The 110,413-nt window shown below is 70.1% G+C and carries 115 protein-coding genes, 1 tRNA gene and 8 pseudogenes (2 of these 124 running past the window's edge); 55 read left to right on the top strand and 69 right to left on the bottom strand.

Features of this window, described 5'->3' with window-relative positions; all coding sequences use genetic code 11:
- The 3 genes and pseudogenes from QP939_RS12065 to QP939_RS12055 form a co-directional block, all read left to right on the top strand.
- A pseudogene (locus QP939_RS12065) lies at positions 1 to 47 on the top strand (HNH endonuclease family protein) (it extends 627 nt beyond the left edge of the window).
- A 10-nt stretch (positions 48 to 57) separates the two neighbouring features.
- Entirely contained in the window at positions 58 to 696 is a 639-nt protein-coding gene (locus tag QP939_RS12060) for an alpha/beta fold hydrolase (RefSeq protein ID WP_285456831.1), read from the top strand.
- Positions 697 to 850: 154 nt separating this feature from the next.
- On the top strand, positions 851 to 1,591 hold the full coding sequence (locus QP939_RS12055; protein WP_285456830.1) for a 3D domain-containing protein: 741 nt from the start codon (positions 851 to 853) through the stop codon (positions 1,589 to 1,591).
- Here the strand turns inward: QP939_RS12055 and QP939_RS12050 are convergent.
- Complete coding sequence (locus QP939_RS12050) at positions 1,578 to 2,228, bottom strand: nitroreductase family protein (RefSeq protein ID WP_285456829.1); 651 nt, start codon at positions 2,226 to 2,228, stop codon at positions 1,578 to 1,580. The two genes, QP939_RS12055 and QP939_RS12050, sit on opposite strands and share 14 nt — an antisense overlap.
- A gap of 7 nt (positions 2,229 to 2,235) precedes the next feature.
- Entirely contained in the window at positions 2,236 to 3,213 is a 978-nt protein-coding gene (locus QP939_RS12045) for an aldo/keto reductase (protein WP_285456827.1), read from the bottom strand.
- A gap of 47 nt (positions 3,214 to 3,260) precedes the next feature.
- On the opposite strand from QP939_RS12045, the gene QP939_RS12040 reads away from it, so the two are divergent.
- On the top strand, positions 3,261 to 3,746 hold the full coding sequence (locus QP939_RS12040; protein WP_414641946.1) for a MarR family winged helix-turn-helix transcriptional regulator: 486 nt from the start codon (positions 3,261 to 3,263) through the stop codon (positions 3,744 to 3,746).
- On the opposite strand, the gene QP939_RS12035 is transcribed toward QP939_RS12040, so the two are convergent.
- From QP939_RS12035 to QP939_RS12025, 3 genes are all read right to left on the bottom strand, one after another.
- Positions 3,747 to 4,160, bottom strand: a complete 414-nt coding sequence (locus QP939_RS12035) for an ATP-binding protein (protein WP_285456824.1) — start codon at positions 4,158 to 4,160, stop codon at positions 3,747 to 3,749.
- Positions 4,161 to 4,225: 65 nt separating this feature from the next.
- Positions 4,226 to 5,005, bottom strand: coding sequence for a SigB/SigF/SigG family RNA polymerase sigma factor (locus QP939_RS12030; protein WP_285456823.1), 780 nt, complete (start codon positions 5,003 to 5,005; stop codon positions 4,226 to 4,228).
- Positions 5,002 to 5,418 carry an ATP-binding protein gene (locus QP939_RS12025; RefSeq protein ID WP_285456822.1) on the bottom strand — a complete coding sequence of 139 codons (417 nt, stop codon included), beginning with the start codon at positions 5,416 to 5,418 and terminating at the stop codon, positions 5,002 to 5,004. The genes QP939_RS12030 and QP939_RS12025 overlap by 4 nt, the downstream gene beginning before the upstream one ends.
- Before the next feature lie 162 nt (positions 5,419 to 5,580).
- On the opposite strand from QP939_RS12025, the gene QP939_RS12020 reads away from it, so the two are divergent.
- From QP939_RS12020 to QP939_RS12010, 3 genes are all read left to right on the top strand, one after another.
- Positions 5,581 to 5,889: a WhiB family transcriptional regulator gene (locus QP939_RS12020; RefSeq protein WP_285456821.1), complete on the top strand. Its 309-nt coding sequence runs from the start codon at positions 5,581 to 5,583 to the stop codon at positions 5,887 to 5,889.
- A 202-nt stretch (positions 5,890 to 6,091) separates the two neighbouring features.
- Positions 6,092 to 6,445, top strand: coding sequence for an STAS domain-containing protein (locus QP939_RS12015; RefSeq protein WP_086862300.1), 354 nt, complete (start codon positions 6,092 to 6,094; stop codon positions 6,443 to 6,445).
- A 54-nt stretch (positions 6,446 to 6,499) separates the two neighbouring features.
- Entirely contained in the window at positions 6,500 to 7,288 is a 789-nt protein-coding gene (locus QP939_RS12010; protein ID WP_285459721.1) for a metal-dependent hydrolase, read from the top strand.
- On the opposite strand, the gene QP939_RS12005 is transcribed toward QP939_RS12010, so the two are convergent.
- Complete coding sequence (locus QP939_RS12005) at positions 7,251 to 7,673, bottom strand: nuclear transport factor 2 family protein (RefSeq protein ID WP_285456817.1); 423 nt, start codon at positions 7,671 to 7,673, stop codon at positions 7,251 to 7,253. The two genes, QP939_RS12010 and QP939_RS12005, sit on opposite strands and share 38 nt — an antisense overlap.
- Before the next feature lie 96 nt (positions 7,674 to 7,769).
- Between QP939_RS12005 and QP939_RS12000 the strand changes: the two genes are divergently transcribed.
- Complete coding sequence (locus QP939_RS12000) at positions 7,770 to 8,315, top strand: TetR/AcrR family transcriptional regulator (RefSeq protein WP_285456815.1); 546 nt, start codon at positions 7,770 to 7,772, stop codon at positions 8,313 to 8,315.
- Here the strand turns inward: QP939_RS12000 and QP939_RS11995 are convergent.
- Positions 8,267 to 9,499 carry an MFS transporter gene (locus tag QP939_RS11995; RefSeq protein WP_285456813.1) on the bottom strand — a complete coding sequence of 411 codons (1,233 nt, stop codon included), beginning with the start codon at positions 9,497 to 9,499 and terminating at the stop codon, positions 8,267 to 8,269. The two genes, QP939_RS12000 and QP939_RS11995, sit on opposite strands and share 49 nt — an antisense overlap.
- A 140-nt stretch (positions 9,500 to 9,639) precedes the next feature.
- On the opposite strand from QP939_RS11995, the gene QP939_RS11990 reads away from it, so the two are divergent.
- Complete coding sequence (locus QP939_RS11990) at positions 9,640 to 9,969, top strand: hypothetical protein (protein WP_285456811.1); 330 nt, start codon at positions 9,640 to 9,642, stop codon at positions 9,967 to 9,969.
- Position 9,970: 1 nt separating this feature from the next.
- Here QP939_RS11990 and QP939_RS11985 read toward each other — a convergent pair whose 3' ends face one another.
- Positions 9,971 to 11,608, bottom strand: coding sequence for an ABC transporter permease (locus QP939_RS11985; RefSeq protein ID WP_285456810.1), 1,638 nt, complete (start codon positions 11,606 to 11,608; stop codon positions 9,971 to 9,973).
- Positions 11,605 to 12,501: an ABC transporter ATP-binding protein gene (locus QP939_RS11980; RefSeq protein WP_285456808.1), complete on the bottom strand. Its 897-nt coding sequence runs from the start codon at positions 12,499 to 12,501 to the stop codon at positions 11,605 to 11,607. Before QP939_RS11980 ends, QP939_RS11985 begins: the two co-directional genes overlap by 4 nt.
- A 93-nt stretch (positions 12,502 to 12,594) precedes the next feature.
- Between QP939_RS11980 and QP939_RS11975 the strand changes: the two genes are divergently transcribed.
- On the top strand, positions 12,595 to 13,083 hold the full coding sequence (locus tag QP939_RS11975; protein WP_285456807.1) for a GbsR/MarR family transcriptional regulator: 489 nt from the start codon (positions 12,595 to 12,597) through the stop codon (positions 13,081 to 13,083).
- On the opposite strand, the gene QP939_RS11970 is transcribed toward QP939_RS11975, so the two are convergent.
- On the bottom strand, positions 13,080 to 13,643 hold the full coding sequence (locus QP939_RS11970) for a TetR/AcrR family transcriptional regulator (protein ID WP_285456806.1): 564 nt from the start codon (positions 13,641 to 13,643) through the stop codon (positions 13,080 to 13,082). The genes QP939_RS11975 and QP939_RS11970 overlap by 4 nt on opposite strands.
- 84 nt (positions 13,644 to 13,727) lie before the next feature.
- On the opposite strand from QP939_RS11970, the gene QP939_RS11965 reads away from it, so the two are divergent.
- The 4 genes from QP939_RS11965 (at position 13,728) to QP939_RS11950 (ending at position 16,512) form a co-directional block, all read left to right on the top strand.
- Entirely contained in the window at positions 13,728 to 14,339 is a 612-nt protein-coding gene (locus QP939_RS11965) for an NAD(P)-dependent oxidoreductase (protein ID WP_285456805.1), read from the top strand.
- Positions 14,340 to 14,348: 9 nt separating this feature from the next.
- The gene (locus QP939_RS11960) at positions 14,349 to 15,011 is read left to right on the top strand and encodes an SGNH/GDSL hydrolase family protein (RefSeq protein WP_285456803.1); all 663 of its coding nucleotides are present in this window, start codon (positions 14,349 to 14,351) and stop codon (positions 15,009 to 15,011) included.
- Positions 15,012 to 15,436: 425 nt separating this feature from the next.
- The gene (locus tag QP939_RS11955) at positions 15,437 to 16,042 is read left to right on the top strand and encodes an RNA polymerase sigma factor (protein WP_285456801.1); all 606 of its coding nucleotides are present in this window, start codon (positions 15,437 to 15,439) and stop codon (positions 16,040 to 16,042) included.
- The gene (locus tag QP939_RS11950) at positions 16,039 to 16,512 is read left to right on the top strand and encodes a carboxypeptidase regulatory-like domain-containing protein (protein WP_285456800.1); all 474 of its coding nucleotides are present in this window, start codon (positions 16,039 to 16,041) and stop codon (positions 16,510 to 16,512) included. Before QP939_RS11955 ends, QP939_RS11950 begins: the two co-directional genes overlap by 4 nt.
- On the opposite strand, the gene QP939_RS11945 is transcribed toward QP939_RS11950, so the two are convergent.
- Together QP939_RS11945 and QP939_RS11940 are read right to left on the bottom strand one after the other, a co-directional pair.
- Positions 16,509 to 17,255 (bottom strand): polysaccharide deacetylase family protein, encoded by a 747-nt coding sequence (locus tag QP939_RS11945; protein WP_285459720.1) that lies wholly within the window; start codon positions 17,253 to 17,255, stop codon positions 16,509 to 16,511. The genes QP939_RS11950 and QP939_RS11945 overlap by 4 nt on opposite strands.
- Before the next feature lie 210 nt (positions 17,256 to 17,465).
- Positions 17,466 to 17,915, bottom strand: a complete 450-nt coding sequence (locus tag QP939_RS11940; RefSeq protein ID WP_285456799.1) for an SRPBCC family protein — start codon at positions 17,913 to 17,915, stop codon at positions 17,466 to 17,468.
- Positions 17,916 to 17,983: 68 nt separating this feature from the next.
- Between QP939_RS11940 and QP939_RS11935 the strand changes: the two genes are divergently transcribed.
- Both QP939_RS11935 and QP939_RS11930 read left to right on the top strand, forming a co-directional pair.
- The gene (locus QP939_RS11935; protein ID WP_285456798.1) at positions 17,984 to 19,951 is read left to right on the top strand and encodes an FUSC family protein; all 1,968 of its coding nucleotides are present in this window, start codon (positions 17,984 to 17,986) and stop codon (positions 19,949 to 19,951) included.
- 23 nt (positions 19,952 to 19,974) lie between these two features.
- The gene (locus tag QP939_RS11930) at positions 19,975 to 20,178 is read left to right on the top strand and encodes an antitoxin (protein WP_285456796.1); all 204 of its coding nucleotides are present in this window, start codon (positions 19,975 to 19,977) and stop codon (positions 20,176 to 20,178) included.
- Here the strand turns inward: QP939_RS11930 and QP939_RS11925 are convergent, their stop codons facing one another.
- From QP939_RS11925 to QP939_RS11915, 3 genes are read right to left on the bottom strand one after another with little or no spacing between them, the layout of a single operon-like run.
- Positions 20,179 to 21,132: a prephenate dehydrogenase gene (locus QP939_RS11925; protein ID WP_285459719.1), complete on the bottom strand. Its 954-nt coding sequence runs from the start codon at positions 21,130 to 21,132 to the stop codon at positions 20,179 to 20,181.
- 50 nt (positions 21,133 to 21,182) lie between these two features.
- The gene (locus tag QP939_RS11920; protein WP_285456794.1) at positions 21,183 to 23,195 is read right to left on the bottom strand and encodes an NADPH-dependent 2,4-dienoyl-CoA reductase; all 2,013 of its coding nucleotides are present in this window, start codon (positions 23,193 to 23,195) and stop codon (positions 21,183 to 21,185) included.
- Positions 23,195 to 23,737 (bottom strand): PadR family transcriptional regulator, encoded by a 543-nt coding sequence (locus QP939_RS11915; protein ID WP_285456793.1) that lies wholly within the window; start codon positions 23,735 to 23,737, stop codon positions 23,195 to 23,197. Before QP939_RS11915 ends, QP939_RS11920 begins: the two co-directional genes overlap by 1 nt.
- Before the next feature lie 103 nt (positions 23,738 to 23,840).
- On the opposite strand from QP939_RS11915, the gene QP939_RS11910 reads away from it, so the two are divergent.
- A complete protein-coding gene (locus QP939_RS11910; RefSeq protein WP_285456791.1) occupies positions 23,841 to 24,779 on the top strand; it encodes a patatin-like phospholipase family protein in 939 nt (312 codons plus the stop codon).
- Between the two features lie 7 nt (positions 24,780 to 24,786).
- On the opposite strand, the gene QP939_RS11905 is transcribed toward QP939_RS11910, so the two are convergent.
- Positions 24,787 to 25,236 carry a MarR family winged helix-turn-helix transcriptional regulator gene (locus QP939_RS11905; protein WP_285456789.1) on the bottom strand — a complete coding sequence of 150 codons (450 nt, stop codon included), beginning with the start codon at positions 25,234 to 25,236 and terminating at the stop codon, positions 24,787 to 24,789.
- A gap of 150 nt (positions 25,237 to 25,386) precedes the next feature.
- Here QP939_RS11905 and QP939_RS11900 point away from each other — a divergent pair, with 150 nt between their 5' ends.
- Together QP939_RS11900 and QP939_RS11895 are read left to right on the top strand one after the other, a co-directional pair.
- Entirely contained in the window at positions 25,387 to 26,349 is a 963-nt protein-coding gene (locus QP939_RS11900) for an alpha/beta hydrolase (protein ID WP_285456788.1), read from the top strand.
- A 148-nt stretch (positions 26,350 to 26,497) separates the two neighbouring features.
- Complete coding sequence (locus QP939_RS11895) at positions 26,498 to 27,706, top strand: alpha/beta hydrolase (RefSeq protein WP_285456787.1); 1,209 nt, start codon at positions 26,498 to 26,500, stop codon at positions 27,704 to 27,706.
- A gap of 4 nt (positions 27,707 to 27,710) precedes the next feature.
- Here QP939_RS11895 and QP939_RS11890 read toward each other — a convergent pair whose 3' ends face one another.
- Positions 27,711 to 28,592: a serine hydrolase gene (locus QP939_RS11890; RefSeq protein WP_285456785.1), complete on the bottom strand. Its 882-nt coding sequence runs from the start codon at positions 28,590 to 28,592 to the stop codon at positions 27,711 to 27,713.
- Positions 28,593 to 28,784: 192 nt separating this feature from the next.
- Between QP939_RS11890 and QP939_RS11885 the strand changes: the two genes are divergently transcribed.
- A complete protein-coding gene (locus QP939_RS11885; RefSeq protein WP_285456783.1) occupies positions 28,785 to 29,396 on the top strand; it encodes a DUF4383 domain-containing protein in 612 nt (203 codons plus the stop codon).
- Positions 29,397 to 29,411: 15 nt separating this feature from the next.
- Here QP939_RS11885 and QP939_RS11880 read toward each other — a convergent pair whose 3' ends face one another.
- From QP939_RS11880 to QP939_RS11865, 4 genes are all read right to left on the bottom strand, one after another.
- Positions 29,412 to 30,398 (bottom strand): SCO0930 family lipoprotein, encoded by a 987-nt coding sequence (locus QP939_RS11880; RefSeq protein ID WP_285456781.1) that lies wholly within the window; start codon positions 30,396 to 30,398, stop codon positions 29,412 to 29,414.
- A 96-nt stretch (positions 30,399 to 30,494) separates the two neighbouring features.
- Positions 30,495 to 31,856, bottom strand: coding sequence for a nitrosuccinate lyase (locus QP939_RS11875; RefSeq protein ID WP_285456779.1), 1,362 nt, complete (start codon positions 31,854 to 31,856; stop codon positions 30,495 to 30,497).
- A gap of 20 nt (positions 31,857 to 31,876) precedes the next feature.
- Entirely contained in the window at positions 31,877 to 32,419 is a 543-nt protein-coding gene (locus tag QP939_RS11870; protein ID WP_285456778.1) for a DinB family protein, read from the bottom strand.
- Between the two features lie 31 nt (positions 32,420 to 32,450).
- The gene (locus QP939_RS11865; RefSeq protein ID WP_285456776.1) at positions 32,451 to 32,996 is read right to left on the bottom strand and encodes an AAA family ATPase; all 546 of its coding nucleotides are present in this window, start codon (positions 32,994 to 32,996) and stop codon (positions 32,451 to 32,453) included.
- Positions 32,997 to 33,107: 111 nt separating this feature from the next.
- Here QP939_RS11865 and QP939_RS11860 point away from each other — a divergent pair.
- Both QP939_RS11860 and QP939_RS11855 read left to right on the top strand, forming a co-directional pair.
- Positions 33,108 to 33,183: transfer RNA gene (locus QP939_RS11860), tRNA-Lys, on the top strand.
- Positions 33,184 to 33,354: 171 nt separating this feature from the next.
- Positions 33,355 to 34,860, top strand: a complete 1,506-nt coding sequence (locus QP939_RS11855; RefSeq protein WP_285456774.1) for a tyrosine-type recombinase/integrase — start codon at positions 33,355 to 33,357, stop codon at positions 34,858 to 34,860.
- Here the strand turns inward: QP939_RS11855 and QP939_RS11850 are convergent.
- The 3 genes and pseudogenes from QP939_RS11850 to QP939_RS11840 all read right to left on the bottom strand — a co-directional run.
- Complete coding sequence (locus tag QP939_RS11850; RefSeq protein ID WP_285456772.1) at positions 34,790 to 35,839, bottom strand: chymotrypsin family serine protease; 1,050 nt, start codon at positions 35,837 to 35,839, stop codon at positions 34,790 to 34,792. The two genes, QP939_RS11855 and QP939_RS11850, sit on opposite strands and share 71 nt — an antisense overlap.
- Before the next feature lie 1,436 nt (positions 35,840 to 37,275).
- On the bottom strand, positions 37,276 to 37,797 hold the full coding sequence (locus QP939_RS11845; RefSeq protein ID WP_285456771.1) for a SixA phosphatase family protein: 522 nt from the start codon (positions 37,795 to 37,797) through the stop codon (positions 37,276 to 37,278).
- A 10-nt stretch (positions 37,798 to 37,807) separates the two neighbouring features.
- Positions 37,808 to 38,197 (bottom strand): annotated as a pseudogene (locus QP939_RS11840) (energy-dependent translational throttle protein EttA); the annotation flags it as partial.
- Positions 38,198 to 38,202: 5 nt separating this feature from the next.
- On the opposite strand from QP939_RS11840, the gene QP939_RS11835 reads away from it, so the two are divergent.
- From QP939_RS11835 to QP939_RS11820, 4 genes are all read left to right on the top strand, one after another.
- Positions 38,203 to 38,397, top strand: coding sequence for a hypothetical protein (locus tag QP939_RS11835; protein WP_285460055.1), 195 nt, complete (start codon positions 38,203 to 38,205; stop codon positions 38,395 to 38,397).
- Positions 38,398 to 38,450: 53 nt separating this feature from the next.
- Positions 38,451 to 38,618 (top strand): hypothetical protein, encoded by a 168-nt coding sequence (locus tag QP939_RS11830; RefSeq protein WP_285456769.1) that lies wholly within the window; start codon positions 38,451 to 38,453, stop codon positions 38,616 to 38,618.
- Between the two features lie 156 nt (positions 38,619 to 38,774).
- Positions 38,775 to 38,987 carry a hypothetical protein gene (locus tag QP939_RS11825; RefSeq protein ID WP_285456768.1) on the top strand — a complete coding sequence of 71 codons (213 nt, stop codon included), beginning with the start codon at positions 38,775 to 38,777 and terminating at the stop codon, positions 38,985 to 38,987.
- Between the two features lie 163 nt (positions 38,988 to 39,150).
- Complete coding sequence (locus tag QP939_RS11820; protein ID WP_285456767.1) at positions 39,151 to 39,537, top strand: STAS domain-containing protein; 387 nt, start codon at positions 39,151 to 39,153, stop codon at positions 39,535 to 39,537.
- A gap of 276 nt (positions 39,538 to 39,813) precedes the next feature.
- Here QP939_RS11820 and QP939_RS11815 read toward each other — a convergent pair whose 3' ends face one another.
- The 4 genes from QP939_RS11815 to QP939_RS11800 form a co-directional block, all read right to left on the bottom strand.
- Positions 39,814 to 41,295: a putative Ig domain-containing protein gene (locus QP939_RS11815; RefSeq protein WP_285456766.1), complete on the bottom strand. Its 1,482-nt coding sequence runs from the start codon at positions 41,293 to 41,295 to the stop codon at positions 39,814 to 39,816.
- Positions 41,296 to 42,161: 866 nt separating this feature from the next.
- Complete coding sequence (locus QP939_RS11810; protein WP_285456765.1) at positions 42,162 to 43,349, bottom strand: MFS transporter; 1,188 nt, start codon at positions 43,347 to 43,349, stop codon at positions 42,162 to 42,164.
- Positions 43,346 to 43,684, bottom strand: a complete 339-nt coding sequence (locus QP939_RS11805) for a DedA family protein (RefSeq protein ID WP_285456764.1) — start codon at positions 43,682 to 43,684, stop codon at positions 43,346 to 43,348. Before QP939_RS11805 ends, QP939_RS11810 begins: the two co-directional genes overlap by 4 nt.
- 396 nt (positions 43,685 to 44,080) lie before the next feature.
- Positions 44,081 to 44,626, bottom strand: coding sequence for a Chromate resistance protein ChrB (locus tag QP939_RS11800; protein ID WP_285456763.1), 546 nt, complete (start codon positions 44,624 to 44,626; stop codon positions 44,081 to 44,083).
- A 390-nt stretch (positions 44,627 to 45,016) separates the two neighbouring features.
- On the opposite strand from QP939_RS11800, the gene QP939_RS11795 reads away from it, so the two are divergent.
- The 3 genes from QP939_RS11795 (at position 45,017) to QP939_RS11785 (ending at position 47,402) form a co-directional block, all read left to right on the top strand.
- Complete coding sequence (locus QP939_RS11795; RefSeq protein ID WP_285456761.1) at positions 45,017 to 46,474, top strand: alkaline phosphatase family protein; 1,458 nt, start codon at positions 45,017 to 45,019, stop codon at positions 46,472 to 46,474.
- Between the two features lie 3 nt (positions 46,475 to 46,477).
- On the top strand, positions 46,478 to 47,059 hold the full coding sequence (locus QP939_RS11790; RefSeq protein ID WP_285456759.1) for a hypothetical protein: 582 nt from the start codon (positions 46,478 to 46,480) through the stop codon (positions 47,057 to 47,059).
- A 148-nt stretch (positions 47,060 to 47,207) separates the two neighbouring features.
- Positions 47,208 to 47,402, top strand: a complete 195-nt coding sequence (locus QP939_RS11785; RefSeq protein ID WP_285456757.1) for a hypothetical protein — start codon at positions 47,208 to 47,210, stop codon at positions 47,400 to 47,402.
- Between the two features lie 114 nt (positions 47,403 to 47,516).
- On the opposite strand, the pseudogene QP939_RS11780 reads toward QP939_RS11785, so the two are convergent.
- A pseudogene (locus QP939_RS11780) lies at positions 47,517 to 48,536 on the bottom strand (magnesium and cobalt transport protein CorA).
- 150 nt (positions 48,537 to 48,686) lie between these two features.
- On the opposite strand from QP939_RS11780, the gene QP939_RS11775 reads away from it, so the two are divergent.
- On the top strand, positions 48,687 to 48,863 hold the full coding sequence (locus QP939_RS11775) for a hypothetical protein (RefSeq protein ID WP_285456756.1): 177 nt from the start codon (positions 48,687 to 48,689) through the stop codon (positions 48,861 to 48,863).
- Between the two features lie 248 nt (positions 48,864 to 49,111).
- Here QP939_RS11775 and QP939_RS11770 read toward each other — a convergent pair whose 3' ends face one another.
- Positions 49,112 to 51,115 carry an APC family permease gene (locus tag QP939_RS11770; RefSeq protein ID WP_285456755.1) on the bottom strand — a complete coding sequence of 668 codons (2,004 nt, stop codon included), beginning with the start codon at positions 51,113 to 51,115 and terminating at the stop codon, positions 49,112 to 49,114.
- A gap of 180 nt (positions 51,116 to 51,295) precedes the next feature.
- Here QP939_RS11770 and QP939_RS11765 point away from each other — a divergent pair, with 180 nt between their 5' ends.
- Together QP939_RS11765 and QP939_RS52385 are read left to right on the top strand one after the other, a co-directional pair.
- Positions 51,296 to 51,661 (top strand): winged helix-turn-helix transcriptional regulator, encoded by a 366-nt coding sequence (locus tag QP939_RS11765; protein ID WP_285456754.1) that lies wholly within the window; start codon positions 51,296 to 51,298, stop codon positions 51,659 to 51,661.
- A gap of 638 nt (positions 51,662 to 52,299) precedes the next feature.
- Positions 52,300 to 53,013: pseudogene (locus QP939_RS52385) on the top strand (hypothetical protein); the annotation flags it as partial.
- Positions 53,014 to 53,138: 125 nt separating this feature from the next.
- Here QP939_RS52385 and QP939_RS11755 read toward each other — a convergent pair.
- A complete protein-coding gene (locus tag QP939_RS11755; protein ID WP_285456752.1) occupies positions 53,139 to 53,378 on the bottom strand; it encodes a YbaB/EbfC family nucleoid-associated protein in 240 nt (79 codons plus the stop codon).
- A 263-nt stretch (positions 53,379 to 53,641) separates the two neighbouring features.
- Between QP939_RS11755 and QP939_RS11750 the strand changes: the two are divergent.
- Positions 53,642 to 54,112 (top strand): annotated as a pseudogene (locus tag QP939_RS11750) (potassium-transporting ATPase subunit KdpA); the annotation flags it as partial.
- 31 nt (positions 54,113 to 54,143) lie between these two features.
- On the opposite strand, the pseudogene QP939_RS11745 reads toward QP939_RS11750, so the two are convergent.
- Both QP939_RS11745 and QP939_RS11740 read right to left on the bottom strand, forming a co-directional pair.
- A pseudogene (locus QP939_RS11745) lies at positions 54,144 to 54,299 on the bottom strand (putative quinol monooxygenase); the annotation flags it as partial.
- 195 nt (positions 54,300 to 54,494) lie between these two features.
- Positions 54,495 to 56,429 carry a potassium transporter Kup gene (locus QP939_RS11740; protein WP_285456750.1) on the bottom strand — a complete coding sequence of 645 codons (1,935 nt, stop codon included), beginning with the start codon at positions 56,427 to 56,429 and terminating at the stop codon, positions 54,495 to 54,497.
- Positions 56,430 to 56,655: 226 nt separating this feature from the next.
- On the opposite strand from QP939_RS11740, the gene QP939_RS11735 reads away from it, so the two are divergent.
- From QP939_RS11735 to QP939_RS11715, 5 genes are all read left to right on the top strand, one after another.
- Positions 56,656 to 56,850, top strand: a complete 195-nt coding sequence (locus QP939_RS11735) for a hypothetical protein (RefSeq protein WP_285456749.1) — start codon at positions 56,656 to 56,658, stop codon at positions 56,848 to 56,850.
- Complete coding sequence (locus QP939_RS11730) at positions 56,837 to 56,983, top strand: ribonuclease domain-containing protein (protein WP_285456748.1); 147 nt, start codon at positions 56,837 to 56,839, stop codon at positions 56,981 to 56,983. Before QP939_RS11735 ends, QP939_RS11730 begins: the two co-directional genes overlap by 14 nt.
- Positions 56,984 to 57,156: 173 nt before the next feature.
- Positions 57,157 to 57,318, top strand: a complete 162-nt coding sequence (locus QP939_RS11725) for a hypothetical protein (RefSeq protein ID WP_285456747.1) — start codon at positions 57,157 to 57,159, stop codon at positions 57,316 to 57,318.
- Between the two features lie 187 nt (positions 57,319 to 57,505).
- Positions 57,506 to 57,994: a hypothetical protein gene (locus tag QP939_RS11720; protein ID WP_285456746.1), complete on the top strand. Its 489-nt coding sequence runs from the start codon at positions 57,506 to 57,508 to the stop codon at positions 57,992 to 57,994.
- A 1,071-nt stretch (positions 57,995 to 59,065) separates the two neighbouring features.
- Positions 59,066 to 59,611 carry a hypothetical protein gene (locus QP939_RS11715; RefSeq protein WP_285456744.1) on the top strand — a complete coding sequence of 182 codons (546 nt, stop codon included), beginning with the start codon at positions 59,066 to 59,068 and terminating at the stop codon, positions 59,609 to 59,611.
- Positions 59,612 to 59,893: 282 nt separating this feature from the next.
- Here the strand turns inward: QP939_RS11715 and QP939_RS11710 are convergent, their stop codons facing one another.
- The 3 genes from QP939_RS11710 to QP939_RS11700 all read right to left on the bottom strand — a co-directional run bounded on the left by QP939_RS11710 (position 59,894) and on the right by QP939_RS11700 (position 61,703).
- Positions 59,894 to 60,628 (bottom strand): beta-ketoacyl-ACP synthase 3, encoded by a 735-nt coding sequence (locus tag QP939_RS11710; protein WP_285456743.1) that lies wholly within the window; start codon positions 60,626 to 60,628, stop codon positions 59,894 to 59,896.
- Between the two features lie 359 nt (positions 60,629 to 60,987).
- On the bottom strand, positions 60,988 to 61,206 hold the full coding sequence (locus QP939_RS11705) for a Sec-independent protein translocase family protein (protein WP_285456741.1): 219 nt from the start codon (positions 61,204 to 61,206) through the stop codon (positions 60,988 to 60,990).
- Positions 61,207 to 61,325: 119 nt separating this feature from the next.
- Positions 61,326 to 61,703, bottom strand: a complete 378-nt coding sequence (locus QP939_RS11700; protein ID WP_285456739.1) for a hypothetical protein — start codon at positions 61,701 to 61,703, stop codon at positions 61,326 to 61,328.
- 1,889 nt (positions 61,704 to 63,592) lie between these two features.
- On the opposite strand from QP939_RS11700, the gene QP939_RS11695 reads away from it, so the two are divergent.
- The 3 genes and pseudogenes from QP939_RS11695 (at position 63,593) to QP939_RS11685 (ending at position 65,499) form a co-directional block, all read left to right on the top strand.
- Positions 63,593 to 64,390 carry a GAF domain-containing protein gene (locus tag QP939_RS11695; protein WP_285456737.1) on the top strand — a complete coding sequence of 266 codons (798 nt, stop codon included), beginning with the start codon at positions 63,593 to 63,595 and terminating at the stop codon, positions 64,388 to 64,390.
- A 382-nt stretch (positions 64,391 to 64,772) separates the two neighbouring features.
- A pseudogene (locus tag QP939_RS52190) lies at positions 64,773 to 65,063 on the top strand (acyl-CoA desaturase); the annotation flags it as partial.
- 70 nt (positions 65,064 to 65,133) lie between these two features.
- Positions 65,134 to 65,499: a DUF5994 family protein gene (locus QP939_RS11685; protein WP_285456736.1), complete on the top strand. Its 366-nt coding sequence runs from the start codon at positions 65,134 to 65,136 to the stop codon at positions 65,497 to 65,499.
- A gap of 1,012 nt (positions 65,500 to 66,511) precedes the next feature.
- Here the strand turns inward: QP939_RS11685 and QP939_RS11680 are convergent.
- The 10 genes from QP939_RS11680 to QP939_RS11635 all read right to left on the bottom strand — a co-directional run bounded on the left by QP939_RS11680 (position 66,512) and on the right by QP939_RS11635 (position 75,151).
- Entirely contained in the window at positions 66,512 to 66,952 is a 441-nt protein-coding gene (locus QP939_RS11680; RefSeq protein ID WP_285456735.1) for a hypothetical protein, read from the bottom strand.
- 4 nt (positions 66,953 to 66,956) lie between these two features.
- Positions 66,957 to 68,054: a hypothetical protein gene (locus QP939_RS11675; RefSeq protein ID WP_285456734.1), complete on the bottom strand. Its 1,098-nt coding sequence runs from the start codon at positions 68,052 to 68,054 to the stop codon at positions 66,957 to 66,959.
- Between the two features lie 364 nt (positions 68,055 to 68,418).
- Positions 68,419 to 68,850, bottom strand: coding sequence for a hypothetical protein (locus tag QP939_RS11670; RefSeq protein ID WP_285456732.1), 432 nt, complete (start codon positions 68,848 to 68,850; stop codon positions 68,419 to 68,421).
- Entirely contained in the window at positions 68,840 to 69,463 is a 624-nt protein-coding gene (locus tag QP939_RS11665) for a hypothetical protein (protein ID WP_285456730.1), read from the bottom strand. The genes QP939_RS11670 and QP939_RS11665 overlap by 11 nt, the downstream gene beginning before the upstream one ends.
- Entirely contained in the window at positions 69,460 to 70,977 is a 1,518-nt protein-coding gene (locus tag QP939_RS11660) for a PrsW family intramembrane metalloprotease (protein WP_285456728.1), read from the bottom strand. The genes QP939_RS11665 and QP939_RS11660 overlap by 4 nt, the downstream gene beginning before the upstream one ends.
- Entirely contained in the window at positions 70,974 to 71,849 is an 876-nt protein-coding gene (locus QP939_RS11655) for a hypothetical protein (RefSeq protein ID WP_285456727.1), read from the bottom strand. Before QP939_RS11655 ends, QP939_RS11660 begins: the two co-directional genes overlap by 4 nt.
- Positions 71,846 to 72,652, bottom strand: a complete 807-nt coding sequence (locus QP939_RS11650; protein ID WP_285456725.1) for a hypothetical protein — start codon at positions 72,650 to 72,652, stop codon at positions 71,846 to 71,848. Before QP939_RS11650 ends, QP939_RS11655 begins: the two co-directional genes overlap by 4 nt.
- 355 nt (positions 72,653 to 73,007) lie before the next feature.
- A complete protein-coding gene (locus QP939_RS11645; protein ID WP_285456724.1) occupies positions 73,008 to 74,180 on the bottom strand; it encodes an MAB_1171c family putative transporter in 1,173 nt (390 codons plus the stop codon).
- On the bottom strand, positions 74,177 to 74,608 hold the full coding sequence (locus tag QP939_RS11640; protein WP_285456723.1) for an ImmA/IrrE family metallo-endopeptidase: 432 nt from the start codon (positions 74,606 to 74,608) through the stop codon (positions 74,177 to 74,179). The genes QP939_RS11645 and QP939_RS11640 overlap by 4 nt, the downstream gene beginning before the upstream one ends.
- A gap of 105 nt (positions 74,609 to 74,713) precedes the next feature.
- Positions 74,714 to 75,151, bottom strand: coding sequence for an XRE family transcriptional regulator (locus tag QP939_RS11635; protein ID WP_285456722.1), 438 nt, complete (start codon positions 75,149 to 75,151; stop codon positions 74,714 to 74,716).
- Between the two features lie 154 nt (positions 75,152 to 75,305).
- Between QP939_RS11635 and QP939_RS11630 the strand changes: the two genes are divergently transcribed.
- Positions 75,306 to 77,051, top strand: a complete 1,746-nt coding sequence (locus QP939_RS11630) for an AfsR/SARP family transcriptional regulator (RefSeq protein WP_285456721.1) — start codon at positions 75,306 to 75,308, stop codon at positions 77,049 to 77,051.
- Here QP939_RS11630 and QP939_RS11625 read toward each other — a convergent pair.
- On the bottom strand, positions 77,048 to 77,488 hold the full coding sequence (locus QP939_RS11625) for a hypothetical protein (RefSeq protein WP_285456720.1): 441 nt from the start codon (positions 77,486 to 77,488) through the stop codon (positions 77,048 to 77,050). The genes QP939_RS11630 and QP939_RS11625 overlap by 4 nt on opposite strands.
- 95 nt (positions 77,489 to 77,583) lie before the next feature.
- Here QP939_RS11625 and QP939_RS11620 point away from each other — a divergent pair, with 95 nt between their 5' ends.
- Positions 77,584 to 78,009, top strand: a complete 426-nt coding sequence (locus tag QP939_RS11620; RefSeq protein ID WP_285456719.1) for an ATP-binding protein — start codon at positions 77,584 to 77,586, stop codon at positions 78,007 to 78,009.
- Positions 78,010 to 78,254: 245 nt separating this feature from the next.
- Here the strand turns inward: QP939_RS11620 and QP939_RS11615 are convergent, their stop codons facing one another.
- Genes QP939_RS11615 through QP939_RS11600 form a run of 4 tightly spaced genes read right to left on the bottom strand, consistent with a single transcriptional unit; the run spans position 78,255 to position 81,358 of the window.
- Positions 78,255 to 79,175: a M56 family metallopeptidase gene (locus QP939_RS11615; RefSeq protein WP_285456718.1), complete on the bottom strand. Its 921-nt coding sequence runs from the start codon at positions 79,173 to 79,175 to the stop codon at positions 78,255 to 78,257.
- A gap of 3 nt (positions 79,176 to 79,178) precedes the next feature.
- Positions 79,179 to 79,562, bottom strand: a complete 384-nt coding sequence (locus QP939_RS11610) for a BlaI/MecI/CopY family transcriptional regulator (protein WP_285456717.1) — start codon at positions 79,560 to 79,562, stop codon at positions 79,179 to 79,181.
- Between the two features lie 9 nt (positions 79,563 to 79,571).
- Positions 79,572 to 80,315: a polysaccharide deacetylase family protein gene (locus tag QP939_RS11605; RefSeq protein ID WP_285456716.1), complete on the bottom strand. Its 744-nt coding sequence runs from the start codon at positions 80,313 to 80,315 to the stop codon at positions 79,572 to 79,574.
- A complete protein-coding gene (locus tag QP939_RS11600) occupies positions 80,312 to 81,358 on the bottom strand; it encodes an MGDG synthase family glycosyltransferase (protein ID WP_285456715.1) in 1,047 nt (348 codons plus the stop codon). Before QP939_RS11600 ends, QP939_RS11605 begins: the two co-directional genes overlap by 4 nt.
- Before the next feature lie 164 nt (positions 81,359 to 81,522).
- Between QP939_RS11600 and QP939_RS11595 the strand changes: the two genes are divergently transcribed.
- On the top strand, positions 81,523 to 82,167 hold the full coding sequence (locus QP939_RS11595; RefSeq protein ID WP_285456713.1) for a phosphatase PAP2 family protein: 645 nt from the start codon (positions 81,523 to 81,525) through the stop codon (positions 82,165 to 82,167).
- 21 nt (positions 82,168 to 82,188) lie between these two features.
- Complete coding sequence (locus QP939_RS11590) at positions 82,189 to 82,881, top strand: transglycosylase SLT domain-containing protein (RefSeq protein WP_285456711.1); 693 nt, start codon at positions 82,189 to 82,191, stop codon at positions 82,879 to 82,881.
- Here the strand turns inward: QP939_RS11590 and QP939_RS11585 are convergent.
- The 3 genes from QP939_RS11585 to QP939_RS11575 form a co-directional block, all read right to left on the bottom strand.
- Complete coding sequence (locus QP939_RS11585; protein ID WP_285456710.1) at positions 82,830 to 84,074, bottom strand: COG4705 family protein; 1,245 nt, start codon at positions 84,072 to 84,074, stop codon at positions 82,830 to 82,832. The genes QP939_RS11590 and QP939_RS11585 overlap by 52 nt on opposite strands.
- Positions 84,075 to 84,520: 446 nt before the next feature.
- The gene (locus QP939_RS11580; protein ID WP_285456708.1) at positions 84,521 to 84,982 is read right to left on the bottom strand and encodes a hypothetical protein; all 462 of its coding nucleotides are present in this window, start codon (positions 84,980 to 84,982) and stop codon (positions 84,521 to 84,523) included.
- Entirely contained in the window at positions 84,979 to 85,908 is a 930-nt protein-coding gene (locus tag QP939_RS11575; protein WP_285456706.1) for an ABC transporter ATP-binding protein, read from the bottom strand. Before QP939_RS11575 ends, QP939_RS11580 begins: the two co-directional genes overlap by 4 nt.
- Before the next feature lie 289 nt (positions 85,909 to 86,197).
- On the opposite strand from QP939_RS11575, the gene QP939_RS11570 reads away from it, so the two are divergent.
- Positions 86,198 to 87,829, top strand: a complete 1,632-nt coding sequence (locus QP939_RS11570; protein WP_285456705.1) for an alkaline phosphatase family protein — start codon at positions 86,198 to 86,200, stop codon at positions 87,827 to 87,829.
- Positions 87,830 to 87,884: 55 nt separating this feature from the next.
- On the opposite strand, the gene QP939_RS11565 is transcribed toward QP939_RS11570, so the two are convergent.
- The 3 genes from QP939_RS11565 to efeU form a co-directional block, all read right to left on the bottom strand.
- Positions 87,885 to 89,324 carry a hypothetical protein gene (locus QP939_RS11565; RefSeq protein ID WP_285456704.1) on the bottom strand — a complete coding sequence of 480 codons (1,440 nt, stop codon included), beginning with the start codon at positions 89,322 to 89,324 and terminating at the stop codon, positions 87,885 to 87,887.
- Positions 89,325 to 89,520: 196 nt separating this feature from the next.
- Entirely contained in the window at positions 89,521 to 90,654 is a 1,134-nt protein-coding gene (gene efeO / locus QP939_RS11560; protein WP_352251037.1) for an iron uptake system protein EfeO, read from the bottom strand.
- Position 90,655: 1 nt separating this feature from the next.
- On the bottom strand, positions 90,656 to 91,513 hold the full coding sequence (gene efeU, locus QP939_RS11555) for an iron uptake transporter permease EfeU (RefSeq protein WP_285456703.1): 858 nt from the start codon (positions 91,511 to 91,513) through the stop codon (positions 90,656 to 90,658).
- Positions 91,514 to 91,755: 242 nt separating this feature from the next.
- Here efeU and QP939_RS11550 point away from each other — a divergent pair, with 242 nt between their 5' ends.
- The 3 genes from QP939_RS11550 (at position 91,756) to QP939_RS11540 (ending at position 94,307) form a co-directional block, all read left to right on the top strand.
- Positions 91,756 to 92,358: an Rv1733c family protein gene (locus QP939_RS11550; RefSeq protein ID WP_285456701.1), complete on the top strand. Its 603-nt coding sequence runs from the start codon at positions 91,756 to 91,758 to the stop codon at positions 92,356 to 92,358.
- A gap of 87 nt (positions 92,359 to 92,445) precedes the next feature.
- The gene (locus QP939_RS11545; RefSeq protein ID WP_285459717.1) at positions 92,446 to 93,078 is read left to right on the top strand and encodes a DedA family protein; all 633 of its coding nucleotides are present in this window, start codon (positions 92,446 to 92,448) and stop codon (positions 93,076 to 93,078) included.
- 437 nt (positions 93,079 to 93,515) lie between these two features.
- Positions 93,516 to 94,307 (top strand): phosphodiester glycosidase family protein, encoded by a 792-nt coding sequence (locus tag QP939_RS11540; protein ID WP_285456700.1) that lies wholly within the window; start codon positions 93,516 to 93,518, stop codon positions 94,305 to 94,307.
- Between the two features lie 9 nt (positions 94,308 to 94,316).
- Here the strand turns inward: QP939_RS11540 and QP939_RS11535 are convergent, their stop codons facing one another.
- Positions 94,317 to 95,591 (bottom strand): sensor histidine kinase, encoded by a 1,275-nt coding sequence (locus QP939_RS11535; RefSeq protein WP_285456699.1) that lies wholly within the window; start codon positions 95,589 to 95,591, stop codon positions 94,317 to 94,319.
- Between the two features lie 171 nt (positions 95,592 to 95,762).
- Between QP939_RS11535 and QP939_RS11530 the strand changes: the two genes are divergently transcribed.
- From QP939_RS11530 to QP939_RS11520, 3 genes are all read left to right on the top strand, one after another.
- Entirely contained in the window at positions 95,763 to 96,455 is a 693-nt protein-coding gene (locus QP939_RS11530) for a response regulator transcription factor (protein WP_285456698.1), read from the top strand.
- Between the two features lie 117 nt (positions 96,456 to 96,572).
- Positions 96,573 to 97,034: a DUF1707 SHOCT-like domain-containing protein gene (locus tag QP939_RS11525; RefSeq protein ID WP_285456697.1), complete on the top strand. Its 462-nt coding sequence runs from the start codon at positions 96,573 to 96,575 to the stop codon at positions 97,032 to 97,034.
- Between the two features lie 114 nt (positions 97,035 to 97,148).
- Positions 97,149 to 97,979: an undecaprenyl-diphosphate phosphatase gene (locus QP939_RS11520; protein ID WP_285459716.1), complete on the top strand. Its 831-nt coding sequence runs from the start codon at positions 97,149 to 97,151 to the stop codon at positions 97,977 to 97,979.
- A 16-nt stretch (positions 97,980 to 97,995) separates the two neighbouring features.
- Here QP939_RS11520 and QP939_RS11515 read toward each other — a convergent pair whose 3' ends face one another.
- The 4 genes and pseudogenes from QP939_RS11515 to QP939_RS11500 all read right to left on the bottom strand — a co-directional run.
- A complete protein-coding gene (locus QP939_RS11515) occupies positions 97,996 to 99,996 on the bottom strand; it encodes a glycosyltransferase family 4 protein (protein WP_285456696.1) in 2,001 nt (666 codons plus the stop codon).
- The gene (locus QP939_RS11510; RefSeq protein ID WP_285456695.1) at positions 99,993 to 100,616 is read right to left on the bottom strand and encodes a DUF998 domain-containing protein; all 624 of its coding nucleotides are present in this window, start codon (positions 100,614 to 100,616) and stop codon (positions 99,993 to 99,995) included. The genes QP939_RS11515 and QP939_RS11510 overlap by 4 nt, the downstream gene beginning before the upstream one ends.
- A 56-nt stretch (positions 100,617 to 100,672) precedes the next feature.
- Entirely contained in the window at positions 100,673 to 101,269 is a 597-nt protein-coding gene (locus QP939_RS11505; protein WP_285456693.1) for a sensor histidine kinase, read from the bottom strand.
- A 154-nt stretch (positions 101,270 to 101,423) separates the two neighbouring features.
- A pseudogene (locus QP939_RS11500) lies at positions 101,424 to 101,528 on the bottom strand (hypothetical protein); the annotation flags it as partial.
- A gap of 223 nt (positions 101,529 to 101,751) precedes the next feature.
- On the opposite strand from QP939_RS11500, the gene QP939_RS11495 reads away from it, so the two are divergent.
- A complete protein-coding gene (locus QP939_RS11495) occupies positions 101,752 to 101,910 on the top strand; it encodes a hypothetical protein (RefSeq protein ID WP_285456692.1) in 159 nt (52 codons plus the stop codon).
- Positions 101,911 to 102,067: 157 nt separating this feature from the next.
- Here QP939_RS11495 and QP939_RS11490 read toward each other — a convergent pair whose 3' ends face one another.
- Positions 102,068 to 102,763, bottom strand: a complete 696-nt coding sequence (locus QP939_RS11490) for a response regulator transcription factor (RefSeq protein ID WP_285456691.1) — start codon at positions 102,761 to 102,763, stop codon at positions 102,068 to 102,070.
- Between the two features lie 162 nt (positions 102,764 to 102,925).
- Between QP939_RS11490 and QP939_RS11485 the strand changes: the two genes are divergently transcribed.
- The gene (locus tag QP939_RS11485) at positions 102,926 to 103,390 is read left to right on the top strand and encodes a DUF1707 SHOCT-like domain-containing protein (RefSeq protein ID WP_285456690.1); all 465 of its coding nucleotides are present in this window, start codon (positions 102,926 to 102,928) and stop codon (positions 103,388 to 103,390) included.
- Here QP939_RS11485 and QP939_RS11480 read toward each other — a convergent pair.
- From QP939_RS11480 to QP939_RS11455, 6 genes are all read right to left on the bottom strand, one after another.
- On the bottom strand, positions 103,381 to 104,163 hold the full coding sequence (locus QP939_RS11480) for an ABC transporter permease (RefSeq protein ID WP_285456689.1): 783 nt from the start codon (positions 104,161 to 104,163) through the stop codon (positions 103,381 to 103,383). The two genes, QP939_RS11485 and QP939_RS11480, sit on opposite strands and share 10 nt — an antisense overlap.
- A gap of 75 nt (positions 104,164 to 104,238) precedes the next feature.
- Complete coding sequence (locus QP939_RS11475) at positions 104,239 to 106,896, bottom strand: ABC transporter permease (protein ID WP_285456688.1); 2,658 nt, start codon at positions 106,894 to 106,896, stop codon at positions 104,239 to 104,241.
- Complete coding sequence (locus QP939_RS11470; RefSeq protein ID WP_285456687.1) at positions 106,893 to 107,573, bottom strand: ABC transporter ATP-binding protein; 681 nt, start codon at positions 107,571 to 107,573, stop codon at positions 106,893 to 106,895. Before QP939_RS11470 ends, QP939_RS11475 begins: the two co-directional genes overlap by 4 nt.
- The gene (locus tag QP939_RS11465) at positions 107,570 to 108,259 is read right to left on the bottom strand and encodes an ABC transporter ATP-binding protein (RefSeq protein ID WP_285456686.1); all 690 of its coding nucleotides are present in this window, start codon (positions 108,257 to 108,259) and stop codon (positions 107,570 to 107,572) included. Before QP939_RS11465 ends, QP939_RS11470 begins: the two co-directional genes overlap by 4 nt.
- Positions 108,259 to 108,867, bottom strand: coding sequence for a hypothetical protein (locus QP939_RS11460; RefSeq protein WP_285456685.1), 609 nt, complete (start codon positions 108,865 to 108,867; stop codon positions 108,259 to 108,261). The genes QP939_RS11465 and QP939_RS11460 overlap by 1 nt, the downstream gene beginning before the upstream one ends.
- A gap of 105 nt (positions 108,868 to 108,972) precedes the next feature.
- Positions 108,973 to 109,647, bottom strand: coding sequence for a phosphatase PAP2 family protein (locus QP939_RS11455; RefSeq protein WP_285456684.1), 675 nt, complete (start codon positions 109,645 to 109,647; stop codon positions 108,973 to 108,975).
- Between the two features lie 296 nt (positions 109,648 to 109,943).
- On the opposite strand from QP939_RS11455, the gene QP939_RS11450 reads away from it, so the two are divergent.
- Positions 109,944 to 110,413: the 5' portion of a sensor histidine kinase gene (locus QP939_RS11450; RefSeq protein ID WP_285456683.1), read on the top strand. It continues 886 nt past the right edge of the window; 470 of the gene's 1,356 nt are visible here — the first part of the coding sequence; its start codon is at positions 109,944 to 109,946; the stop codon falls past the right edge of the window.

Here is a 110,413-nt window from a genome sequence, read left to right as displayed (position 1 = left end):
CCGAAGGCGAGAAAACCGCCTTGACGGACATGCTCCGCCGCTGCTGAGCTGGCCCGCATGACGACGTTCGCGCTGATCCACGGGGGCGGCGGCAGCGGCTGGGACTTCCATCTGCTGGTGCCGGAGCTGCGCGCCCGCGGCCACGACGCCGTCGCGCCCGATCTGCCGATCACCGACCCGGCGGCCGGGCTGACCGAGTTCACCGACACGGTGCTGGCCGCGCTCGGCGACGCCGAGGACGTCGCCGTCGTCGGCCACTCCTACGGCGGGTTCACCGCGTCGCTGGTCGCGGCGAAGCTGCGGGCGCGGCTGCTCGTCTACCTGGCCGGGATGATCCCGGCGCCGGGGGAGCCGCCCGGCCAGTGGTGGGGCAACACCGGGTTCGCCTCGCCCGAGGGGCTGAGCGAGACCGAGCAGTTCTTCAACGGCGTCTCGGCCGAGCTGGCCGCGGAATGCCAGGCGCACGGGCGCGAGCAGGCCAGCAAGGAGTGGGACGAGCCGTGGCCCCTCGAAGCCCATCCGGACGTGCCGACGCGCGTCCTGCTCTGCCGCGACGACCGGTTCTTCCCGCCGGACTTCCAGCGGCGCGTCGCCCGCGAGCGCCTCGGTGCCGAACCGGACGAGATCGACGGGCCGCACTGCGTGACGCTGAGCCATCCGGCGCAGCTGGCCGACCGCCTGGTGAGCTACCTGTAACCGGGCGCCTGCGCCGTTCGGGTACCGGAAAACCTTAGAGGTCTAGACCTATTGACGGAGTGGTCCAGGCCATTTAACGTCCTGTCCAGCGGCGAACCCGCACCTCCCCACCGCGTCACCTCCACCCCGGTCCCCACCATGGAGGTTTCCCGTCATGCGCCTCGCCAGGGTCCTCGCGCTGGTGGCGTTCGCCGCCAGTCTCCTGATCGCCCCGGCCGCGTCCGCGGCCACTTTGCCCGCCTGCCAGCACTTCTACCCCGGTCCGATTCCGGACCGGCCGGTCACCGGCGGGAGCGGCCCCGGCACGCTCGTCGGCGCGTACGACGTCAGCAACCGCCTGCCCGCGCCCGGCTCGGTCAGCGGCGGGCTCGGCGCCGACGGCCGCGTGACCTTCACCTTCGCCCGCGTCGCCGGAGCGAAGGCGTATCGCGCGTTCCGCAACGGCCAAGCCCTGCAGTGGATCAGCGACTGGGGCCAGCCGACGCTCACGGTGACCGACGCGAGCCCGTGCGCGAACGCGAACTACCAGCTCTACGCGATGACGGCCGAGGACAACTCGCCGGGCTCGCTCGGCCAGATCTCGACGGCCTACCGGCTCGACGGCGCCGACCGGCTCGCGCCCTACCGCATCCCGGCCGGGACGACGCTGAACTACCGCGTGACGTCCTACAACGACGTCGCCCAGACCGCGCTCGGCTACAACGCGGGGCCGGGCATCTGCGCGGTCGACGCCCGGAACATCCCGTGGGGCACCAGGTTCTCGGTGCCCGGCTACGGCGAGTGCTACGCCGCGGACATCGGCAGCTGGATCAAGGACGACATCGTCGACGTCTGGCTCCCCGGAGCCCAGGCCGACGCCTGGGGCATCCAGGGGCTCACCCTCACCGTTCGCTAGCCCACCGGTCGAGGTGCAGCACTTCTTCCAACGGCTGCCGCTTCGCGGGCTTGAACGTGTCGCCGGTGTAGAACGCCGTCGGGATCAGCGCCGCCTGGTGCACGTTGTCCGGCAGGCCCAGCACGTCCGCCGCTTCCTTCTCGTACTTCAGGTGCAGCGTCGTCCACGCCGTGCCCAGCGTCACCGAGCGCGCGGCGAGCATGTAGCTCCACACCGCGGGCAGCAGCGACGCCCACAGCCCGGCCTGGTTGCCCGCCGGCAGCTCCGCCGACGCCGTCTCCAGGCACGGCACGACCAGCACCGGCACGTCGCCCATCCGGTCGGCCAGATACGCGACGCTGTCGCCGACGCGCCTCTGCACCTGCGCCCGCTCGGGGTCGTCGGCGAACAGCTTGCCCGCCGCCCGGTCGGACGCGAGGTACTCGTGGCACGCCCGGCTGTAGATCCGCCCGAGCGCCGCGCGCTGCTCCGCGTCCGTGACCACCAGCCAGTGCCACTTCTGCGTGTTCGAGCCGCTCGGTGCCTGCAGGGCCACCTGCACGCAGTGCTTCACCAGGTCGAGCGGCACGTGCCGGTCGAAGTCGAGGCGCTTGCGGACGGTCCGGGTCGTGGTCAGCAGCTCTTCGGGCGTCATCATGGCGGGCCTACCAGCGGTCGTGGACGAGCGGGCGGACGAGGTCGTCGTAGGTCTCGCGGACGCCGGCCAGCGCCTCTTCGGACAGCGGCGGCAGCGCGGCCGCCGCGGAGTTCGCCGTGGCCTGGGCCGCGTTGCGGGCGCCCGGGATCACCGTGCTCACGCCGGGCTGGTCGATGATCCACCGCAGCGCGAACTGCGCCAGCGTCTGGCCGGCGGGCACCAGCCCGCGCAGCCGCGAGACCGCCTCCAAACCGACCTCGTACGGCACGCCCGAGAACGTCTCGCCGACGTCGAACGCCTCGCCGTGGCGGTTGAAGTTCCGGTGGTCGTTGGCCGCGAACGTCGTCTCGGCGGTGTAGCGGCCGGACAGCAGGCCCGAGGCCAGCGGCACCCGCGCGATGATCCCGGCGCCCGCCTCCGCCGCCGCGGGCAGCACGCGCTCCAGCGGCTTGAGCCGCAGGCAGTTCAGGATGATCTGGACGGAAGCGACGTTCGGCCGCGCCAACGCCGTCAACGCCTCTTCGCAGGTCTCGACGCTGACGCCATAGGCCTTGATCCGGCCCTCCGCGACCATCTCGTCGAGCGCGTCGTAGACGGCGTCGGACGAGTACACCGGCGTCGGCGGGCAGTGCAGCTGGACCAGGTCGAGCGTGTCGACGCCGAGGTTGCGGCGCGAGCGGTCGTTCCACTCGCGGAAGTTCGCGGCGACGTAGTTCTCCGGCACCTGCTCGACGCGCCGGCCCATCTTGGTCGCCACGAACACGTCGCCGCGCTCGGCGAGGAACCGCCCGACCAGCCGCTCGCTGCGGCCGTCGCCGTAGACGTCGGCGGTGTCGAAGAAGGTGACACCGTTGTCGGCGGCCGCGTGCAGCACCCCGAGTGCGTCGTTCTCGTCGACCTCGCCCCAGTCCGCGCCGAGCTGCCAGCAGCCGAGCCCGACCACGGACACCTCGCGGCCCAGCCGGGTGATCTTCCGGTTCTCCATGCCGCGATCCAAGCACAAGTCCCCGCCTATGATTCGCCGTCATGGCCATGACATCGGGTCCGGACGGGCTGGGGACCCGGATGCGGCACGTCCTCGAGGTGCTCGACGGCGACGTCGCGAAGTTCCTCGCCGACATCGGCCTCGACGGCTACCGCCCGCGGTACTCGGGGGTGGTGCGGGCGCTGCTCGCGCGCGGCCCCCTGGCCATCCGCGACCTCGCCGCGGAGGTGGGCGTGACGCACTCCGCGGCCAGCCAGACCGTCGCGCAGATGAACCGGGCGGGCTTCGTCGCCCTCGAACCCGGCGCCGACGCGCGGCAGCGGATCGTCTCGCTCACGGCGAAGACGCGCGAGCTGCTCCCGTTGATCGAGGCGGAGTGGACGGCGACGACCGAGGCGTCGGAGGCGCTGGAAGCCGAGCTGCCGTACCCGCTGCGCGGCGTGCTGGACGCGATCGCCGAGGCGCTCGAACGCAAGCCCTTCCGGCAGCGGATCGCCGAGACGGCGGCCGCGCGGGAGCTGCTGGACCCCTGATCAGGCGAGGCGGAAGACCGCCCAGACGAACTTGCCGCCCGGGCAGCGCTCGAACCCCCAGTCCTCCGACAGCGCCTGGACCAGCACGAGCCCGCGGCTGCGGGCCTCCGTGGGCGACGGCGCCCGCAGCTCGGGCAGCATCCGGCCGGTGTCGTACACCCGCAGGGTCAGCCGCCCGTCGTCGTAGGCCAGTTCCATTCGCTGGGGCCGCTCACCGTGCTCGAAGGCGTTCGTGACCAGCTCCGACGTCGCCAGCAGGACGTCGTCCACCTGGGCTTCGGCCACTCCGAGACCCAGCAGCGCCGAGCGCACCGCGTGGCGCGCCAACGCCGGGGCCGTGACGTCGGCCGGGAGGAGCAGGGTCACCGGAGCGGACGTCGTCGCCGCGTGCTGCGGCATCTTCGACGTCGTCATCGGGGCCCCCTCTCCCAAGTGAGTCCGGTACCGTCCGCGAAGTACCCAAGCGGGTGAGCGGCTAATCAGGTGCCGTCGGCGAGCTCGGATTCGTCCAGGCCCGAACGCAACTTCTTCAAGGTCGCGGCCAGCAACCGCGACACCTGCATCTGGGAGACCCCGACGCGGCGTGCGATGTCCGACTGGCTCATCCCCGAGCCGAACCGCAGCGCGACGATCTTGCGTTCCCGCTCCGGCAGGCTCTCCAGCATCGGCCGCAGCGCCTCCCGCAGCTCGGCCTGGCCCAGCTCGGCGTCCGGCGCCCCGAAGCGCGTGTGCGCCGCGTTCTCCAGCAGGTGGTCCAGCGAGGCGCCGTAGCGGCCCTGACCGGCGCGCAGACCCTCGTAGACGTCCTCCACGGGCACGCCCAGCCGCGCGGCGATCTCACTCGGCCGGGGAGCGCGCGAAAGCTGGACGGTGAGCTCCTCGCGCGCGGCGGAGATGTTCGCGTTCAGCTCCTTGAGCCGCCGCGGCACCCGCACCGACCAGCTGTTGTCCCGGAAGTGGTGGCGCAGCTCGCCCGAGATCGTCGGCACCGCGAAGGCCAGGAAGTCGGTGCCCTGGTCCGGGTCGAACCGGTCGACGGCGTGGATCAGCCCGACCGTGGCGATCTGGACCAGGTCCTCCATCGCCTCGTCGCGGTTGCGGAACTTGCGGGCCAGGTTGCGCGCCAGCTCCAGGTGCGCGCGCACCAGCGTGTCCCGGATGCGTTCCCGCTCCGGGGAGTCCGCCGGCAACCCGGCGAGGTGGGTGAACAGCGCACCGACGTCCAGTTCGTCCCCGCTGTCCCCGGCGGGATCGGTCACGAGCTCGCCGCCTGGCTCTCCCGGACGAGGTCGACGCGGGACAGGTAGTGGCCGTCCTCGGGCGTCACGGTGCGCTGCGCCGACGTCGCGAGCGCGGTCAGCAGCTGCCACGAAAGGCCGGAGTCGTCCTCGTGGTCCGGGGTGTCCGAAAGCACCGAAACGGAGACCTCGATGCGCGGCCCGTTCCACGAGAAGACGCAGGTCAGCTTGCCGTCCGCGCTGGCGGGGAGCAGCAGCGAGCAGGCTTCGTCCACCGCCATCCGGAGGTCCTCGACGGCGTCGAGGTCGAAGTCCTGGCGCATCGCGATGTCGGCCACGATGGTCCGCAGCGTGGGCACGACGTGCGGGATCGCGGCCGTCCGCACCTCGATGACCTGCGCGCCTTCCGGGACGAGCGGGGCGTTGTCCTCCACGTTTGTTCCTTTCTCCGGCTCGCGGTCGGCGGGTGGCGGTGTCCCCTCCACGCCCGGTCAGCGAGATGCCCGTGGGGTGAGCAAACCAAACCCGGGTTTGATCCGCCGCACCGGCGGGCATGTAGCGGTCGACATGCTGATCCTGGGAAAGGCAGGGACGACATGGCTGACGTGAGCCGGCTGCCCAACGTGGTTGCTGAAGAGTGGGAATGGCAGCTGCGCGGTTCGTGCCGGGGTGCGGACAGCAGCCTTTTCTTCCACACGGACAACGAGCGGGGTTCGGCGCGGGAGCGGCGCGAGTCGCGGGCCAAGGCCATCTGCCAGACGTGCCCGGTGCTGGCGCAGTGCCGCGAGCACGCGATGACCGTGCAGGAGCCGTACGGCATCTGGGGTGGCCTCGGGGAGATCGAACGGCGGCAGCTGTTCCTGCGACAGCGCCGGGCGGCGCGAAAGGCGATGAGTGCGCACTGACCAGGCAGGATCCGATCGCACGTGAACAGTCCGCGCGAAAGGGCGGCGGCCGTGGCGGGCTCGGCCGTCTCCTGGGTTAGGGTTGGCCCCGGAGTTGCCTTGACCGTGTCCCGGAGTTGTGGAAGGCACGGTGACACGGATGCCGCTTGAGACATCAGGCGCGTACCCGGCGCAGGAGCAGCGCCTGACGAGGAGAAACTGCATGCCCGCAGCCGACCAGAACGCCACCCCGCCCGGGTTCGGCATCACGCTGGACACCGACGCGACGGAGCCCCGGGTGGTGGTCACCGGCGAGCTCGATCTGCTGACCAGCCCGCAGCTGCAGGAGGCCCTGGCGGGGCTGATCGCGGACAAGCGGGCGCAGCGGGTCGTGGCCGATCTGACCGGGGTGACCTTCTTCGATTCCTCCGCGCTGAACGTGGTGCTCCGCGCACAACGCCAGGCCGGCGAGCAGGACGTCGAGCTCGAGGTCGTGCCCAGCCCCGCGGTGAGCCGGGTGATCGAACTCACCGGCGTCGCCGAGCACCTGAGCGTGTCGGAGGACCCCCAAGCCTGACCGCCCGCTACGGTCCTGCGGACTGGTTCCGCGGATCCTGGGGGCGGCACGATGATGGGGCGGACGCATGCCCTGACCGGCTGGTGCGCGGGCCTCGCGCTGGCGCCCGCGGTCGGGGTGGGGTCGGTGCACCAGGCGGTGGTCTTCGCGGCCACGACGGCGGGGTTCGCCCTGCTGCCCGACCTGGACCACCCGGGCGCGAGTGCGTCCCGCCTCCTCGGCTGGCTGACGGGCGCGTTGTCGTGGGTGCTGCGCCGCGTTTCGGCGGCGTTCTACGCGCTGACGAAGGGCCCGCGCGACGAGAAGGTGACGGGCAAGCACCGCCACCTGTCCCACACGGTCCTGTTCGCGGCGGGCCTGGGCGCGCTGACGTCGTGGGGGACCACGGCTGGCGGTCCCTGGGCGGTCGTCGGCGTGGTGATCTTCGGGTTGATGCTGGCCGAGGGTGCGCTGGGCGACTGGCTGCTGCCGGTGAGCGGCGCGGCGGTGGCCTGGTGGTTCTTCACGGCCCCGCCCGACCGGACGGGTGAGCTGGCGGCCATTTCCGGCTGGCTCGGCATCGCCGTCGCGGCGGGGTGTTTCGTGCACTGCCTCGGGGACGCGCTGACCGAGGCCGGGTGCCCGTTCCTGTTCCCGGTCCCGATCGCGGGCGAGACGTGGTACGAGCTGCGGCCGCCCAAGCCGTTGCGCTTCCGCACCGGCAAGAAGGTCGAGAAGCGGTTGATCTTCCCCGTGTTCGCGTTGCTCGGCGTGCTGCTGGTGCCGGGGGTGTGGGGGTACGCGGTGAGCACGTTCGACCGCTTGTTCATCCCGCCGACGAGCCAGCAGGCGACAACGCCTTGATCCGCGCGGCCGCCGCGGCGGTGTCGGTGTAGTCGCGGGAATGCTTGATCAGGCCGTTCTCGACCGTCACGACCATCACGTAGGACACGACGAGCGGTTCTCCCCGCAGCTCCTGGTGCAGGTCGAACTCCGCCACGAGCACGGCGGGATCGGAAGTTTCGTGCACGACGACGTTCTCCGCGCGGACGACCTGCCGGACCTGGGCGGCCGCGTGGAACCGGCGGCGCAGCTCCTCGCGGCCCTTCGTCAGCCGGGGCACTCCCGGCAGGGTGAACGGCATTTCGATGGTGACGTCTTCGGCGTAGAGGTCGGCGAGGTCGTCCCAGCGGTTTTCCACCGAGGCGGCGAGAAAGGCGTCGAACACGGGCCGGGCGGCGTGGGGCATCGGAATTCTCCTGGAAGACTGGGCGTTGAATCGGAACGGTGCACCCGCTTAGGACGATACGGAGCGAGCGTTCCGGTTGTCAACGAGGAGACGAACATGGAGAAGATGCGCGCGGACGCGCGGCGGAACCGGGCGAAGGTCCTGGCCGCCGCCGAGGAGGCGTTCGCCGCCGACGGGCTGGCCGTGCCCCTCGATGACATCGCGCGGCTCGCCGGCGTCGGCGCGGGCACCGTCTACCGGCACTTCCCCAGCAAGGAAGCGCTCTTCCAGGCCGTCGTCCTCGAGCGCATCCAGCAGTTCGCCGAGGAGGCCCGCGCGCTCGCGGCCGCCGAGGATCCCGGGGCCGTCTTCGTCGACTACTTCGTGCGCGTCATCAAGCAGGCCTCGCTCAACCGCGCCATCTGCGACGCCCTCGCCGAGTCGAGCGGGCACGCCTTCAAGGCCGGGGCGGGCGAGGAGTTCCGGGCCGCGTTCGCCGAACTGCTCGCCCGGGCCCAAGCCGCCGGCGCCATCCGCCGCGACATCGACGGCGACGACCTGCGGGCGCTGATCGTCGGCTGCCTCGCCGCCGAGCGGTACGAGCCCGGGAGCCGTCACCTGGTCCGGGTCGTCGTCGACGGGCTCAAGGCGTCGCCTGCCTGACGTGCTCCCAGCATGAGCACCGCCGAGGCCAGGACCCCGGCCGCCGCGATGTGCAGGGTCACCCGCATCCCGAACGCGCTCGCCAGCACGCCACCCATCAGGCTGCCGAGCGGAGCCGCGCCGTAGATGAACGTCTGGGAGATCGAGTTGACCCGGCCCAGCAGCTCCGGCGGCGCGAGCGTCTGCTGGAACCCGAGGCCGAAGACGCTCAGCACGATCACGCTGTAGCTGGTGAAGAACCCGGCGACGACGTAGCAGGCGAGCGCCCAGCCGCGTCCGGTGAACGGGTACAGCTGGTACGCCAGGCCGAACAGCACCGCCGAACCCCAGAGAGCCCGCGCCTGCCCGAGCCGCTCGCCGAGCCGCCGCGCGGTGAGCCCCGCCGCCAGCGCGCCGGTCAGGGACGCCGTGCCGAGCAGGCCGATCGCCCACGGCGAAAGCCCGACGTCGCGGCTGAGGAAGACGACCACGATCGCCAGGTGGGCCGACTGGAAGAAGCTCGACACGCCCCCGTGCGCGCTGATCGCCAGGAGCACTCGGTTGCCGCGGACCACCCGCAGGCCTTCGGCGATCTCACGCAGCAGCCGCCGCTCCCGGGCGGCCGGGCGCACGTCCGGCGTCTCTATCCGGCGCAGCCAGAGCGCCGACCACAGGTAGCTGACGGCGTCGACCGCCAGCGCCGCGGCGTTGCCCAGCCCCTGGACGATCAGCCCGGCGACACCGGGACCCGCGACCGCCGCCATCGAGCGGTTCGTTTGCAGCCGCGCGTTGGCGTCCGGCAGGTCTTCGCGGGAGACCAGCCGCGGCACGTACGTCTGGTGCGCGATGTCGAAGAACACGCCCAGCAGCCCGACCCCGAGGACGACGGCCAGCAGGTGCGGCAGGCCCAGCACGCCGAGCAGCGCGGCCACCGGGATCGACGCGATCAGCAGCGCGCGCCCGAGGTCCGCGGCGATCAGCACCGGACGGTGGCGCACCCGGTCGCACCACGCGCCGACCTGCAGGCCGAGCACCAGGTAGGGCAGGTATTCCGCGGTCCGGAGCAGCGACACCTCGAAGACCGACGCGCCGAGTGTGGTCACCGCGAGCAGCGGCACCGCCAGCACGTCGATGCGGCTGCCGAGCTGGCTGGCGAGGTCGGCCAGCCAGAGGCGGCGGAAGTCGCGGTTCCCCAGAGCCCCCATGACCCCAAGGTGACACGTGCGCGGGGCGGGCGCAATAAAGTTGAGCCGATAAGACTCAAGGTGCACGGACTGTAACAAGAGTTAAGATCAACGCGAGTTAGTCCTCGAACCTGCGCTCCGCGTGGCGAGGGGGTGCCCGGATGAGTGGCCGACCGACCTGGGGTTCCGCCGCCGTGACCGGGTTGGCGGGCTTCGCCACGGGATTGCTGGTGGCCGCGCTGCTCATCGCCGGCCGCAACACCCCGCGGCCCGCCGAAGTCACCGCGCCGCCGTCCACCAGCGCGACGCGCGCGGAGCCGGTCACGGTGACCGCACCCGTGCCGACCCCGCCGACGGTGACCGCGGTCGAGACGTCCCCGCCGACCACGACCACCCGCGTCGTCGAGGTCACCGTGACCACGTCGCCGACGTCCACCACGCCGACCTCGACGTCCACGCTGCTGCCGTTGACCAGCAGCTGGCGCGACTGACCTAACCGACGTCGCGGCGTCGCCAGCCGACCAGCCCCGCGACCAACGCGACGACCGCGACCGCCGAGAGCCAGACGAGCGGGGTTGCCGTGAACTCCTGGCCCGGCAGCTTCGGTGGGTGCTGGAACGGCGAGACGTCCAGCACCGCCTGCGGCAGGTTCACGACCGGGCCGAACAGGCTCAGCAGCAGCGCCAGCGCGCCGACCGCCCAGGCCGCCGCGGAAAAGCCCGGCAGCAGCCCGAAGATCGTCACCGCCAGCGCGACCACCACCCACGCCGCCGGCAGCTGCACCGCCATTCCGGCGAGCGCGTCGCCGATCGAGCCGCCGACGTCGCCCGTGCGCAACCCGTTGGCCAGTCCCATGAACACGCCGCCGACCAGCAGCAGCAATGCCGTGCCGAAGAACGCGAACAGCAGGTGCCCGCCCGCCCAGCGCAGCTTGCCGACGCTCGTCGCCAGCACCGGCTCGAGCCGGATCGCCGTCTCCTCACTCCGCATCCGCAGCGCCGCCTGGATCCCGTACAGCGACGCGACCATCGCGAACATCCCCGCCATCGCGGCCAGGAACGCCTGCGTCAGCGCGTGGCTGCCGCCGAGTCGTTCGAAGATCTGCTGCGCCTGCGGGCTCGAGCCGACCAGGTCGCCGATGCCGCTGGCGATCGAGCCGAACACCGCGCCGACGACCGCCGTGCCGATCGTCCAGCCGAGGAGCGGCCCGCGGTGCAGGCGCCAGGCCAGTGCCAACGGCGACCGCAGGCTCGCCGCCGCCCGTGCCGGGCCCGGTCGCGGCGGGAGGATGCCGACCCCGACGTCGCGGCGGGGCAGCAGCCAGTACCCGGCCGCGCCGACGACCAGCGTGAACGCGACTGGCAGGAGCAGCACCCACCAGCGTTCCCCGGAGAACGGCCGGACCTGCTGCACCCAGCCGATCGGCGAGAGCCACGACAGCCAGCGAGCGTCCACAGTGGAGTCTCCGGCGCCGCGCAGCAGGAACGCCGCGCCCACGACGGCGGTGCCGATCCCGTTGGCCGTGCGGGAGTATTCGGCGAGCTGGACGGCGACCGCCGCGACGGCCGTGAACACCAAGCCCGCCAACGCTTCCGCCGCGCCGAAGGCCACCGACCCGGCGGTGGGCAGCCCGGCGCCGATCATGGTGACCGCCTGGATCAGCCCGATCAGCACACTCGCTCCGGCGGCCACGAACATCGACGCCGTCAGCGCCGCGTACCGGCCGACGACCGCGGACGCGAGCAGCTCCGCGCGGCCGGTGTCCTCCTCGGCGCGGGTGTGCCGGGTGACGGTGAAGACCACCATCAGCCCGGTGAGCAGCGCGAGGAACCCGCACATGCGCCAGGCGATGAACCCGCCCGCGGTGGTCAGGTCGAACGGCGGCCCGTAGAGCAGCGCGTAGGACGGGTTCGTGTTCGCGCCCGCCTGCAGGGCCAGCCGGTCGGCGACCGTCGGGTAGAACTGGTCGAACGTCTTGACCGTGCTGGCCGGGACGATGCTGAGCAGCACGATCCAGATCGGCAGCACGACTCGGTCGCGGCGCAGCGCGAGCCGGGTGAGGTGCCAGGTGCCCGCGAGTTCGTGCGCGGGCGCGACCTCGGCTTCGGCGCGCGAAAGGGTCGCGGTCATTTCGCGCTCGCCTCGGTCGTGTAGTGCCGCAGGAACAGCTCTTCCAGCGTCGGCGGCTGGCTGACCAGGCTCCGGACGCCGACCTCGGTCAGCTGGCGCAGGGCCTCGTCGAGCGAGCGCGTTTCGACGTCGAACCGGACGCGGTTGCCCTCGACCTTGAGGTCGTGGATGTTGGCCAGCTTCGTCAGGCCGTTCGGCGGCCCGGCGAGCTCGGCGGTGATCGACGTCCGGGTCAGGTGGCGCAGCTCGGCGAGTGTGCCGGACTCGACGGTCTTGCCGTTGCGGATGATGCTGACCTTGTCGCACAGGGCCTCGACCTCGGCGAGGATGTGGCTGGACAGCAGCACCGTGCGGCCCTGCTCGCGCTCCTCCTGGATGGCGTACTGGAACGTCGCCTCCATCAGCGGGTCGAGCCCGGACGTCGGCTCGTCGAGGATCAGCAGGTCGACGCGGGACGCGAGCGCGGCGACGATGGCGACCTTCTGCCGGTTGCCCTTGGAGTACGTGCGCCCCTTCTTCTTCGGGTCGAGGTCGAACCGCTCGATGAGCTCGGCGCGGCGCTTCTCGTCGAGGCCGCCGCGCAACCGCCCGAGCAGGTCGATGACCTCGCCGCCGGAGAGGTTGGGCCACAGGTTGACGTCGCCGGGCACGTAGGCCAGGCGGCGGTGCAGGCTCGCGGCGTCCTTCCAGGGGTCGCCGCCGAGCAGCCGGACGTCCCCCGAGTCCGCGTGGAGCAGGCCGAGCAGGACCCGGACGGTGGTCGACTTGCCTGCCCCGTTGGGGCCGAGGAAGCCGTGCACCTCCCCAGCGGGTACCTGCAGGTCGAGGCCGTCGAGGGCCTTCGTCCGGCCGAACGACTTGTGCAGGTCGATGACCGAAATGGCGTTTTCCATGGTTCGGAAGCTACACTTGGTTCACGAAGTTGTGAAGTTAAGAAAATGTCTAGATTGAGTGATCTTGGGGGACGGGTACGGGAGGATGGGCCGATGACGACGCCTGACACGAAGAGAGACGAAGACGCCGTCCGCCGTTACGTCGAGAGCCTCGGGCTCGTGCTCTCGCAGATCGGGATGCAGCGCATGTCCGCGCGGGTGTTCGCCGCGCTGATGACCACCGACGAAGGCCGCCTGACCGCGGCCGACCTGGCCTCGCAGCTGTCGGTCAGCCCGGCCGCCGTCTCCGGCGCGGTGCGCTACCTCGAACAGATCGGCCTGGTCGCCAAGGAGCGCGAGCCCGGCGAGCGCCGCGACCACTACCGCCTCTACGACGACCTCTGGTACGCCACCTTCCTGAAGCGCGACCGCATGATCAACATGTGGCGCGACGCGGCCGAGAACGGCATCGAAGCGCTCGGCGAGGACACGCCGTCGGGCAAGCGGCTCGCGGAGATGCGGGACTTCCTGTCGTTCATGCTCGAAGAGCTCAACGGCATGTACGAGCGCTGGCACAAGCTCCGCGAGGAGAAGCACGCCTAAAGCGCGGCGAGCAGGGTGTCCGCGAGCCGGTCGGCGAGGTCGGCCGGCTCGCTCTCTTCGAACGTCGCCAGGAACGCCTGCTGGAAGCACGCGCCGAGCAGCAGGGCCGCCGCCGCTTCGACGTCGGTGCCCGCGTCGACCCGGCCGAGCGCCTGCTCGGCACGCAGGTACTTCGCGACGCCGTCGAGCAGCCCACGCGGGCCGTGGCCGCCGAGGCGCTCGCGGTGGGAGCGCAGCAGCTCCCGGGACGAGAACACCGACACCGCGATCGGGAACCCTTCGAGGTAGAAGGCCAGGCCGAGCCGGGCGACGCGGACGACGTTGTCCCGCAACGGCGCGCGTCCCGGGTCGGCGGTCAGCTCGCCCAGTACCGCGCCCAACGCGGGCAGCTCCTCGCCCATCACGCTGAGGAAGAGGTCGGTCTTGTCGCGGAAGTGCTTGTAGAGCATCGCCTCCGAGTAACCCGCCGTCTTCGCGATGACCTTGGTGGTCGCGTGCGCGTAGCCCTGCTCGCGCATCACCTTCGCGGCCGCGGCGACGATCTCTTCGCGGCTTCCCATGGCGGCTCCCTGAGTGCGTTCTCAGCCTGGTTAGTGAACACTCACCCTACCTGGTGAGTGTTCACTAACCGAGGAGGAACCACCATGAAGATCACGGTTCTGGGGGCGACCGGCGGGGTCGGCACCGAGGTCGTCAAGCAGGCGGGCGAACGCGGCTGGCAGGTCACGGCCGTGGTCCGCGACCCGGCCCGGCTGCACGTCCCGGCCGACGTCGTCGTCGCGGGCCTGCACGAGCAGGACAAGCTGACCGCTGCCATCGAAGGCCGCGACGCCGTCATCTCCGCGCTGGGTTCGCGCGAGCGCAAGCCGACCACGGTCTGCGTCGACGGCGCTCGCGCGGCGATCGCGGCCGGGGCCAAGCGCCTGCTGGTGGTCAGCGCCAGCGGGCTGGACGCCGACGGCGACGGCGTCTTCACCCGCGCGCTGGTCAAGCCGCTGCTCAACGCAGTCCTCAAGCACGGCTACGCGGACATGCGCGCGATAGAAGCCCTGGTCATGGCGGCCGATCTCGATTGGACGGTGGTCCGGCCGCCGATGCTGCTCAACGGCTCACGCACCGGTGCCGTCAAGAACCGCCTCGACGGCAACGTCCGCGGCAGCTACACGATCCGGCGCGCCGACGTCGCCGCGTACCTGCTCGACGCCGTGGCGGATCCCACGCTGATCAGGACGAAAGTCTCGATCGCGCACGGATAGCGTCGAGGCATGGTGCTCCTCGCGCAGGCTGTCTACGTCAAGCGGACGACCCCGCGGCTCCCCGGCGCCGCGGGACCCACCGAAGGCCTGGTCCCCGGTGACGGCGAGCCGATCCGCCTGGCCGTCCTCGGCGAATCCACAGTGGACGGCGTCGGCGCGCGCACGCACGAGGAAGCGCTCACCGGCTGCCTCGCTCGCGAGCTGGCCCGCGATGGCCGGGCCGTGCGCTGGCAGGCGGTCGGCCGCACCGGCGCCAACGCGCGGACGGTCCGGGCCGAGCTGGTCCCGCTCGTCGACCCGGCCGACGTCGTCGTGGTCGCCCTCGGCGTCAACGACACCATCGAGCTGCGAACCGCCCCGGCCTACCGCCGCGACCTGCTGGCGCTCGTCGTCGAGCTGCGACGGCGGCTCGGCCCGGTCGACGTCGTCCTGGCCGGGGTCCCGCCGATGTCCCGCTTCCCGGCGCTGCCGCGGCCGCTGCGGGACGTGCTCGCGGCCCGCTCGACCGCGCTCGACGCCGCGGCCGCCGCCGTCGCCCGTGTCCCCGGCGTGCGGCACGTCCCGATGGACCCGGCCCTGCTCGACCCGGCGGCGTTCGCGTCCGACCGCTTCCACCCGGGCCCGGCGGGTTATGCGCGGTGGGCACAAACGCTTGCGCCGCACTGTGCGTGATCAACCACCCGCTGTCCGTCGATCTTCAAAAAAGTTCGGCCGTTCGTGTATCTGGCGGCGGCCCCATTGCGTCCTGTGGAGCAGCCAGCACGAAGAACGCGACAGGGGGTGTCGGGTTCGAAGGAAACGCGGTGGCCGGGAGCCGAGGGGGCTTCCGGACACCGTCGGCCGGGTGCCTTTCGGGGGAGGGGACATCCGGCGGGGTCCGTTGGGGAGCGGGCCCTTGAGGGAGGGGAGTATCGGCCGGCGCGGGTCCACCCGCCCGCGTCGGCCGGTACCTCCCGCAGCGATGTGACCGACGAGCGCGACCGACGAAGTAAGTGACCTTGATGTATCCGAGATCCACCTGCACGCTCCTTCCCCCCGAAGGACCCGCGATACTGCCATTGCCGACTCGAAGACTCTTCCGAAGAGGGGCAGCTACGGTGACCGACGTGCAAACCACAGAGGTGGACCCGCCTTGGGAGGGCCTGACCGGCGCCGAGCTGCACGCCGCCTGCATGCGGGCCGCCCGTGCGGGCGACCGCCGGGCGATGGACCGCCTCGTCGCGGAGCTGACCCCGCTCGTCTGGCACGTCGCCAGGGCCAACGGCCTCGACCGCTCGGTCGCCGAGGACGTGGTCCAGACCGTCTGGCTCGCGCTGTTCAGCCAGCTCGGCAAGCTCCGCGACCCCAAAGCCCTCGCCGCCTGGCTGATCACCACCACCCGCCGCGAGGCCACCCACCCCTTCGGCCGCCGCATGCAGCCCGTGCCGCTGAGCGACGAAGTCGCCGAATCCATGCCGAGCACCCAACCGGCACCCGAAGACGAAGCCGTCCGCGCCGACCGCGACCGCCGGGTCTGGCGCGCCTTCGTCCGGCTGCCCCACCGCTGTCAGGAACTGCTCCGGCTGACCGTCCTCGCGGGCCGCGCGGAGTACCAGCTCGTCGCCGAGGCGCTGCGCATGCCACGCGGCAGCGTCGGCCCGACCAGGGGGCGCTGCCTCGACCAGATGCGCGATCTCCTCGCCAGTGAAGGGGGAAGCCGATGAACGACCTCGGGGCGCCTGGAGAGGCCTTCTCCGACGAGCGGATCCTGGCCGACGTCGGCCGCTTCCTCGACGAGCTGGACCCGCCACCGGACGACCTGGTGCAGCGGGTCCAGTTCGCGCTCGCCCTGGAAGACCTCGACGTCGAGGTCGCCCGGTGGGAGCGGATGGACAACCTGGCCGGCGTGCGCGGCGGCGGCACCGGGACGATCACGTTCACCGTCAGCGACCTGACCGTGATGATCAACCTGACCAAGATGGGCAAGCTGCACCGCATCGACGGCTGGCTGGTGCCCGCCGGGCAGTACGGCGTCGAGGTGCGCGTCGCCGAGCACGGCACGAAGTCCACGACCGCCGACGAAGGCGGCCGGTTCGTGCTCGACAACGTGCCGCGCGGGACGACGCAGATCCTCGTGCACCTCGGGGACGTCTCGTGCCGCCGGACGATCGTGACGCCGACGGTGGTGCTCTAACCCAGGAAGTCGGCCAGGGGGACGGGGGTCAGCCCGTCCTTCTTCGCCTGCTCGACGAACGCCGTGTAGTCCTCTCTGAAGGTCTTGCGGAAGTGCATGAGCACGATGTCGCCGGGCTTGAGCTTGTCGCCGGCCTGGAACTGGACGTGCCCGTCGTTGACCGCGGCCGTCCACAGCACCGCGACACGCATTCCGCACGCGGCCGCCGCGCGCAGCGTGTTCTGGTCGTAGTTGCCGAACGGCGGCCGGAACAGTGACGGCCGGACGCCGAGGCTCTGCTGGAAGTCGTCGGCGTCGGCGCAGATCTCCTGGCGCTGGAACTCGAACGGCTTGCCCTTGAGGTTCGGGTGGTCGACCGTGTGGTCGCCCAGCGTCGCGCCGGTCGCGTCGAGGATCTGCTTGAAGTAGGCCTCGTGGCCCTTCACGTACTTCTCGTTCAGGAACAGCACCGGGTGGGTGCCGTTCTGCTGCATCAGCTTGAGCGCGTCCGGGTCCTTGACCGCGCCGTCGTCCATGGTGAGGAAGACGTACGGCTTGTCGGTGGTGATCCGGCGGACCACGGGGACCTGGCCGTTTTCGATCGCGGGCGCTTTCTGCTGGACCGTGCCGAACGGGTAGGGCGCCGACGTCTTCGGGCCGGGCCCGGCGCCGGGTGCCGGGTTGGGCTGGCTGGTGCCGGGTGGCCGCTGGTCCGGCACGCTCGCCGAACACGCGGTCAACGCCAAGGCCGTCGCGACGACCACCGCTGCGATGCGCTTCATCCACGCCCCCTCTCGGAACTACCCGATCGGGTGACGTGGGGGCGGCGCGCGGAGTTGACCCGGTGTGGCCGGGGCCACCCCGGTCAGCGCCCGGTTTCGGCCGCGCGGGTCCCGCCGGGCTGAAGGGGACCTTGCTGTCATCTGATGCGCTGAAGGGGACTTTCCTCGCATCACATGAGAGGAAAGTCCCCTTCAGCCCGCCGTAGGCCGCCCGGTTTCGGCCGCCTTGACGAGCTTGCCCGAGAACAGCCGGATCACCGCGCGCAGCCCGGCGGCCAGCGCGGGGCCGCTGCCCTTGACCGGCTCGGTGAACGACCCGGTCCACCGCAGGTGCGTGCCGCCGTCGGCGGTCGGGGTGAGGAGTACCTCGGCGCGGTAGTCCTTGATCGGGTTGGCGCCGAAGAACGTGTAGACGTGCTTGCGGCCGGGCTCGTACTCGACCGTCTCCTCGCGGATCAGCACCGGCCACAGCCCGACCTCGCGCACCGCGCCGACGCCGGGGCCCGGACGCTTCCAGCGGGCCTGGACGATGAGTGGCTTTCCCCACTCCGCCCAGCGCGGGCCCTCGGCTTCGCGGGCGAACAACGCCTCCGGCGGTGCCGTGCTCGTGCGGTTGACCTCGAAGGAGAACTTGCGGCCCACCGGAACCTCCCGCGTTGTTGACAGGTTGATAATTAATCGTCTCGGGCAGCGTAGGTCAAGATGGGGGCGTGAGCACGCCGCGCCCCGACCTCGCCGCGCCGCACTGGCTGGTCCAGCTCCTGCGCAGCAAGCCGGTGCCCGTGCCGTGGAACATGGTCGCCCGCGCGGTCGTCGCGCTGGCCGTGCCGCTCGCGGTGGCGTACGCGGCCGGTGACATCGCCGTCGGCGCCCTCATCTCGACCGGTGCCCTGCCCGCCGTGCTGTCCGAATCGGCCGGGCCCTACCGCTACCGCGCCCGGCGCCTCGGCGGCGCGACGCTCGCCGCGACCTGCGGCTACCTCATCGGGCTGCTCACCGGCGGCGTCCCGGCGCTGTCGGTGCCCGCGGTGATCCTGGTCGCCGCGGTGTCCGCGCTGATCAGCGCGGCCGGGAGCAACGCCTCGGTCGCCGGGTTGCAGATGTTCGTCTTCGCCGTGCTCGGCACCGGGCAGCACGCGACCGGCGTCCGCGTCGAAGTGCTCTTCGGCTTCTTCTGCATCGGGGCCGCCTGGAGCTTCCTGGTCGCCCTCGCCAGCTGGACGTTCCGGGCGACCAGTCCCGAACGCACCGCCGTCGCGCACGTCTACGTCGAGCTGGCCGCGATGCTGTCGGCGACCGACGAGGCCGTCTCGCGGGTCGCCCGCCACCGGCTGACCACGGCCATGAACACCGCCTACGACCAGCTGCTCACCGCGCGCTCGTGGCTCTCCGGCCGCGACGCCGCCTACCGGCAGCTGCTCAACCTGCTGTCGGCGACGACGCCCGCGGTCGAGGCGTCGGTGGCGATGGTCAACGCCGGCCGCCGCACGCCGCCGGAGGTCATCGACCACTTCGTCGCGCTGTCGGCGTCGGTGCTGGCCAGCCAGCCGCTGCCGGAACCGCCGCCGATGCCGCCCGAGGACACCGACCCGGTGCTCACCGCGCTCTACGCGGGCCTGGTCCGGATCGGCAAGGGCGACGACCGCAAGCGCCGCGAGCCGACGCCGTGGTACCGCCGCCTCCGCACGTGGGCCGGTTCGCTCGCGTCCGGCCCGCTGACGTGGATCGCCGCGCTGCGGCTGACCCTGTGCGTCGCGATCGCCGAGGTCGTCGGCCTGCTTGTGCCGCTGGAACGGTCGTACTGGATCACCCTGACCGTCGGCATCGTGCTCAAGCCCGACTTCGGTTCGGTCTTCGGCCGCGCGGTGCTGCGCGGCATCGGCACGGTGGTCGGCGTCGGCATCGGCGCCGTGGTGCTCGCCGCCGGCGGGCGCGGCTGGGTGCTGGTCGCGCTGATCGCGATCTTCGCCGGCGGGGTCGCGGTCGGGAAGGTGCGCAACTACGGCGTCCTCAGCGCGTTCGTGACGCCGTTGATCATCCTGCAGATGGACCTGGCCAACACCGGCAGCTGGAACGTCGTGGTGGCGCGGCTGATCGACACCGCGCTCGGCTGCGTGATCGTGCTCGTCTTCGGCTACCTGCTGTGGCCTGGCAGCCGTCGCCCGCAGGTCGGCGGGCGGCTGGCCGACGGGCTGGACGCGGTCGCGAAGTACGTCTCGTGCGCGCTGGTCGAGGCGTCCGGCGGGGAGGCCCGGCTGGCGCGGTCGCGGGCCCGCCGCGGGGCCTACCGGGCGCTAGCCGACCTGCGGACGGCGTTCCAGCAGGTCGTCGTGGAGCCGTCGGCGAACGGCCGCCAAGCCGTGGCGTGGTGGCCGGTGATCGCCGCGCAGGAACGCGTCGCCGACGCCGTCACCGAGGTGGGCGTGACGATCGGGCGGGGTGTGCCGCCGCCGGACCCCGGCGACGTCGAGCTGCTCACCGCCGCTTTGGGTGAACTCGCGTCGGCGGTGCGGGAGCAGCGCGAGCCGCGCTCGATGCCCCTGCCCGACTCGGACCGCCTGTCCGGAGTGGTGGACCAGCTGGAGTCGGCGTTCGACGCCGTCCGCGGCCCCGACCTGGTCGAACGACGGCCGTTGCGGCTGGTCCGGCGGTTCCTGCCCTACCACAGGCGCACGTGAGGATCGTGCTGTTCAATTGCCGCATGGGAATCGACTTCGACGCGTTGAAGGGCAAGGCCGAAGAGGCCCTGCGTGAGCACAACGACAAGATCGAGGAGGGCCTGGACAAGGCGGCGGACTTCGCCAAGTCCAAGTTCTCGGGCCACGACTCGCAGATCGACACCGGCGTCGAGAAGGCCAAGGACTTCCTCAACAAGTTCGACGACACGCCGGACAACCCGCGGTAGCTACTGGACCTCGCCGGTCGCGATCCCGTCGGCGAGCCCGGTGATCCGGCCGCCGCGCTCGCCGAGCGCGATCAGGCCCTGCCGGGCGTCCGGCGCGGACAGGCTGATCCGCACCCCCGCGCGTTCGACGTCGAGGCTGGCCGCGAGGGCCTGCGCGCCCTCGTGGCCCGCGTTGATCGTGGCCGCCAGCCCGCCGGTCGACGCCAGCGAGCCGCGGGCCGCGCCGAGCCGCCCGAGCGCCTCGTCGACGATCGGCAGCAGCGCGTCCCGGTTGCCTTCGGTCATCGCGCGGACGAGCTGCGGGTTCGAGCCCGCGACGCGCGTGCCGTCGCGGTAGGACCCGGCGGCCAGCGACATGGCGAGCGGGCCGCCTTCGGCGCCGATCGTGGCCAGGATCGCCGCGAACAGGTGCGGCAGGTGCGAAATCCGCGCGACGGCTTCGTCGTGGGATTCGGCGGGCAGTGGGACGACGTGCGCCCCGATGTCGAGCGCCAGCTGCGCGACCTCGGCCCAGGCGTCGAGGTCGGTGTCCTCCTCGACCCCGGCCACCCAGGCCGCGCCCTGGAACAGCGACGCGGAACCGGCGAGCCAGCCGGACTTCGACGTCCCCGCCATCGGGTGCCCGCCGACGAACCGCGTGTACGGCACGCGACGGCGGACGGCGTCCAGCACGGGCGCTTTCACGCTGGTCACGTCGGTGAGCAGGCAGTGCGACGCGTGCTGGTTGACCAGCCGCAGCAGGTCTTCGACGGCCGGGAGCGGGACGGCCAGCACGACCATCGCGTCCGCGGCGTGCGCCCGGTGCAGGGCCGCCTCGACGTCGGTGGTGACGTCGAACCCCGCTCTGCTGGCGGCGTCGGCGTCCACTTCGGACACCGCGGCGCCCCACGTCGTGCGGCCGTTCGCGGCCGCCGCGCGCAGCAGCGACCCGCCGATCAGCCCGAGCCCGATCACGCATACGTCTCGCACGGGCCCCATCCTGCCAGTGCGGGACACATCTGTGGCTACAGCGCGGCGGCGAGCCTCGTGCCCTGGTCGATGGCGCGTTTCGCGTCGAGTTCGGCGGCGACGTCGGCCCCGCCGATCAAGTGCACCGGCAGCCCGGCGGCGCGAAGATCGTCGGCGAGGTCCCGCACGGGCTCCTGACCGGCGCAGACGACGACGGTGTCGACCTCGAGCACTCGCGGGGTGCCGTCGACGGTGATGTGCAGGCCGTCGTCGTCGATCCGCTCGTAGGTGACGCCGGGGAGCTGCTCGACGCGCTTGGCCTTGAGCGCGGCGCGGTGCACCCAGCCGGACGTCTTGCCGAGCCCGGCCCCGATCCCGGACTTCTTGCGCTGCAGCAGGTACACCTGCCGCGGCGACGGCTCGGGCTTCGGCGTCGCGAGGCCGCCCGCCGCCTGTTCCGGGTCGGTGACACCCCATTCGGCCATCCACGCGTCGAGGTCGAGCGCGGGCGAATCGGTGTGCGTGAGGAACTCGCTGACGTCTACGCCGATGCCACCGGCGCCGATGACGGCGACCCGCTCGCCGACCGGCTTCCCGTGCTTCACGACGTCGACGTACGAAAGCACCTTCGGGTGCTCGATCCCGGGCAGCGACGGCACGCGCGGCGCGACGCCGGTGGCCAGCACGACCTCGTCGAAGCCCGTCAGCTCGCCCGCGGCGACGCGGGTGCCGAGGTGCACCTTCACGCCGGTGACTTCGAGCCGCCGCTGGTAGTAGCGGATCGTCTCGGCGAACTCCTCCTTGCCGGGGATCTTCCGCGCGATGCCGAACTGGCCGCCGATTTCGTCGTCGGCTTCGAACAGTTCGACGTCGTGGCCGCGTTCGGCGAGCGCGGTCGCGGCCGCCAGCCCGGCGGGACCCGCGCCGACGACGGCGACGTGCTTCGACCGCCGCGTCGGCGCGAGCGTCAGCGTCGTCTCGTGACCCGCGCGCGGGTTGACCATGCACGACACGAGCTTGCGCTTGAAGGCGTGGTCGAGGCAGGCCTGGTTGCAGGCGATGCAGGTGTTGATCTCGTCCTCGCGCCCGGTCTCGGCCTTGCGGATCCACTCGGGGTCGGCGAGGAACGGTCGCGCCATCGACACGAGGTCGGCGTCGCCGCTGCGCAAGGCTTCCTCGGCGACCTGCGGCATGTTGATCCGGTTCGAGGTGACGACCGGGATGCCGACGTGCGGCTTGAGCTTCCCGGTCACCCACGTGAAAGCGGCGCGCGGCACCGACGTGACGATCGTCGGCACGCGGGCCTCGTGCCAGCCGATGCCGGTGTTGATGATGGTCGCCCCGGCGGCTTCGACCTCCTTCGCGAGCGCGACGACGTCGTCCCAGCGCTGGCCACCGGGGACGAGGTCGAGCATGGAGAGCCGGTAGATGATGATGAAGTCGGCGCCGACCTTTTCCCGCGTGCGCTTGACGATCTCGACGGCGAACCGGCGGCGCTTCTCGGGCGTGCCGCCCCAGGCGTCGGTGCGCTTGTTGGTGCGCTCGGCCAGGAACTGGTTGATCAGGTAGCCCTCGGAGCCCATGATCTCGACGCCGTCGTAGCCCGCTTCGCGTGCGAGAGCGGCGCAGTCGGCGAAGGCGTTGATCTGCTGACGCACGCCGTAGCCGGTCAGCGCGCGGGGCCGGAACGGGTTGATCGGCGCCTTGATGCTTGACGCGGACACGCTCAGCGGGTGGTAGGCGTACCGGCCCGCGTGCAGGACCTGCAGGGCGATCTTGCCGCCCGCGTCGTGCACCGGCGCGGTCAGCTGCCGGTGCCGGCGCGCCTCGGCGGACGTCGTCAGCTTCGACGCGAGCGGCAGCAGCCAACCGGTGCGGTTGGGCGCGAACCCGCCGGTGACGATCAGGCCGACGCCGCCGCGAGCGCGTTCCGCGTAGTACTCGGCGAGTTCCGGGAAGTGCGCCGCCTTGTCCTCGAGGCCGGTGTGCATCGACCCCATGAGCACGCGGTTGCGCAGGGTCGTGAAGCCGAGGTCGAGCGGCGACAGCAGGTTCGGGTACGGGGTCATCAGGCGTCCTTGGTGTGGTGGAGGGCGGCGAGGACTTCGTCGAACCACTCGACCTGGCCCTCTTCGACGCGGATGCCGCCACGCAGGACCAGGTACTGGTGCAGGTGCTGCCCGCTCAGCGCGGCCGGAGCGGGGAAGTCGCGCTTCTCGATCTGGCGGTAGACGTCGAGGCGTTCGGCGTGCTTCGCGCGGTGCCGCCGGATCTCCTCGGCCACGGCGTGCGGGTCGCCGAAGGTCGCGCCGCGGATCTTCACGGCGAGTTCGACCGGCCCGGCGCCCGGATCGGGTTCGGCGAGCCAGCGGACCAGTTCGGCGCGGCCGTCGTCGCTGACCGTGTAGACCTTCTTGTCCGGCCGCCCGGACTGCGCGACGACGTCGACGGCCACCCAGCCCGCCTCTTCCATCCGCTTCAGCACGCGGTAGATCTGCTGGTGGGTGGCGCTCCAGAACAACCCGATCGACTTCTCGAACCGGCGCGTCAGCTCGTAGCCCGAACCGGCGCGCTCGGACAGCGAGACGAGGATCGCGTGCTCCAGTGCCATGGTGGCACTGTCCTATGCAACGAGTTGCAGTGCAACGAGGCGCGCATCACTTCACCCCGTCAGGGGGATAAATCGGGTCGACTTCGCGCGCGAAAAGACCAGGATGGAAAGGGTGCACCCGGTACTCGAACTCATCTCCGAACGGATGGCGGCGGGCAGTGTCCCGGGAGAACGCACCGACGGCAGGCGCCTCGCGCTGGCCATCGAAGGCGGCAGCAGTCGCGGCACCTACTCCAGCGGCATGGTCCTCGCGCTCGACGAACTGGGCGTCACCCCGGCGTTCGACGCCGTCTACGGCTCGTCGGCGGGTGCGCTGAACGGCGCCTGGCTGCTCTGCGGCCGCTCGTCGACCGGCGTCCGCACGTGGTGGAACCCGGTGGTCATGCGCCGGATCATCAACCCGCTGCACACCCTGCGCGGCCGCGCGGTGATCGACCTCGAGTACCTCGTCCACCAGGTGTATTCGGTGCTGGAGCCGATGGACTTCCCGGCGATCCTGGCCAACCCGGTGACCTTCCACCCGCTGGCCACCGACGCCGACACGGGGGAGTCGACCGACCTGCACCCTTTTCTGTCCGATGTGGACGCGATCAAGGTGGCGCTCGCGGCGTCGTCGTGCATGCCGGTGCTGGCGGGGCCGCCGATCCCGATGGCGGGCCGCCGGTTCGTCGACGCGGGCGTCGCCGAGCCGATCCCGTACCGGACGGCCCTGGCACAGGACGCGACCGACGTGCTCGTGCTGCGCACCCGCCGCGCCGACGAGCTGCCGCTGCCACCCCCGCGCGTCCACGACGTCGTCGTCCCGCGGTTCCTGCGCCGCCAAGCCCCGGGCGCGATCCCCGCGTGGCGCGACACCTACCGCCGCGACGTCGAGGACGAGGAAGTCCTCGCGACCGACCCGCGCATCCTCAGCATCCGCCCGCCCGCGGGGTCGCCGGACGTGCAGGTGCTGGAGCGCGATCCCGAGGTGCTGCGCAAGGCCGTCGAACTCGGCAAGAGTGCGGTCCTCGACGTGCTGGAAGGCCTGCGCGAAGCGTCGTGACCCGCGCTCACGCGGGCGAAAGCGCGTCCCGGTAGGCGTTCACGGCCTCGGTCAGCCGGTCCAGCTCGCCGCGCATCCGGGCGAGCCCGGCGTCGTCCAGGCCCATCGCGTCACCGATGACGTCCGGGACGTTCACGGCCTTCTCGCGCAACGCCTTCCCGGCGGCGGTGAGGCTGACCCGCACCGAGCGCTCGTCGTCGGCCTGCCGGTTCCGCTCCACGAGCCCGGTCGCGGCGAGCCGCTTGAGCAGCGGCGACAGCGTGCCGGAGTCGAGGTTCAGCTCGGCGCCGAGCTCCTTGACCAGGCGGTCGTCGCGCTCCCACAGCGCCAGCATCACGAGGTACTGGGGGTAGGTGAGGTCGAGTTCCGCCAGGACGACCCGGTACAGGGACGTCACCGCGCGCGACGCCGAGTACAGGCCGAAGCAGAGCTGGTCGTCCAGTCGCAGGGAAGCCATGGCGTCCTCCTCTCTCGTAACACTCCATGCTCCCGGACGTTCTTGAGCGCCGCAACTTAAGTGCGCTACATCTCATTGGACGTCATTCAGTTGTGCACAACTCAGTTGCGAGCTACCTTCATGGCATCAGCTCGCACCGAGGAGGACGACATGACCGCCAACCCGCACAACCTGGCCCTCGAACCGGCCGCGCAGGCGTTCGCCGAGGCCACCGACCAGCCGCCGTACCTGTTCCAGCTGCCACCGGCCGAAGGGCGCAAGGCCGTCGACGGCGTCCAGGACGGCGACGTCGCCATGGCTCCCGCCGAGATCGAGGTGCTCAACGTCCCGGGCGGCCCGAACGGTGAAGTCGAGACGCGGATCGTCCGGCCCGCCGGCGTCGAGGGTCCGCTGCCGGTGATCGTCTACATCCACGGCGCCGGCTGGGTGTTCGGCGACTTCCACACCCACGAGCGCCTGGTGCGCGAGCTCGCCGCCGGTGTCGGCGCGGCCGTCGTCTTCCCCGAGTACAGCCGCTCGCCCGAGGCCCGCTACCCGGTCGCCATCGAGGAGAACTACGCGGTCGCGAAGTGGGTTGCGGCGAACGGCGCGTCGAAAGGTCTGGACACCTCGCGCATCGCGATCGCGGGCGACTCCGTCGGCGGGAACATGACCGCGGCCCTGACCCTGTTGGCCAAGCAGCGCGGCGACGTCACCTTCAAGCAGCAGGTGCTCTTCTACCCGGTCACCGACGCGAACTTCGACACCGCTTCGTACGAGCAGTTCGCCGAGGGCTACTTCCTCGGCCGCGAAGGCATGAAGTGGTTCTGGGACCAGTACACGACCGACGCCGCCCAGCGCGCCGAGATCACCGCGTCCCCGCTGCGCGCGTCCCTCGACGAGCTCGCCGGGCTGCCTCCGGCCCTCGTGATCACCGGTGAGGCGGACGTGCTTCGCGACGAAGGCGAGGCGTACGCGGCGAAGCTGCGTCAGGCCGGGGTGCCCGTCACGGCCGTCCGGTACCAGGGCATCATCCACGACTTCGTGATGGTGAACGCGCTTCGCGAAACCCACGCCGCCGAGGCCGCGATCACCCAGGCGATCACCGTGCTTTCCCGCGCTTTCGCGAAATAACTGAGAAATCGCTGAGTGAGTCCCACGTTGCGGCCCTATGACAGAACTCACAGGGCCGCAACGTGGACGGGCCTTCAAACGTGATATATGTGCGAGTCCCGGCCGGATCCGGGCGCGCGTTTTCCGCCCGCCCGGAAGGACCACTCCCATGCACCTGAGCAGCATCCGGCTCGATTCGCCGGTCACCATGATCGTCGTGGTCGTGCTGACGCTGCTCGCGATCATCGCGGTCCCGTGGTTCTGGGACCGCTGGCAGCGCAAGCGGTTGTGGCGCAGCGCCACGATCCTGCTCGCCGTCGTGCTCCTGGTCCTCACCACCGGACTGGCCGGCAACCTGATCGGCGGTTTCTTCCCGACGCTCGGTTCGCTGCTCGGCACCGGCGTCTATTCCGCGCCGGGAACCGACGCCGAAGCCGCGCAAAACGGCGAGGACCTCGAAAAGCTGCGCGACACCGGGATAGCGCACGCCCGGGACGGAAAAGGCACCGTCGTCCACATGAAGGTGTCCGGGCGGCGCACCAAGCTCACCCGCGACGTCACTGTCTACCTGCCGCCGCAGTACTTCGACGCGGCGTACAAGGAACTGCGGTTCCCGGCGGTCGAATGGATCCCGAACTACCCGTCCGGGCCCGAAGTCTTCACCAGCGGCTACCACCTGCCGGAGCAGCTCGACGCGGCGATCGCGAAGATGGTCCTGCCGCCGACGGTCGTGATCGTGCCCGACCCGACCGGCGTGCCGAAGGTCGGCCACGACACCGAGTGCGTCGACGAGGTCAACGGCACCGCGAACGACACCTACCTGACGGCGGACCTGCGCGACTGGGCCCTGCGGAAGCTCGGCGTCTCGCCGAACCGGCGGGCGTGGACGATCGCGGGCTGGTCGTCCGGCGGGTACTGCGCGATGAACCTGGTGACCCGGCACCCGCAGTGGTACGGCCAGGCGGTCAGCGTCAGCGGCTACGACAAGGCCCAGGTCGACGCGGAGACCGAAGACCTGTTCCGCGGGCGCCAGGACATCAACGACGCCAACAACGTCCGCGTGAACGTGCGCCTCCACCCGTCGCCGGTCGACATCCTGGCGATCTCGGGGGACAAGGAGAACTACGAGAGCTTCGCGATCGACCAGATCCGCGCGGCGGCCCGGCCGCCGATCCAGTTCTCGTCATGGCGGATCCCGGACGCCGGCCACAACATGAACACCTTCAAGTCCCAGATCCCCGACGTCCTGGCCTGGATCGGCGCTCACACGGCGGGCCCGGCCCCGGCGGGACGGCAGGTCGAGACCACCGGCGGCGTGCTGCCGTGGCCGCTGCCGCGCTCGGGCGCGCACGGCGCGTTGGCCGACACGGACCAGTAGCGCGTCAGCCGAGCAGCGCCTCCACGACCGCCGTCACGCGCTTCGACCCGGTCGCGTAGTCGACCGAGCTGGGGTGCTCGGTCAGCACGACCACGATGTCGTCGCCGACCACGCCCGAGGTGTGCAGCATCCGCGTCGGGCGGCAGCACGACCAGCCCTGCTTGACCGCCCACGGCTGCTTGCCCGCGGCGTCCGGGATGCCGAAGTACTGCCGGAAGCCGTCGGAACCCCGTTCGGTGGCGTTCTTCAGGGCGTCGAGCACGGCTTCGGGCGCCTTGGCGAGGATGTACTGGTAGATCTTCACGACGTCGGCCGCGGTGATCCGCGTGTCGCCCCAGCGGCCGGGATCCGCGGGCGGGCGCGTACCGGTGAGGCCCAGTTTCGCGGCCCAGCGCGTGACGATCGCCGGTCCGCCGTAGGTGGACCAGAACTGGCTCGCGAGGTCGTCGTCGCTGCGGGAGAGCATCCGCTGCACCTGCGCGGTGGGCCCGCCCCGGTCGAGGACGCTGAGCGCGATGAGCAGCTTCACCAGCGACGCCGAGGTGTAGCCGCGGTCGGCGTGCACGGAGACGGTCGCCGCACCACGCTGGCGGTCGAACACCACGGCGCTGACGTGCCCGCCGGGCACCAGCTTGTCCAGCGTTTCGGCGTCCACACCGGACACCTTCACCGGCGTCTGCGTTTTCGTCGGGGTTTCCGACGGCGTCGGCGTCGGCGTCGCGCTCGAGGTCGGCGTCGCCGACGTCGCCAACACGGTCGGCACGGCTTCGCTGAGCGCGGCCGGTCGGGCCGGCGGCCCGGCCGTGGCGTGACTCGCCGTGACCACCACCGCGCCGATCGCCCCCAGGCACAGCCCCACCAGGAAGATGCCGCTCAGCTTGCGCATGACCCGGATTGCCGGGAGCGCGTCCCGGCGTTCCCCGGATCGGGTGACTTTGTGGGATAGCTCTCGGACCGGGCCCGAAACCGCAACGCCCGCGGGTGCTGCGGGCAAGCACCGTCGTTTCGCTCCCCGTGTTCGCGGGGTACCCGTGAGCGGTGACGGTCGTCACCACCCGCTGTGGGAAGGACTGGAGTCATGGTTCACGCGAAAGGCGCACGCATCCGGGTCCACGGCCTGCAGCCGGCGCAGGTGCTGGCCGGTCTGGCCGGGATCGCGTTCCTCGTCGTCGGCATCATCGGGCTCACCAGGACCGGTTTCGGCAACTTCGCCGGCCACCACGACGTGGGCTTCTGGCGGTTCTCCGCCAACCCGCTCATGAGCATCGTCCGCGTCGTGACCGGGGTCGTCGGCCTGCTGCTGGCGTTCGGTTCGGGCCGCGCGAGGACGTTCGGCTGGCTGCTGTTCATCGGCTACGGCCTGCTGTTCGTGTGGGGCCTGATGATCGACGGGCTCATCGCGACCAACCCGTTCGCCAACGCCGGCAACCCGATGGACCTCGGGCCCGCCGACACGTGGCTGCACCTCGGCGTCGCCGCGCTCGGCCTGCTGATCGCCGTGCTGCCGGCCCGCCGCACCATCCACGTGCCCGAGGACGAGACGGTCGACGAGCCGACCGTCGTCGAGCAGCGCACGGACACCGACCGCGTGGCCGAGGAGCCGCGCCGCCGGTCGTTCCTGCGTCGTGACCACAAGGGGCGAGGCCCGGAGGTCACTCGTGAAGAGCGTCCGCCGGGCCTCGCCCACTAGGAGTTCGGGGGTGGCTCAGTAGGTGGTGCCACCGGAGGAGTTGCTGCTCCCGGCGCCGCTGTCAGCCGGAGCCTGGTTGGCGGCGGTGCTGGGAGTGGTCCCGACCTTGCAGCCGTTGGGCTCGATGACGAACCAGGTGCCGTTGACGCCCATGCCGTTCGCGTCGCCCGGCTTCAGGTCCTTGGCGAAGGTGTAGACCGGCCAGCCGCCGATGGTGACCTGCTCGGTGCCGTCCGCGCGCTTGATGCTGCCGAGCAGCTTCGAATCGATGCCCTGCAGTTCGACCTTGCCGTTGTTGGACAGGACGGCGGGCCACGTCTTGGCGCAGTCGCCGTTGCAGGCGGACGTCTTGGCCTTCTTGGTGTCCTTCGTGAACAGGTAGAGCGTCATGCCGTTCTGGTCGACGATCGCGTCGCCGAGGCCGTCGATCTTGCTGGCGCTGAGCTTGACCGCGCCGGCTTCGGCCGCGGCCTGCCCGGCCTTCCCGCCCTTGGCGTTGGCGGCGTACCAGGCCCCGCCGACGCCCTGACCGGTCGCGTCGCCGGGCTTGGTGTCCTTGGCGTAGCGGTAGAGCGCCCACCCGCCGACGGTGATCTGCTCGGTGCCGTCCGAGCGCGTCACCTTCCCGACGAGGTTCTTGTCGACGCCCTGCACCTGCACGTCCCCGGTGGCCAGCGCGGGCGGCCAGGCCTTGGCGCAGTCACCGTCGCAATTGGACTTCGGCGGCTTGGCGGTGTCCTTGTCGAACCGGTAGAGGGTCATGCCGTTCTGGTCGGTGATGACCTGCCCGACGTTCGCGACGTCTGCGACGACGAGTTTCGACTCGTTCGACGCGGGGGCGGCGTTGCCGACCTGCCCGTTGGAGAGCTGACCGCCGCCGGTGCCCCCGGCCGCCGCGGGGGCGATGACCGGCTGAGCGGTTTCGGCACCCGAGCAAGCGGTGAGCACTGCCAGCCCGGCTGCCGCCGCGGCGACGGAGACGGCGATGCGCGTGCGAAGCATGGAAGTTCTCCTTGTGTCCGTTGGGGTTCCCGCCGCTCGGTGCGGCTGCCTGATACCCACTACACGGACCCCCGCCGGGGGCGGTTCAACGGAGTTTCAGTCGAGTAGCGCCCGATCGACCAGCACCCCGGCCGCACCGGTGTACGCGGCGGGATCGAGCAGCTCATCCAGGGCGGCGGGGGTGAGGACCGCGGTGACGGCGTCGACCTCGTCGAGCACGTCCCGCAGCGGCCGGTCTTCCCGCACGGCCCGTTTCGACGCCTCGCCGAGCAGCTCCTTCGCGGTGGCCTTCCCGAGCAGTGGTGTGAGCACGGCGGAGAGCCGTTCGGAGACGATCAGCCCGTGCGTCGAGTCGAGGTTGGCCCGCATCCGGCCGGGATCGGCGGTGAGGCCGCGCGCCAGCTCGGCGGCGGTGTGCGCGGCCCCGCCGGTCAGCCGCAGGCACTCGCGGATGAGCTGCCACTCGGCGTGCCAGACCCCGGCGGACCGTTCGTCTTCGGTAAGCATCGACTGCGTGACCCCGGCGGCCAGCACGGGCACCTGCAGCGCGGCGGACCGGATGAGCGTCGCGAGCACGGGGTTCCGCTTGTGCGGCATGGCGGAGGAGCCACCCCGCCCATCGGCGGCGGGCTCGGCGACTTCGCCGAGCTCGGTCCGGGTGAGGGTTTCGACGTCGACGGCCAGCTTCCCGAGCGCCCCGGCGGTGAAGGCGAGCGCGGCGGCGAGGTCGGCGACCGGGGTGCGCACTCCGTGCCACGGCAGGGTGGTCGCGGCCAGCCCGGTTTCCTCGGCGAACGCGGCGGTCAGCCGTTCGGCGTAGGTGGCATCGCCGCCACCGGCGAGCCGGTCGTACTCGACGTAGGCGGCCAGGGTCCCGGCGGCACCCCCGAGCGAGACGGGCAGGCGCACGCGCCGCACGCGGACGGCGGCGTCCAGCACGAGCTGCCGCCAGCCTGCGGCTTTGAGCCCGAAGGTGGTCGGCACGGCGTGCGCGGTGAGCGTCCGTCCGGCCATGGTGGTGTCCCGGTGGGCGCGAGCGAGCTCGGCGAGGGCATCGGCGGTGGCGTCGAGGTCGTCGAGGAGCGGCCGCAGCGTCCGATCGGCGACGAGCATCATGGCGGTATCGAAGATGTCCTGGCTGGTGGAGCCCCGGTGCACGTACTCGGCAGCGGTGTCATCGACGGCCGCCATCAAGGCCTTGACCAGCCCGACGACCGGGTTCGCGGTCGCCCGAGACTCCCGAGCCAGCTCGACGACGTCGATCCGGGCGGAGCCAGCGGCCTTGGTGATGGCGTCGGCGGCTTCGGGCGGCACGGTGCCGAGCCGGGCCTGCGCCCGGGCGAGCGCGGCCTCGGCGTCGAGCATGGCCTGCAGCCACGCTTCGTCGCTGGTCGCGGCCTCGGCCGGAGTACCAGCCCGAACGGGCGAAAGAAGCCCACAGTCAGGGTCGACGGTCATGGCGTCAGCATCGCACGTCCTCATTCACCGGTCGCACCGTCGATCCGTTCGCGGACGAGGTCGGCTTGGCCGATGTGCCGCGCGTACTCGCCGATCATCCGCAGCATGAGCCACCGCAGCGTGAAGGGTTCCCCAGTGCTGATCCGGGTGCCGGTCTGGTCCATCGAGGCGCCGGCGACGATCTCCCGGGCGCGCGCGCATTCGGCGTGCCACAAGGAGAAGGCCTCGCCGACGTCGCCGTCGAGGGAGTCGAAGTCCTGCTCGGGGTCGTCGTCGGAGTAGTAGAGGTTGGGGAGGTCCTCGCCGGCGAACTGGATCCGGAACCACCACCGTTCGACACCGGTGAGGTGCCGGAGCAGCCCGTGGAGGGAGAGCGTCGAGGGCGGCACGGAGCGTTCGGACAGCTGCGAAGGGGTCAGGCCTTCGCATTTCAGTTCGAAGGTGCGCCGGTAGTACTCGAGGCTCTCGGTGAGGGCTTGGTGCTCATCGGCGACCAGAGCCGGATCGGCCCGGGCCCCGGTGAGACGGGCCGGCACGGTCGCGGGGGCGGTGTGTTCGGTCATGCGCGGAGGGTGCCACGGGGGTACGACAGTTTCAGAGCCTGAAGACGTCCTCATGGCTTCGCCGCCGCACGACTTCGGCGGTTTCCTCAAGGGTCTGGCCGGAGGTGTCGACGACGTGCGGTTCGAGTTCACCGAGCGAGGCGAAGGCACGATGCATCCCGACGAGGGGCTCAACCTCGGTGAGCTCGTGTCCGGCCCGCGCGGTCCCGCGGGCGAGGGTGACCTCGAGGCTGGGCCGCAGCACGAGGTAGAAGAGATCGAGCTGGTCGCGCTTGGCAGCGTCCCGGAAGGGGGCGAGAGCCCAGGGCCCGACAACGCCATCGAGCACGACGTCGTAGCCCCCGCGGGCATAGCCACAGGCGGCCTCGGCGATGACACCGAGAACGACATCGTTCTGCCGAGCGGCCTCGGGCAGGTAGGGAGCGACCAACCCGGTCCGGATCGAGACGTAGAAGCTGTCGGTGTGCAGGTGAACGGTGGGGCGAGGCGCGTCCTCGGCGACGAGCCGGGCAACGGAGGACTTCCCGGCACCGGGCGGCCCGGTGAGGATCAGCAGAGAACCAGCTTCGGTGGGCATGCGGGCATGATGGCGAGTCGCCGGGTGCAGAACCAGTCTTGACCTCCCGGGCGCCGTCAGCCGGACCCGGTGTGCGGGAGGGTGCGGGGGCCCTGGCTAAACTGGGAGCGCGGGCCGTTAGCTCAATTGGTAGAGCTGCGGACTTTTAATCCGTAGGTTCTGGGTTCGAGCCCCAGGCGGCCCACCAAGATCGACATAGACGGTGACCTGCAGGTCTCCGACCGTGACTGTGATCGTCGGCGATGAGTTGATGATCTTGAGTGTGCTCGTGGTGTGCTCGGTGTGAGCTCACGGCCGGGGCTCGAACCCTCCTGGTGGTGGCGCCGTGTTGACGGTGCGGTCACGGAAGGAGGGCGGCGTGTTGTCTGGCGTCTACAAGCGGTGTGGTTGCCGGGACCGGGCTACGGGTCGACAACTCGGAGCCAGGTGCCCAAGCCTGCGGCAACGGGGCCACGGGAGCTGGTCGTTTTGCCTGGATCTGCCGAGTGGGTCGGGACGGAAGCGGCGTCAGGTCCGGCGTGGTGGTTTCGCGACGCAGCAGGCGGCGTGGGAGGCGCGGGAGTTCCTGCGGAATCCCAGCGACGTCGAACAGGCTGCTGAGATCGTCACGGTCGGGGAGTGGCTGCGGTGGTGGGTCGATCACCTGGAGGACCTGCGGGAGTCGACAGTCCGCGGTTACCGCTCGCATGTCCGCCTGTATCTGATCCCGAAGCTGGGCGAGCGCCGGCTGCGGGACTTGACATCGGTCCAGGTCCAAGCGGCGTTCACATCCATCGCCCGGTGCCGCGCAGCGGCCGGGCATCCGCTGGCGCGGGGCACCCTGAAGCGGGTTCATGCCACGTTGCGAGCCGCGCTGAACTACGCCGCGAGCCTGGGTGTGATCGAGGGCAATCCGGCCCGGATGATCAGGCTGCCGCCGGGCCGCAGGCCGCATGCGGTGGTGTGGACGGCGCCGAGGCTGGCGTGGTGGCGCAGGACGGGAACGCGGCCTGCGGTCGCGGTGTGGACCGTCGGACAGACCGCGCAGTTCCTGTCCTGGCTGCGTCAGACAGGGGAGCCGCTGTATCCGTTGTTTCACCTGGCGGCCATGCTCGGCTTGCGCCGGGGCGAGCTGGCCGGGCTGCAGTGGGGCGACATCGACGTCGCCGCGCAGGTGCTGGTCGTGTCACGCCAGGTGCGCCGCGAACCCGGCGGACGCCTGGCGGTCGTCCGGCCGAAGAGCGAGGCCAGCAACCGGGTCGTCGCGCTGGATCAGGTGAGCCTGGCGGTGCTGCGCCGGCTGCGGGAGGAGCGGATCGCGGCAGGCGGCAGCGTCGAACCGGCCACGTTCCTGTTTCCAGGCTACGGGGACCGGTCCGTGGACCCGGACCGGCTCACCAAGCTGTTCCGCCAGCTCAATACCGCCTCGGGACTGCCGCCGGTGCGGTTGCACGATCTGCGCCACGGTGCGGCGAGCCTGGCGCTGGCGGCCGGCAATGACCTCAAGTTCGTCCAGGCGTTGCTCGGGCACGCGAGCATCGTGCTGACCGCGGACACCTACACCAGCGTTCTGGACGAGCACGCGCACCGCGGCGCGCGGGCCACGGCCGAGCTAATCCTGGCCACCGAGAAACGGCTGGCTCGGCGGCTCCGCCGGCCGGTCCGGCAAAGGCGCCGGGATACCGCCCGAGCACGCGGTCCACGGCAGGTCGCGGCACCAGCCCGTCGCAGCACGGCCGCTGGTCATCGTGCGCCGACGTTCACGACGAGATCGCCGGCTACCACGGCCAATGAGACTGCTGGCCCCGGCTGTGTCACCAGAGGATCTCGGCAGGAAAGTCAGGAACGTCGATTATCAGCCGACGCAATCCGCACCAGGCGGTGAGGCGGGAGGCAGATAGCGCGGCGTGACGGTGTGCGCAGGGAACGCGGTCTGCGCGGGTGCCCAGTGGTGCGTGGGCCTCACGCCCGCGGTCGAAGCCGCGGGCGCCAGCGGCGATCGGAGGTGGCTCAGAAGTGGGCGAAGTCGCCGACGAAGTTGGCGCGGGCGCCGAATCCGTTAGTGAACCAGGCTGTCGTGCCGGCGTCGTCGCCTGCCGAGATGATCCCTTCGGCCCCGACCCCGTCGGCCGGGTGCCCGTAGAACACGGGCCGCCGCTGTCGCCGTCCTGATCCAGCATCGACGCGGCCTGCGTTTCGGTCTCGTTGCACATGTTCAGCTCGTAGGAGGCGCCGGTCTCGGGCCAGATGCCGTCCAGGAGCAGGCAATCGTCCGGAACGACGACAGCGCCGCCGCACCGGGTGCCGCTGAACGAACCGTTGAAGCACACGATCTGTCCTTCGTAGGGGTTCGCGGAGTAGGTCACCTGGGCCGTCTGGTATGTCCCGGAGGTGTTCTCCCACATGAGCGGGTAGTAGTTTCCGGGGTTCGACATCAGCATCGCGTCGACGCCGTTCTCGCGGAAGGCCGAGACGTACTCGTTTTCCATGCTGCCGGTGTAGTAGATCGTGTTGTCCGACGTGAAGTAGTAGCCTTGGTTGTAGTTGGTTCCGGTCGGTCCGCAGTGACCGGCCGAGGCCATCTCGATTCCGGAACCGGTGTCCGACGGGAAGGCGGCGGTGCATTCGTCGACGTATGTGCCATCGGCGCGGTTGATGGTGCGGACCATCCGATCGCCGGCGATGTAAGGCAACGAGTCGAGCAGGGGTGGTCCGGCCTCCGCTGCGGCCGCGCTCTTCGCACCGCGGGCCGCGACGGTGGGTGAGGCGACCTTCACTGTCTTCGGCGCGGCGGGAACCTTGCGGAGCGAGTCGCGGGCATGCGCGCGGCTGCTTTGCTCGATCTCGACGCTGTCGCCGAACAATCGCGCGGCGTCGTCTTTGATCTTCGGTTACCCGGGACAGCTGAACGAGGACCTTGTTCGTGCTGGGGCGTATGCCCCAGGAGACCAGAAGTCCCTTGATGTCGGTGGCCCAGGGCTGCGCGGTCGTGATCCTGGACTTCACGGTCTCGAGTTCCGCTGTGCTGTGCGTAACGTTCGTGAGCTGCACCCTGCTCGCCGCTACGGTGGGACCGGATGTCATCGATTGGGTGGCCGGGGACTCCGCGAGCGCGGCGAGGGCGGAGGAGGCTGTCGCCGGAACAGTCGGGACGTGGACCGTGCCGGTCCCGTCGGCATACGGACCGCCGAACTGATCCGGTCGCGCTTCGACATACTTTACACCTATTGAATCGAAGTGTGCACCGTGAACGGTTGATCAGAGGATGCAGCGTTGGCGTATTGTGTAGTTCCGCACATCATCGACGAAACTATCGTGCAGACTAAAAGAGCGTGAGTCTCATTCGTCTCATGCGTGCACTTCTGTAAATTTTCAATTGTCTTATCGGTGATTTTATTCCGCGAGTTGGTTGGCATCACGCAGCTCCGGCTGCGCCTTATGGCAGTTAGGGATCTGTTGGCGTATTCACCGCGGTTCGGCCGGCAAGCGGGCCGGAAAGGTCAACCATGTGCTTGCCGGTCAGGGAATGAAGGTTCCGCGCTCGACGCGGCGGCAGCCGGCGAGCCCATACCGTCAAGTAAACGTGGTGATCGTCCTCGGAGAGATGCTGCTGGGTGCGCGCGTGGCGGGAAACTGGGGGCAAGATGCGCGTCTTCTGCCGCAGGGCGGTAACGCTGCGATCAGCTCGTCCGCTCGGACTTTTCGTGTCGGATGGAGTTGCGATGCTGAGCAGAGGTTGCCGGGATCAGCTTCGCCAGGCGTGCCCTGTCGCGGGTGCGGGTTGTGCGCGATGTAGAGCACCGATGCTGGTCTGGACCGTGGAGCCTTACGGCTGGGCGGAACAAGACCGGACCGATTTGATGACCTTGGCGAGCATGCCGCCCACCACGCCTGCCGCTGCGTGTCAACGGTCGGATGGATCTTTGACTGTCCGCCGACAGCTGCGCCGAGGAACAGCGTGGCCAGTGCCAAGGACGCCCCTATTCCAGCCATGTCAGCGCCCTCGGCCACGTGCCGCTGACGAGGGTGTGGAGCACCGGACGGAGGTGAGTACCGACGTCGTCGGCAGCGTCCCGGTGGGCAGCTACGCCGCGCCGAGCACGGCGTTCATCAGCGTGCTCGTGCCCCGGCTGAACTCGCCGATCACGGCCAGCCAGAGTCGCTCCTCGGCCAGCCGGATCAAGAGCTCACGGGCCTGCTGTTCCCGCTCCTGGTCACCCCGTGCCCACGTGACATGGGGCGCGGTGCGGACGAGGTCTGCCAGCTCCAGCTGAAGGTACTGATACCGCCGCAGGCCCGGTCACGGGTTCGTGGTGGCGAGGCGGGGTGTGAAGAAATCGGTCAGCCGGGCGCAACCGGAGCTGAGTTCGACCCACGGGCCGAGCAGCGTGAGGACTGCCACCGCGGCGGTCGGGAACCTGGCCCGCACCCGGTCGAGGGCGTACCCACCGGCCGGACTGGCCAGGTGGAGTGCGATGTCGCGCAGGCCCGGGTCGTGGCCGACCAGTAGCGGCCGGACGATCCGGTCCGGGATCCCGTGGACAACTTGCAGCACGGCGTCGAGACCGGAGGTGTAGAGCCGGTCGTCGTAGGAGATCGGCGGCGAGGCGCCCAGTCCGCTCTCGGCCAGCTGCCACGTCTCGTAGGCTCGTCGGGCGGTGGAGCAGAAGACGTGGTCCGGAACGTGTCCGGTGTCGCGGAGCCGGCGACCGGCCTGCGGTGCGTCCCGGCGGCCACGCGGCGCCAGCGGCCGCTCATGGTCGGGGAGATCGGGCCACGCGGATTTCGCGTGCCGGAGAAGGATGAGCTGTCTCGTCACCATCGCGCCTGCCTCAGTCCCGGGTGAGCTTGCGGTGGATGGCCCGGTGGGGGCGGGCAGCCTCGGGGCCGAGGCGGTCGATCTTATTGCGTTCGTAGCTGGCGTAGTTGCCTTCGAACCGGAACCAGTGGGCCGTGTCGTCGTGGGTGCCTCCCCAGGCGAGGATAGGGGTGGCGACGCGGTCGAGGAACCAACGGTCGTGGGCGGTGACCACTACGCAGGCGGGAAAGTCGAGGATCGCGTTCTCCGGTGAGCCGAGCGCTTCGACGTCCAGAACGTTGGTCAGCTCGTCGAGGAGCAGCACGTTACCGCCCTGCTTGAGAGTGGGGGCGAGATTCAAGCGGTTGCGTTCCCCGCCGGAGAAGAGCCTGGTGGGCTTCTGTTGGTCGGGTCCCTTGAAGCCCGTCGTTGGAGCTGACCGACGCCGGTCGTGCGGCGGTGCGGCGCTGGCAGGCCGGTAACACCGAGATCCTGACGGCCGCGAGGGAGCGGCTGCACCCGGCATGGCAGCACCTGATCGCCGCGGCGCTCCCGGCGCTCGAGGAGCTGGTCGATGCGATCGACGCCTGCGCCGAGGACCCCTCGACCGCGGCGGCCGGGTAGCGATGGAGACAACCGATCGTGACCAGGCTGCCGCGGCGCTTCGGCGGTGCTGGTTGACCACGGCGCTGGCGGTCGCGGCCGTCGCCATCCTTATCGGCTTGCGGCGGGCTCGGCGGGTCGGCGACGGCCATAGCCAGGACCAGAACGGCTTGGCTGTGGTGTCGCTGCTGCTGATCGTGCCCGCCATGGTCGTGCTCGGCGGCTTCCTGGTCACCCGCTGACCCGAGGACCCTGGTGGAGAGCTCAGGCACCGGAGCCCGCGGCGACGACGCGGTCGTGCACGTGGATGTCCAGCGACAGCGTCTGCGCCGGATCACGGTCTTGGACGGCCCGCGCGACAGGGGCTAGATTCAGCCGAACGGCGGATGGGATGGACAGTGAGTACCACCGAACCGGACAACAACGAGGACGCTGCCGTCCCCGGCGAAGGCGCTGACGACGGTGACGTGGATGATGCCGATGACGCGCTGTCCCGGCTGCACGAGCGCATCATGCGCCACCAGGCGGACGTCAACGCCCACCTCGACCGCCTCAATACCGGCCTTCGCCGTGCACCGCGTTCCGACCGGGGAGATCACCCGCCGGTCTGAGGGACGGTCACACCTGAAGCAGCCGCGGGAATCCGGAGTGGCGAAGTTTTCGCCTAGGGTGCTGTCAACGCAGGCCGATTGTCCAGGTCGGACCACGTTTGGTCGCATTTCAGGTGGCGGGTCGGCGATGCTGCGTTAGGGTGCTGTTACCAGGCTGGCGACAATGACGGCTTTGCCGTGGATCAAGGACGGCATGGTGAGTACTCTCGCGGATTCGCCGGATCCGGACCCTGTCCTGCCCTCGACCGGCATCGAGGTCGGCGACGTGATCGAGGGGACGGTGACCGTCCGCGCCCACGGGCCGCTGGATCCGGACGAGTTCGACGGCGCGCTGACCCGCGCGGCCGGCACCGGCGCCACGACAGTGCTGCTGGACCTGGCCGGTGTCGACCGGTGCAGCATGGAAGCAGTTGCCGTCCTGCTGCGGTTCGCTCGCGTCTCCGGTCTGACACCGCAGCTCGTGCCCTCACCGGTGGTGCGGCACCGACTCAAGCTGCTGGGCCTGCATCATCTTCTTCCGCCCTCGACAGTGCCGGGCGACGGCCGCTGAGGCCCATTCCTCGGCCAAACCCGCGCAGCCGAAGACGAAAGCTCAATCCCGCCGCGCGGAGTGCATGGCGACAGCGGCCGCGGGCGTGAGCAGACAAGCTGAACGGCTGCCGACGCCGTCGGTGAGCGTGCACACACCACAGACGACTGGCCGTTGCGGCAAGCCTCGCCCGTAGGCAGGAATATGAGCCTGCGAGCCGGCAGCGTCAGCCGAGGATGTGCCGTGTGAGGTGAATGGCGTCCTGGCCGACGTAGCCGATCGGCGCCGAGCCGGTGGTCAGTTGATGGTGAGGGTGGTGTCGTCGAGGACGAAAGAGGTTTGCTTGGTGTAGTCCTCGGTTCCGGTGAATTTCACGGTGATGGTTTGGCCACTGAAGGCGGAGAGGTTGATGGTGTGCTGGGTGTAGCCGGTGGTGGCGTCGGTGTTGGAATAGGTCGCGGGGGTGGCGAGCACGGTCCCGGAGCTGGTGAGGATCTGGACGGTGAAGGTGTCGTAGGCGCCGGTGGTGGGTTCGGCGGTGTCGATGTGCAGCCAGTAGCCGAGGCTGTAGGCGGCGCAGCCGGTCGGCAGGGTGACCTGCTGGGCGAGGGTGTCGGTGTGGGTGGCACCGTAGCCGCCCAGCCAGGCGTCGTAGCTGCCGGTGCGTGGGGGTTCGCTTGAGCTGTTGCTGATCACGCCGGAGCTGGTCGACCACGGCGTCGCCGTCCCGGTTTCAAAGCCGGGGTCGCCCAGCAACTGCTGCGCGGTGCACCCGCCGCTTGCGGGTGCGATGGTCCAGCTGAAGGTCGTGGATCCGGACGGACCGGTCGAGTCGGTGGCGGTCACCGTGACCGAACTCGTGCCGGCGGTGGTCGGCGTGCCGGAGATCAGTCCGGTCGCGGTGTTGATCGACAGTCCGGCCGGTAGGCCGGTGGCGGTGTAGGCGAGGCTGCCGCCGGCGGTGTCGGTGGCGGAGATCTGCAGGCCGGCCGGTTGCCCGGCGGTGCCGGTCTGGTTGCCGGGGTTGCTCACGGACACGCTGCCGCCGCCACTGCCGAACTGGATGTCAAGGACGGCGTGCAGTTCGATGCCGTTGGGGGCGACGCCGGTCTGGCCGTGCAGGAAGTCGAAGAACCCGACGCCGGTGACCGTCACAGGCACGTTCGCTGTCTGGAAGCTGCCGGTCGGGGTGTATTTCGCGTTGACCTCCGCGCGAGCTTTCTGGATGCTCGTCAGCAGTGCACTGGACGAGCCCACGCAGGCCGGGTCGGGTACCTCGACGATCATTGTGTGCCCGGAGCCGTCGGCCAGCACCAGGTGGTAGTCGGAGTCGGACTCCAGCTTGTATTTGGTCAGTGTGGCTTGTAGCCGGTACACGGTGGTCTCGGTGGGCTGGATGCGGTTGTTGGCCGGCAGGGTGGATGGCTTCGCCAGCCCGGTCAACGCCGCGATCGTCGTCGGTGTGGTGGACTGCAGGGTGATCTTGGCGGCGTCGGCGTCGGTGCCGGTCTTGACCGACCAGCGCTCCACCCCGCAGCTCGCGGCGGTCGCGGCCGGCTGGGGAATCAGGACTTCGTGTTCGACGCCGTCGGTCTGTTCCGAGTCTCCGGAAGCGGAGCCGATCGGCGCCGTGAACGACAGACAGGCCAGGCCTGCGGCCAGGACTGCCGCGATGCGGACGAGTTTTCCACGCTGCATGGGGACTCCCGGGAGAAGACGACGATCAGGCGACGCGGATCGAAACCGTTGACCAGAGGAATCGGGAGAATGTGGACACAAGCGACAATGGGTGGCCGACTGGTCGCGTGGCAGTCTGCCCCGGTTCGGAATCGGGGCATACCGCGACGAGATGAACGACCGATGACACTTTCATCGAGCGGGCTTGCTTTGCGTGCCGAGACAAGGCTAATCGCCGAATCAGTTGTCCATTGTGGAAGAAGTTAGCGGATGGTCAACGAGTCACCCGCTCGGCTCAGGCTGTTCGTTCTGGACCGGTACAGTGGCCTGCCCTCGGCTGGGGAGTGAGAGTCGGCGCCGTGAGGTGACCCGTTTTGACAGACAATTGCTCGCCACGCTCGGCCGCCGATAAACGCCAAGTCCTCAGGAGTCAGTCATGATCGGACAGGCCGTGTCCGGTGCAGGTCACGGGACCGGTCCTCGAGCACCCATCTGGAGGCGTTCCGGGCCGTCCTGATGCCGGGAAGCGGACATCCGAGCTCGGCGGCGTGGCTTTGCCACGCTGGGCGGCAGGACGCGTCCGGTGGACGCCTCTTGCTTCGATATGGGCCCCAGGGCCGGCACTGCGGCTGTCGTCTTCCGAGGCAAGAACGAAAGCCGATTAGCTCGCCGCAGCGTGGTGCAGAGGGTGATGTCGCACTCGGGTGGGGCTCTGATGTCCGCGTCGGCGCTCAGGGGAACGGTGGCTGCGTCGCGGGCGCCGTTGCCGACGGCGAGGGCAGCGCGGCCGTGGCGGACGCGCTGTTGAGCCATGCGACGGGGACACCTGCGCTCAGGCGCGTACGGCGTCGGGTCGTCGTTCATGGCGGCGTAGTGCACTGGTTTGGGTCCGTCGCGGTCACGGTCGGCAACGCACCTGCCCCATTTCTTCCGTTTTTGGTAAAAGGGCACCACGTTGTGTCCAGAGGTCACCCGTGAACACCGGTTCCGGCGGTCTGGGCGCGGAGCACGGCCAGCGCGGCGACGCCGAGGACCGCAGCCAGGCCGAGGAAGCCGGCGCCGAGGGTGGCCGCGGCAGCGATCGTACCGACCAGCAGCGGGCCGCCGGCGTCGCCTAATTCGCGGCCGACTTCGGCCGCGCCCATGGTCTGCCCGAGCCGTTCAGGCGGCGTGATCGCGGCCAGGTGCGCGAACCCGAGCGGGGTCGCCAGACCAACCCCGGTGCCGATGGCCACTGTCGCTATCAGCACTCCGGCGACTCCGGGAACCACTGCGGCCAGCGCCGCTCCGGCCGCGGCCAGGGCGAGCCCGCCGGCCATGCCGACGCCGTCACGCAGCCCTCCGGCGTCGCGGGCGCGGCCTGACCACGGCTGCACCAGCGCCGAGCACAGTGCCAGCAGTGACACCGCCGCGCCGGTCACCAGCGGGGTCAGGCCGGCGGCGGCTCCGGTTATTGGCAGGAACCCCACCCCGACCGCCAGTGCCGCGGTCGTCGCGGCTAGCGCCGCGGTCGGGCGCAGAAAGGCCGGCGCGCTCAGACGGCGAGCGAGATCCAGCGCGGTCTGGCGCGCGCGTGGCAACGGGGGCGCCGCGGGCACGACCATCGCGACCCAGGCGGCGACCGCCAGGGCGAGCACGGCGAGGGTGGCGAACAACAGTGAGAATCCGCCGAGGGTGACCAGGGCACCGCCGAGCAGTGGGCCGGCGGTGTAGCCGACGCTCTTCCACGCGCCGTACCCGCCGAACGCGCGACCTTGTCGCTTCGGCGGGGACAGCCGCGCGACGAGGGCTCCGGCGGCGGGAGAGAACGCCGCGGCGGCGGCGCCCTGGCCCAGCCGGGCCAGTCCGACCGCGGTCGGGTTTCCGGCGAGCACGAACGCGGCAGACGCCGCGGTGAACGCGAGCAGCCCGCCCAGCAGTACCGGGCGGGGCCCGATCCGGTCGGCCAGTGACCCGAACACCGGCTTGAGAACCACCTCGGCACCGTCGTAGACGGCCAGCAGCAACCCCAAGGTCAGCAGAGAGACGTGCTCGCCGCCGGTGTAGGCGCCGAGACTGGCGGCGATGCTGTGCGCGCCGAACGCAGTCACGAACCCCGCCGCGTACAGCGGCCGCAGGACGGAGGTGGAGGTGGGCTCGGGGGACTCGGTGCTCACCCGCGGGGGTCCTCTTCCCGGCGTCGGTGCCGCAGCGCGTGCCGGACGGTCAGCACGGCCGGCATCAGGCCCATCGCGAGCACCACGGAGAGCTGGTAGCGGTGGATCTGCTCGTAGACGGCGGTGATGTGGATGCCGGCCAGGTCGCCGAGCCCGGCCCGGACGCCGACCCACAGTGCGGCGCCGAGGGTGTTGAACGCGAGGAACCGCCGCCGCGGCATTCGTGTGATGCCGACGATGATCCCGTTGGCCTGGCGCACCCCTTCGACGAACCGGGGGAGGACCACGACCTTGCCGCCGTGGCGGACGAAGAACCGTTCGCGGTGCCAAGCCACCGTTCGGTCAGGAAGACACGCCGGCCGAACCGCGTTGCCAACCGCCGGCCGCCGAAGTGCCCGATCGCGTAGCCGGTGTCGTCGCCGGCGACGACCACCGCCGCGATGGTGAGGTATCCCGCGCCGACGTAGACCGCGGCGGCGATCAGCACCGTCTCACCGGGTGCCGGGACACTGGATTCCTCCAGCAGGATCAGCCCAGCGACGCCCACAGCGCCGCCGCCATCCGAACCGGGTTCTCCTGGCGGCGCGCCGACCACCGCCCGGCGAGGCAGGGCGGCGAACACCAGCAGGCCGCAGGCGGCGTAGGCCGACACGATCGAATGCAGCCACGGCGTCGCGCGGGCGAAGTCGTTGATTTCGAACACAGCTGGTGTCGACGTTCATGACCTCGGCTCACATCTGGTGCAGGGCCTGGAAAACGAGCTCGGTGTATTCGGTGAGCCGATCGGCGCAGTGCTTGAGCCGCACCTCGGCTTCGGCGGCCGCGGGCGCGCCGAACACATCGCGGACCTTCAGCTCCCGATGCCACCGCCGTAGCCGCTCCAGGCTCTGCTCCTCTTCTTCCAGCTCGGCCATGGTGAACTTCTCGACGCGGATCTCCTTGTCGATCTCGGCGTCGAACTTGCCGCAGTCGGCCAGGAACTCCCGCCACTCGTCGTCGCGCTCGGCGGTGAACATTTCCTCCAGCCGGGCACCGTCGCGCTCGCTGCGTCCGGCCGCGTCGAGCACCACCACCTCGCCCTCGCCGCGTTCGGCGAGCTCGGCCACCCGGTCGATGCCGTCGGCGAACCCGGCCACGTCCGGCACCGCCCAGATACCCTGTCCCAGCGACAACGCGCCGATCCGGCGCAGCTCCCGCCACACCGCGACCCGGTGCCGCGACGGCACCGCCGGAACCTTCACCACCAGCACCTGCCACCGGCCCGACCGATACGTCACGGTCTTCAATGTAGCAGGTGTTACAGCAAACATTGTGCTCGTCTCATGGGTGGAAGTGCGCACCCGTCGCCATCGGCTCAGAGGCCCGCGGCTATGCGCACCGGTCACCGTCCGCCGAGCCGGCCCGGCGGTGCTTTCCGGTCACCTGATTTCCGAACGCGAGGACGCGGCGTCGGCCAGGGAGCAACCCGACGCCACTGCGCCTAGGGCGCTTTCTGCCACCTTCTAGTCAATTGCCTGATTTATGTCGATGTGATTGTCCGGTCGCCGCTTCGGGTTCACCGAATGTTGGGGCGTCCAGGGCTGGCCTGCGCGGAAAGCATCGGCAAGTATTTCGGGGTCCGTGAATGGGGTGCGGTGGGCCGCACGCAAAGGTGATGGAGGACCGTGGTGGGAACGACCAGACGCGGGAACCTGCGCAGCCGGTGGCTCGGTGTGCTCGTCGGGGCACTGTCGGTGGCCGTGTTCGTGGTGTCGGCGGGTCCGGCGTCGGCCGACCGGGGTGATGGACATTCGTTCCATCCGCCGAAGATCGGTCACGTGTGGACGTTCATGCTGGAGAACAAGTCGTTCGAGGCGACGTTCACCGGGTTGAACCAGAACGACTACCTGTGGAAGACGCTGCCCAGCTATGGGCTGCTGCTGCGGCAGTACTACGGCACCGGGCACTTCAGCCTGGACAACTACATCAGCGCGGTGTCCGGGCAGGGGCCGGCGCCGGACAACCAGGCTGACTGCCCGCAGTACAAGGACGTCCAGCCCGGTTTCCCGGCGGCCGACGGTCAGGTCTACGCCCCGACCGGCTGTGTGTACCCGACGTCGGTGCCGACGCTGTTCAACCAGCTCGACGCCGCGCATGTGTCCTGGAAGACCTACCTGCAGGACGAGGGCAACACCCCTACGCGCGAGGATGTCTACCACTGCGGTATCCCGGGCAACCCGGCCGGCAACGGCGTGCCCGACCCGGGCGGGGCCACCGCGGTGGATCAGTACGTGCCCAAGCACAGCCCGGTGGCGTGGTTCCACTCGGTGATCGACAACCCGGCCGACTGCCGCAACGTCGTCCCGCTGGCCGGGCTGCCCGCCACCGGCGGCCACCCGGCGCTCAGCGGGTTGGAACAAGACCTCAAGCAGGAGTCGACGACACCGGCGTTCTCCTGGATCTCCCCGAACAACTGCAGCGACGCCCACGACGCGACCTGCAAGGGCGACAACCTGACCGGAGACCCGAACAACCACCAGGGCGGGCTGTTCGCGGCGGACGTGTTCCTCAAGAAGTACATCCCGATGATCATGGCCTCGCCGGCGTTCCAGCACGACGGGGAAATCCAGATCCTGTTCGACGAGGGATTCCCGCCCTACAAGATGTACGGCAACTCCATCGCCGACTTCAGCGGCAACGCCGACCCGAGCCTGAACACCTCGACCGACACCGCGCAGTCGGTGGTGGCCTGCTGCAACGAGCTGCCCGGCCCGAACACCACCCAGCCCGGCTTCCAGGCGTTCGGCCAGGACACCACCCCCGGCGGCGGCATCACCGGCGCGGTGTTCATCTCCCGGTTCATCCAGCCCGGCTCGATTACCGACCAGCCCTACAACCACTACAGCTGGCTGCGCAGCACGGAAGACCTGTTCGGGATCCACCGCGGCGGCACCGACGGACAGGGACACCTCGGTTACGCCGCGGCCGACGGGCTGCGCCCCTTCGGCAACGACGTCTACAACAACGCTGGTGGCCACGCCAGGCCGAAGGTCAGCGTCGGTGACCAGCGCGCGATCTACCCGGCCACCGCCGGTGGCGTCGACCAGATGACCCAGCCGCGCTACGAACGGATCGGGGGCCGCTGACCCGTGCGGCCCACCCGCTTCCGGCTGCGCGTCGCCGTGCTCGTCCTCGTGGCGAGCGCGGCGCCGCTCTCGGCCTGTACCGCCGGCTCCACCGGCCCCGCCCAAGGCTCGTCCGCCTCCGATGTGGTCAGCCGGCTTGGTCCGGTTCCGATCCCCACGGCCGCGGAAGGCGCGCCGGCGCCGGTCACCGCCTCGCCCGGACATCCGCAACTGCTGGCCATGGGCGCTCCGGTCCAGGTAAGCCTTCCCGCCGGCGTCTCGGCGCTGCTGGTCGCCTCGGGCCCGGCTGTGGAGCCGCCACCCGGCGGAGCGAAACCCGACAGCAGGGCCACCGGGACGATCACTCTGACCGCCTCCGCCGCCGCCGGCACGCTGACAGTCGCGGCCCATGACCTGCAGTGCCGCGACGAGACCGGAACCGCGGTCGCGCTGTCGGTCGTCGGAAAGGACACTGTGACGGCCACCCCGGGACACCCGGGGACGCTGACCCTCACCGGCACCTTCCACAGCGGGGGCGCCCAGATCAACTGGCAGCAGAACGGCCACGTGCTGGCGATGTGGGATTTCGCCGTCGAGATCGACTGACCCAGGCGTGTCTGGCCGGGCCCGGGGTCGGCCGCTCGTCACAGCGCCAGACCCGGACAGGCGTCCCTAGCTCGCCTGCCCCGGCCCAGCTGTCGAGTCGTTCGCTCACCCCGTTCAGATCCGTGAGCAGCTGGTCGAGTTGTCGTGCGTGTGCGTCGAGCAGGGCGGCCTGGCGGGCCAGACGACGGCGCAACTGCTGCAGTTCGTCACCGGGCTCACCGGGCGAAGCCGCATCGGCGTCGTGGTGCATCACCGATCTCCCCGCTGCGCACTTGCCGGGTTCGGACTTGCTGAAAAACCGGAGGAGGCCGGACCGACTCTGGCATCGCGACGAGGTCGTTGATCAGCTCGTGGGCGCCCGTCCGGTCATGCGCCCATGCCGAGGGAGATCTGCACGACGACCAGCACGAGCCAGGCCACGATGAACAGCAGGACCCAGAACCACGGCCGGGACAGCTCAGAGCCAACGGTTTCGCTTGAAGACCCGGTAGAGGACGAAGCACACGCCGAGGATGACGGACATGACGACGGGATAGCCGAGCTTCCAGTGCAGTTCGGGCAGGTAGTCGAAATTCATGCCGTAGATGCCGACCCCCATGGTCGGCACCGCGATGACCGCCGCCCACGCGGTGATCTTGCGCATGTCGCTGTTCTGCCGCAGTGACACTTTGGCCAGGGTGGCATCCACCAGGGTGGTCAGCAGCTCGTCGAAGTTCGCCACCCGCTCGGTGACCGTGCGCAGGTGGTCGTCGACGTCCCGGAAGTACGACCGGACTTCTGCGGGCACCAGGGACGTCTGGCCTTTCGGCGAGGCGCTGCAGGGGTGTGGCCAGGGGCGTGACAGCGCGGCGCAGCTCCAGGAGCTCGCGTTTCATCAGGTACATGTGTTCGGCACCGGTCGGGCTGTTCGGGGCGAAGACGACCGTCTCGACCTCGTCGATGTCGCGTTCGAAGGTTTCGCTGACGTCCAGGTACTGGTCTACGACCCGGTCGCTGATCGCGTGCAGCACGGCGGCCGGGCCGGCGTTGAGGCGGTCGGGTTCCTCTTCCAGTTCTCGGCGCAGGCCCCGCAGGCCGGAGTGGTCACCGTGACGGACGGTGAGAATGAACCGGTGGTCGGAGACTGGTGCGCGACGCAAAGGACGGTTTTGAGCACCATGAACAGCACGTCACCGTAGCGTTCAAGCTTGGGGCGCTGGTGAGCGTGCACGGCGTCCTCGACCGCCAGTTCGTGCAACCCGAAGGTCTCGGCGATGCCCTCGATCTGCTCGGCGGCGGGTTCGAACAGCCCGATCCAGCCGAACCCGTCGCCGCGCCGGCGGACCTCGGCGATCGCTTCGGTGTCCGACCACCGGCCCGGCAGCCGCCGCCCGGCGACATAGACGCCGCAGTCGACCATGTAGGCCGAGACAGGAACAGGGATCGGCTGTTGAGGAGAGTGCCGGGACGCTGGCTCGCGTGGCGGTCGGATCGGCATCTCACCTCCAGGGGCACCTGAGAACCAGCCTGGCACATTGGTGTCCGTGGAATCCGGTTGGGCGCTTTCCGGGCGTTTCCAGCGTGGACTGGCCAGGCGGTATGGCCGCGACACCGGGGTCAGCCGCGAGGCCTGCTCTAGGCTCGGGTGATGCGTCGATTCCTGCTGGACTCCCGGGGCGTCCTCCGCCCGGCCGTCATGGTTATCGCGGTGCTTGTGGTCGTGGGCGTGGTGCTCGGACTGGCCAGCCTGGGCGGCTGGGCGGGCATGGCCGGGATCCTGCTCGTGCTCGGCGCGTGCCTGCTCGTCATGGTCCGCTTCGGATGACGCCGGGGCTGCCCGAAGACCGGCTGGGTGAGCGAGCCGGCTGGGCCAGGCGCCGGGGTTCTCGGCCAAGCAGGACGCTGCGTCGTTCGGTCATCGCGGTGCTCGGTGCCGTGACAGGGTTGGCTGTCCTCGTGTTGCGCTCGACCCTGATGCCGCCCCGTCGATCTGCGAATGCAGGAGCGGGAAGACTGGCAGCGGAACCGTCGTCTCGGCGGTCACGCCCACGCTTGACCGGGGATCGTTGACGCTCATGAGCGGCGTTGCGGTGTGATGCCGCGGCGGGTGTCTCCCGGGAGCGGGCGGACGCGTTGGAGGTCGCGGCGGCTGGTCGAGTGCAGCTGCCAGGGGACGCTGGTGACCATCACGCCGGGTTCGAACAGCAGCCGGCCCTTCAGCCGCAGTGAGCTCTGGTTGTGGAGGATGTTCTCCCACCAGCGGCCGACGACGTATTCGGGGATGTAGACGCACACGACGTCGCGGGGGCCGGCGCGACGAAGGTTCTTGACGTAGGCCACCACGGGCCGGGTGATCTCGCGGTAGGGGGACTCGAGCACCTTGAGCGGGATCTTCATGTCCCGCTGCTCCCACTGCCGTTGCAGGGCCCGGGTGTCGGCGTCGTCGACGTTCACGGTGATGGCGGCCAGGGTGTCGGGGCGGGTGGCGCGGGCGAACGCGATCGCCCGCTGGCTGGGCTTGTGCAAGGTGGACACCAGTACGACGGCGTGGACGCGGCTGGGCAGCAGCTCGCTCTCGTCGTCGGCCTGGAGTTCTTCGCGGACGTGGCTGTAGTGGCGGTGGATCGCTCGCATCATCACCCACAGCACCGGGATCGCGATGACGACCAGGTAGGCGCCGTGGGTGAACTTCGTGATCAGGACGACGACCAGGACGATCGCGGTGAGCGCGGCGCCGAGGGCGTTGATCAGCCGGGAGCGCTGGATCGACCGGCGCTGCCGGGCTTCGGTCGCGGTGGCCAGCTCGCGGTTCCAGTGCCGGACCATGCCCGCCTGGCAGAGCGTGAACGAGGTGAAGACGCCGAGGATGTAGAGCTGGATCAGCCGGGTCGTCGAGCCGTCGAAGGCGAAGATCAGGATCCCGGCGACCAGGGCGAGGGCGATGATGCCGTTGGAGAACGCGAGCCGGTCGCCGCGGGTGTGCAGCTGCCGGGGCAGGAAGCGGTCCTGGGCGAGGATGGAGGCCAGCAGCGGGAACCCGTTGAACGCGGTGTTGGCCGCGAGGATGAGGATCAGCGCGGTGGTGGCCTGCAGGAAGTAGAACATGACCGCGTGGTCGCCGCCGAAGACGGCCGCGGCGATCTGGCTGATCACGGTCCGCTGCGGGTCGCTGTCGCAGTTGCCGCGGAAGCCGGTGAGGTCGCAGGTGTTCTCGGCGATCTTGACCCGGGCGATCATCGCGAGCGCGGTGATGCCGCCGAACATGACGACGGCGATGGCGCCCATCGCGGTCATCGTGCGGGCGGCGTTGGCGCTCTTGGGTTTGCGGAAGGCGGGGACGCCGTTGGAGATGGCCTCGACACCGGTGAGGGCGGTGCAGCCGGAGGAGAAGGACCGCAACAGCAGGAAGACCAGCGCCAGTCCGGTCAGCCCGACCTGCTCGGGCCGGATGTCGTAGCCGGCGCTCTCGGCGACCGGGGCGTGCCCGGCGGCCAGCTGCCCGAACCCGAGCACGATCATCAGCATGACCCCGCCGATGAACAGGTAGGTCGGGATCGCGAACGTGCGCCCGGACTCCCGGATGCCGCGCAGGTTCATCGCCGTCAGCAGCACGATGAACCCGATGTCGAGGCCGATGCGGTAGTCGTTGAGCTGGGGGACGGCGGAGATGATGTTGTCGACGCCGGAGGCGACCGAGACCGCGACGGTCATGATGTAGTCGACCATCAGCGCCCCGGCCACGACGAGCCCGGCGGAGCTGCCCAGGTTCTTCGACGCCACTTCGTACGAGCCGCCGCCACTGGGGTAGGCCCGCACGACCTGCCGGTAGGACACGACCACGACGGTCAGCAGCACCGCGACGGCCAGGCCGATCCACGGCGCCAGCGTGAGGTAGGCCAGGCCGCCGATACTGAGGATGAGCAGGATCTCCTGCGTCGCGTAGGCGACCGAGGACAGCGGGTCACTGGCGAAGATGGGCAGGGCGAGCCACTTGGGCAGCAGGGTCTCGCCGAGGGTGTCGCTGCGGAACGGCCGGCCGAGTACCAGCCGTTTGAGCGATGAGGTGGGTGCCGGCACGTACGGAAGCGTCTCCCGGGCACGCCCGGTGTCGCATATGGAAAACATCAAGATCCGAGGTGCGGCGTAGGGATTTCGTCAAGGAACGCCGGGGCGCTCGTCAGGGTTGCGTCAACGCCCGCCGCGCGGGAGCCGTGGCCGTCTAGTGTCGGCCGCCAACTGATCTCCGCGGGAGCTGACATGGCCGACGACGTGGTCGCATGGCTGTCCGATGTGGTCGGTCGCCCTGGTGCCGTCGAGGTGGTCGAGGCTCTCGCCGATGGCGCGAAGTCACACATCGCGCTGTGTGCAGCCGTGCCCCTGGCGAAGCGGAAACTGGAACGCGTGCTGCGGACACTGGCAGCTGAAGGGGTGCTCGTCCGGTGCGACGAGCCAGGGACCTGGGATCTGTGGCCGGGACGTACGACCCGTTACGCGTTGACCGCCTCCGGCCGAGAACTCGTCGCCGTTTTGTCTGATTTGGACGTATGGGTCGCGATTTACGAGAGGTACCTCGACGGCCGGTGCGACGGTGATCACCGGCGCATCAGGCGGACGTGGAGATAGCCTGGTGCGGCGTCAGGGAGGCGTCGACACCGCAATGGCCCGGTCCAGCGCGACCGCCGCCTCGGCGATGTGACGATCTTCTTGATGAACCCGGAAGTCGCCGAGAAGGCCGACCGGCACTGGCTGTCGGTGGTCGGCGGCCTGGGCGCCGTCCTGGACGCGATGACGTCGGCGGCGTATGGCCCCGAAGCCATCGTCATCGTGCTGGCCGTGGCTGGCAGCGCCGGGCTCGGCTTCACGGTGACGGTGACGCTGGGCATCGCGCTGCTGGTCGGCGTCCTGACGTTGTCCTACCGGCAGGTGATCGCCGCGTTCCCGGACGGCGGCGGTGCGTACGGCGTCAGCCGGGGTGGCTGCGCTGACGTCGGCGTTCCCCGAGTTGCCGCCCTACACGCTCTGGCTGTGACTCGGCGTGCTGGCGCTGGTCACCGGGGTGAACCTGCGCGGGAGCGCCGAAAGCGCCAGCGTGTTCATCGCGCCCACCGTCATCTTCGCCGGCGCGATCCACACCGTCGTCGCGGCCGGCCTGCCGCGGACGGAACCGCGGTCGCGACGATCACGCCTGGGCATGTCCGGCGCCTGCAGTCCATCGGGATTCTGCTGCTGCTCAAGGCTTCGCAAACGGCCGTGCCGCGCTGGTGTCGAGTCGATCGCCAACGCGGTCCCGTCGTTCCGCAAGCCGCGGGTCCGGCGGACCCAGCGGTCCGAGATCGCCCTGGGCGCGCTGCTCGCGGTCATGCTCCTGGTATCGCGACGCTGATCGAGAAGTTATCGATCCACCCGGTCGACGGCGTGACCGTGCTGTCCCAGGTCACCACGGCGTCGCTGGGCGACGGCTTCGGGTTCCGTGCCGTGCAGTTCTCGACGGTGGTGCTGCTCGTGCTGGCGGCGAACACGTCGTTCGGCGGCCTCCCGGTGCTCGCGCAGCTGCTCGCCAAGCACAACAACCCGCCGCACGTGTTCGCGCTGCGGGCCGAACGCCAGGTCTACCGCTGCGGCGTCGACTTCCTCGCCAGCTCGTCGGCGCTGCTGCTCATCGCGTCCGACCGCGACCTGAACACGCTGGTGCCGCTGTTCGCGATCGGCGACCGCCTCGAACTCGGCCGGACGCCGGCGCCGCCCCGGACGGACCGGGTCGCTGGTGGTCGTCCCGGTGCACCCGGTCTCCCGCCTCAGCCGGGACGCGCTGGCATCCGGACGTGCCGCTGGTGCAGCTGCACGACGAGCGGCGCCGGATCGGCGAGCCGCTGGTCGAGCACCTGCACGGGGTGGGGGACCGGCACGTGTTCGTGCTGATCGCCGAGGCCGAGCCGGCACATTGGTGGCTGCGCGTGCTGCAGAACCAGCGTGGTGCGGTGCCGGCCCGGGCGCTGCGGCGCGACTCGGACGCGGTGGTCTGCCGGACGCGGTTCCGCCTGAGCCGCGGGAAACACCGGTCGGTTAACGGGAGCCCAGGACGACGCCGTCCCGGGTTCTGTCACGCGTCGGGCGTGGGGAACAGGCCCTGCGCCGCGTGGATGCAGTCGAGGATGTCCTGGGCGAGCTGGTCGGCGGGGCGTTGGGTCGCTGCCGGGGTGAGGCGCAGGTCGCGGACGTGCCCGTCGAGGCTCACCACGACGGCGATCGCGCCGTCGTGGCTGCTGTGGCTGACACGGACGTTGCCGGTCGTGGGCCGGGGAATGCTTTCGGTGGAACGGATGTCGGGGTCGGCTGCCAAGGGAACTCCCGGGTGTGGCGTCCGGCTCGGGTGCCGGATCCGTGATCGGTCAAGGGTGGCCCCGGCGCCGCGGTCGATGCCAGTCGTTCACGACGGCGATTCCCAGTTGTGACCATGTCCGCTGTGGACGTCGAGCGGCCCCACGAGGATCCGACGTTGACGGACGCCGGGTTGTTCCTGATGTTTCGTGACGCCGCTCACTCCGGGGCGCCCTACGTGATTGTCAAACCGGACGAGTTTCGGCGTCCTCGACGTGGGCAGGCCTGGGACAGCCGGCCTCCTGCCGCTCGCCCTGGCCGTGGTGTACCGGCCGCTGGGTGACTACATGGCCAAGGTCTTCACCAGCACGAAGCACTGGCGGCTGGAGAAGGCCGTCGACAAGATCGTGCGGGTCGACCCGGGCACCGAACAGCACTGGAAAACCCACGCCTCCGGTGTGCTCGGCTTCTCGTTCCTGTTCGCGATCGTGCTCGTCGCGCTGGGCACGGTGCAGAGCCTGAAGTCCGGTGTCGCGGTCACGAACATCGACGGCTCGAGCAGCACTACCGCGCTCGCGCCGTCGGCGGCCAGGGGGCCATCGAGGAGCTCGGCGCCAACGTCGGCGGCATCTGCAACGCCAACTCCGCGCATCCCTCCGAGAACCCTAGCTACGTCCTGCTGTCGGTGATGGGTGCGCTGTGGTCCGGCGTGCTCGCCCTCATGTGTGGTGGGCCGAGACGCACCCGAACGGCCCGGGGCGTGGCGCTCGGCCGCGATGCTCACGTACCGCTCGGGCGAGTCCTCGGAGCGGAACACGTCATAGGAAAGACAACCCGATTCTTCACGGCACGCGGCAGCGAACTCCCGCAGGACCTGGCCGAACTCCACGGCGTTCTCCGGGCTGCACGACACATCGGCAACCACAAGCACGTGCGAATCCATGTCCAACACCCCTATGTCCAACGTGCCTGGGGCTGGACGTAGGGGCCTCGTACCCGAGCAGTCCGTGCAGACCGCTCACTCTGCGGGTGATTTACCGACCCCGGACGTTGGCCGGTGCGGCGTCAACCGGCTGCGCAGGACTGGCTCGGGGTCGCCGGTCCTGCGCAGGGCGGGGCCGTCAGGCGACGAAGGGTTCTACAGCTCGATCGTGGTCCCCATCACGACCGTGCGGTCGACCGGCAGCCGGAACGCGGCCGCCTGGGAGGCGGCGTTGTGCGCCAGCCCGATGAACAGCCGTTTCTGCCACCGGGGCATGCCGCCGGGCGGCCCCTGCTCGATGGTGACCTTGGACAGGAAGTAGAACGCGTTGTCCAGGTCGGTCTCGAGTTCGGTGGTGAGCATGAACGCGTCGCGCAGCGCCGCGGGGATGTTCGCGTCGTCGTGGAAGCCGAACCGGACCGACAGGTGCACGATGCCGTCGTGGGCGTGGGACAGGGAGTCGACGGCGAGGCGCTCGTTACGGGACACGTGCGGCACGTTTTCGAAGACCACGGAGACGATCACGACGTGTTCGTGCACGACGCCGTTGAACTCGGCGTTGGCGCGTAATGCCAGGGGCACGGTCTCTTTCGTCGGGTGCGGGAACACCGCGGTGCCCGGCACCCGCGTGGGCGGGTCGTCGCGCAGCCGGTCGACGAAGTCCGACAGCCGGCCTTCGGTTTCGGTGCGCCGGGCGGTGACGAGGCGGCGCCCGCGCTGCCACACCAGCATGGTCGTGACGGCCACCCCGCCCAGCAGCAGCGGCAGCCAGCCGCCGTGCACGACCTTGGTCAGGTTGGCGGCGAAGAAGGTCAGCTCGACGCCCCCGAAGACCACGGCCACCAGCACCAGCCGCCACCACGGCCACTGCCACACAGCGCCGGCCAGGATCAGGAACAGTGCGGTGGTCAGCAGCAGCGTGCCGGTCACGGCCACCCCGTAGGCGGTGGCCAGCGAAGCCGAGGAGCCGAATGTGACCATCAGGACGAGCACAGCGCCCATCAGCAGCCAGTTCACCCCGGGCACGTAGATCTGACCGCTCTCCTGTGCCGAGGTGTGCCGGACCGTCAGGTGCGGCAGGAAGCCCAGCCGCATCGCCTGCCGGGTCACCGAGAACGCGCCGGAGATGACCGCCTGGGACGCGATCACGGTGGCGAAGGTCGCCAGCACGACCATCGGGATCTGCGCCCAGCTCGGGACGAGCAGGTAGAACGGGTTGCGCACGGCGTCAGGCTGTCCCAGGATCAGGGCTCCCTGGCCGAGGTAGTTCAGCGTCAGCGCGGGGAACACGACGGCGAACCAGGCCCGCCGGATCGGCGGGCGGCCGAAGTGCCCCATGTCGGCGTACAGCGCCTCGGCGCCGGTGATGGCCAGCACCACGGCGCCCATCGCGATGAACGCGACGAACGGGTGCTCGAACACGAAGCCGACGCCATAGGTGGGTAAGAGGCTCCGCAAGATCGCCGGGCGCTGGAGGATGTGCGGCAGGCCGAGCACCGCCAATGTCAGGAACCACAGCAGCATCACGGGGCCGAACAGCCGGCCCACCCGGTGGGTGCCGAACCGCTGCGCGAGGAACAGCACGATGAGGATGACCGCGGCGATGGGCAGGATGGCGTCGCGGATGCTGGAGGCGACGACGTCGATGCCCTCGACCGCGGACAGCACGGAGATGGCGGGTGTGATGACGCTGTCGCCGAAGAACAGCGACGCGCCCACCACCCCCAGCAGCGTCGCCAGCCCGGCCAGCCGGGCCCGGCCGGGGACCCGCCGCCGGATGAGCGCGGCCAGCGCCAGGATGCCGCCCTCGCCGTCGTTGTCGGCGCGCATGACGAAGAGCACGTACTTCACCGACACGACGAGCAGGATCGACCAGAAGACCAGCGACAGCACGCCGTAGACGTCGCCGGGCACCGGCCGCACCGCGCCGTTGTCGATCGAGAACACGGTTTGCAGCGCGTACAGCGGGCTGGTGCCGATGTCCCCGAACACCACCCCGAGCGCCCCCAGGGCCAGCGTCACCGCCGCTGGCTGCGGAGGGCGCCCGGTGTCGCGCGGGGACGGCTTGGTTTCGTTCTGCTCAGAGCTCACTCCGGTCAGTGTGCCCGCCCTGGCCACCGGGACCGCGCAGAACCCGCCGCGGGACACCGTGAGGCTGTGGCGTGGCATCGGTGTTCGGGTCGGCTGTGCCGTAGGTTGCCGACGATCCTGGGGAGTGCCCGGGGATCGGGTCCGGCGTCTGCCCGCCGGGAGTCCGCGGCGACGGCGAGCCATCCTGAATCGTCGTCAAGAGGCCGCGGGCAGGACGGAGGTCGCCGTGCGAGAAATCACCACTGCGATCGCCGCCGGGGTTCTGATCGCTGCCGTGGCCGGCTGCTCGTCGCCGTCCGCGGCACCGCCACGGCTCTCGCCGTCGATCCCGGCGATCCCCTGGACCTGGCTGCCTTCAGTGCGGCTCGGCGTCACCGGCGGGGACCTGCTACAACAACGATGGGCAGTTGCCCAGTGGTGACTCGTTCCAGGAGTGCGACGTCTACCCGCGGGCGTGCGGGGCGTACCGGGACGCCTACCGGATCGTGGTCGACCTGAACACCGGCGAGGTCTGGTACTCGCCCGACCGCTACAGCGACTTCTATCACCTGTAACAGTTCTGGTCCGCGCCGCCTTCCGGGAGGACGGCGGCGCGGACCTGTTTCCGGCAGCCCATCTCGGAACGTCCTGAGAGGACGCTGAGAGTGCGACCACCCTGTCGAAGCGTGAAGCGCCGGGAGGGCGGGTATGCGTTGTTCCGTCCGGACCGACGTCGGAAGGAGTGATCATGGGTTCCTTGGTCGGGTTGCTGGTTGTCTGGGTGGCTCTGGTGGTGCTCGGAATGGTGGTCAAGGGGCTTTTTTGGCTGGTCATCGTGGGAGCCGTCCTGTTCGTCGCGACGGGCGTGGCCGGTATCGTCAAACGCGGCGCCCTGAACGCCCGCCGCTGAGCCAGGGGCGCGGGAGTATCCATTGCCGACGGGCAACCTGGATCGCCGGCCGCTACGCGCCGAGGCGTGGCCACGTGGACGGCCGCCGGGACATACCCCGCTCCACGTGCACGCGCGCGCGTGCACGAGGAGCACTCCTGCTAGGACGATTCCTGATCCGTAGAGACCAGTCCCTCCGCGGTACGAGGTGCGGGACGAGATCGTCGGCAGCCATGCCGGGTGCGTGGGTGTGGTCCGATGGGTGACTATGGTGATCAGCTTCGGGTGCGGGCTGTTCGCGGTGGTGCTGGCGGCGCACATCGTCTTGGTGCTCGCCGAAGCCAACCCGCGCAACGGCTTCGTGTCGTTCATCGGCAGCTGGGCACCCGGTGTGTCCCTCGGGTTGCGAGATCTTTTCACACTGGGAAGCGACAAGATCGCGATCCCGCTCAATGACGGGACCGCGGCCATTCTGTGGCTTCTGATCGCCGTACGGTGGACTGAGCGGCTTGGCGCGGCTCCAGCACATCGATCGGGGCACGTAAGGCCCCGGGCGGCGACGTCTCTTTGGCCCTACGCGGGTCCCAGCGGTGACCGCTCGCTACGATCGGGCGTATTCGTCCCCCCGGCGCTGGTGGCGCACATGCGGACGAGGATCTGCTCTGTGGTCAACGGCGTGAACTTTCGGCCGTGGTAGCCCTCGCGCCACCAGTAGCGCTCGTCGGTGCCCACTGGGTGTGGATTCGCCGCCGGCGCTTTCGCTCTAGCCGCGGCCACGCCGGCGGTGTGCGCGTCGATGTTCTTCTGGTGCAGCCGCAACCACTCGGCCCGTTGTGTTGGTTCTGGTAGCTCGCCTTGCATGCTTCACCCACCTTACCCGTCTACGCAGGACACCACACGTACTTCCCCGGCGTCGCGGTTGAGGAGTCCTGCCTCCCTCACCTTGGGGGCGATGTTCGCCTGAATGGCCTAGCCGCAAGTGTCGGGTTTGCGGTGCGGGCCGGCGTGGCCGCTGCCACCCGTCCGGGTTCAGCGGCAATGTGCTGAACGTTGAGATGACGGCGTGTATGGGGGTGCGGCGGTCAGTGGCGCAGCGGCTATGTCATTGGTGACGAGGCCGAAACGAGCAGCAGAACTGCAGGCCAAGGCCGAGCAAGCAGTCGAGAGGGGTGCTGGCTACGGGCGGCGGAAGCCGGAAGGCGGCGCAGAAGCAAGCGCGAGCGGCTTGAAGCAGGCCGGGGCGAAGGTCAAGGACGGAGGCGAAGGACGTCGTCGAAAAGAGCCAGCTGTGCGGTCGCAGGGCACCTGGGGAGGCGGCCGCGGTCCCGGGATGCCTGCGGACAGAGCGGGGTACCCGGGGCGCAGCGTTCGACAGCGATGTGGCAGAGGTGAGCGCGGGCCGTCCGCAAGAACTGCCCAGGCCTCGTGATCGGTGTTCTTCGTTTGGTGTGCTGCTCGCTCGCTGCGGCGGGTGCCGCGCAGGGTTACGATTCCCTCAGCGGGAGCGCGCTCACGGCAACCCAGGACCCCGGTGGCCGAATACCTACGACTCGTCCATCGGGGAGCCGCTGATGAACACCGTCCGAGATTCGACGAAACCGGTCGGCACACGAGAGTTCGCCCGACGGGCTGCCGCAGCCTGGATTCGCGCAGCGGACGCCGGCCTCATCGACGCCGCCGAGCTCGTCTGGTTGTTGACCCACGTGCCCGCCGATTCGCCCCGGTCCGCACCACGACCGGACGGCCGGGCCGGCGCCGGAGCGCACCGATGACGCCCCAACGCCGCACCCGGCCGGCCCCGGCGGCTCGAACCGACACCGCGCCGGCCTGGGGCTCAGCCGACGCCGACCTGCCGGGGCGGATGCTGACGCTGGTCTACCGGGTCGCCCGGCAAACCGGCCTTTCCCGGCGACCGAGCGTCGCGCTGTGCCGGCGCCTGCTCTGCGCGCAGCCGGGAGTGAATCAGGCGTGTCCGGGCCTGGACACGCCGGTGGGGAGGGCCGCCGAGCGGCGGGTGCGGGCGCGGATCCTGATCGCGTTGCGGGCCGAGCTGGAGCAGCGGATCGACCGGGCGCGCTTGGAGGCGGCGCTGCGCGACGCGACCCTGCTCGACGAAGTGACGCTGCTGCCGCCCCGTCAGCGCGCCGCGCTGTGGTCGGTCGCCGTGGACCACTGCGCGGTCACCGAGCTGGCTGCTCGCACCGGATGGAGCCCCCTGCAGATCGCGCGGCTCCTGCGAGCAGCAATGAGGACGGTGTCCTCGGCCGCCAACCTGCCCAGGCGGGAAACAGGCGCGACGGCCGGTCGCGTCTGATCTGGACCGGGCGACGATCAGAGCGTCATCGACAGCCCGGCCGACGCGCTGCCCTCGGCTGATGTGGCATCCACATCTGCGAAGCCACGGCACTCGGCATCTGCAAAAGTTTCGTCCTGGCGGACGCGGGCGGTGGTAAACCACGCAGGTGGAGCTCACCGAGCGAACGCACGTCCGCTGAGTTGGCCCGTCGCGCGGTGAACGCGGTTCATTAGTCGTTCCGACGAGCGGTGCCATGAGTTCGGCCGCCGAAGTCCGGGATTGGCCTGACTACGGCGTAGGTTAGCCCACGCCGAAGCCGAACAGCAGGATTGGCGTGCCCGAAGGAATCTTGCCGCGCTCGAACAGCTTCGACAGGGCCAGCGGGATACTCGCACTCGAGGTGTTGCCCGATTCGGTCACGTTGGTCGCGATCACCGCGCCTTCGGCGCCGATCTTGCGGGCGAGCGCGTCGATGATCCGCACGTTGGCCTGGTGCGTCACGAGCCCTGCGAGCTCCGCCGGGTCGACACCGGCTCGAGCACACGCGTTCCGCGCGATCGGTGCCAGTTCGGTCGTGGCCCAGCGGAAGACCGCCGGCCCCTCCTGGCGGAACATCGCGGGCAGGTCGTGCGGACCTGCCGTCTCGAGCGTGATGCATCCGCCTTTGCCCGGGTTCGATCCCCAAACGACCGGCCCGATCCCGCCGGCAGACTCGGCGGCTTCGACGACCGCGGCGCCGGCTCCGTCGCCGAAGATCACGCAGGTGGAGCGGTCGGTCCAGTCCAGGAAGTCGCTCATCTTGTCGACACCGACCACGATCGCGCGGTGGCTTGCGCCGGCGCGGATGGCGTGGTCGGCGGTGGCCAGGGCGTAGGAGAATCCGGCGCACGCGGCGTTGAGGTCGAACACCGCGGGCGCGGCGATCCCGAGCCGCTCGGCGACGCGCGCGGCGATGCTGGGCTTCCGGTCGAACGCTGTGCAGGTCGCGACGATCACCAGGTCGATGCCCGTGGCTGACCGGCCGGCGTTGCTCAACGCCGGCCGCCGCGGCGGCCGCCATGTCGGTTACCGAATCGCCCGGCGCGGCCAGCCGCCTGGTCCTGACGCCGACTCGCTCCGTGATCCACGCGTCCGAGATACCCAGGGAAGCGGCGAGGTCGTCGTTGGTCACGGCCCGGGCTGGCTGGTAATGGCCGAAGGACACGGCTCTGGAGCCGGGTTGCCGGTCGGTCATGGCGCTTCCCCTCGCGGCGTCCGGGCTCACGTCGTGCCGGCATTTTGCGCTTGCGGCGGCGAACCCGGGATCGTGTGCCGCCGGTCGGACGGTCACGAGGTGACTCGCAGTGGCGGCGGCATCGGTTTGCGCCCGACGGCGCGGCGTCGGCCCGCGGACGTCAGGTGGCTTCCATGTCCACACTCGCCGGACTGCCGGGAGGCCGCTGGGCTACCAACGGCGTCGTCGTGAGAGGAGTCTGTTCAGCGGGCGCTGGATCGAGGACGAAGCGGGTCAACGCGGTGCGTGGATCGATTCCGCGAAGCTGGTTGAGTTCCCGCAGGGGTTTGCGCAACTGCTCGAACTCGGGCCCGACCTCGTCGTTGATCTGCTGCTGCATCGCGCCGAGGGCTTTTTGGCCTTCACCACGGCTGTGCCGAGGGCTTGTCGGTGTCGACACCGGCCAGCGCGGTCGGTGCGGTGTCCCTCGTCGGGCCGGCCCGGTGCCCGCCGTCGTGTTCACGGCGTCTGTAGCCGTTCGAGATGGGCGGGCGGCGCGTCGGGCGAGGCCGGCGGAAGACAGGCACACGACCGGACGGTACGGCTCGCCGCCTGGGTCAGGGCGATGTCCGCCGTTCCGTCGTGGCTCCTCACCCGAAGGTGGCAGACGCGCCGCCGGATCCGGCGCGCGGCCCGGCGGACGATCATGAGAACGTCGTCACTGGTCAGCGCGGACTCGGAAACGTCCAGCAGCACGACACCGGAACTCAGCTCACAGGCCTCGGCGAGGTGATCGACTAACACTGCGCTGTGCGGGGCGGTCATCCCGCAGGCCCGCTGCACAATGGCCCCGTCGGCCACCAGTACGCCGACGCGCGGTCCCGCGGCTGCGCTCATCAGGCCTCCCGGGTCGCCGCTGAACGAGGGTAGTAAGCGGGTACCACCGTGCCGGTCCGCGTACACGTCGGATAGGACCGTCTGCGTGGTGCCGTTCCGGACTGGCTGCTCCGGAATTGTTCAGCGAGCCGTCACCCGCGCGCCGGCGGCGGGACGGCGCCGCCAGCGGACCTCCCCGCCCGCAGGGTCGGCGTGCCATGTCTCGGCAGACGAATCGGTTTCCCAGCCGGGTAGCAGAGTCCCGGTCAGGACCCGGCCCCGTGCTACCCGGCCGAAGAGTGACAGGTCGTCGGCCTCCGCGTTCTGGCGCCCCCAGGACGGGATGGGCGTGGCCGGAAGTCTCTGCTCGATCCAGGCCTTCGCCGATTCCTCCGTGGCATGCTCGGATTCCAGTATGTGAGAAATCGAGTCACCGTGGCCGAGAGCCAGCCCGATCGATGCCCGCCACCGGATCTGACCGGCCGGCCGCCGGCACCATCCGAGCACGTCTCTCATGACTGCCAGGATTGCCGAGGAGTACCCCTGTCCGCTATCCCACGTTCGCATGGATTTCTCTGCTCACCCCTCCAGCGGCGGGGGTTTCGGGCCGAAAGACCCTGGGCATCCCGAATCGGCATACAAAAGGAGAACGGCAGGTCACGCGTTCCTGTGTGCACCGGCCGTGGCGCCGGAGCAGGACCACACGGGCGGTCGCGTGCGGAGACCAAGTCGATCCGCGCAGAGCCCGATCGCCCCTGCCCGGGGTGACCCGACCGCGATGGCGGCAAGGTCGTCACCCGTCATCGGCACTGGCGGTCGGGTCACCCTCCCTGCGTCGGCGGATACCGACGGTTTCCGTTTCCCGTCGAAATTGCGCACCTTGGTGGAAGTGAATCAGTTTCGGTAATGGCCGCGACTCTGGCCACAGTCACGTCGTGGGTCGTCCGAAACGGGCAAGCGCCCTTGGGCGGTGACCGACCATCCGGGGCCGCGCGGACACGGCAGTTGCGCCCGGAGCCGGCCGAGCCGGTGCGGGACCGCTGGCGGGCCAGGCGTTTCCTGGCCGATGTCTTTTCCGGGCTCACGGCCGAACGGGCAGGTGCTCCCCCCGCCGGCCGGGCGCCCGCGGATCGAGGTCGCCGACGCGGATGCCGAGCCGGCGCGGCCTTGGCCGGCACCCGAACACCGGGGCAGGGGCCTTGGCGCTCGTCGGCACGCCGGTCGGGGGACTGTTCGGACGCGCAAGCGGCAAGACGGTGTGGATGGAAGTCGCTTTCCGAGTCGCGGCGACCCGCTACCGAGAGTTCCGCTCATCGGGCATCGGTGGCGTCGATGAGGTCTGGGCGACCACTCGGACCTTGGTGTTGGTGCCCTGGGAGAGCGCGACGAGGATCCCGAACGCTTCCCCCGGAGCCACACCGACGCTGGCCCATCGGAATTCCCTTGAATCAGGTAAGGCGCGGAACACCGGATCTTCGCCACCCGCGGCCGGCAGCGGGTGTACAGCGGTCATGACCTGGGTCACCTCCGTCGAGGACATCAGGTCGTGGCGGTCCACCGGGTTCCGAGGCGGGAACCGGTCGCGGTAGCGCCCTCATCTTGGCTCCAACCCGCCCTCCCCGCCGATCTGCTCGAGGCGACCCGTGTCGTCTCGTACGGCCGTCCGGCGGTTGACAGCGGTGGCGACCGGGTAGGCCGCGGGGTGGCCGGTGCCGCGGTCTCCGTGGTGGCCGGTGGTGATGGGGTGAAGGTTCAGCAGCGCAGCATTCGCGCTCTCCGGCGGCAGGCCGGGCGTCCGGCGTCGCGGCCTGCCGTCCCGGGCGTCGTGATGCCGGTGACGGGTTGGTCTCCGACCCTGGGTCTCCGGCTCGAGGACTCGCGGCGCCCAGCGCGGTGAAGGAGAACTGGCGGTGGATGGACAGCGGCGGCAGCGGCTGTGGCGGGCCATCGCCGAGCGGGCCGGGACTTCCGAGCGCGTCGGCTTGGCCCAGGCCGTGTGCGCGGCGCCCGTCGAGGTGCTCGACGCGGTGGACGCGGCGCTGTTCACGTTGCGGGCCGGAGACCGGGTCCAGGAGGTGCTGGGCGCCAGCGACCAATGGGCCGCCCGGCTGGCGGAGCTGCAGTACACCGTGGGCGAGGGGCCCGGTGTGGAGGCCTTCACCACGGGCCGTCCGGTGGCGGTGCCGGTGATGGGCGCCGAGCAGCAGCGGTGGCCGGGATTCACCGAGGTGGCCATGGCCACCGATGTCGGTGCGGCGTTCGCGGTGCCGCTGCAGGTCGGCGTGGTCCGGTTGGGCACGCTGGTGTTCTTCCGGCGCCGGCCGGGGGCGCTGTCGGCGGCGCTCGTGTTGTGCTCACCGCGAACGCCCGCCGGCGCGGACGTTCCCCGTACGAGATCGCCCGCGCCGTCACCGACGGCACTCTCGATCCGGTGGAACTCGCGGCCGAAGCCTGATCAGTCCAGGTCGGGGTCGGTCCGCGACCGCGCCAGGGCGTTGACGGCGTCGGCCAGCTGTGCTGCCTCGGCGTCCTGGCCGGCTTCATGGCCGTGCTCGGCGAGGTGTCGCCGTGATCGCGGATGGGACGTCGTCGAGCGACGTCGAGGATGCCGAGCCGATCGCGACATTGCCGTCTTTCGGACATCACTCCGTTGCGTGCGTGGGTGGGCTCCGTCGCTCACGAACAATCTGGTTCACCGGAATCGGTGACATGCCCGTCCCTGTGGGGTCCGGCTACGAACCCCTTGCTGTCCACGATGGATCCGCTCCCGGCGCCGCGGGTGGGACCGTCCCCGCCGCGGCGCCCGGGAAAACGCCCGCTGCAGGGCGGCCGCCACGACCAGCGAGCGCCAGGAGACCCCGGCCGCGACGCGGAGCCCGTACGGCACCGGCGAAGGTTCGGGGTCGCGCATCGGATCGGCGCACCGTGGCGGGGTGGAGTCCGTGGCGGTCATGAAGGTCCTGCTCCTGGCGATGTCCGGCCGGGGTGAGAGCGGGTCTGGGCGCTGTTCACGGAGCATACCGCCGGGTGGACCTCGCGCGGTCCGGTCCGCAGCCGGCCCCCGGGAGCTGAACGTCCTGAATGGGCTCGCCGCTGGCCATCGCCTCGATGGGCGAGTACTGGCACAACTGCCACCACGCCGACCCCACCGGCGCCCGCCACGGCGTCCGCCGCGGCCAGCTCGACATGTCCGCCCGCCTGATCTGGCTGCTCGAGAAGCTCGGCTGGGCCACCGACGTGCGCTGGCCCCGGCCCGAACACCTGGCACGCAAGCTCAACCCCGGCTACACCGCGGCCCCCCGCGGGTTCGGCAAGCTGGAGCGCGGTCTGCTCACCGAAACACCGGCACGGCAGCAGCCTGGCGACGGGAGCCGGTCGTGACCGCCGTTCGCGACGAGGTCCGCCTGCAGCTGAAACCGGCGGCCGGCGGCGGATACGTCGACGGAGCGTGGTGGCCGCGCTCCGCGACGCCGGCGTCGAGTTCCCCGACGTGCTCGCGGCGGCGCGCGACCGGGTGGGCGAGGTCGAGCGGATCAGCTACCCGCTGGGCGACGGCTGGGAGATCGCCCACCGCAAGCTCGTGGTGGACGGCCGCCTCGTCCGGTTGGAAGGGTTCCACTCCATGCAGGCGGACACCCTCGCGCTCATCGGCACGCAGCAGCGGCGCCTGACCCTGCTCGTCGTGGCTCCCGACACCCCGCACGACACCGCCACCACCGCTCTCAAGACCTCCGCGGAGCCGGACAACACGGCAAGTCCCGAGGACATCCTCGCCGCGCGCAGCGGGTGGCCGGCGACGATCCCGCTCCGCCCCTGACCACACGAAATAGCGATGTCCAATACTCTCTTCGCCGTTTCGAAGCTCACTCCAACGGCCGATGGGCGCCGAGAGGCGAGCGGTTACGGTTCTCCGTGGTGACCGGAATTCAGGTCATCGCTTGTTCAGGGGAGGATCTGCCGCCTAGCCGGGAACGGCCCAGACGGTCTCACTCGCTCCCACGTGCGGAAGACGGGGCTAGTCGCAATGCCGTGTAGCTTAATTTGGCAATGAAAATCGTCATTGTTATGCGAGTGTCCTGACCAGCGACAACTGGTTTCAGGGGCTGTCGAACTGCAGCCCCTGAATCGTCGGCTCGACATCGAGAAACCGCAGGTCAGAGCACTTTCTTCATTTTAAGCTACGTGGCATTGGGGCTAGTCGGCGCGGGGTGTTGCTGGGCGGTGGGCGGAGCGGGTCGGTTTCTGCCATTCGTTTTGTCGGTGCGGGTTTTCCGGGGCCGAACCACGGGCGCCGTGCACACAGCGAGCGCGCAGGATGCGCACCGCCCGGTTCCACGTCGAGTCCCCTGCTCGCCGAGCGCTGCCCGGCCATCCCGCGGGATATGCTGACCGCGATCCTGGCCAGGTCGTCGTCCGGGCGCGGCCATTTCTGAAACCGCCTCAAATCATGTCTAGATTTCATTTTCCTCATTGGCACGCGCAAGTGCTTGACCCCTATGGGACGACAAGAGGAAGTACTGCGAATGTCATACCGGCTGATTTCGGTGGCCCTTCTCACGCTGACGGCCAACTGTGTCCGTGTCGCCATCCGAGGCTGCCGCCGGCGGGAGCCTCATGCTGTACCGGAAACAAATTTCAGCGGGTCGCTGGCGGTCCTGCAGTACGCGTCCTGCGCCGGCCCCACCGCCGGCCGACGACCAGATCGGCTCCTTCGGCAACTCACTGCCCACGGATTGCCAGATGGTACTGTGACGGTGGCCTGGAGGAGACGCTGTCCTGACCCGCGTGGTCTGCTGGCCCGGGACATCGCCGGCGTGGGTCATCGCGCCTCAGAACCGTCGGCGCCAGGTCTGCCGGCGTGGTGTGTCTGTCCCGTCATTGCGCCGTCGCTTCGGCGCTTCGGTCATGATCGAAACCACCGGTTCCACGTCTTCGACGTGTTCCCGGCGCCGTGGCGAAGGGTTCGCTCGCTCGGGCATCAACTCCGGTTCCGGCTGGGCCAGCACCTCCTCGGCTCCACGGAGGAACCGCTCGGCCTGCTCGGCACGCTCGGGCTCGGGTGTCCTTTCCCACGTCCGCAGCATCGTTCCCGTGGAGGGCACGAACCGTTCTGCATACGCGGCACCGGCGACGGCGTTGAGTGCGGTCGACCGGCCGCGGAGGACCTCCCGCGCGCATTCCGCCAGCACCGGGTCCTGGTGCTTGGTCAGTTCGATGAGCATGCGTCGGCGCAGGGTTTGACGTTGGGCGTCGGTCAGCCGCGAGTTCATGGTGTCAGTTCCCCGGAAGGTCGGTTGGCAGCTTCGGCGGGTCCCCCGCCACTTTGATCGTGTCGAGGATGGCCGCGGCCTTGTCGACGAAGTCTTTGATCGCGTCCATCGACCCGACGACCTCGGCGACGATTTCGACGACGCGTGCGACGTAGAAGCCGGCCACGCTCGCGCCGGCGAAGGCGCCGATGACGGTCTCGGCGGTGATCGCGCCGATCGCGCCCGCGAGGATCGCGTCCACTACGGCGTCGACCAGGCAGGTCAGCTGGCCTTCGATCACCCCGAACGACTCTTTGACGGCGGTGACGATGTCGCCGTAGAGCTTGGCGTACTCGCCGAGGCTGTCCGGTATTTGCTTCATCGCCTTGGCGCCGAGCACGAACTTCTCCTCGGCGGCGTCGGCCGCGTTGCCGCGCCACGCGGTCGGCGTGTCCGCCGCTGAGCGGTGCATGTTGTCCCCGGCGGCGTCGAAGAACAGGCCTAGGTTCGTCCACACCTCGGCGCATTTGGCGAACAGGCCCCACTTGCCGGCGAACAACGCGGTCGCCTCGTCGAAGACGTCCCGGTGAGCGATGTCGCGAGAGGCGTCCCGGATGTAGGCGCTCGGGCTGAACGCGTCGTTCTTCCAGTCGAACGACCAGTCCTGGTCGCCGGTCATGGGTATCTCCGGCGGCGCCAGCGCGTTGGTCGGTTCGTTGACGTCGGTGAAGGCGTGCCAGCTCACTCCTTTCAGCAAGCCCTTGTCGTGGTCGTAGGACAGCCCCTGGAGATTGGCAGGGTCACCTGCGCCACGGATCTTGGCGTCCTCGGCCGCGAGGGTGTCTCGGTTCTGGCTTTCCGTCTGCTCGTAGTGCTGTTCGGCGTGGCCGACGGCCGTTGAGCACGCCTTGGTGAACTTCTCGAAGGCTGCGACCGCGTGTAGCACGTTGTCGCGCGCCTTCTGGTGCGGACCGATCAGGTACATGATCAGGCCCTGGTCACCCGCGCTCAGGTCGGTATGCCCATCGACGTACTTCTTCGCCGCACCAAAGTCATCGTCGAGCCGGTCGAGTTGTGCCTTCAGAGCCGTCATGCCCGGGCCGTCGTAGAAGAAACCGGCCATCTGCGTCCTCCCCATGGGTAGTGATAACCGGACAGACCGTAGGCGGCACCAATTACATGACGGTTACAGCAGCCAGGACCTCCCGCGCCATCACGTCTGCGAGCGTGCGGCCCCACTTGCCCAGTGCACACTGACAGCCGCACGGGCCCGCTCGGCAGCGGCATCGATCTCTCGGCACGCTGGTAGTTCGTTTGGTGTTATGGCGTCGGCGCCGCTGGCCCACGCGAACGAGAACCGAAGCGGCCCGCAACGCGAGTTCCGACGGTACGCCCTCCTTCGGCACGACTGACCGGACTCAGGAGCCACAATGAATCTCGCTTCCCGGAACTTGCCGTTGAGCCACCGCAGAAGTCCGGAGGCGCGATCAGCGGTCGTACAGCACCACGAGCACTCTGTCGACCCGTTCGGTGTCATTGACGAGCACCCCGAAGTGCGGTTGGTCGACAGAAATCCTTCTGGTGAGCCTCACCAGGTCATCGGAGTCGTGCACGCACACCACGCCCGATCGGAGGGGAAGCACCCCGTCGAAACATTCCACCAAGCCGTCGGCGAACTTTTCCGGAATTTCGTCGACGAAGACATCGACGCGCACCGGCCCGTCGACGTGCGGCCGCACTGCAACGAACAGCGAGTCGTCGTCGAAATGCGTTCGCTCGCTCGCCGCGTCCCACGACTCGTGCACAGCTTGACTCGCCGCATCTTCTACGATCAGAAGCCCATGTTGGAAGAAGGCCACGATGCTGCCGGCGTAGACCTCTGCCGGGAAATCATCGAATGTTGGATTTTCAGAAGTCATAATGCCCAGTTCCGAGTTGCCGCACGGTTCCACCCTGCTGTCTCATACAGGGAACACACTGAGGATACGCGGTGTATTGAGCGTCAGGCCCGGCGAGCCCAAGGGGCGGCTGGTGGTCGCGGACCCAGTTCGCCGCTCCGGATGCGGCTGCACCGCAGGTGTGACAGCCGTACTTGTTCCCCGCCTCGTTGACCAGTTCTTGCACTCCGGGTGCGTCGATGTTCCCTTTGACCAGTGCGACGCCTTCCCTCGCCCACGGACCCGCTCCCATCGTCAGCTGGCAGACGCTTGCCTCATCGACTTTGTATACCCGCCCCAGACGGGAGAACGGCGCGGTGAGCAAGCGGTCGAGGGTCGTCAGATCCGCAGGACTGGTGAGACGGGCTCGGGGACCGGCGAGGCGGCTGAACATCCGCCATGCGATGGTGCCACCGGCACCCACTGAGGCTGACACGATCACGTATCGCGTCGCCATTCCGCCGCAGTTGGAAGAAGCGGTTGCTCCCTCACTGTAACGAAAGGTGCAGGCCGCCGCCTCGCCGGGCATGAGGAAGAACAGCGCGAGGATGCCCGCGAGCACGACGAGGCATGGGAAGACGATGCGGGAGCTCATGGCGACACCTCGAACGAGGCGGCCGCGGCAGTGGCAGCGGGCCGCGGCCGCTGGAGACCGGGGTGCTGTTTGAGATGTGCGACGCGACGACGAAGGGTCGCGACGGAGCGGGAACCGTCGCGCGCGAACCCGGTGTGTTGTAAGCCCAGATCGATTTGCACGTCGTGCAAGTGTCCGATGTACCGGTATGCACGCAAACCGCCTCGGTATCGGAACGCCGCGCCTCGCATCGCCGTCCGGCGGCGTGGTGACAGCAGGATCGGAATCTCTTCGGCGGTGACCGCGATGTCCGCGGCCGCAGATTCGGCGGCGAGCCCGGTCGCGAGTGCTGCGGCCTGGTCGCGCAGCGCTCGCTTCACCAGCAGTAGGTACATCAGCACGAACGGGCCTTGCAGCAGAACCAGTTCCAGCGGCTGGAGCACCAGGACGTCGACCGCGGAACTGACGTCGAGCCATTCCGGCAGCCGACCGCTGAACGCGAACAGGAGGGAGTCGGTGGCGAAGTGCCCGCAGATCGCGGTGATCAAGCCCGCGCCGATCGCGAGTCGTCGCGCATTCGGGGCGGCAAGCCGGCTCGCGATCCCGAACCCGGCCCCGACGATCGCCGAGAACGCGGTGTGCGCGGCCATGAGGCCGACTCCTTGCCGGATCCAGAACTGATAGAAGGCATCGCCGGTCATGTACTCGACGCTTTCGAGAAGATTGAAGCCCAGCCCCACGGCCATGCCGAGGACGGCCCCGGACAACACACCGTCCCACCACCGGCGGCACAGCAAGAACACCGCGGCAAGCACTACGCCCTTGCCGAGCTCCTCGAAGATCCCCGCGTCGAGGGCCAGACCGGAGTTGGTCAGTTGCTTGGCCGCGAGGACCTCGTGCAGAAACGTCCCGTCGCGCAGTCGTGCCAGGTCGGGGTGCGCCGTCATGCCGGCCACCTTCGGCCACACGAGGTAGGCCTGGGAGTAGTCGACGTACAGCGAGTTCATGGAGCCACCGAAACCGCAGCCGAGCAACGGCCCACCCGCAAACGCGGCGAGCAGCACCGGGACCGGCAGCCGACGGAACCGCTGCAGACGGTGCACACCCCACAACGCGACCAGCGTCGGGGGAAGGCAGGCCAGCACGAGAGGGAAGAAACGGACGAGATCGATCACCGGATCGATGACGAACGGGACGACGAGGACGCCGGCGATCACCACCTGCCCGCGCTCGAGCCGCTGTCGCCGCGTTGCCGGGTCGGCGACCGAGGCACAGCGCACTGCCGTTACCGCGCCCAGTCCGAGCGCCGCCGCCCAGCTCGCGACGGCGCCCCAGAACGGGATGTACGTCTCGGTCGGGGCACCGGGGTAGAAGAGGCCTGGAGTCAGACCGCCGCTGTCCGGCTTGGCGACCTCGAGAACGATCGCGCCCGCGTAGAGCGAGCTCAACAGCAAGGCCAACATGAGCAGCCGAGCCGCTGTGGTTCGTGGGACGGTGACCGGACGACGGGAGGGGTGCGCGACGGTCGTGGTCATCGATGCTCCTGGGTGAGACCGGTCGGCAGGCCCGGCGGGAGTTCCGTCGGAAAGCCCGGTGGCAGGTCCGTGGGGAACCCGGGTGGCAGGGCCGTCGGGAGGCCCGATGACACCGGGGGAAGTCCAGTCGGGGCCGGCTGTGTGGACGGCCGTCCGGTCGGCGTGGGGGCGTCCGGCCGTTCCGGGACACCGGGCAAATTCGGCAGCTGGGTGTCGGCCGCCGGCGGCGAGCACGCGGCCAGGACGCCGAACGCGCCGAACAGCAGGCCGGTCGCGGCACACCAGAGGAGGAGACGCAGCTGGGGCGGACGCGGGTGAACCGGTGGCCGGACGAACTCGACATGCGGTGCACCGGACCGCTGCGGCACGACACGGATCGGCTCCGTCGGTGGTTCGAGCCGCGACGGCGTTCTTTGCGGGCCGGCTCCCAGAGCGCGCCGGGTCCGCGGCAGCAGGACGAGCACGAGAGTCGTCACCGCGGGCAGGAAGACGCAATACCCGACGACGAGCGCGACCCCCGCGTCGCCGTTCACCGCGAAGGCGTTGACCAGCCAAGCCAGTACCCAGGCGAGTCCCGCGACGCTGCCGGCCACCGCCAGCGGCCGGCCGGCCGGCTTCCGGTGGAACAACGCGACCGCACCGGCCACCGCGAGGACGAGCTGCGTGGCCGCGCAGCAGACCAGAATCGCGGCGACCAGGACAGCCGTCCAGTTCGAGTTCACAGCCGGGCGCCGGACCTGGATCAGCAACTGCAGCAGCGCCGCGGCCATCAGCAGGGCGGCGCCCAGCGCGCTGATCAGAGCGGTGATCGCGGCGGCGATCGCGGTTCCGGCGGGCCGGGTTCCGGCGGGCCGGGTTCCGGTGGGCGTCATTTCGCCGCCAGCAGGTCGGTCCGGCTAATCTGCGGCGGGGTCGTCCAGCTGATCGGATGGTCGTGGCCGGTTTCGTCGTGATAGGCCCCGGCGGGGTGGACAACCATGGTCGCGGTGGTGAGCGACAGTGGGACGTCGTAGACCAGCGTGCCGCCGGCGCCGTTGTCGGAGAAGACTCGGGCCGGCGCGGCCTCTCCTTCCGGGGTTTGCACGCCGACGCTGCGCGTCAGGTCCCACCGGAAGTCCATGGTGATCGCACACGGCGGCGGCATGTCCTTGATCGAGTCGTAGTCGGGCAGCGTGACCGGGGCCAGGGCGGAGATGTAGGAGATCGGCAGCCAGCCCCGGCCCGGCCGGGCCCAGCCGAGGCCCGGGCCCCACGGCTCCACGGCGGTCTCGCCGAGGCCGAAGGTCATCAGCATCGTGGTCGCCTGGCGGCAGCCGCCGACCGCGGTCTTGCCGGACCCGCTGTAGTCGTTGCGTTGCCAGGTGAGCGCGTGCTTCGGGTAGTAGCCGGGGATTGCGTCGGCGCCGCGTCGGCCGGTGCGCAGGTCCAGTGACTGGGTGCGGCCTTCGTCGGTCACCTGCAGGGTTGCGGTATGTCCTTTCGGAACACTGACGACGAGTCCGCCTGTCTCGAGCTCGGCGAGGCGGACTGGGTGGGCGGCCCCGTCGCGGACGACCTGCGCGGTGACGCCCTCCGCGGATCCGTCGGATGACGCCGGGTTGGTGGCGCTGAGACGGAGGAACTCCTGGCCGTCGGCCGCCCGGTAGTCGATGCCCGAAGTCGTGGAGATCTCCAAGGTGCCGAAGCCGATGGCGAAGTGCGGTCCGGCCAGGTACGCGGCGCCTGCGGGGAAGTCCTGAGAGCCGGAAGCTCGCTGCGTAGACGTCCGAGCCGATGAAACCGGCCGGTTTCGCGGGAAGGTACGACGGCTCGTCCGCGCGGTCGCCTACCAAGGCGAACAGCACGACCGGGACGACGCCGAGGAACACGACCCCGGCCCCGCCGAAACCCAGCCACAGCCAGAGCCCCCGGCGCCGTCGACGCTCCGCTGAAACAGCGTCCTCCCGGTCGTGCATTCCCCGTGCCCCCTCTCGCCTCGGCCGCCCGTACCCTCGCGGTCCGAAAGTTAGGCATCGGCGATTACAACCGGCTTACACCGGGGCAGCCGCGTTGCGGGCGGCCGCGGCGACGATCGGGGAGCGCGCGAAGGCCCGCGCCACCGAGCGCAGCCAGGCGGTTTCGGCGGCCAGGCCGTCCTCGTGCGCGCCACGGCCGGGACCGGCCGGTTCGGTGGCCACACGTCCGTCCGCCTTCGCGGCGATCCCGGACACGATCGCGGCGGCCTCGACCGCGGCGCCGGCTTCGGCAGGCGGCAGCCCGGCTCGTCGCGCGGCCTGGAGGGCTTCGTCGGTCACGCGGCGCTCGACGTACGGGCGCAGTGCCAGCTGGCCGTCCCGGATTTCGATCACCTGGCGGTAGAGCAGGAGCCCGATGTCGCGTGGCCACCGCGAGCGGGCAGCGGCGGCATCCGCGGGCAGGAGCCGGAACTCCGGCCCGGCCTCCTGCAGTGCCAGCCACAGCGGGCGCAACCGGCGGTAGGAGCGGTAGTCGGCCGGCCAGTGGACCGCGTCGACGAGCATCGGTCCCCACAGCGGGATGGTCACCCCGATCAGCAGCAAGGTCTCGGTGACCAGTTCGAGCCCGGACGTCACCGCGTCGATGGAGGCAGTCACGGCCGGATCGAGGAGCCCGGTGACGAGGAGGACTGTTTGGCAGAGCAGGAAAGCGAGCCCCGCCGCGCCACCGGCGGCGATGACGCGCAGGCCCACTCGGAGGAACGGCCGGCCGGTCCGCCGCGAATATCGAACGCCGAGCCGCCAGGCGGGGATCAGGACGTTCGCGATGTAGGCGATGTAGACGGCGACGTAGACCGGTGCCCGCTGACCGGGTTGCGGTGGGAACAGCAGGAACAGCGCGGCCGCGGCGGCGAGCGCGGCCGCCAGGCTCGCGTAGCACCGCAGACCCCGGTTGCCCACCTCGGGCCGGGCACGGTCGACGTGCACGAGGAACAGCCGTCCCGCGCATGCGGCGATCATGGCGCCGGCGTCGCTGAGCGTGGCGCCGAAGTGCACCACGCCCGTCGCCCGGTCGACGGGGTCGGAGAACAGCTGGGCGACCGTGGCGAGCAGCAGCCCGGCGAGAATGACGCACACGGCGCGGCGCAACGGGTCCCGGCGGTCGCTCAGCATCGCGTAGATCCGCTGGGTCAGCCCGATCAGCAACACCACCGCGATCACGACGAAGGGTGGGGACAGTTGTGTCACAGGCCGGCCTCCAGCCGGCGAAGCGCGCCGGGCTCGGGCCGTGGCCCGGTTCGCGACGTCCGGCCCTGGCGGTACGCGGACTGCAGGATCATCGACGCGAGCAGTTCGGCCTCCTGCTCTTGTTCGCTGGAGTACGAGTCCCGGCCGAGGGCGCGTACCACGACGTCGGGGGCCAGGTGTGGGAACAAGCGGCGGGCTTGCTCGGCGCCGAGTGCGCCGGCGCCGGTGTGCCCGCAGAGCAGATGACTGATCTCGTGCACGATGATGTGTTCCTGGTGCACCGCGGTGGTCGTCGCCTCGTAGACGATGTAGTCCGAGTGCTGCGTAGCGACGCAAAGCCCGCGCGGCCCGTCGTCGGGCATCGCCAGGCCGATCAGCACGAGCGGCCGCCCCCGGTCGCGGCCGACGCGCTCGCCGAACGCCGTCACGTCGAAGGGCTGTGGGAAGCTCGAGGCGCGCGAGATGGGTCCGGCACCGCGCTGTCAGCTCCGAGAAGTCCACGTCCGCTCCCCATCCCCTTGGTGCGGTCTCAATCAATTGTCCTGATACGGCGACAGGCCCTCGAGCTCGCGGACCCGGGCGATCATGTCGGTGAGGGCGTCGAGGCTCTTGGCCGAAAGTCCCGAAGCGCGCAAGGCGACGTCTCGCACCCCGGCATCCTGCATGGCGGTCAGCAGCGCGAGTTCCGCTTCCACTTCGATGGTGGTCGAGTCGTCGAAGAAGTAGGCGGGTGGTACCCCGAAGAAGGTCGCCAGCGCGTTGAGGTGCTTGAACGTCGGGTTGTCCCGCTGCCCGGTGCGCAGATACCACAGGTAGGACGACGACACCGAAACGCCCTGGTCACGCGCGATGGCCGCGGAGACCTCGTCGTTGCTGTACTCCCGCGCGTCGGGCTTGCGGACACTGCGGAACAGGTAGTCGACCTTCTCGGCAAGCGTCCGGGAGCGTCGCGGTTCGCCATCCGCCGGCACCGGCATCTCCTTGACTGTGGTGGCTGGTCACCATGACGTCTTCACATATGTTGACATCCGCCACCCTGCGCTGTCTACCATGGGTATCCACTGTGGTGGAGACCGGGAACACGGTATCCATGCCAGTGAACACGCGTCGTGGGGCGGGGACGGGATGAAGCCTGAGGTGCTGGTGCTGGGCACGGTCGGGGTCCGCTGTGGAGGACACGTGCACCACCCGTCTTCCGGGCTGTCCCGCGCGCTGCTCGCACTGCTGGCGGAGGCCGGCTCAGCAGGCGTCACAGCGGAGCGGCTCGGGGACACGGTGTGGGGCGAACTCGTCTCGGCGTCAGCGCTCACAGTTGCGATGCATCGCCTGCGTCGCTGGCTGCGGGGCGTGGCCGGCACAGGGTTACAAGTCGAGCGGACCCCGGTCGGCTACGCGCTGCGGCCCGGTGCGGCCACCGACGTCGCGCGGTTCCGCGCGACCGTCGCCGGCGCCGCGTTGCTGGAGCCACGAGAGAAGGCTGCGACGCTCGGCGACGCGGTCGCGCTGTGGCGCGGGACGCCGCTGGTCGACGTCCCGGCCGAACGCGCCGATCCGGCGCTGCTCGCCCAACTGGTGCGAGAGTTGCGCGATGCCACCGTCGCGCGCGGAACAGCTCTGCTGGAGGCCGGTGAGCCGGCGGCCGCTGCCGAGGCCCTCGAACCCGGAGCACGGCAGCACCTTCTGGACGAACCCCTGCACGCCGCGTGGATCGTGGCGCTGGCCGGTGCAGGACGGCAAGCCGAGGCGATCGCCGCGTTCCAGGCGATCCGCGGCCGGCTCCGGGAGGAATGCGGCGTCGACCCGGGGCGCGAGCTGACCGCCGCGCTGACCCGGGCCCGGCGGACGCCGCCGTCACCTCGCCCGGCCGCACCCGCCCAGTTGCCATTCGACGCCGCCGGATTCACCGGCAGGCAGCGGGAACTGACCGCGCTCACAGCGGCTGCGCGCACTCACCGCGCAGTCGTGGTCACCGGCATGGGCGGGGTCGGCAAGACCGCGCTCGCGGTCCACTGGGCCCACCACGGGGCGTCGCGTTTCCCGGACGGGCAGCTGTACGCGGATCTACGGGGTTACGCAGCCGAGGCGCCGATGCGTCCCGTCGACGTCCTGCGTGGTTTCCTTGTGGCGTTGGGTGTGCCGCGGGACCGGCTGCCCACCGACCTGGACGAGGCTGCGGCCCAGTACCGCTCGTTCCTGGGCGGGCGCCGGGTGCTGGTCGTGCTCGACAACGCCGCCGACGCCGACCAGGCGCGACCACTGCTGCCGGGCGGGCCCGGCTGCCTGGTGCTGGTCACCGGACGCGACGGCCTCGACGGGCTGGTCGCCGTGGACGGCGCGGCACGGCTCGGCCTGGACGTACTGGACGAAGCGTCGGCAGCGGCGTTGCTGCGCTGGTCGATCGGCGACGCGCGGGCGGACCGGGAACCCGACGCCGTGCGAGCGCTGGCCCGGGCGTGCGGGTTCCTGCCGCTCGCGTTGCGCGTCGCGGCGCTGCGGCTGACGGTGTCCGGGACGCTTTCGGTGGCGGCCTACACCGCCCGGCTGTGGCGCAACGGCCGCCTGGCCGAACTCGCGGTCGTCGGTGATCCACGGGCGGACCTTGGAGCCGTCTTCGACCATTCCTACCGGCGGCTGCCCGAGCCGGCCCGGCGCCTGTTCCGGTTGCTGGGCCAGGAAACCGGTCCCGACATCACCGTGGAAAGGACCGCGGCACTCGTCGGCCTCGACCCGGTTGCCGCGCAACGGGAGATCGACCGGCTGATGTCGGCGCACCTCCTCGTGTCACCCGCCGCGGGCCGCTACGCCCTGCACGAACTGGTCCGCGAGCACGCCCGAAGCGGACGGCATATCGACGCGGCCGCCCGGGCCTAACCGCCGGGACGCGGGGAAAGGGCGGCCCGCAGCTGCTCCAACGCCGCCACCAGAACAGCCGCCACCACGGTCGCGACCAGCGACCACACGAAGTGCGCCCAGTTCTGCCCGAGCCCGTTGACCAGGCTGAACACCAGGTTCCCGCCCGCTAGTACCAGGATGAAGCGCAGGATGGTCGAGGCGAACCGCACCCCCGAGGGTTCCCGCCGGCGCAACCGGGCGGCCCCGACGAGGGTGATGGCACCGAACCCGACGCCGATCAGGGCCATGATCAGGTCGGGCGCGGCCATGCTCCGGTCCGCGCTCGTCACCGAGGCGATCCCCGAGTACAGACCGAACCCGACGAACACGACGCCGAGCGTCGCGCAGCCGATCCAAGCGATTCGGGTGGCTCGCTCGAGCCGGCGCGCGTCCGGTGGTGGTGGCTGTGCAGTCATGCCCCGACACTCGCAGCCGGCGGTTGCGACGCACCTACACCCGATCGATGGTGTGTAATCGCGCAGTAAGCCCACTCGCGCACGATGCCGCCGCCATGCCGTCCTCGACCTCCACTGACGAACCCGCCGGCTCCGGCGCCACGGACGACTCGCTGCGGTGGGTCGTGACCGCCGATCCGAACCAGTTGGCCCGGTTGCGCGCGCAGCTCGTGACCTGGGCCACGGGAACCGGGTTGGACGCTGAGCAGGTGCAGGACCTGCAACTGGCCGCCTACGAGGCCATGGCGAACGTTGCCGAGCACGCTTACCTCGGCACAACTGGCATTCTGGAACTGCATGCCCGCAGCCGTGGCGACCGGGTCATCGTCACCGTCGCCGACCATGGCCGTTGGCAACCCGCGCCGCGTCCGGGTTTGCTGCACGGGCGCGGCCTGCCCTTGATCCGCGCCCTCGCCGAGCAGACGGTCATCGAGACCGGTGACGGCACCACCGTCACCATGACCTGGATCCGGCGCCCGTAACGGGATGGCTGCGGTGTCCGAGCATCGCGGGGCACCTGACGTCCCGGAGTGCTCGGGGCCCGGGATGTGCGGATGCGGCCGATCGGTGAGTTCGCTGTGCGCGAACACCCCGACTCTTTCGCCCGTGGTGAGGCAGCTCACGAGCGTGTGACCCATGCGCAAGGCGAATCGCAGCGTGAACGGGCGTGCGTCGGCGGGGTGATCGCTTCCGCAAGACAGGATGACGGTGCCGGCACGTTCCGTGCTTAGCCGGGTTGGTGCTCCGCCTGTGCTGATTCGATCGTGCTGTGCAGGTCGGTCATCGAGTCCAGGGACGTCACCGCGGACCAGGCTGTCGTGCCGAAGAGCAGTGCGGCGGCGAGCAGTGCCGCCGGAAGCCTGCGGCGCTGCGTCGTCAGCAGCGCGGTGACGCGGCGTGGGACCGGGCCTCCGGTGGCGGCGAGGGCGAACCCCGGCCGGGAGTGCCCGGCGAGTGCGGCCTTCGCGACGGAGTGGGCGACCACTGTGCGGTCGCCCACGTGCCGGGCGGCAGCTTCGTCGGCCCAACGCTCGAGCGAGAACCGGGCGGCCGCGCACAGCGGGCGCAGCAGCGGGTTCAGCGTGGCGGCCAGGGTGACCGCGACGAGGAAATGGTGGTGACGCAGGCGAAGGTGGGCGCGTTCGTGGGCGAGCAGGGCCGTGCGTTCGCGCGGCGAAAGCGCGCTGAGCATGCCGGTGGAAACCGCGATCCGGCCACCACGGCCGGGTGCGGCGAACGCCACCGGCTCGGCGCCGGGCAGGATCACCACGCCCGGTTCGCGGCTGTGCTCGTCGAGTTCCCGGGTCAGCGCGCGGATCCAGCGCGTGTAGCCGAGCGCCGTGCGGACGAAGGTGACGGCGAGTCCGGCCAGCAGGACTCCGCAGCCGATCGAGACCGGGATGTTGATGGGGTCCTGGCCTCGCAGCACTTGGGGCGACCAGTGTCCGGCGCGGGCGACGGCCGGGATGAGCGTCATTCCGCCGAAGGCTTGCAGCGCCAGGGTGAGGGTGCTGCCGGCAGCGAGTACGAGGCAGCCTGCGGTCAGCAGCCAACTCGCTTCACGAGGTGCGAGCTTGGGCGCGACGGAGCGCGCCAACGGCCAAGCGGCCAGCGGCAGCAACAGCGGGACCCAGACGTCGAACTCCACGGTTCAGTCCTTGGCGCCGGGCTTGCCCAGCAGCTTGCGGAGTTCTCGTTCGTCCGACATGGACAGATTCGAGACGAAGCGAGCGAGCACGCTCGTGCGGTCGGGCTCGTTGTCGAGCACCTTGGTCATCTGGCGTGCCGCCAGCCCGGCTTCGTCTTCGACGGCGTGGTAGCGGAATGACCGGCCCTGTTTCTCGCGAGCGGCGACGCCCTTGTCGTACAGGCGCGAGAGGATCGTCACGACGGTGGTGTAGGCGAGGTCTCCTTCGAGCCGGTCCTGGACCTCTGCCGGGGCGAGGGGATCTTCCGCCTCCCACAAGATCGTCAGGACTTCGGCCTCCAGCGCGCCAGGCGCTCGTCGCGGTCCTTCGGCTCGCTGCATCCTCATGGCCGCATTCTACAGAAGTGTCGAAGCGCGAGGCGTGAGTCCGGCCAGGGGAGGTGCCTGGTCGAGGAGGCGGCCCGGCAGGACGCCGCGGCGTCGGCAGTCTTCGAGGATCGAGGGGAGCGCACCGAGGGTTGCCCGCCAGGCGCCGTTGCCGGTGGTGACGTCGCTGTCGTGCAGCAGGATGGTGCCGCCCTCGCCGAGGTTCTTCATGACCTTGCGGTGGATGGACGTGGGGGTGCAGCCCTCGGTCCAGTCGAAGCCCCACGTGCTCCAGAGCACCGGTGTGAGTGCGAGGCGCTTCGCCGACAGCAGCGCCGCCGTGCTGAAGACGCCATAGGGCGGCCGGAACCAGCGGGGCCGGATCCCGGTGAGGGTCTCGACGAGGTTGCAACAGCCGAGCAGTTCGTGGTGCGTGCGGGCCGGTGTCTTGCGCAGGAGGCATCTGTGGTCCCAGCCGTGGACGCCGATCTCGTGCCCGGCGTCGGCGATGGCCTTCGTCAGCCACGGCGCGCGCAGGGCTTGGTCGCCGAGCAGGAAGAAGGTGGCCTTGACGCCGAGGCGGTCGAGTGTTCGAAGGAACTGTGGTGTCGATGTCGGTGAGGGTCCGTCGTCGAAGGTCAGTGCGACCCGGCCGGGAGCGCCGATCCCGGCCAGCCGGGGCAGGAAGGTGCGGCGGGGACCCGGCAGAAATGTCGCTGCAGGTGCGACGTGGGCGAGTGCGGCCAGCGTGGCGAGTCCGGCCGTCGTCTTCACGCGAGATCCAAAAGCTTCTCGAGCAGCGGTACGGGGTCTTCGGCGGGCTGAGCGCTCGCGGGCGGGCGGTCACTGGAGGCGAGCGCGGCGGGCAGGTCGGCGAGGTCGTGGACCCACCGGGCGAGGCCGAGCCGGTCCAGGACGGCCGCGTTCGCGCGCCCGTGGCCAGGCAGGCAGCGGTAGGTGAGCACGGGCAGTCCGGCCGCGAGCGCTTCCGAACTGGTCAAGCCGCCGGCGTTCTGGACGACGATGTCGACTGCTCGCATCAGGCCGGGCATGTCGTCGACCCAGCCGAAGACGTGCGCCAGGCCCTCGGCGCGCAGCCGGTCGCGCAGTGCGGTGTTGCTGCCGCAGGCGACCACGGGCGTCGCCACCCCGGACCGGGCGACGTCGTGCGCGGTCCGCTGGACCTGCCCGACACCCCAGGAGCCTGCGGTGACTAGCGCCAGCCGTCCGGCCGGCGGTAGCCCGAATGTGCGCCGGGCTTCGAGGCGCTCGTGGGGGGCCGCTGGTCGGAAAGCGGTGGCGACCAGCGGGGCCGCGACCACGGCGGCGGTGGCGCCGTGGCTGCGGGCCTGCTGCTGGGCGAGGTGGTTGGGAGCGATGTGGAGGTCGGCTGCGCCGGCGACGCAGATGCGGTGCACCGCGGGGTCGGTCAGGTAGGTCGCCAAGGGTGCGGTGAGCGCGCCTCGGACACGGAGGTGCGCGAGCGCGTGGGTCGCGAGCGGGTAGGTGGAGACGGCCAGGTCGGTCCGGTCGCCGAGTGCCCGGCGGAGCCTGCCGCAGGCCATGGTGGCTGCTCGGCTGGTCAGTCCGGCTGCGGCGCCGCCGTCGAGGGCGCGCAGCGTCCATTCCCAGCTGCGCGGGGCCGTCTGCAGCTGCCGCCGGTACAGGCGGCACAGGCGGCTGCCCAGGGCCGGCGGCAGGAGGTCCAGGAAGTCGAGGACCTCGACGTCGTGGGCGCTCAGCCGGTTCGCCAGCTCGTACGCGGCGCGGTCGTGCCCGGCGCCGAACCGAGCCGAAACGATCACGATGCGCGACACGTGCCCTCCTCTGCTCCGGTTTCCTCGCTCAAGTTCTACATGGCTGTAGATTAACGAGTGGCAAGAAGAATCGGCCGCGGCGGAAAGTTCTCTTCGAAGCTGCATCTACACTGAAGTAGAACTTCTAAAGGATTGTAGATGTACGGCGGAAGGGGCAAGCTCTCGTGGACGGCGGAGCGATTGACGGCAACTGGTATCTGGCGGTGCTGGGTTTCGCCCGCGAAACCCCGTGGTTGCACGGGTTCATGGCGATCTACACCAACGCGAGCCTGGTCGTGCTCGCGCTCATGGCCGTGGGGACCTGGTGGCGGATGCGGGGACGTGACGCGAGCCGCATGGCTGCCGCGTTGTGGGTGCCGGCCGCCGTTGTGGTGGCCTACGGTGTGAGCAACGTCGTGAAGGTGCTCGTGCAGGAGCCGCGACCGTGCATCCGGTACCCGGCCGTGCCGACGTTGGCCAGCTGCGACTACGCCACGGACTACTCGTTCCCGAGCAACCACGTGACGCTGGCTGTCGCCGCCGCCGTCGCCCTGCTGCTGGCTGTGCGGCGCAGCGGATTGATCGCGTTGGGACTCGCGCTGCTGGTTGCTTGTTCGCGTGTCTACCTGGGGGCGCACTACCCGCACGACGTGCTGGCGGGCGCGGTTCTCGGCGCCTTGGTCGCGTGCTTGGGCCTGCTGCTGCGCCGGCCGATGACCGCGCTCGTCGGCCACCTGCGAACCGGTGGGCTGCGGCCCCTGGTCGGGGCCGGTGCGGAAGACCGGCCCGCGGCCGGGGTCCGGGACCGCGGCGTCGATGCTCGGCACTGACACCGACGAAAGGACGAATCCATGCGGCCGTACCGTCTGCTCGCGGCCGCCTGCTCACTGGCGCTGGCCACGGGCTGCTCGTCGGTGACGGGAGCTGGCGCGCCCGCGACGTCGACGGCCCCGGTCGCTCCCGTCACGAGCTCGTCGGCCCGATCCGGCGTGGTCAACCCCGACCCGGCGAAGTTCGCACCGCAGGTGATCGCCCGGGCCCATGAAGTAGGCGTCGACCCGCAACTGGTGCTGGCCATCCTCTACAACGAGAACTACAAGCCGCACGACCCGCAGCTCGAGCGCGCCTGGCAGAACCTCAAGCCGGACGCCGCGTTCGGGGTGGCGAACATGCACCGTGGGACGTTCGACCAGACCCGCCGCGGCCGACCGTTCGCGACCCGGCAGTGGCAGGACCTGCCCGATGACCCGGACCTCGCCATCCAGGCCGAAGCCTGGTACCTGCACGATCTCGCCGCCCAGCTGCCCGCGAAACACATCGGGCAGTACACCGCCGACGAGTTGCTCGCCCTGGGCTACAACACCGGGCCCGGGAACATGAAGGCGTTCGCCCGGGGTACGAAGCCCGGCGCGCAGGCCCGAACCTACCTGGCCGACCTGCGCGCCAACTGGGCGAAAGCGGGCGTGGCGGTGGGAAAGCCGTACCGGAGTGCTCAGCCGAGGGCGGCGAGCAACGCGGTGAGAGCGTCTTTTTCGCCGGCCTGATCCGGGTTCGCCGCCCGGAGTTCGCGCAGGACCTTGTCGATCTTGCCGTCGATCTTCGTCCACTCGGCCTTGTCCTTGGGCTTCAGCCGGGCTTCGGCGTTGTCCCACTGGATCTCGAGGTCGTCGACGCGGCTCGTCGCACCCGGTTGATTGCCGCTGTCGAGCAGGTTCAAGGTGTCCTGGCTGATGCCGCGGAACGCCGACAGGTCACCGAGCGGCGACATGTGGACCGGCACCGGCTGCGCCGGGCCGCCGCCGGGCACGGGCCGCAGGGCGACCGGTACCTGCGTCGAGGTGTCGTCCTGCAGCGCCGCGGTACGCAGCGTGTACCCCACACCTCCCGCGATGAGGATGACTGCGAGGAACACGACCGTCTGCCACGTTCCACCCCGAACTGGTTCGTCGACGGGTGCGTGGGCGTCGCCGGGGATGACGTCGGCCTTCGTGGCCGACAGGTACACCACGGTGACGGCGATCGCCGCGACGAAGATCAGGCTGGTCACTGTCGCGCCCAATCCCAGCCCACCCTGCCCCGATGGCTGGGAGAGGTAGTCGCCCAGCGACGCGCCGAGCGGCCGGGTGAGGACGTAGATGAACCAGAAGGCGAGCACCGGGTGCAGCCCGAATCGCCAGGCGAACGCGGTGACGGCCACCAGCGCGACGACGATCGCGCCGGTGACGAGGTAGCCCAGTCCCAGCACCTCGGCCATGAGGTCGCCGGTCGCCGTGCCGAGAGCGAAGGTGAACAGAATAGCGAGCCAGTAGAACGTCTCTCGCCGGCGGGTGACGATCGAGTGGATGGACAGCGTCTTCTCGGAGGCGTACCAGACGGCGAAGGTCACGGCCAGCAAGACACCGAACACGATCGTGCTTGCCTCCAGTGGCAGCCCGGCGTTGTCGGTCAGATTGTCGGTGACCAGGGTGCCGAACACGCTCACGATCGCGACGGTCAGCCAGTACAACCCGGCGACGTAGCGGGTCGCGCGAAACTGGAACACCAGCGCGACGGCCAGGAGCACGCCGGTGACGATCGACACCCCGGTCAGCCCGAAGCCCAGGTCGACGTTGAGGAAGTCGGCGGCCGTCTCACCGACCGTGGTGCACAGCACCTTGATGAGCCAGAAGTAGAGCGTGACTTCCGGAACCTTGTTCAGGAGCGTACGGCTGGGCACGGGGACCCGTACTGAGGTCATGGGCTCGCAATCTCGGTTGGTTCGCAGGGCACGGTTCCGGGGGCCGGTTCGCCGGCCGTCCACAAGGGTCGGTTGCCGGGTACGACACCGCGCACCGTAACGAGGTCCGGGTTCGCGACGGGTCAGAGCGAAGTGAACGAACGGCAAAGGCCAGGTCACCCGAACGAGTGTCCTCAGCCCGCAGTGGCTGGAACAATGGCGGTCATGAGAATGCTGCGGGCTCTCGCGCTGGTGGTGTGGCCCATCAGCTGGTACCTGATCTGGAAGGAGATCTTTCAGCGGAAGCACATGACGAAGACCCTGCGATTCCGTGCGCCTGTGTCGCCATCGGGAGAGGTCGTGACCCCGAGGCCGGGCGTTCCGGTGATCTGTCTCCGCGCGGTGGCTGTCTTGTCGCCGATCGTGTGTGTCCTCGGATTCGCCGTCGACACGTGGCGTAGCCGCGGTCAGGCGGGCCGTACCAGGCCAACGTCGTAGGCCGGTACGACGGCTTGGAGCCGGTCGCGCAGCTTCGCCCACAGCACCGGCGTCCGGGTCGGGACGGCGGAGAAGGTCGCGCGGATCATCCCGGGTCCGTACTCGCCGGAGACGATGAGCACGCCCAGAACGCCGATCACCAGCTGCGCCAGGACGTAGCCGCGGATGCTGACGTCCGTGGGATCGAAGTGCGCCTTGGCCTGCGGGCGCATGACCGGCCAGCGGCTCGCGTCGGCGGCCGAGAAGACCCAGCCGAGGGCGATCATGCCGACCACGGTCACGGCGACCGCCAGCGGCGACGAGCGGACCGTGCGGAACTTCAGCCACTCCGAACGCAGGACCCGGATCGGGGTGACGTTGAGGTCGTTCGGCAGGGGCACCCCGGGCGACGGTGCGCCGCCGGTGGTGGCGGGGGCGGTGGTGGTCGTCATGACGCGGGCCTTTCCTGCGCTGCCGGGGTGACGCGGTACTCGAGCGCGTCGTCGGTGAGTTCCATGAACGCTTCCTCCAGGGATGCCTGGACCGGCGTGAGCTCTTCGAGCGGGATGGCTTCGCGGCAGGCGATCCGGCCGACTTCGGCGCCGTCGAGCCCGCTGACCTCGAGCAGCTCCGGCGCCAGGCTGGTGACGCCGACCCCGGGCCCCGTGAGCAGGTCACGCAGCCGCGTGGCCTCCGGGGTGCGCACGCGCACGACCCGGCTCGACGCGCGCCGGATGAACTCCTCGACCGAGGTGTCGGCGATCAGCTTGCCCTTGCCGATCACGATCAGGTGCTCGGCGGTCAGGGCCATCTCGCTCATCATGTGCGAGGAGACGAACACGGTGCGGCCCTCGGAAGCCAGGCCGCGCAGCAGGTTCCTGATCCACAGGATGCCCTGCGGGTCGAGCCCGTTGACCGGCTCGTCGAGCACCAGGGTCGCCGGATCGCCGAGCAGGGCAGCGGCGACGCCGAGGCGCTGGCCCATGCCGAGGGAGAATCCGCCGACGCGCTTGCGGGCGACGTCGGCCAGCCCGACGAGCTCGATCACCTCGTCGACGCGCCGGCGCGGAATGCCGGTGCTCAGCGCGAGGGCGAGCAGATGGTTGTAGGCGGAACGTCCGGTGTGGACGGCTTTGGCCTCCAGCAGTGCACCGACTTCGTGCAGCGGTGCGGGATGCCGCTTGTACGGCTTGCCGTTGACGGTCACCGAGCCGGACGTCGGCGCGTCCAGACCCATGATCATCCGGATGGTGGTGGACTTCCCCGCGCCGTTCGGGCCGAGGAACCCGGTCACCACACCGGGTTTCACCGTGAACGTGAGGTCGTCCACGGCCGTCTTCCCGCCGTAGCGTTTCGACACCGCGCGTGCTTCGATCATGGGCGTTTCGTCCTCTCCGGAAGTCAGTGGCCGGACCCTATGGCCGCACAGTGCCTGGGGCGACCGTCTCACGGCGAGCGAGCTCGGTTGAATTTCTACACGGAAGTAGTTTATGATGTCGAGGGTAGGCGCGGTGCGCGCCCGCTTTTGTTATGCCCCAACAACGGTCTACAGTGGACTCGACGAGCACCGGTGTTCATCCGGTGTTCGCGCCGAGGTCTCCTCGCGGCCGGATCGATGGCGTGGGATTCCGGGGACGCCCCGCCTGGGGCGTGCCGAGGAGGAAACCTTGTCCAGGAACCGGATCCGCATCCCTGCCGCGCTCGCCGCGCTGGGCCTGCTCGCCGCCGTCCCCGTCGCGTCGGCGTCGGACGGGTACCCCGGTACCCGTCACGTCCTGCTCATCTCCGTCGACGGCCTCCACCAGGCCGACCTGGCCACCTACGCCACCCAGCACCCGCGCTCGGCCATGGCGGGTTTACTAACCCGGGGCACGGCGTACAGCGGCGCGCGCACCCCGGTGCCGTCCGACTCGTTTCCCGGCCTCATCGGGCAGCTCACCGGCGGCGACCCGGCCGCGACCGGCATCTACTACGACGCCACCTACAACCACCGCCTGCTCCCCGCCGGCACGACCTCCTGCGCTGGTAAGACGCCTGGCGCTCAGGTCGACCTCACCGAGGACCTCGACCGCGACCAGAGCCGGCTCGACGCCGGGCAGGGCCTCTCCGGGCTGCCCGGGTCCGTACTGGGCATGACCGGTGACCCGCGGCCCCTGCTGAACCCGGCCGGGCTGCCGGTCGATCCGCGCACCTGCCGGCCGGTTCAGCCGCACGAGTACCTGAAGGTGAACACCGTCTTCGAGGTGGCCAGGCAGGCTGGGCTGCGGACAGCGTGGTCGGACAAGCACCCGGCCTATGAGATCCTCAACGGCCCGTCCGGCGCAGGTGTGCAGGACCTGTTCACCCCGGAAATCGCCAGCACCGGCCCCGCTGGCACCGGTGACTGGACCACCGACAACGCCGCCACCCGGCAGTACGACGGCTACAAGGCGCAGGCCGTGCTGAACGAGATCGACGGATTCGACCACAGCGGCACACGCCGCGCCGGAGTTCCGGCGGTCTTCGGGCTCAACTTCCAATCCGTGTCCACCGCACAGAAGCTGCCGAAGTCGGGCGGGCAGACCGGCGGTTACCTGCCCGGTGGCACCGAGCCGGGACCGGTGCTGACTTCGGCTCTGGATTTCGTGGACGGCCGGATCGGCGCGTTCGTCGCCGAGCTGCGCCGGCGGCACCTCGACCGCGAGACGACGATCATCCTTTCGGCCAAGCACGGCCAGTCGCCGACCGACCCGGGCGCGCTCACCCGGATCGACGACGGCAAGCTGCTCGCCGGGCTCAACGCGGCCTGGCAGGCTCGCCACCCCGGCGCCGGGGAGCTGGTCGCCCAGTCGACCGACGACGACGCGATGCTGCTGTGGCTGACCGACCGTTCGCCGGCCGCGACGAACTTCGCGAAGCAATACCTGCTCGCGCAGAACGGAACGGGCACCGACAGTTCCGGCGCGCCCAAGGCGTTCACCAACTCCGGCCTGAAGACGGTGTACGCGGGCGCCGACGCGGCCCGGTACTTCGGCGTGCGGCCCGGTGACGACCGGGTCCCGGACCTGTTCGGAATCACCCAGTACGGCGTCGTCTACACCGGCGGCACGAAGAAGATCGCCGAACACGGCGGTGTCGCGGCGGACGACCGCGCCGTCCCGCTCGTGGTGAGCGGCCCGGACCGCGAAGCGCGCACGGTCGCCGCGCCGGTGGCGACAACGCAGATCGCGCCGACGATCCTGCGCCTGCTCGGCCTCGACCCCCAGGCGCTACAGGCGGTCCGCGAAGAAGGGACCCAGGTGCTGCCTGACTCGCACTGATGGTCGGGGGTGTGCGTCGACGGTCCGTCGACGCACACCCCGGGCGAGGCCGTCGTCAGCCGACCTTCTGGATCTTCGCGTTGCGGATGAGCTGCTTGCCCGGCTCGTGGATCTTGGCGAACGCCGAGTTGTTCAGCAGCGCACAGCTGCCGGACGTCGCGGTCACAGGCACCGTGACGGACTTCCCGTTGTCCAGGTTCGTGACCTTCAGCATGGTGCCGAGGGCGAACTGGTTGCTGGACGCCGCGGGCGAACCCGCGTCACCGGAAAGGGTGACGGTCGAGCCGGAGCAGACGATGTCCCCGGCCGCCGCCGCGTCCTGGCTGCCGGCGGCTTGGGGATCCGTGGCCTGGGCGCCGCTCGTCTGGGCACCGTCGGCGGCCGCCGACGCGACGCAGCCGGCCGCGGCGGCCGCCGCCTGGTCCGCGGCCTGCTGAGCGCCGTTGTCCTTGGCCTTCGCCTTGTTCTTGGCCTTCTTCTTCTGGTCGGCCGCCCCGTTCTGGGCGGTGGCCATGCCTTGCTGGGCGGCGTCTGCATTGGGGTCGGCCTGCGCGACGCAGGCGAGGATCGCCGCGCAGTCCTGGGCGGCGCTCGCGTCCGGCGGCACCGACTCCTGCTGGGCCTGCGCGTTCGGGTCGGCCGTCGCGTCTTGGCCGGCCATCCCGTTCTGGGAAACACCGTTCTGGTCGGTGGCCTGGTTCTGACTTCCCATGCCCTGCAGGCCGCTCATGCCGTTCTGCATGCTGCTCTGGTTGCCCATGCTGTTCTGGCCGGTTGCCCCGGCCGCACCGGTCATCGCGTCCTGCTGGGCGATGCCGCTGGTGTCCGCAGCCGTGGCTTCCTGGGCCACGCACTTCTGGACGACCGCGCAAGCCTGATCCGCTGCCGCGGCCTGGTCCGCCGCGCCCTGCTGATCGGCTGTGTCGTTCTGGGCGGCCATCCCCTTTTGGGCTGCGTCGTTCTGGCCGGTTGCCTGGGATTGACCCGCCATGTCGTGTTGCCCGGCCATGCCCTTATGGGCGGTGCCCTTCTTGGGCGTGGCTCCGTTCTGTGTGCTTTCCTGGGACGCAGTGTCCTGTTGGGCCATGCCGTTCTTGCCGGCCGTACCACCCTGACCCGCCATGCCCTTTTGGTCGGCCATCACGTTGCCGTCGGCCGCGCCGGCGACGGCCGCGCAGTCGACCGCTGCCATGTTCGCCGCGACCTTGCCCTGGCAGCCCGCATTCTGCCGCCGCTGCTGGAGCTGGTCGACCACCGCCGTCCGGTTGGCGATCCGGCCGGCGGACTGCGCGTCCGGCGTCGCCTGCTGGCTCGCGATGAAGCCGAGGTTGTTCTGCAGCGCAGTGTCCAGACCAGTGCAGCTCTCCGTCGCCGCGTTGCTCGCCGGACTGCTGAGGGCGATCGCCGTCGCGGTCGCCCCCGCGACTCCCAGCAGAGCGACGAGTCCGATCGTCGCCGGTTTGCGGTGTCTTCCGGCAGTACGCAAGTGGGGCATCAGCCCCTCCTCTCAGGTCGCCACCTCACCACGGCACACGGCGGACATCCCCGAGCGGTTCACATAAATTCACGACGTCATCAACAAAGTCTACAGTGGACTAGAAGCGCGCGCGAACAGCTGCCGGACGATCATCGGCCGGTCACGCGTTCCTGCCAAACCGATGGTTATCGCGAGGTTAGCGTGCGCCTAATGCCTATTTCGCGACGACCTCCGCCACCCTGCTCAGCGGCTCGGAGAGCGCGTCCACCGCGGAGGCGAACTGCTTGATCTGGTCCGGGGTCAGCTCGGTATAGAGCTTGAAGGCTCCGCCGGTGCGCTGAGCGTCCAGCAGCTTCTGCACGTCGGCGAACCTGCTGTCGAGTCCGGACACCAACGCGGGATCCCGCTCGACCAAGATGGGCCGCAGGGCTTGAACGGCCCCCTTGGAGCCATCGACGTTGGCCTGGAAGTCGGTGAGGTCGGTGTGGGAAAAGTTTTCCTCCTCGCCGGTGATCTTCTTCGTGGCGACTTCGTCCAGCAGGCTCTTGGCGCCGTTGGCCAAATCGAGCGCGGTCAGCGGCAACGCGGTCGCCTTTCGGCCGAGCGTGGTGACGTCGGCGACGAGCTGGTCGGCAATCGCGGCCGAGTCGGGTTGCAGGCCGGTGACCCACAGGTCCTTCTCCAAGCGGTGGAAGCCGGTGAACTTCCGGCCCGGCTGAAGGTCCGCTTCGCGCGCGTCGATGGCGGGGTCGAGATCGCCGAACTTGGCTGCGACCGGCTCGATCCGTTCGTAGTGGATCCGGGCCAGGGTGTACTGGGCCTTGGCGCCGTTCACGTCCTTCGCCCTGATCGCCTCGGCGAACTTCTTCGTCTCGTCGGTGAAAGCACCGGTTTGGCTGGCGAGGTAGCGTGCGTAGCTGCGAGCGGCTTCGGTCAGCTGGGCGTTCGCGCCGGTGCCCTTTCCTGTGCTGCCAGTGACGGTGAAGGGGCTGCGGATGCCGGCGCCGGCCATACCGGGCTTGCACGCTGCCTGGTAGGTCCCTGCCTCGGCTACCTCCACGATCAGGCGCCGGGTCAGGCCGGGTGCGATGTTCTCCAGCTCGCCCATGATCCGGTCACCCGGTCCGTAGAGGTAGAACTCGGTGACCTTCGTGCCCTGGTTGGCGATCTGGAAGGTGATGTTCCCGGCCGGTGCGGTGTTCGCCGAGACCTGGCAGGCGTTGTCCGAGGCCGTGACGGCGATCGAGGCGCCAGCCGCACCGGCTGTGGTGGCCGCGGGCTGGGCGTCGCACGCTGACATCAGCGCGAGCGCGCACAGCCCGGCAGCGGTCCGCAAAGCGGTCGACATGTCACTCCTTCGAATCGGCCGCGGCCGGCGAGGCGGCGGCCGCGGCGTGGTCCCTCGACCGGGTCGGACGCAGGAACAGCGGCAGGACGACGGCGACGTAGGCCACCCAGGCGATCGCCTGCAGCGCCGTGGTCTGCTGGGAATAGTTGAAGATGCCCTTGAGGAGGGTGCCGTACCACGAGGTTTCCGGCAGCACTCCGGACGCGTCGAAGGCGAGGGTGGACAGGCCGGGCAGGAAGGCGCCCTCCTGCAGGTCGTGCAGACCGTAGCCGAGCACCCCCGCGGCCACGAATACCAGCAGCATTCCGGTGATTTTGAAGAATTTGCCCAGGTCGAACCTGAGCGCGCCACGGTAGAGCAGCCAGGCCAGCGCCACCGCGATGAGAATCCCCGCGGTGAAGCCGAGCAACGGCAGGGCGGTCTTTCCTTGAGCGGTCTGCACCGAGGCGTAGAAGAAGACCGACGTCTCCAGCCCTTCCCGGCCGACGGACAGGAACGACACCAGCGCGATGGCCAGGGGGCCGAGCTGGAGCGCGTTCTCCATCTTCCCCTTCAGCTCGGCGGAGATGTGGCGGGCGGCCGTGCGCATCCAGAAGATCATCGCGGTCACGAACGCGACGGCCACGATGGACAGCACGCCGCCGACCAGCTCCTGGTGTTCGAAGGTCAGGTGCGCCGTGGTGTAGGTCAGGATCGCGCCCACGGCGACCGAGAGCAGCACGGCCGAGGCCACCCCGGGCCACACCCAGCGCAGCGCCGCGCGCCGTCCGGTCTTGACCAGGAAGGCCACGAGAATGCTGACGACCAGCGCGGCCTCGAGTCCTTCCCGCAGGCCGATCAAGAGGCTGGAGAACAACAACGCGCGGCTCCTTTGGCGATCCGGTGACTCGCTGACCACGCCAGCATTAGGTAAGGCTCACTTCAGATCCAGCTCCCGCGTGAGAGTTAGCCAAACTTTAGTAACGGACAAATCAGCCGGAGAGACGTGCGTCACCGGTTCGGCGGGATGGCGCGGACGCCAAGGTAAGGATGTTCCAGCGCCGGGCAAGAGCGCGGCTAACGGCCCTGCGCCGGTCCGTCCGGCGAGCTCACCATGGAGTCATGAGGGCTTCGAGGAGGTCGGGCGCCGCGTCGCGAAAGCTGCGGCTGGTCAAGCCGCTCTTCCGCCGGGCCGCGCGGGCCTCGGATCAACTGGAGGCGGCGATCGTCGTGGTCGTCGCGCTGCTGGCGATCGCGTCGGTCGCCGTCGTCGGCACGCTCTCTGTTGCCGACTACGGCCGAATGGAATCCGCGGTCGCCACGCAGGTGCATTCGCGGCGTCTGGTGATCGCCGATGTCCATCCGGGTAGTCCCGTACACGTCGCCGCGGGCGGTGGGTCGAGGGGGCCGAGTCTGACGGCGGTCGCAGCGACGTGGAGTACGCCGAGTGGTCACCTCCAGCGCGGTGTTGTGGAGGTCGCGACGGGGTCGGCTCTTCCACGTCACGTCCAGATCTGGACCGACCAGTCGGGTCGGCAGGTCGCCCCGCCGTTGACCGGCGTGGAGGTGTTCATCACCGCGGTGCTGGGCGGTGTTCTGTGGGAGTCGATAGCGCTGGTCGCACTGGGTGGTTGCTACCTGCTCGGTCGCCGCATCCTGGACAGACGCCGGGCGCAGCAGTGGGAACGCGCCTGGTCGCGCTGGCGGGGCGCGCCGACGCCGTGAGCAGACGGGCAGGTGGCGAGAAAAAACGACATACGTGTAGAACTATTACATAGCTGTCGTAGAGTTGCCTGGAAGGCGGACCGGCCGATGAATCCGTTGAGCGCGACGTCATGGTTGTCGAGTCTCGGCACCGCAGGGGTGTTCCTCGTCCTGTTCGCCGAGACCGGCCTGCTGATCGGGTTCTTCCTCCCCGGTGACTCACTCCTGTTCACCGCGGGCTTGTTCTGCACGACCAGTGCCACGGCAGCCGTCCACCTGTCGCTGCCGGCGGTCCTGATCGCCGCCGTCGCCGGGGCGCTGCTGGGCGCGCAGACCGGCTTCCTCATCGGCCGCCGCGGCGGCCGCGCACTCCTGGCCAAAACTCGCAACAAGCACCTGCACCGCGGGCTGACCCGAGCCGAGGAGCTTTTCGGCCGCTACGGCCACGCCAAAGCCATCGTCCTCGCGCGGTTCGTACCCGTCGTGCGGACCGTCTTGAACCCGCTCGCCGGGATTCTCGCTGTGCCCGGCCGCACTTTCGCGATCTGGCAGGTACTCGGCGGCCTTCTCTGGTCGGTCGGGGTGACCTTGGCGGGCTACGTCCTGGGCTCCAGCATTCCCGGTATCGACCAGTACCTGCTGCCCATCATCGCTCTCGTCGTGATCGTGTCGTTGATTCCGCTGGCGCTCGAATTCCTGCGTGACCGCAAGCGGCGCGCCGGAACCGGTGGCCGTTCTTAACTGTTCGCTAGCAATGCGATGCACTGGCTCGAACCACGGCGTCGTTACCGTCGGATATGGTCGATGTAGCGAGCAGAACCGGAAACCCGCGCCTCTCCCGTCCGCCGGTCAAGCGCCGTCGAAAGCGCTTGCGCCACCGCGTACTCGTCGCCCTCGCACTGTTGCTGATTTATCCATCGGTCACCTACGTCCAGGCGCTCACGGCCCCGGGAGCGGCGACCTTCGCCGCGCGGACCGCCGACTGGGCCCGTCAGATGGGTGCCGGACCGGTCGTGAACGCGCTCGAGAACTGGTACTACACCAGGCATCCTCCGGCGAATGGCGCGCCGAGCGCGGGTTCCCTGCCCGTGGCACGTCCGGTGGCTGCCCCGAATCGCGCGAACGCGCCCGCACCGCTGGCGACCCTTCCCGGCGCTCTGCCCGGAGAAGGAGTGTGGGTGCCCGGTGCCCGTATGGCGGGTGGTCAGCCGGCGGACTACACGACGTTCCTCCGTCCCGATCCCGCCCACGCGAGTGTGGTGGCCGCGGTGGCGGCGTTCGACCAGAAATGGACCGGTACCCACCTCATCGCCGGTACGAAGGAACCCGGCGGTACCTGGCCGGAGCAGGCGCAGGTCCCCGACGCGATGCGTCCGTCTCTGCTGGCCACGTTCAACTCGGGGTTCAAGTTCCGCGACACCCCGGGCGGCTTCTACGCCGACGGCCGGTACGGGAAGCCGCTCAAGGACGGAATGGCCTCGCTGGTCATCGACAAGTCCGGGGTCGCGACAGTCGCCCTCTGGGGCCGGGACGCCCACATGACCCCGGACGTCGCCGCCGTGCGCCAGAACCTCGAGCTGATCGTCGACGCCGGCCGGCCGGTCCCGGGGTTGGCCGGCAATCCGGCCGGGCAGTGGGGGAGTGCGAAGAACCAGTTCCAGTTCACCTGGCGCTCCGCGGCCGGGGTGGACGCCCACGGCAGGCTGATCTACGTGGCCGGTAACCAGCTCACGCTGACGGCCTTGGCGAACGCCCTCGCCACAGCGGGCGCGGTCCGGGGCATGGAGCTGGACATCCACGGCGGAATGGTGAGCGCCAACCTCTTCCGGCCCGACATCGCCGGTTCGTCGCCGACGACGGTGCTGCCGGACATGCCCACCGCGGCGGACCGCTACCTGTCCGCCGACCAACGCGACTTCTTCGCGGTTACCGCGCGCACCGGAGCAGTGCACGCACCGGCAGCGAGGTAAGGCTTCCGGTCAGCGGACCGACGGCAGCAGCAGAGTGAACGTGGTCGGGGACGTCCGGCCAAGCTGCAGCCGTCCTCCCTCCGCCTCCGCCAAGTCACGGGCCAGCGCCAGGCCGATACCGGAGCCGCCCGAGCCGCTGTGCCCGCGGGTGAACATGTCCGGCGGATCGCCGGCAATGTGTCCTTCGTCGGCGACGTCCATGGCGAACGCTTCACCGCTGTCGCGGGTCGTGACCGTCACCGACCCACGACCGTGGATGGCGGCGTTGTCGAGCAGCACGCCGAGGACCTGCCGCACCGCCGCTTCGGCGGCCTTCGGCTTGCTGATCGCCTGACTGACGACCTCCAGGCGCCGGCCCTGGCCGGCAAGCAGGTCGCGCCACCCCGCCACGACGTCGCGCAGCAGCGCATCCGGCTCGATCACGCCACGGTTTTCCGGTGGCCGGCTGGCCAGCGACACCAGGTCGTCGATCGTCGTCTCCATCCGGTCCGCTGTCACGATGGCGGCCTCCACCGCCGCCTCCAGGTCCTGCCCCGGCGGGTCGAGCGCGGATTCCAGTTGCAGCCGCAACCCCGCCAACGGCGTACGCAGCTGGTGCGACGCGTCCGCTGCGAGCGCGCGCTGGCGGTCGAGGACGTCGCCGATCCGGACCGCAGCCCGGTCGAGGGCCTCGGCGAGCTGGTCGATCTCGCCGATGCCGCTGACCGGGGCGCGGACGGTGAAGTCACCACCGCCCAGCCGCGCGGCCGCGGCCGACAGCTGCTCCAACGGGCGGGCCACGCGCGCGGCAAGCCGTCCGGCCAGCAACCAGGTCACGGCGACGGCGGCCACCGCCAGTCCCGCCATCACCAGCCAGGAGAGCGCGACCTTCTGGTACCACTCCGTGTGCGGGGTCGAGGCACGCACAATGCCCTGCAGTACCGAGTCGTGCAGGATCGGCACAGCGACCACCATGTCGGCACCGACGTCTCCGGTCGCCACGTCGCCGCCGCGAGCTTGCTGCACGACGGCGTCGCCGGCTGCCGGGCCGCTCCCGGTCAGGAGGGTTCCTCCGGGCGTGTACAGGCCGGTCGTGTCCTCTTCGGAGCCCGGAAACTGCGGCAGCGTGCTGTGCATGAGGACGTCGTCGGCGATCGAGAGGGCCGCGGCATCGGCGGCGCGCTCCAGCTCCGTCCGCTCGTCCTGCGCGAAGTAGCTCGCGGCGCCCACCGCCAGCGGTGCCCCGAACAGGCTGATGGCCAGGAGGGCGGCGGCGACGGCCAGCAGAATGATGCGTCTGCGCATGGCGACAGTCTGCCCGCGGAAAGCCCATAATCGCCAAAGAGGCCATCTCGTCGGCCGACGAAGGTTAGCTCGTGGTTAGCAAATGCCTCTAACGGGTTAACTGACGATCTCTGTGGGGCAGGGAAGAATCAGAGTGCACTTCGGTGAGGTCGAAGTCGGTAGAATTCCATCATGGCGGCAGTCCTCCTCGTCGAAGACGATGAAACCATCGGCAGTCTGCTGGAGTCCGCGCTCCGGATGCACGACTACGACGTGATGTGGTCGCGCACCGGTAGCGAGGGGCTGCGCCGCATGACGATCGACGAATACGACGTGGTTCTCCTCGACCTGGGGCTGCCGGATCTTGACGGCATCGAAGTCTGCCGGCGCGCGCGGGCGATCACACCCCATGCCTTGATCATCATGACGACCGCGCGCACGCAGGAAATGGACGTCGTCATCGGGCTGGAGGTCGGAGCGGACGACTACTTGACGAAGCCGCTGCGGCTGCGCGAACTCCTCGCCCGATTGCACGCGCACCTGCGTCGGGGGAACTCCTCGAACGTCGCGCCGCTGAGTATCGGCGAACTCGTGGTTCAGGTCGCCGCCCGGCGAGTGACCCTGGCAGGCGAGGAGCTTTCGTTGCGACCGAAGGAGTTCGATCTGCTGCATCGCCTGGCCAAGGAGCCCGGTGCGGCCGTCAGCCGGGACACCCTGATGGCCGACGTCTGGGACACGCACTGGCGAGGCTCGACCAAGACGCTCGACGTCCACATCGTGACGCTCCGCCGGAAACTCGCCGCGGCCGCCACCGGCGGAACGGCCACGCCGACGATCACGACCGTGCGCGGTTTCGGCTACCGTCTGGAAGTCCCCGCCCAGTGACAGCACACGGTCGACGTTCTTGCAGCGCGTTAACTCGGCCATAGCCGATGGCGAACACTGCTTCTTATAGCTTGACGTCGGCGATGGTGGAAAGTCGATGCGATTCGAGGACCTATGATGACTGCTCCCGTGTCGTCGGGAGACCCCGCCAATGGCGAGGGCCATCTGCGCGAGATCCGCTGCTCGGACGACGAGCGAGAGCAGACCCGGCTGCACTTGGCCGAAGCCGCGGGCGAAGGGCGCATCACGGTCGACGAGGCCGAGGCACGCCTGACCCAGGTCGCCGCGGCTCGTTTCCGCTCCGAACTCCACGACGTCACCGCGGATCTCCCGCCGCATCCCACACGGACATCGAACGCCGCCGGGTGGCTCCCCGTCCTCGCGTTGGCGAGACGGCAGCTGGGCGCTGACGCCGCCGCGCTTGTCGGCCGAGGCGAGAAGGCGGTCAGCGCACGTCGTCGGCTCGCGCTCGTCATCGCCGCGCTGACGATCGTCGTGGTTCTCGCCGCGCTGTTCGTGGCAGCATTCCACGGCATCGGCGAAGACGGCTTCGAACATCACGAATTCGGTCGAGGCTGACCCGCTGCCACCCGATCCGCTACCGTCTCTCAGTCGTCGTCCAGATCTGACAGGCACCCGGGCCTCCCCCACCCGGGTGCCTGTCTTCCCTTGTGAAGGAATGCACCCTTGAGCGTGATCGACGTCGGGCAATCCGTCATCCTCGGCATCGTGGAGGGATTGACCGAATTCCTGCCGGTCTCGTCGACCGGCCACCTGAAAATAGCCGAGGGATTACTCGGCGTTCCGGTGGCCGACCAGTCGGTGGTCGCGTTCACCGCGGTGATCCAGGTCGGCGCCATCGCCGCGGTCCTCGTGTACTTCTTCCGGGACATCGCGCGGTTCGTCGGGGCCTGGGGCCGGGGAATTGTCCACCCGGCAGCCCGGCACGAGCACGACTACAAGTTCGCCTGGTGGGTCATTCTCGCCACCTTGCCGATCGTGGCCGCGGGCCTGCTGTTCCAGTCCCTGGTCAAAGGTCCGCTGGCCTCACTGTGGGTTGTGGCAGCGTCCTTGGTCGTCGGCAGCGCGATCATGTGGGCCGCCGACCACTTCGGCACCGGCAAACGCGCCGAAGCCGACGTCACGCTCCCCGACGCGATGCTCGTGGGAGCATCGCAGATCCTCGCTCTCCTGTTCCCGGGATTCTCTCGATCCGGCGCCACGATCTCCACCGGCCTGCTGCGCGGACTGGACCGCGTCGCGGCGACGAGGCTGTCGTTCTTCCTGTCGATTCCGGCACTGACCGGTGCCGGGATCTACGAACTGAAGGATGCAGTAGGAGGCACCCTCGACATCGTGCCCCTGCTCGTCGGAACCGTCGTGTCGTTCGTCGTGGCTTACGCGACCATCGCGTGGTTTTTGAAGTTCGTGGCGGCACACACTTTCGCGACTTTCGTCGTCTATCGGGTCGTCGTCGGTGTCGTCCTGCTGGGACTGCTGGGAACCGGTGTGCTGCCCGCCTGAGCCGCTCGGAAGTGGTCTATGCCGCTTGGACGATGCTGGTTTGGGCGGGCAGGTCGAGGAGGGTCCGGTAGTGCGTCTCGAACGTCGCCAGCGCGCGTTCGATGTCATGCCGGGCGACGATCGCCCGGGATGCCTGCCCCATCCGGGCTCGCGCGTCCGGATCTGCCGCCAGCTCGGCCAGCCATCGGGAGATGGCGGTGATGGCGCCCGGCTCGAAGAGATAGCCGTTGGTGCCGTGGTGCACGAGATGGGGAAGGGCGAGGGCGTCGGCGGCGACGACGGGCAGGCCGGCGGCCATCGCCTCCATCGTGGCGAGGCTCTGCAACTCGGCCGTGCCGGGCATGCAGAATACGTCGGCCTCGGCGTACCTGCGAACGAGCTCGGCGTCGGAGACGAATCCGTGGAACGCCACGCGCGTCGCGATCCCCAGCTCGCGGGCGAGTGCCTCGAGTTCGTCGCGGCGGGTGCCGTCGCCGACGAGATCGGCTCGGACGTGAGGCAGCGGGGCGAGCGCGCGCAACAGCTGGTCGACGTTCTTCTCCGCGTCCAGCCGGCCGACGAACAACACGGACATCGTCGGACCGGCCGGCCGGACGGCGGACGCCGGGTAGTGGGCGAGATCGATCCCACAGGAAACAACCTGCACCGGCCGGTCGAACCCGATGCCGGCGAGCACCTCGGCCGCACTCGGAGTGGGAGTGGTGACGATGCGGGCGTCGCGGTAGACCCGCAGCAGGTCCCGCCACGCCCAGCGGGCGATCGCGTCCCTGACCCGCCGGGGGAACGGGGTGTAGCCGAGCAAGTTATCCGGCATGAAGTGGTTGGTGGCCATACCGGGGACCCCGCGTTCGGCAGCTGCCTCGAGCAGGGCACGGCCGACGCCGAAGTGGGCTTGGACGTGGACGACGTCCGGGCGCAGCCGCTCCAGCAGCGGCGCTACGTCCTTGAGCGCGCCGCCGGGGGTGCAAAACCGGTAGTCGCGGTGGAAGGGGACGGCCCGGGAACGGATCCGGTGCACGGTGTAGCCGTCGCGCTGCTCGGTGCGCGCAGGTCCGTCGGCGGACGGACAGACGACGTGGACGTCATGGCTCCGAGCGGCGAGACCGCGAGCGAATCGTTCGGCGAAGAACGACGCGCCGTTGATGTTGGGCGGGAAGGTGTCGGCGCCGATCAGGACGCGAAGGCCGGACGGGTGCTCGGGCACGGGGTTCTCCTCGGCTCGGGAATGGGTGTGCGGGACGGCGCCGGCGAGCACGCGCACCCCGGCGAGAGCGATCAGGACGGCGATGGCCGCGGGAAGCGCGGTGGCGTGGGTGAGCTTCGGGGCTTCGCCGTAGGCGAGGGCGGCGACGGCGACAGCCGTCAACGGGTCGAGGACGGTGGTGGTGCCGACAACCACGGCGGCCGGCCCGGCGGCGTAGGCGCGATGCAGGACCACCCCGCCGGCGCCGAGCAGGAGCAGAGCTTGAACTCCGAGCAGGACAGCGGTGCCGAGGGCCTGCGACGCGGCGGCGTGCACCACGGCCGAGCCGAGCCCGAAGAGGACGGCCGCCGAGGCGGCGAGCCCGGCGCAGCTCGCCCGGACGAACCAAACGCCCGCCGCAACCACGAGCCCGACCACGACCACCGACTCGGCCGCTCCGGTGGAGATCGACGTGGCCGCAGCGGCGAACGCCGCAAGCGTCACGAAACCGGTGACGCCTGCCACGACGAGCACGACAGCGCCGAGCACCCGGCGGTTCACCACACGCCGGGCGAAAAAGACGGTCAAGACGAGGCTGAACACCCCGAGCGGCTGAACCACCGGAAGCGGCGCCAGGGACAGCGCGAGGACGTGCAGCAAGCTTCCACCGATGGCCAGCGATGTGCCCGCCCACCATCCGCGCGAACGCACGAGCCCGGCCATCGCCCGCAATCCCGGAACGCGCAGTTCGGCGACTTCAGCGTGCTGCCGGATGGCAGCCGCCGCAAACAGGGCCGCGGCGAGCAGCGCGCAGATCACGGCGAGTGCGATCATCGGACGGCCCGCCGCAGCACGCCGGCCGTCGTGGCGATGATGACGAACTCGGCCAGGAGCGCGATGCGTTCCAGCAGCCCGATCGGGAGCCAGTCCACGACTTGGGACGTGCCGAACGCCGCCGCCGTCACCACTCCGGCGATCGCACCGCGTCGAAGCGTCGACGCCGCGGCGAGCCATCGGCGTTCGGCGCGCAGCCGCGTACTGAGTGTCCAGGCGGCCAGCGGCAGGCTGGTGAACAGGATCGCGCCGCCGGCCCGGTGGATCTGCCCGGACAGCGTCGGATCCTCCGCACTGACGTTGCTCCGGAACAGCAGGACGACGACCAGCCCGGCTGCCCAGAGCACGAAGAGCGTGATCGTCAGTGGCGTCCGCGGCAACGCGGCGAGGTGGGCCGCGACGGCGAGCGCCCCGGCCGCGGCGAGCAGCAGCAGCACCGCCGCCGCGAACAAGAACCGGCCGCCGCGGTGCCAGGCGTAGTCGCTGACCGGATCACGCAGCGGGTCGACGTTGCCGGCGTACCCGAGCGACAACCCGGCGACGATCGCTTGGGCCGCAGCAGCCATCACCAGCGTCACCGTCGCCAGTGGACTGGAGGAGAAGGCGGCTCGTGGAGTCACCTCTCAAACGGTGCTGGCCGTCCATGAGAATTCCATGAAGATCGCGCGCGGTTTCCCTAAGAAGCGGCCAGCGGCAGGACGAGATCGAAGCGGGCGCCGCCGGTCTCCGCCCGGCCGGCCTCGGCACGACCGGCGTGCTGAGCGAGCACCTGCTCGACGATCGCCAAGCCCAGGCCGGAGCCGGGAAGCGCCCGGGCGGCGTCGGCGCGATAGAACCGCTCGAACACATGGGGCACGTCCGCGTCGGGGATGCCCGGCCCCTCGTCGTCGACGCGAACTCGTACAGACCCCGAGGCCACGGACATCGACACCCGCACCGTCCCTCCGGACGGGGACCACTTCGCGGCGTTGTCGAGTACGTTCAACACGGCCCGTTCGACCGCTATGGGACGGGCGACGACGTCCGCAGCGGTCAGTTCGGCGTCGAAGGACACCTTCGGCCACCGCGACCGCGCGCGTTCCACGGCGGAACCGACGACGTCGGCCAGCGCCAGGCGTTCCGCCGCTTCGCTCGGCCGTTCCCCGGTGGACAGGTCGACCAGCTCGCCGAACAGCGTGGTCAGCTCGGTCGTCTGGGTGTCGAGGTCGGCCAGCAGCCGGGAACGATCCTCGACGGACAGCTGCCGTTGCGGGTTCGCCTCCGCGTGGATCAAGAGCTGCAATGTTGTTGCGCAGGCTGGTCAAGGGGGTACGGAGCTCGTGGCCGGCGTCCTGCACCAGCCGTCGCTGCTCGTCGCGAGATCGGCCCAGCGCGCTCAGCATCGCGTTGAACGCCGTGGCCAGCCTGCCGATTTCCCCGCCGGCCGTGACATCGATGGCTGCCGACAGTTCCTGCGTCCGGGCGATGTCCTCGGCCGCGGCGGTCAGATCGTCGACCGGCCGCAGGGCCGACCGGGCGATCGCCCGGCCCACCAGCGCCGCGCCGAGCACCCCGGCCAGGGAAACAACGAGTAGCCAGAATCCCAAGCGGCCCAAGGTGTCCTCGACACTCTCGGAATCCTGGGCGACCTGGACAGCACCGCCGCCGGCGCGCCGGGCCGTCCACACGCGGTACCGATCCCCGTCGATCCGGCGCACGTCGGAGGCGCGGCTGACCGATCCGGTCGCCACCGGTTCGTCCACAGGTGACACGGGGATGAGCGGTTTCGCACCCGCGGTGCCGGTCACGACACCGGCGGAGGAGAGGAACTGCACGGTCAACCCGCCGTCGCGGCCGGGACCGGGCCCGCGGTTTTCGGTCGAGCGAAGGGTGGCCAGTGCTTCGGCGGGCGACGAAGTCGTCGCGGCCAGCTGAGCGTCGGACTGCAGGCGGGCATCGAACTGGTCGTAGAGGTCTGCCCGGGTGATGCTCCAGGAGATCGCCGACACCGCCACCACGGTGACCGCGACGGCGGCGGCCACGAGCATGCCGAGCCGGGTCCGCAGCGACAGCGTCTTCCAGCGGGGCCGTTTCACAGGGGTTCCTCGCGTAGCACGTAGCCGACGCCGCGCACGGTGTGCAGCAGCCGGGGTTCGCCCTCGGCTTCCAATTTGCGGCGCAGGTAACTGACGTACACGTCGAGCCCGTTGGACGCGGTCCCGAAATCGTAGCCCCAGACGTGCTCGAACATCACCGTCCGGGTCAGCACGATCCGCGGGTTGCGCAGGAAGGTTTCGAGCATCGCGAACTCGGTGCGGGTCAGGTGCAGCGGACGGGTGCCGCGGAAGACCTCCCGGGTCGTGGGGTCCAGGGTCACGTCCGCGAACTGCAAGGCCGTGGGGGCAGCCGGTGCGGCCGGGGACTGGTATTCGGTCCGGCGCAGCAACGCGCGCACGCGGGCCAGCAGCTCCTGCAAGGCGAACGGTTTGACCAGGTAATCGTCGGCGCCGGCGTCGAGCCCGGCGACCCGGTCGGTCACCGCGGTCCGCGCGGTCAGCATGAGGATCGGCACCGTGTTGCCTTCGGCTCGCAGCAGCCGGCAGACTTCCAGGCCGCCGAGCAGCGGCATCGTGACGTCGAGCAGGACCCCGTCGGGTTCTTCGCTTCGGACAAGGGCCAGCCCGGCTGCTCCGTCGCCGGCGATGGAGACGGTGTAGCCCTCGAACCGCAGGGTCCGCGACAGCGAGTCCTGCACAGCTGTCTCGTCGTCGACGATGACCAAGTGCACTCGGTGTCCCTTCGTCCGATGATAGATGACTCAGGGTAATTGTAGTCGAGCGTGCGGTTTGATCGGCCAACTCTCATCCAACCTTAACGTTCGACCGTGCATGAGTCCGATTTCCGCGGCTAGCCTCGGAGGAAGTGGTTTCCCGATACGAAAGAGGACAGGATGAGCGAGAACGCGCCCGGCTCGACATTGCCCGCGGATTCGGTGACGGGAATCCGCTGTTCGGATGCGGAACGTGAACAGGTCCGGGCCAGCCTCTACACCGCGGCCGGTGAACGCCGGCTCACCATGGACGAGGTCGAAGAGCGACTGGGACGGCTCGAAGAAGTCCGCTTCCGGCACGAACTCACCGCCGTGACCGCCGATTTGCCCGCCACGGAAGCGAAAGACGCCGAAGGCTGGCGTTCGATCATCATCGCAGCCGGTCGCGCGCTCGCCGCGGACCTCGCCGTGCTGCTCGGGCGCGCTCCCGGGCCGGCACCGGGTCGCCGGCGGGTGCTGATCGGCATCGTCGTCCTTATCGGGCTCTTGGCCGCCGCGGCCCTCGTCGTGGGTGCGGTGCATGGATTCGGGGCCGACGGGTTCGAATCGCACGGGATGGACGCCGTCGAGCACGGTCACGGCTGATGCGTCGCCAGGACCGGTGCCTTCCGGTGTGCGGATGAGCTGAGCTTCCCGGCCGCGACGAACTGCACGGTCACCAGGATCGAGACGGCTTCCGCGGCCAGCAGCCCGATCAGCACCAGCACCTGCGTCAGACCGGCCTGGATCGGCCCGGCCCCGCCCAGCAGCACGCCGACGTAGGCGCCCGGCAGCGTCACCAGGCCGACCGTGCGGGTCTGGTCCAGCGCCGGGATCAGCGCGTGCCCGGCCGACGGGCGGCAGATCTCCAGCGCGGCCGGGCGCGGCATGAATCCCAAGGCGAGCGCGGCTTCGTACTCGCCGTGGCGGGCTTTCAGCTCGTCGAGCGCCCGGCGCGCGGCCTGCGACGTCGCGGTCATCGCGCCGCCGATGACGATGCCGGCGATCGGCACGACGGCGATCGGCTTCAACGGGACAACGCCGGCGCCGAGGACCAGCGCCAGCACCGGTGCGACGCCGGCCCCGATGGCCAGCGCCGTCCACGGCAGGTTCGCCCAGCGGCCGGCGCGGCGCGCCGAGGTCACCGCGGCGATGGCGAACATCAGCAGCACGAACAGGCCGGTCAGCGGCGCCGAGCGCAGCACGGCGGTGATCACGAACGACACGAGGGCCAGCTGCGCGACCGCCCGGACGGCGGCGACCAGCACGTCCCGCCCCCGCCCGAGCCCGCCGGCCTGGACGACCGCGGTGCCGGCGACGGCGAGCAGGACCAGCACCGCCACCAGGGCGGGCCCGAAGGTGATCGTGGCGTTTCCCATTCCGGCGATTCTGCCGTACTTCCCGGACAATACCGGCTGATCGCCGCGGCACTGTCCTCACCGGACTCCCGATGCTCACAGATCGCGGAGTTCCTCCACAGCGGGACGGGTGGAGGCGCGGGCACTGGTCAGGGCGGCGACCACCAACGCGGCCGCCACCGCCGCGACGGTCGCGGCCAGGTAGGTCCACGGCACGGCGATCGTCGCCGGTGGAGGGTCGAACACACCCGTCAGGACCGTTACGAGCATCTGGGAGAGCCCCCAGGCGATGAGGGCGCCGCCGAGCAGACCGCCGGCGATGAGGACCAGCCCTTCACCGAGGACGAGGCCACGCAGCTGCCGCCGTCGCGCACCGAGCACGGCCATGATCGCCAGGCTCCGGCGTCGTTCGGCCAATCCGACCGCCAGCACGATCCCGCCGGCGCCGGCGGCGATGAGCACCGCGAACGTCAGTTCCAGGCGGGTGAGGCCGTGCAGGTTGACCGAGGTCAGGCTCGAGCCGACGTGGGAGCGGGTCTGCGTGATCTCGGTGACCGTCGCGGTGGTTCCCAGCCGCGTACGCAGGGCGCCGGCGACACCGGGTTGGTTGCGGCCTCCGGTGTCGACGAGGAACGCGCCGACGGCGTCGGAGCCCGTGGTCTGCGCGATGTAGGCGGCGTTGGCGACGAAGAAGCTGTCCTTGGGTGCGGTGGGGAACTCCTTGACGATCCCGCCGTAGCGGAAGGGCACGGTGCGCAGGGCGTGGGTGCGGGCGTCCTGGACCCGGAGGTTGATCGGGTCGCCGGGGTTGAGCTGGAAGTCCTTGACCGTTTCGGCGCTGACCAGGATGGTGTCGGGCCGGCGCTCGAGGGTGGCCATGAGGTCGGCTGCGGTGCCGCCCTGAAAGTAGGAGTCCTGCAGCGCGGTGACCTGCCTGATGGTGTCGGGGCGGACACCGTAGAGGTCTTGCAGGTCGGCTCCGACGTAGGCGAACCGGTGCTGGAGGGGCTCGACGTGCTGTACCCCGGCGACGTTCTGCAGCTGGGCCGCCGCGGCGGGGGAGACCTGGGCGGCGGGCGGTTCGATGACGGTGACGTCGGCGCCGTTGGTGAGCTGGGCGTCGGCTTCGGCCTGCTGTTCGTATGTGCTGTTGAACACCGCGGTCGACGCCGCGAACGACAGCGCCAGTGCGAGCAGGACGATGGCGCGGGCCAGCGGCCGGCGGTGCCGCGCGATCCCGGCCGCGCCCGGCCGGGCCAGCCGCCCGGCCAAGGGCTGCAGCAGCCGGCGTAGCGGAGCCCGGCCGTGCCGGAGCGCGAGGGTGGTCAGCCGCCAGAGCAACGCCGCCGCCCCGAGCCACAGCAGCGCCGGACCGAGGAAAGCCCAGTAGGACACCGAGATGGTCGGCACCCCTTCGGGCGCGAGCACCAGGGAGTAGCCGTTGCCGCTGGAGGCCCAGAACACGATGAGCGCCGCTACCAGGAGCAGGACGTCCAGGCCCGCCTTCGCCCACCAGGGCGAGCCGTGGGTGCCGATCACCTGGCGGGCCTGGGAGACGGTCTGCCGGCGCAGCCCGCTGACTGCCGGGACCAGGACGGTGACGGTCGTGATCAGCAGCCCGGCGGCGAAGGCGATCGCGTACCACCACACCGCGGCCGTCGTGCTGAGTCCTTCCGGCGCGGGACCGAAGGCCAGCCGCCCGGTCACCGCGGCGATGACGAGCCCGGTCACCCCGCCGGCTCCGGCGACGACCGCGGCTTCGGTGACGGCGATCCCGACGACGGCTCGCGGGGTGTGGCCACGCGTGCGCAGGAGAGCCTGTTCGGCTCGACGCCGGTCGCTGCCGGCTGCGACGAGCGCACTGGTCAGCAGGGCGGCGAGGACGACTCCGGGCAGGCCGAGGAACAGGAACAGCATCTGCGCGTAGGCGGCGTCGCCGCGGGCGGCGTCGAGCGCGGCACCGACGTTGTTGCCCACCAGGGCGCCGCCGGTGACCTGGGCCTCGAAGTTGTGGGCGGCGGCGACTTCGGCCTGGTACGCCGTCGCCGGATCGTGGGCGGTGGGTGCGGTCCGGGCGACGTGGAACTGGGTCACCACGGCCGGCGTACCGGGACCGGCGTGGCCGACCAGTGCGGCAAAGGCGGTCTCCGGCAGGAGCAGGACGTTGTCCGGTGGCGCGGACGGCTGTGTCCCAGCGGGAGCGCCGACCTTCTGGAAGAGCGAGTCGGCCTGCGGCAAGTCGACGACACCGGCGACGGTGACCGGCTGCGGCGCGGCGCCGGCGAGCCCGATCGCGACCTGGTCGCCGGGACCGACGTGGAGGTTCGACGCGGTCTGCTGGGCGATGAGCACGCCGTCGGGGGAGCCGCTCAGCTGCCGGATCTGGTCCGGGAACGTGGTCGCGTAGCCGGACGGGAGGCCGAGGACGACACCCGGGCCGGTGGTCTGGGTGGTGCCGCCCGTGGTGGCGAGCAGCCCGCTGGTGCGTTCGACGTGGACCGTGCTGACCGCCCTGGTCCCGGGAACGTTCTGCAGGCCCTGCAAGACCGCATTGGGGTCGCCGCCGGGCTGGACCTCGACCTGCCAGTCCACGGCGACTGATCGCAGCGCGCGTGCGGTCATCGTGGCCTGCGAGGCGGCCAGGAACGAGCCGAGGGCGGCGATCAAGGCGACGGCAAGCGCGATACCGGAAGCGGTGGCCAGCAGACGCCCCGCGCGCCGCCGGAAGAGGCCGCCGAGCCAGAGGCCGATCATGACGGCACCGCCGGGGCGATGGTGGTGTGCAGCCGGCCCTCGTGCATGGTCCACCGGGTTTCCAGACGTTCGATGACGGCTTTGTCGTGGGTGGTCACGACGAGCGCCGCCGCCAGGTGGTCGGTCGCGTCCAGCAGCGCGTCCAGCAGCCGCTGCCCGGCGGCGCGATCGAGCTGGCCGGTGGGCTCGTCGGCGAGCAGGAGCCGCGGCCGCTGGGCCAGCACCCGGGCGACGGCGACCCGCTGGGCTTGACCACCGGAGATCTCCTCGGGCAGCTTGCCGGCCAGCTGGTCGATGCCGAGGAGAGCGAGCGCCTCGGCGACGCGCTGGGCCCGGTCCGGCTCGGCGACCCCGGCGATGACGAGGGGGAGGGCGGTGTTCTCGCTGACGTCCAGTGCCGGGATCAGGCTCGGGCTCTGGAAGACCACGCCGATGTCTTGGGCACGCTCGTCGCCTGAGCCGAGCGCGGGCCACGAGACGGTGCCGCGCGTCGGGCGCTCGAGCCCGGCCATGAGGTGCAGGAGGGTCGACTTGCCGGAGCCGGACGGCCCGGCGATGGCGATCCGCGCACCGCTGCCGACGATGCAGCTGCTGCCGTGGACGGCAACGACCGCGGCCGGGCCGGTGCCGTACGTGCGGGCGACGTCATCGCAGACGACCAGAGATTCCGGGTTCATGCGGCCACCACTCCGTCCTGGATCGTGAGCACGCGGTCGGCGATCGCGACGACCTCGGCGCTGTGGGTCACGACCAGCAGCCCGGTGCCCTGCCGGGCGTAGTCGCGAAGCAGGTCGAGGACCTCTTGCTCGGTGTTTCCGTCGAGCTCACCGGTCGGTTCGTCGGCGAGCAGGACGTCCGGGTTGTTGGCCAGCGCGACGGCCAAGCCGGCGCGGGCCAGCTCGCCGCCGGACAACTGGGCCGGCGTGGCCCGGCCACGCCGGCCGAGACCGACCTCCTCCAGCAGCTCGCTCGGCGAGGGCCGGAAAACGCTGCTCCGCCACGCTCGACGAGCCAGCTCGATGTTGGCGCGCACGTCGAGGTGCGGGAGCAGGTTGCGGGACTGCAGCAGAACGCCGATCCGGTGCGCGCGGATCTTCGCACGGACGGCTTCGGGTCGGTGGCTGATCCGTTCACCGGCGACCTCGACGCTGCCGCCCGCCGGCTCGTCCAGGCCGGCCAGGCAGGCCAGCAGCGTCGACTTCCCCGATCCCGATGGCCCGACGACGGCGACGGTTTCGCCCCTGGCGACGGTCAGCGAAACTCCGCGCAGGGCAGGTGTTTCGTCGTCGCCGGTGCGGAAGAACCGGTACAGCTCGCGAGCTTGCAGCGCGGGTGCTGACCAGTCGTGGACGAACCCGGTCATCATGACCAGGCCAGGGAGTCGGTGACGGTTCGCCACGGGTCGACGTTGTCCGCGTTGGTCGGGCCGGACAGCGTCAGATCGACCCGGATTCCGGCGTGGAAGAAGCTGTAGCGCTCGAACGCGTCACGGATGACCTTTCCGGTGACCGGGTTCGGTGCCGAGTCTCCCTGATAGGTCAGCAGGATCGCCGTGCCGGCGGGCCGGGACACCGTCGACAGCCGGCCCAGCGCGAAGCTCGGGGTCTTCGCCTGCAGCGCCGGAATGTCGGTCGAGGTGACCGACGACGCGGTCGGTGCAGCGCCGGTGTGCGACGCGGCCACCTGGACCTGGTTGAGCTTGTCCGTGAACGTCGTCGTGGAACCCGCGGTGGACGATGCCCACCCTTCGGGAATTTTCACGGTGAAACCACCACCTGGCGGGCCGAAGGGCACGAAGGCCTGGTTGTCCGGGATATCGCCGGCCGGATTGGTTTCCGTTGCCGTGGTGCCACCGGCCGGACTGCCACTCGGTGCCGGGCTCGGACTCGGCGCCGAATTGCCGCCGCAGGCCGTGAGAACCGACGCCGCGACCGCCGCGATGGCTATGCGAGCCGTGATGGCTGTGGACATGACATCCTCCTGCACTGCCGTTTCCTCGGACGCTAGTGACCGGTTCACCAGCGGGGTGCTCGCGAAAGGTTCAAGAAAGGCAAAGCCCGTCCGCGATGGGTGCGGCTACTTGCGTCCGCGGGAGGTGCTGTCCCGGGCCGATCCGGCAACCCCGGCACTGCCGGCATTCGTTTCCCGTTCGTCGAGCCGCTGCAACACCAGGGCACCGGAGAGCCACGACGTGGCGAACGCCAAGCTGCCGAGCACGTCCGTGGGCCAGTGCACTCCGAGGTAGACGCGCGTCCACGCGATCAGCAACGCGTAACCGGCGGCGATCGGCCAGACGAGCCACCGCACAGCGGAGGCGAACCGGCGGACGACGAGCCAGGCGATGAGCCCGGCGGCCAGGGCGGCGTCGGAGGTGTGTCCGGAGGGAAAGGACAAGCCACCGGCCTGAACGGCCCAGTCCGCCGAGGGCGGTCGTGGCCGAGCGATCAGCTCGGAGACGGCGAAGCGGCACAATACAGCGGACAACATCAGCGTGACGACGAGAACGGCTCGGATGAGCCGCGTCCGGACTGCTCCCGGCGTGAGGGCCGCTGCGGCCACGAACACCACAGGGGCAGTGATACCCGACAACGCCGTCGAGGTGATTGCCGTGGCTACGGAAATGAGCGCCGTGGCGCGGTGCGACACGAGCCACGAGTGGACGCCCAGGTCGAACCCGGCAGCCCAGGGGAATGCGTCGCTCGCTGACGCCAGAAGGGCAAGAAAAGCCAGTGCCGCGAAAACGGCGGCCACAAAAGGACCTCGGACACTTCGGCCGACGGTCCGTTCCGCCGGCGATTGGGCGGCCATTTGGCCACGCTATGGCTGGGGCGAACAACATTCGGTTAGCTCTGCGCTAAGCCGCCTTAACCATTCATGTGCGCGGCGCGGTGTGCTGTGACGATGCTGAGAATCGTGCCGGTCGGCAGTTTTCGGGGTTTAGGCTGGTGTAGGTGAGGCCGGATGTCTGCATTCGCCGATGGGTGGCGCGGGCCGGTGTTCGACGGTGGAGCAGCATCATCGCCATCGGCGTTCTCGCCCTGGGCTTGGTGACCGCGGGTGTTGTCGTGCTCGGGCTGCTGAACCGTTCCCTCGTCTCGGGAATCACCGACACGGCTCGGGCCAAGGCGCAGAACGTGGCCGCGCAGCTGGTCGCCGGGGGGATGGCGGTGGGCCCGGTCCTCACGGCCACTCCGGGGGAGGCGACCGCCTTGCAGGTGCTCGACGCGGCCGGTCAGGTGGTGGGGGCGAGCGCCGACCTGACAGGCGATCCGCCGATCCTGGCGGCTTCTCCGCCACCTGGTGGCGAAGTGGTCGCGACGGTGCCGTTGCCGCTGGGGCAGAACAACGCCGACTACCGCGTGGTCGCCGTTCGCGCGCACGGCTACACGGTCGTCGCGGCCCAGTCGCTGGAGGCCGCGCGGGCGGCCATCACCCAGCTGGCCGTGCTGCTGGTGATCACTCTGGTTCCACTGCTGGCCGTGGCCTGGCTGGCGGTGCACCTGGCATTGCGGGCTGC

The organism is Amycolatopsis nalaikhensis, assembly GCF_030264295.1.
Classification (GTDB): Bacteria; Actinomycetota; Actinomycetes; order Mycobacteriales; family Pseudonocardiaceae; genus Amycolatopsis; species Amycolatopsis nalaikhensis.
Note: the sequence above shows the minus strand (reverse complement) of the source record. Positions and strands in the feature narration are given on the sequence as shown.

Coding starts and splice junctions, on each gene's coding strand:
- QP939_RS11495 (WP_285456692.1), top strand. CDS start 101,752: ATGAGCGGTTTCGCACCCGCGGTGCCGGTCACGACACCGGCGGAGGAG.
- QP939_RS12010 (WP_285459721.1), top strand. CDS start 6,500: ATGGGGCGGACGCATGCCCTGACCGGCTGGTGCGCGGGCCTCGCGCTG.
- QP939_RS11610 (WP_285456717.1), bottom strand. CDS start 79,562: ATGAGGATGCAGCGAGCCGAAGGACCGCGACGAGCGCCTGGCGCGCTG.
- QP939_RS11465 (WP_285456686.1), bottom strand. CDS start 108,259: ATGACCGGGTTCGTCCACGACTGGTCAGCACCCGCGCTGCAAGCTCGC.
- QP939_RS11525 (WP_285456697.1), top strand. CDS start 96,573: ATGACTGCTCCCGTGTCGTCGGGAGACCCCGCCAATGGCGAGGGCCAT.
- QP939_RS11675 (WP_285456734.1), bottom strand. CDS start 68,054: ATGGCCGGTTTCTTCTACGACGGCCCGGGCATGACGGCTCTGAAGGCA.
- QP939_RS11620 (WP_285456719.1), top strand. CDS start 77,584: ATGCCGTCCTCGACCTCCACTGACGAACCCGCCGGCTCCGGCGCCACG.
- QP939_RS11875 (WP_285456779.1), bottom strand. CDS start 31,856: ATGACCGTCGACCCTGACTGTGGGCTTCTTTCGCCCGTTCGGGCTGGT.
- QP939_RS11460 (WP_285456685.1), bottom strand. CDS start 108,867: ATGTCCACAGCCATCACGGCTCGCATAGCCATCGCGGCGGTCGCGGCG.
- QP939_RS11990 (WP_285456811.1), top strand. CDS start 9,640: ATGAGTGGCCGACCGACCTGGGGTTCCGCCGCCGTGACCGGGTTGGCG.
- QP939_RS12045 (WP_285456827.1), bottom strand. CDS start 3,213: ATGGAGAACCGGAAGATCACCCGGCTGGGCCGCGAGGTGTCCGTGGTC.
- QP939_RS11930 (WP_285456796.1), top strand. CDS start 19,975: ATGGGAATCGACTTCGACGCGTTGAAGGGCAAGGCCGAAGAGGCCCTG.
- QP939_RS11890 (WP_285456785.1), bottom strand. CDS start 28,592: ATGCGCAAGCTGAGCGGCATCTTCCTGGTGGGGCTGTGCCTGGGGGCG.
- QP939_RS11985 (WP_285456810.1), bottom strand. CDS start 11,608: ATGACCGCGACCCTTTCGCGCGCCGAAGCCGAGGTCGCGCCCGCGCAC.
- QP939_RS11515 (WP_285456696.1), bottom strand. CDS start 99,996: ATGATCGCACTCGCCGTGATCTGCGCGCTGCTCGCCGCGGCCCTGTTT.
- QP939_RS11765 (WP_285456754.1), top strand. CDS start 51,296: ATGGCCGACGACGTGGTCGCATGGCTGTCCGATGTGGTCGGTCGCCCT.
- QP939_RS11585 (WP_285456710.1), bottom strand. CDS start 84,074: ATGACCTCAGTACGGGTCCCCGTGCCCAGCCGTACGCTCCTGAACAAG.
- QP939_RS11530 (WP_285456698.1), top strand. CDS start 95,763: ATGGCGGCAGTCCTCCTCGTCGAAGACGATGAAACCATCGGCAGTCTG.
- QP939_RS11910 (WP_285456791.1), top strand. CDS start 23,841: ATGGAAAGGGTGCACCCGGTACTCGAACTCATCTCCGAACGGATGGCG.
- QP939_RS11565 (WP_285456704.1), bottom strand. CDS start 89,324: ATGCCCCACTTGCGTACTGCCGGAAGACACCGCAAACCGGCGACGATC.
- QP939_RS11950 (WP_285456800.1), top strand. CDS start 16,039: ATGAACGACCTCGGGGCGCCTGGAGAGGCCTTCTCCGACGAGCGGATC.
- QP939_RS11665 (WP_285456730.1), bottom strand. CDS start 69,463: ATGAGCTCCCGCATCGTCTTCCCATGCCTCGTCGTGCTCGCGGGCATC.
- QP939_RS11895 (WP_285456787.1), top strand. CDS start 26,498: ATGCACCTGAGCAGCATCCGGCTCGATTCGCCGGTCACCATGATCGTC.
- QP939_RS11920 (WP_285456794.1), bottom strand. CDS start 23,195: ATGACCCCGTACCCGAACCTGCTGTCGCCGCTCGACCTCGGCTTCACG.
- QP939_RS11700 (WP_285456739.1), bottom strand. CDS start 61,703: ATGAGCGCAGCCGCGGGACCGCGCGTCGGCGTACTGGTGGCCGACGGG.
- QP939_RS11880 (WP_285456781.1), bottom strand. CDS start 30,398: ATGCTTCGCACGCGCATCGCCGTCTCCGTCGCCGCGGCGGCAGCCGGG.
- QP939_RS11995 (WP_285456813.1), bottom strand. CDS start 9,499: ATGGGGGCTCTGGGGAACCGCGACTTCCGCCGCCTCTGGCTGGCCGAC.
- QP939_RS11485 (WP_285456690.1), top strand. CDS start 102,926: ATGAGCGAGAACGCGCCCGGCTCGACATTGCCCGCGGATTCGGTGACG.
- QP939_RS11885 (WP_285456783.1), top strand. CDS start 28,785: ATGGTTCACGCGAAAGGCGCACGCATCCGGGTCCACGGCCTGCAGCCG.
- QP939_RS11535 (WP_285456699.1), bottom strand. CDS start 95,591: ATGCGCAGACGCATCATTCTGCTGGCCGTCGCCGCCGCCCTCCTGGCC.
- QP939_RS11705 (WP_285456741.1), bottom strand. CDS start 61,206: ATGCAGCAGCAGATCAACGACGAGGTCGGGCCCGAGTTCGAGCAGTTG.
- QP939_RS11680 (WP_285456735.1), bottom strand. CDS start 66,952: ATGAACTCGCGGCTGACCGACGCCCAACGTCAAACCCTGCGCCGACGC.
- QP939_RS11960 (WP_285456803.1), top strand. CDS start 14,349: ATGGTGCTCCTCGCGCAGGCTGTCTACGTCAAGCGGACGACCCCGCGG.
- QP939_RS11915 (WP_285456793.1), bottom strand. CDS start 23,737: ATGGCACTGGAGCACGCGATCCTCGTCTCGCTGTCCGAGCGCGCCGGT.
- QP939_RS11980 (WP_285456808.1), bottom strand. CDS start 12,501: ATGGAAAACGCCATTTCGGTCATCGACCTGCACAAGTCGTTCGGCCGG.
- QP939_RS12050 (WP_285456829.1), bottom strand. CDS start 2,228: ATGATGACGCCCGAAGAGCTGCTGACCACGACCCGGACCGTCCGCAAG.
- QP939_RS12020 (WP_285456821.1), top strand. CDS start 5,581: ATGGCTGACGTGAGCCGGCTGCCCAACGTGGTTGCTGAAGAGTGGGAA.
- QP939_RS12000 (WP_285456815.1), top strand. CDS start 7,770: ATGGAGAAGATGCGCGCGGACGCGCGGCGGAACCGGGCGAAGGTCCTG.
- QP939_RS11475 (WP_285456688.1), bottom strand. CDS start 106,896: ATGATCGGCCTCTGGCTCGGCGGCCTCTTCCGGCGGCGCGCGGGGCGT.
- QP939_RS11865 (WP_285456776.1), bottom strand. CDS start 32,996: ATGCCCACCGAAGCTGGTTCTCTGCTGATCCTCACCGGGCCGCCCGGT.
- QP939_RS11820 (WP_285456767.1), top strand. CDS start 39,151: ATGACGGCTTTGCCGTGGATCAAGGACGGCATGGTGAGTACTCTCGCG.
- QP939_RS11545 (WP_285459717.1), top strand. CDS start 92,446: ATGAATCCGTTGAGCGCGACGTCATGGTTGTCGAGTCTCGGCACCGCA.
- QP939_RS11550 (WP_285456701.1), top strand. CDS start 91,756: ATGAGGGCTTCGAGGAGGTCGGGCGCCGCGTCGCGAAAGCTGCGGCTG.
- QP939_RS11970 (WP_285456806.1), bottom strand. CDS start 13,643: ATGGGAAGCCGCGAAGAGATCGTCGCCGCGGCCGCGAAGGTGATGCGC.
- QP939_RS11845 (WP_285456771.1), bottom strand. CDS start 37,797: ATGGTGACGAGACAGCTCATCCTTCTCCGGCACGCGAAATCCGCGTGG.
- QP939_RS11870 (WP_285456778.1), bottom strand. CDS start 32,419: ATGACCGAACACACCGCCCCCGCGACCGTGCCGGCCCGTCTCACCGGG.
- QP939_RS11725 (WP_285456747.1), top strand. CDS start 57,157: ATGGGTTCCTTGGTCGGGTTGCTGGTTGTCTGGGTGGCTCTGGTGGTG.
- QP939_RS11575 (WP_285456706.1), bottom strand. CDS start 85,908: ATGATCGAAGCACGCGCGGTGTCGAAACGCTACGGCGGGAAGACGGCC.
- QP939_RS11900 (WP_285456788.1), top strand. CDS start 25,387: ATGACCGCCAACCCGCACAACCTGGCCCTCGAACCGGCCGCGCAGGCG.
- QP939_RS11480 (WP_285456689.1), bottom strand. CDS start 104,163: ATGGGAAACGCCACGATCACCTTCGGGCCCGCCCTGGTGGCGGTGCTG.
- QP939_RS12040 (WP_414641946.1), top strand. CDS start 3,261: ATGACATCGGGTCCGGACGGGCTGGGGACCCGGATGCGGCACGTCCTC.
- QP939_RS11655 (WP_285456727.1), bottom strand. CDS start 71,849: ATGACGCCCACCGGAACCCGGCCCGCCGGAACCCGGCCCGCCGGAACC.
- QP939_RS11715 (WP_285456744.1), top strand. CDS start 59,066: ATGACGCCCCAACGCCGCACCCGGCCGGCCCCGGCGGCTCGAACCGAC.
- QP939_RS12035 (WP_285456824.1), bottom strand. CDS start 4,160: ATGACGACGTCGAAGATGCCGCAGCACGCGGCGACGACGTCCGCTCCG.
- QP939_RS11775 (WP_285456756.1), top strand. CDS start 48,687: ATGCGTCGATTCCTGCTGGACTCCCGGGGCGTCCTCCGCCCGGCCGTC.
- QP939_RS12055 (WP_285456830.1), top strand. CDS start 851: ATGCGCCTCGCCAGGGTCCTCGCGCTGGTGGCGTTCGCCGCCAGTCTC.
- QP939_RS11670 (WP_285456732.1), bottom strand. CDS start 68,850: ATGACTTCTGAAAATCCAACATTCGATGATTTCCCGGCAGAGGTCTAC.
- QP939_RS11660 (WP_285456728.1), bottom strand. CDS start 70,977: ATGACCACGACCGTCGCGCACCCCTCCCGTCGTCCGGTCACCGTCCCA.
- QP939_RS12060 (WP_285456831.1), top strand. CDS start 58: ATGACGACGTTCGCGCTGATCCACGGGGGCGGCGGCAGCGGCTGGGAC.
- QP939_RS11625 (WP_285456720.1), bottom strand. CDS start 77,488: ATGACTGCACAGCCACCACCACCGGACGCGCGCCGGCTCGAGCGAGCC.
- QP939_RS11470 (WP_285456687.1), bottom strand. CDS start 107,573: ATGAACCCGGAATCTCTGGTCGTCTGCGATGACGTCGCCCGCACGTAC.
- efeO (WP_352251037.1), bottom strand. CDS start 90,654: ATGTCGACCGCTTTGCGGACCGCTGCCGGGCTGTGCGCGCTCGCGCTG.
- QP939_RS11975 (WP_285456807.1), top strand. CDS start 12,595: ATGACGACGCCTGACACGAAGAGAGACGAAGACGCCGTCCGCCGTTAC.
- QP939_RS11590 (WP_285456711.1), top strand. CDS start 82,189: ATGCGGCCGTACCGTCTGCTCGCGGCCGCCTGCTCACTGGCGCTGGCC.
- QP939_RS11965 (WP_285456805.1), top strand. CDS start 13,728: ATGAAGATCACGGTTCTGGGGGCGACCGGCGGGGTCGGCACCGAGGTC.
- QP939_RS12005 (WP_285456817.1), bottom strand. CDS start 7,673: ATGCCCCACGCCGCCCGGCCCGTGTTCGACGCCTTTCTCGCCGCCTCG.
- QP939_RS11905 (WP_285456789.1), bottom strand. CDS start 25,236: ATGGCTTCCCTGCGACTGGACGACCAGCTCTGCTTCGGCCTGTACTCG.
- QP939_RS11630 (WP_285456721.1), top strand. CDS start 75,306: ATGAAGCCTGAGGTGCTGGTGCTGGGCACGGTCGGGGTCCGCTGTGGA.
- QP939_RS12015 (WP_086862300.1), top strand. CDS start 6,092: ATGCCCGCAGCCGACCAGAACGCCACCCCGCCCGGGTTCGGCATCACG.
- QP939_RS11580 (WP_285456708.1), bottom strand. CDS start 84,982: ATGACGACCACCACCGCCCCCGCCACCACCGGCGGCGCACCGTCGCCC.